General features: G+C 62.8%; 104 protein-coding genes and 1 pseudogene (1 of these 105 running past the window's edge). 47 read left to right on the forward strand and 58 right to left on the reverse strand.

Annotation, left to right across the window (positions count from 1 at the left end):
- Positions 1-231: 231 nt before the first annotated feature.
- Complete coding sequence (locus tag QM996_RS19240) at positions 232-513, forward strand: DUF6074 family protein (protein ID WP_334197669.1); 282 nt, start codon at positions 232-234, stop codon at positions 511-513.
- Positions 514-525: 12 nt separating this feature from the next.
- Here QM996_RS19240 and QM996_RS19245 read toward each other — a convergent pair whose 3' ends face one another.
- Genes QM996_RS19245 through QM996_RS19255 form a run of 3 tightly spaced genes read right to left on the reverse strand, consistent with a single transcriptional unit; the run spans position 526 to position 4,534 of the window.
- Complete coding sequence (locus QM996_RS19245) at positions 526-1,746, reverse strand: adenylate/guanylate cyclase domain-containing protein (RefSeq protein ID WP_334197670.1); 1,221 nt, start codon at positions 1,744-1,746, stop codon at positions 526-528.
- A 51-nt stretch (positions 1,747-1,797) separates the two neighbouring features.
- On the reverse strand, positions 1,798-3,864 hold the full coding sequence (locus QM996_RS19250) for a 2Fe-2S iron-sulfur cluster-binding protein (protein WP_334197671.1): 2,067 nt from the start codon (positions 3,862-3,864) through the stop codon (positions 1,798-1,800).
- A gap of 58 nt (positions 3,865-3,922) precedes the next feature.
- Positions 3,923-4,534 (reverse strand): glutathione S-transferase family protein, encoded by a 612-nt coding sequence (locus QM996_RS19255; RefSeq protein ID WP_334197672.1) that lies wholly within the window; start codon positions 4,532-4,534, stop codon positions 3,923-3,925.
- 146 nt (positions 4,535-4,680) lie between these two features.
- On the opposite strand from QM996_RS19255, the gene QM996_RS19260 reads away from it, so the two are divergent.
- Complete coding sequence (locus tag QM996_RS19260; RefSeq protein ID WP_334197673.1) at positions 4,681-5,574, forward strand: LysR family transcriptional regulator; 894 nt, start codon at positions 4,681-4,683, stop codon at positions 5,572-5,574.
- 75 nt (positions 5,575-5,649) lie between these two features.
- On the opposite strand, the gene QM996_RS19265 is transcribed toward QM996_RS19260, so the two are convergent.
- On the reverse strand, positions 5,650-6,453 hold the full coding sequence (locus QM996_RS19265) for a LytR/AlgR family response regulator transcription factor (RefSeq protein WP_334197674.1): 804 nt from the start codon (positions 6,451-6,453) through the stop codon (positions 5,650-5,652).
- Positions 6,450-7,544 (reverse strand): sensor histidine kinase, encoded by a 1,095-nt coding sequence (locus tag QM996_RS19270; protein ID WP_334197675.1) that lies wholly within the window; start codon positions 7,542-7,544, stop codon positions 6,450-6,452. The genes QM996_RS19265 and QM996_RS19270 overlap by 4 nt, the downstream gene beginning before the upstream one ends.
- A 227-nt stretch (positions 7,545-7,771) precedes the next feature.
- Between QM996_RS19270 and QM996_RS19275 the strand changes: the two genes are divergently transcribed.
- A complete protein-coding gene (locus tag QM996_RS19275; RefSeq protein WP_334197676.1) occupies positions 7,772-10,900 on the forward strand; it encodes an autotransporter domain-containing protein in 3,129 nt (1,042 codons plus the stop codon).
- A complete protein-coding gene (locus QM996_RS19280; RefSeq protein WP_334197677.1) occupies positions 10,900-11,439 on the forward strand; it encodes an invasion associated locus B family protein in 540 nt (179 codons plus the stop codon). The genes QM996_RS19275 and QM996_RS19280 overlap by 1 nt, the downstream gene beginning before the upstream one ends.
- A gap of 31 nt (positions 11,440-11,470) precedes the next feature.
- Here the strand turns inward: QM996_RS19280 and QM996_RS19285 are convergent, their stop codons facing one another.
- The 4 genes from QM996_RS19285 to QM996_RS19300 form a co-directional block, all read right to left on the reverse strand.
- Entirely contained in the window at positions 11,471-13,264 is a 1,794-nt protein-coding gene (locus QM996_RS19285) for a PAS domain S-box protein (protein WP_334197678.1), read from the reverse strand.
- 146 nt (positions 13,265-13,410) lie between these two features.
- A complete protein-coding gene (locus QM996_RS19290; protein WP_334197679.1) occupies positions 13,411-15,021 on the reverse strand; it encodes an MDR family MFS transporter in 1,611 nt (536 codons plus the stop codon).
- A gap of 151 nt (positions 15,022-15,172) precedes the next feature.
- Positions 15,173-16,378: an HlyD family secretion protein gene (locus QM996_RS19295; protein ID WP_334197680.1), complete on the reverse strand. Its 1,206-nt coding sequence runs from the start codon at positions 16,376-16,378 to the stop codon at positions 15,173-15,175.
- A gap of 322 nt (positions 16,379-16,700) precedes the next feature.
- Positions 16,701-17,390 (reverse strand): hydrolase, encoded by a 690-nt coding sequence (locus QM996_RS19300; protein WP_334197681.1) that lies wholly within the window; start codon positions 17,388-17,390, stop codon positions 16,701-16,703.
- Positions 17,391-17,659: 269 nt separating this feature from the next.
- On the opposite strand from QM996_RS19300, the gene QM996_RS19305 reads away from it, so the two are divergent.
- Entirely contained in the window at positions 17,660-18,160 is a 501-nt protein-coding gene (locus tag QM996_RS19305; RefSeq protein WP_334197682.1) for a BA14K family protein, read from the forward strand.
- A 57-nt stretch (positions 18,161-18,217) separates the two neighbouring features.
- Here QM996_RS19305 and QM996_RS19310 read toward each other — a convergent pair whose 3' ends face one another.
- Genes QM996_RS19310 through QM996_RS19335 form a run of 6 tightly spaced genes read right to left on the reverse strand, consistent with a single transcriptional unit; the run spans position 18,218 to position 25,413 of the window.
- Positions 18,218-19,903 carry a Na/Pi cotransporter family protein gene (locus tag QM996_RS19310; RefSeq protein WP_334197683.1) on the reverse strand — a complete coding sequence of 562 codons (1,686 nt, stop codon included), beginning with the start codon at positions 19,901-19,903 and terminating at the stop codon, positions 18,218-18,220.
- A 21-nt stretch (positions 19,904-19,924) separates the two neighbouring features.
- Positions 19,925-20,530: a histidine phosphatase family protein gene (locus tag QM996_RS19315; protein WP_334197684.1), complete on the reverse strand. Its 606-nt coding sequence runs from the start codon at positions 20,528-20,530 to the stop codon at positions 19,925-19,927.
- Entirely contained in the window at positions 20,527-21,627 is a 1,101-nt protein-coding gene (locus QM996_RS19320) for an ABC transporter ATP-binding protein (protein WP_334197685.1), read from the reverse strand. Before QM996_RS19320 ends, QM996_RS19315 begins: the two co-directional genes overlap by 4 nt.
- A complete protein-coding gene (locus tag QM996_RS19325) occupies positions 21,624-23,369 on the reverse strand; it encodes an ABC transporter permease (protein WP_334197686.1) in 1,746 nt (581 codons plus the stop codon). The genes QM996_RS19320 and QM996_RS19325 overlap by 4 nt, the downstream gene beginning before the upstream one ends.
- 59 nt (positions 23,370-23,428) lie before the next feature.
- Complete coding sequence (locus QM996_RS19330) at positions 23,429-24,547, reverse strand: ABC transporter substrate-binding protein (protein WP_500270522.1); 1,119 nt, start codon at positions 24,545-24,547, stop codon at positions 23,429-23,431.
- 29 nt (positions 24,548-24,576) lie between these two features.
- Complete coding sequence (locus QM996_RS19335) at positions 24,577-25,413, reverse strand: MurR/RpiR family transcriptional regulator (RefSeq protein WP_334197688.1); 837 nt, start codon at positions 25,411-25,413, stop codon at positions 24,577-24,579.
- 345 nt (positions 25,414-25,758) lie between these two features.
- Here QM996_RS19335 and QM996_RS19340 point away from each other — a divergent pair, with 345 nt between their 5' ends.
- Together QM996_RS19340 and QM996_RS19345 are read left to right on the forward strand one after the other, a co-directional pair.
- Positions 25,759-27,072 carry an MFS transporter gene (locus QM996_RS19340; RefSeq protein ID WP_334197689.1) on the forward strand — a complete coding sequence of 438 codons (1,314 nt, stop codon included), beginning with the start codon at positions 25,759-25,761 and terminating at the stop codon, positions 27,070-27,072.
- A gap of 708 nt (positions 27,073-27,780) precedes the next feature.
- Entirely contained in the window at positions 27,781-29,364 is a 1,584-nt protein-coding gene (locus tag QM996_RS19345; RefSeq protein ID WP_334197690.1) for a Na+/H+ antiporter, read from the forward strand.
- Positions 29,365-29,376: 12 nt separating this feature from the next.
- On the opposite strand, the gene QM996_RS19350 is transcribed toward QM996_RS19345, so the two are convergent.
- The 5 genes from QM996_RS19350 to QM996_RS19370 form a co-directional block, all read right to left on the reverse strand.
- Positions 29,377-29,643, reverse strand: coding sequence for a DUF2277 domain-containing protein (locus QM996_RS19350; RefSeq protein WP_334197691.1), 267 nt, complete (start codon positions 29,641-29,643; stop codon positions 29,377-29,379).
- A 118-nt stretch (positions 29,644-29,761) separates the two neighbouring features.
- On the reverse strand, positions 29,762-30,928 hold the full coding sequence (locus QM996_RS19355; protein WP_500270457.1) for a DUF2778 domain-containing protein: 1,167 nt from the start codon (positions 30,926-30,928) through the stop codon (positions 29,762-29,764).
- A gap of 560 nt (positions 30,929-31,488) precedes the next feature.
- A complete protein-coding gene (locus QM996_RS19360; protein WP_334197693.1) occupies positions 31,489-33,321 on the reverse strand; it encodes an adenylate/guanylate cyclase domain-containing protein in 1,833 nt (610 codons plus the stop codon).
- A gap of 200 nt (positions 33,322-33,521) precedes the next feature.
- A complete protein-coding gene (locus QM996_RS19365; protein WP_334197694.1) occupies positions 33,522-34,706 on the reverse strand; it encodes a glycoside hydrolase family 5 protein in 1,185 nt (394 codons plus the stop codon).
- A gap of 141 nt (positions 34,707-34,847) precedes the next feature.
- On the reverse strand, positions 34,848-35,738 hold the full coding sequence (locus QM996_RS19370) for a LysR family transcriptional regulator (protein WP_334197695.1): 891 nt from the start codon (positions 35,736-35,738) through the stop codon (positions 34,848-34,850).
- Between the two features lie 104 nt (positions 35,739-35,842).
- Here QM996_RS19370 and QM996_RS19375 point away from each other — a divergent pair, with 104 nt between their 5' ends.
- From QM996_RS19375 to QM996_RS19385, 3 genes are all read left to right on the forward strand, one after another.
- Complete coding sequence (locus QM996_RS19375; RefSeq protein ID WP_334197696.1) at positions 35,843-36,457, forward strand: nitroreductase family protein; 615 nt, start codon at positions 35,843-35,845, stop codon at positions 36,455-36,457.
- The gene (locus tag QM996_RS19380) at positions 36,454-37,308 is read left to right on the forward strand and encodes an EamA family transporter (RefSeq protein ID WP_334197697.1); all 855 of its coding nucleotides are present in this window, start codon (positions 36,454-36,456) and stop codon (positions 37,306-37,308) included. Before QM996_RS19375 ends, QM996_RS19380 begins: the two co-directional genes overlap by 4 nt.
- Before the next feature lie 64 nt (positions 37,309-37,372).
- Positions 37,373-38,392, forward strand: a complete 1,020-nt coding sequence (locus QM996_RS19385; RefSeq protein ID WP_334197698.1) for a 2-dehydropantoate 2-reductase — start codon at positions 37,373-37,375, stop codon at positions 38,390-38,392.
- 131 nt (positions 38,393-38,523) lie between these two features.
- Here the strand turns inward: QM996_RS19385 and QM996_RS19390 are convergent, their stop codons facing one another.
- From QM996_RS19390 to QM996_RS19405, 4 genes are all read right to left on the reverse strand, one after another.
- The gene (locus QM996_RS19390) at positions 38,524-39,408 is read right to left on the reverse strand and encodes an aldose 1-epimerase (RefSeq protein ID WP_334197699.1); all 885 of its coding nucleotides are present in this window, start codon (positions 39,406-39,408) and stop codon (positions 38,524-38,526) included.
- A gap of 3 nt (positions 39,409-39,411) precedes the next feature.
- A complete protein-coding gene (gene araH, locus QM996_RS19395; RefSeq protein ID WP_334197700.1) occupies positions 39,412-40,362 on the reverse strand; it encodes an L-arabinose ABC transporter permease AraH in 951 nt (316 codons plus the stop codon).
- Positions 40,359-41,873 (reverse strand): L-arabinose ABC transporter ATP-binding protein AraG, encoded by a 1,515-nt coding sequence (gene araG, locus QM996_RS19400; RefSeq protein WP_334197701.1) that lies wholly within the window; start codon positions 41,871-41,873, stop codon positions 40,359-40,361. The genes araH and araG overlap by 4 nt, the downstream gene beginning before the upstream one ends.
- Before the next feature lie 177 nt (positions 41,874-42,050).
- Positions 42,051-43,034 carry an arabinose ABC transporter substrate-binding protein gene (locus QM996_RS19405; protein WP_334197702.1) on the reverse strand — a complete coding sequence of 328 codons (984 nt, stop codon included), beginning with the start codon at positions 43,032-43,034 and terminating at the stop codon, positions 42,051-42,053.
- Positions 43,035-43,227: 193 nt separating this feature from the next.
- Here QM996_RS19405 and QM996_RS19410 point away from each other — a divergent pair, with 193 nt between their 5' ends.
- The 3 genes from QM996_RS19410 to QM996_RS19420 are packed head-to-tail and all read left to right on the forward strand — an operon-like array spanning position 43,228 to position 45,979.
- Positions 43,228-43,989, forward strand: a complete 762-nt coding sequence (locus QM996_RS19410) for a FadR/GntR family transcriptional regulator (RefSeq protein WP_247958784.1) — start codon at positions 43,228-43,230, stop codon at positions 43,987-43,989.
- A gap of 53 nt (positions 43,990-44,042) precedes the next feature.
- A complete protein-coding gene (dgoD, locus tag QM996_RS19415; protein ID WP_334197703.1) occupies positions 44,043-45,191 on the forward strand; it encodes a galactonate dehydratase in 1,149 nt (382 codons plus the stop codon).
- Between the two features lie 11 nt (positions 45,192-45,202).
- A complete protein-coding gene (locus QM996_RS19420) occupies positions 45,203-45,979 on the forward strand; it encodes an SDR family oxidoreductase (RefSeq protein ID WP_334197704.1) in 777 nt (258 codons plus the stop codon).
- A 60-nt stretch (positions 45,980-46,039) separates the two neighbouring features.
- On the opposite strand, the gene QM996_RS19425 is transcribed toward QM996_RS19420, so the two are convergent.
- From QM996_RS19425 to QM996_RS19480, 12 genes are all read right to left on the reverse strand, one after another.
- The gene (locus QM996_RS19425) at positions 46,040-48,109 is read right to left on the reverse strand and encodes an ATP-dependent helicase (RefSeq protein WP_334197705.1); all 2,070 of its coding nucleotides are present in this window, start codon (positions 48,107-48,109) and stop codon (positions 46,040-46,042) included.
- Positions 48,110-48,420: 311 nt separating this feature from the next.
- Positions 48,421-48,546 carry a hypothetical protein gene (locus QM996_RS19430; RefSeq protein ID WP_334197706.1) on the reverse strand — a complete coding sequence of 42 codons (126 nt, stop codon included), beginning with the start codon at positions 48,544-48,546 and terminating at the stop codon, positions 48,421-48,423.
- A 181-nt stretch (positions 48,547-48,727) separates the two neighbouring features.
- Positions 48,728-50,167, reverse strand: coding sequence for an NAD-dependent succinate-semialdehyde dehydrogenase (locus tag QM996_RS19435; protein WP_334197707.1), 1,440 nt, complete (start codon positions 50,165-50,167; stop codon positions 48,728-48,730).
- Between the two features lie 245 nt (positions 50,168-50,412).
- On the reverse strand, positions 50,413-51,615 hold the full coding sequence (gene pcaF / locus QM996_RS19440) for a 3-oxoadipyl-CoA thiolase (RefSeq protein WP_334197708.1): 1,203 nt from the start codon (positions 51,613-51,615) through the stop codon (positions 50,413-50,415).
- Positions 51,608-53,590 (reverse strand): 3-hydroxyacyl-CoA dehydrogenase NAD-binding domain-containing protein, encoded by a 1,983-nt coding sequence (locus QM996_RS19445; RefSeq protein WP_334197709.1) that lies wholly within the window; start codon positions 53,588-53,590, stop codon positions 51,608-51,610. The genes pcaF and QM996_RS19445 overlap by 8 nt, the downstream gene beginning before the upstream one ends.
- Before the next feature lie 11 nt (positions 53,591-53,601).
- Positions 53,602-53,997, reverse strand: a complete 396-nt coding sequence (locus tag QM996_RS19450; protein WP_334197710.1) for a RidA family protein — start codon at positions 53,995-53,997, stop codon at positions 53,602-53,604.
- Positions 53,975-54,403 carry an acyl-CoA thioesterase gene (locus QM996_RS19455; RefSeq protein ID WP_334197711.1) on the reverse strand — a complete coding sequence of 143 codons (429 nt, stop codon included), beginning with the start codon at positions 54,401-54,403 and terminating at the stop codon, positions 53,975-53,977. Before QM996_RS19455 ends, QM996_RS19450 begins: the two co-directional genes overlap by 23 nt.
- 10 nt (positions 54,404-54,413) lie before the next feature.
- The gene (locus QM996_RS19460) at positions 54,414-55,601 is read right to left on the reverse strand and encodes an acyl-CoA dehydrogenase (RefSeq protein WP_334197712.1); all 1,188 of its coding nucleotides are present in this window, start codon (positions 55,599-55,601) and stop codon (positions 54,414-54,416) included.
- A gap of 17 nt (positions 55,602-55,618) precedes the next feature.
- A complete protein-coding gene (locus QM996_RS19465; protein WP_334197713.1) occupies positions 55,619-56,815 on the reverse strand; it encodes an acyl-CoA dehydrogenase family protein in 1,197 nt (398 codons plus the stop codon).
- Positions 56,816-56,817: 2 nt separating this feature from the next.
- The gene (locus QM996_RS19470) at positions 56,818-57,660 is read right to left on the reverse strand and encodes an enoyl-CoA hydratase family protein (RefSeq protein WP_334197714.1); all 843 of its coding nucleotides are present in this window, start codon (positions 57,658-57,660) and stop codon (positions 56,818-56,820) included.
- 1 nt (position 57,661) lies between these two features.
- Positions 57,662-58,438 (reverse strand): SDR family NAD(P)-dependent oxidoreductase, encoded by a 777-nt coding sequence (locus QM996_RS19475; RefSeq protein WP_334197715.1) that lies wholly within the window; start codon positions 58,436-58,438, stop codon positions 57,662-57,664.
- Entirely contained in the window at positions 58,435-60,756 is a 2,322-nt protein-coding gene (locus QM996_RS19480) for a bifunctional salicylyl-CoA 5-hydroxylase/oxidoreductase (protein ID WP_334197716.1), read from the reverse strand. Before QM996_RS19480 ends, QM996_RS19475 begins: the two co-directional genes overlap by 4 nt.
- A gap of 340 nt (positions 60,757-61,096) precedes the next feature.
- Between QM996_RS19480 and QM996_RS19485 the strand changes: the two genes are divergently transcribed.
- Complete coding sequence (locus tag QM996_RS19485) at positions 61,097-62,344, forward strand: pilus assembly protein TadG-related protein (RefSeq protein ID WP_334197717.1); 1,248 nt, start codon at positions 61,097-61,099, stop codon at positions 62,342-62,344.
- 69 nt (positions 62,345-62,413) lie between these two features.
- On the opposite strand, the gene QM996_RS19490 is transcribed toward QM996_RS19485, so the two are convergent.
- Together QM996_RS19490 and QM996_RS19495 are read right to left on the reverse strand one after the other, a co-directional pair.
- Positions 62,414-62,938: a MarR family winged helix-turn-helix transcriptional regulator gene (locus QM996_RS19490; RefSeq protein ID WP_334197718.1), complete on the reverse strand. Its 525-nt coding sequence runs from the start codon at positions 62,936-62,938 to the stop codon at positions 62,414-62,416.
- A gap of 97 nt (positions 62,939-63,035) precedes the next feature.
- Positions 63,036-63,809, reverse strand: coding sequence for a GntR family transcriptional regulator (locus tag QM996_RS19495; RefSeq protein WP_334197719.1), 774 nt, complete (start codon positions 63,807-63,809; stop codon positions 63,036-63,038).
- 160 nt (positions 63,810-63,969) lie between these two features.
- Between QM996_RS19495 and QM996_RS19500 the strand changes: the two genes are divergently transcribed.
- The 5 genes from QM996_RS19500 (at position 63,970) to QM996_RS19520 (ending at position 69,098) form a co-directional block, all read left to right on the forward strand.
- Positions 63,970-64,953: an ABC transporter substrate-binding protein gene (locus QM996_RS19500; protein WP_334197720.1), complete on the forward strand. Its 984-nt coding sequence runs from the start codon at positions 63,970-63,972 to the stop codon at positions 64,951-64,953.
- 64 nt (positions 64,954-65,017) lie between these two features.
- Entirely contained in the window at positions 65,018-65,797 is a 780-nt protein-coding gene (locus QM996_RS19505; protein WP_334197721.1) for an ABC transporter ATP-binding protein, read from the forward strand.
- A 5-nt stretch (positions 65,798-65,802) separates the two neighbouring features.
- Positions 65,803-66,726, forward strand: a complete 924-nt coding sequence (locus QM996_RS19510; RefSeq protein ID WP_334197722.1) for an ABC transporter permease — start codon at positions 65,803-65,805, stop codon at positions 66,724-66,726.
- Between the two features lie 15 nt (positions 66,727-66,741).
- A complete protein-coding gene (gene kynU, locus QM996_RS19515) occupies positions 66,742-67,989 on the forward strand; it encodes a kynureninase (protein WP_334197723.1) in 1,248 nt (415 codons plus the stop codon).
- 140 nt (positions 67,990-68,129) lie between these two features.
- A complete protein-coding gene (locus tag QM996_RS19520) occupies positions 68,130-69,098 on the forward strand; it encodes a threonine ammonia-lyase (protein ID WP_334197724.1) in 969 nt (322 codons plus the stop codon).
- 8 nt (positions 69,099-69,106) lie between these two features.
- Here the strand turns inward: QM996_RS19520 and QM996_RS19525 are convergent, their stop codons facing one another.
- The 7 genes from QM996_RS19525 to QM996_RS19555 all read right to left on the reverse strand — a co-directional run bounded on the left by QM996_RS19525 (position 69,107) and on the right by QM996_RS19555 (position 76,166).
- A complete protein-coding gene (locus tag QM996_RS19525; RefSeq protein WP_334197725.1) occupies positions 69,107-69,793 on the reverse strand; it encodes an ABC transporter ATP-binding protein in 687 nt (228 codons plus the stop codon).
- Positions 69,790-70,539 (reverse strand): ABC transporter ATP-binding protein, encoded by a 750-nt coding sequence (locus QM996_RS19530; RefSeq protein WP_334197726.1) that lies wholly within the window; start codon positions 70,537-70,539, stop codon positions 69,790-69,792. Before QM996_RS19530 ends, QM996_RS19525 begins: the two co-directional genes overlap by 4 nt.
- A complete protein-coding gene (locus tag QM996_RS19535; protein ID WP_334197727.1) occupies positions 70,532-71,503 on the reverse strand; it encodes a branched-chain amino acid ABC transporter permease in 972 nt (323 codons plus the stop codon). The genes QM996_RS19530 and QM996_RS19535 overlap by 8 nt, the downstream gene beginning before the upstream one ends.
- 7 nt (positions 71,504-71,510) lie before the next feature.
- Positions 71,511-72,431 carry a branched-chain amino acid ABC transporter permease gene (locus tag QM996_RS19540; RefSeq protein WP_334197728.1) on the reverse strand — a complete coding sequence of 307 codons (921 nt, stop codon included), beginning with the start codon at positions 72,429-72,431 and terminating at the stop codon, positions 71,511-71,513.
- Positions 72,432-72,525: 94 nt separating this feature from the next.
- On the reverse strand, positions 72,526-73,665 hold the full coding sequence (locus QM996_RS19545; RefSeq protein ID WP_334197729.1) for an ABC transporter substrate-binding protein: 1,140 nt from the start codon (positions 73,663-73,665) through the stop codon (positions 72,526-72,528).
- Positions 73,666-73,708: 43 nt separating this feature from the next.
- Positions 73,709-74,545: a tryptophan 2,3-dioxygenase gene (gene kynA, locus QM996_RS19550; protein ID WP_334197730.1), complete on the reverse strand. Its 837-nt coding sequence runs from the start codon at positions 74,543-74,545 to the stop codon at positions 73,709-73,711.
- Positions 74,546-74,549: 4 nt separating this feature from the next.
- Positions 74,550-76,166 (reverse strand): benzoate-CoA ligase family protein, encoded by a 1,617-nt coding sequence (locus QM996_RS19555; RefSeq protein ID WP_334197731.1) that lies wholly within the window; start codon positions 76,164-76,166, stop codon positions 74,550-74,552.
- 328 nt (positions 76,167-76,494) lie between these two features.
- On the opposite strand from QM996_RS19555, the gene QM996_RS19560 reads away from it, so the two are divergent.
- The gene (locus tag QM996_RS19560) at positions 76,495-77,325 is read left to right on the forward strand and encodes a hormone-sensitive lipase (protein ID WP_334197732.1); all 831 of its coding nucleotides are present in this window, start codon (positions 76,495-76,497) and stop codon (positions 77,323-77,325) included.
- A gap of 63 nt (positions 77,326-77,388) precedes the next feature.
- Here QM996_RS19560 and QM996_RS19565 read toward each other — a convergent pair whose 3' ends face one another.
- Positions 77,389-78,282, reverse strand: a complete 894-nt coding sequence (locus QM996_RS19565; RefSeq protein ID WP_334197733.1) for a DMT family transporter — start codon at positions 78,280-78,282, stop codon at positions 77,389-77,391.
- A gap of 360 nt (positions 78,283-78,642) precedes the next feature.
- Here QM996_RS19565 and QM996_RS19570 point away from each other — a divergent pair.
- From QM996_RS19570 to QM996_RS19595, 6 genes and pseudogenes are all read left to right on the forward strand, one after another.
- A pseudogene (locus QM996_RS19570) lies at positions 78,643-78,786 on the forward strand (sorbosone dehydrogenase family protein); the annotation flags it as partial.
- 108 nt (positions 78,787-78,894) lie between these two features.
- Positions 78,895-79,413 carry an SRPBCC family protein gene (locus QM996_RS19575; protein ID WP_334197734.1) on the forward strand — a complete coding sequence of 173 codons (519 nt, stop codon included), beginning with the start codon at positions 78,895-78,897 and terminating at the stop codon, positions 79,411-79,413.
- Entirely contained in the window at positions 79,397-79,726 is a 330-nt protein-coding gene (locus QM996_RS19580; RefSeq protein ID WP_334197735.1) for an ArsR/SmtB family transcription factor, read from the forward strand. The genes QM996_RS19575 and QM996_RS19580 overlap by 17 nt, the downstream gene beginning before the upstream one ends.
- A gap of 401 nt (positions 79,727-80,127) precedes the next feature.
- Complete coding sequence (locus QM996_RS19585; RefSeq protein WP_334197736.1) at positions 80,128-81,654, forward strand: sensor histidine kinase; 1,527 nt, start codon at positions 80,128-80,130, stop codon at positions 81,652-81,654.
- A 2-nt stretch (positions 81,655-81,656) separates the two neighbouring features.
- Positions 81,657-82,034, forward strand: a complete 378-nt coding sequence (locus tag QM996_RS19590) for a response regulator (protein WP_334197737.1) — start codon at positions 81,657-81,659, stop codon at positions 82,032-82,034.
- Between the two features lie 136 nt (positions 82,035-82,170).
- Positions 82,171-82,755 (forward strand): cysteine hydrolase family protein, encoded by a 585-nt coding sequence (locus tag QM996_RS19595; protein WP_334197738.1) that lies wholly within the window; start codon positions 82,171-82,173, stop codon positions 82,753-82,755.
- Positions 82,756-82,801: 46 nt separating this feature from the next.
- Here QM996_RS19595 and QM996_RS19600 read toward each other — a convergent pair whose 3' ends face one another.
- Positions 82,802-84,004, reverse strand: a complete 1,203-nt coding sequence (locus QM996_RS19600; protein ID WP_334197739.1) for an MFS transporter — start codon at positions 84,002-84,004, stop codon at positions 82,802-82,804.
- 140 nt (positions 84,005-84,144) lie between these two features.
- On the opposite strand from QM996_RS19600, the gene QM996_RS19605 reads away from it, so the two are divergent.
- Both QM996_RS19605 and QM996_RS19610 read left to right on the forward strand, forming a co-directional pair.
- Positions 84,145-84,708: a TetR/AcrR family transcriptional regulator gene (locus QM996_RS19605; protein WP_334197740.1), complete on the forward strand. Its 564-nt coding sequence runs from the start codon at positions 84,145-84,147 to the stop codon at positions 84,706-84,708.
- Positions 84,709-84,820: 112 nt separating this feature from the next.
- Positions 84,821-85,252 (forward strand): CHRD domain-containing protein, encoded by a 432-nt coding sequence (locus tag QM996_RS19610; protein ID WP_334197741.1) that lies wholly within the window; start codon positions 84,821-84,823, stop codon positions 85,250-85,252.
- 18 nt (positions 85,253-85,270) lie between these two features.
- Here the strand turns inward: QM996_RS19610 and QM996_RS19615 are convergent, their stop codons facing one another.
- The 7 genes from QM996_RS19615 to QM996_RS19645 all read right to left on the reverse strand — a co-directional run bounded on the left by QM996_RS19615 (position 85,271) and on the right by QM996_RS19645 (position 90,923).
- Positions 85,271-86,086: a carbohydrate ABC transporter permease gene (locus QM996_RS19615; RefSeq protein WP_334197742.1), complete on the reverse strand. Its 816-nt coding sequence runs from the start codon at positions 86,084-86,086 to the stop codon at positions 85,271-85,273.
- Positions 86,083-87,024 (reverse strand): carbohydrate ABC transporter permease, encoded by a 942-nt coding sequence (locus tag QM996_RS19620; RefSeq protein ID WP_334197743.1) that lies wholly within the window; start codon positions 87,022-87,024, stop codon positions 86,083-86,085. The genes QM996_RS19615 and QM996_RS19620 overlap by 4 nt, the downstream gene beginning before the upstream one ends.
- The gene (locus QM996_RS19625; protein WP_334197744.1) at positions 87,021-87,167 is read right to left on the reverse strand and encodes a hypothetical protein; all 147 of its coding nucleotides are present in this window, start codon (positions 87,165-87,167) and stop codon (positions 87,021-87,023) included. The genes QM996_RS19620 and QM996_RS19625 overlap by 4 nt, the downstream gene beginning before the upstream one ends.
- A 65-nt stretch (positions 87,168-87,232) precedes the next feature.
- The gene (locus QM996_RS19630) at positions 87,233-88,573 is read right to left on the reverse strand and encodes an ABC transporter substrate-binding protein (RefSeq protein WP_334197745.1); all 1,341 of its coding nucleotides are present in this window, start codon (positions 88,571-88,573) and stop codon (positions 87,233-87,235) included.
- Between the two features lie 328 nt (positions 88,574-88,901).
- Positions 88,902-89,279 carry a hypothetical protein gene (locus QM996_RS19635; protein WP_334197746.1) on the reverse strand — a complete coding sequence of 126 codons (378 nt, stop codon included), beginning with the start codon at positions 89,277-89,279 and terminating at the stop codon, positions 88,902-88,904.
- Between the two features lie 10 nt (positions 89,280-89,289).
- Positions 89,290-90,204: a glutathione-dependent disulfide-bond oxidoreductase gene (yghU, locus tag QM996_RS19640; protein WP_334197747.1), complete on the reverse strand. Its 915-nt coding sequence runs from the start codon at positions 90,202-90,204 to the stop codon at positions 89,290-89,292.
- 245 nt (positions 90,205-90,449) lie between these two features.
- Positions 90,450-90,923 (reverse strand): VOC family protein, encoded by a 474-nt coding sequence (locus QM996_RS19645; protein WP_173519006.1) that lies wholly within the window; start codon positions 90,921-90,923, stop codon positions 90,450-90,452.
- A gap of 323 nt (positions 90,924-91,246) precedes the next feature.
- Here QM996_RS19645 and QM996_RS19650 point away from each other — a divergent pair, with 323 nt between their 5' ends.
- A complete protein-coding gene (locus QM996_RS19650) occupies positions 91,247-91,978 on the forward strand; it encodes a glutathione S-transferase family protein (RefSeq protein WP_334197748.1) in 732 nt (243 codons plus the stop codon).
- Between the two features lie 48 nt (positions 91,979-92,026).
- Here QM996_RS19650 and QM996_RS19655 read toward each other — a convergent pair whose 3' ends face one another.
- Positions 92,027-92,998, reverse strand: a complete 972-nt coding sequence (locus tag QM996_RS19655; RefSeq protein WP_334197749.1) for an alpha/beta fold hydrolase — start codon at positions 92,996-92,998, stop codon at positions 92,027-92,029.
- A 197-nt stretch (positions 92,999-93,195) separates the two neighbouring features.
- On the opposite strand from QM996_RS19655, the gene QM996_RS19660 reads away from it, so the two are divergent.
- The 9 genes from QM996_RS19660 (at position 93,196) to QM996_RS19700 (ending at position 100,837) form a co-directional block, all read left to right on the forward strand.
- Positions 93,196-93,666: an Rrf2 family transcriptional regulator gene (locus QM996_RS19660; protein ID WP_334197750.1), complete on the forward strand. Its 471-nt coding sequence runs from the start codon at positions 93,196-93,198 to the stop codon at positions 93,664-93,666.
- Positions 93,667-93,767: 101 nt separating this feature from the next.
- A complete protein-coding gene (locus tag QM996_RS19665; protein ID WP_334197751.1) occupies positions 93,768-94,094 on the forward strand; it encodes a GNAT family N-acetyltransferase in 327 nt (108 codons plus the stop codon).
- A 69-nt stretch (positions 94,095-94,163) separates the two neighbouring features.
- Positions 94,164-95,048 carry a helix-turn-helix domain-containing protein gene (locus QM996_RS19670; protein ID WP_334197752.1) on the forward strand — a complete coding sequence of 295 codons (885 nt, stop codon included), beginning with the start codon at positions 94,164-94,166 and terminating at the stop codon, positions 95,046-95,048.
- Between the two features lie 183 nt (positions 95,049-95,231).
- Positions 95,232-97,436: a TonB-dependent siderophore receptor gene (locus tag QM996_RS19675; RefSeq protein WP_334197753.1), complete on the forward strand. Its 2,205-nt coding sequence runs from the start codon at positions 95,232-95,234 to the stop codon at positions 97,434-97,436.
- A gap of 141 nt (positions 97,437-97,577) precedes the next feature.
- Positions 97,578-97,901: an ArsR/SmtB family transcription factor gene (locus tag QM996_RS19680; RefSeq protein WP_334197754.1), complete on the forward strand. Its 324-nt coding sequence runs from the start codon at positions 97,578-97,580 to the stop codon at positions 97,899-97,901.
- Entirely contained in the window at positions 97,898-98,308 is a 411-nt protein-coding gene (locus QM996_RS19685; RefSeq protein WP_334197755.1) for an SRPBCC family protein, read from the forward strand. Before QM996_RS19680 ends, QM996_RS19685 begins: the two co-directional genes overlap by 4 nt.
- Before the next feature lie 46 nt (positions 98,309-98,354).
- Positions 98,355-98,570: a hypothetical protein gene (locus QM996_RS19690; protein WP_334197756.1), complete on the forward strand. Its 216-nt coding sequence runs from the start codon at positions 98,355-98,357 to the stop codon at positions 98,568-98,570.
- Between the two features lie 312 nt (positions 98,571-98,882).
- Positions 98,883-99,689, forward strand: a complete 807-nt coding sequence (locus QM996_RS19695) for a phosphate/phosphite/phosphonate ABC transporter substrate-binding protein (protein ID WP_334197757.1) — start codon at positions 98,883-98,885, stop codon at positions 99,687-99,689.
- Positions 99,690-99,910: 221 nt separating this feature from the next.
- A complete protein-coding gene (locus QM996_RS19700; protein ID WP_334197758.1) occupies positions 99,911-100,837 on the forward strand; it encodes a fatty acid desaturase in 927 nt (308 codons plus the stop codon).
- Between the two features lie 57 nt (positions 100,838-100,894).
- On the opposite strand, the gene QM996_RS19705 is transcribed toward QM996_RS19700, so the two are convergent.
- A complete protein-coding gene (locus tag QM996_RS19705; protein WP_334197759.1) occupies positions 100,895-101,338 on the reverse strand; it encodes a hypothetical protein in 444 nt (147 codons plus the stop codon).
- Between the two features lie 355 nt (positions 101,339-101,693).
- Between QM996_RS19705 and QM996_RS19710 the strand changes: the two genes are divergently transcribed.
- Complete coding sequence (locus QM996_RS19710; RefSeq protein WP_334197760.1) at positions 101,694-102,635, forward strand: MYG1 family protein; 942 nt, start codon at positions 101,694-101,696, stop codon at positions 102,633-102,635.
- A gap of 79 nt (positions 102,636-102,714) precedes the next feature.
- Here QM996_RS19710 and QM996_RS19715 read toward each other — a convergent pair whose 3' ends face one another.
- Positions 102,715-103,614 carry a LysR family transcriptional regulator gene (locus QM996_RS19715; RefSeq protein WP_334197761.1) on the reverse strand — a complete coding sequence of 300 codons (900 nt, stop codon included), beginning with the start codon at positions 103,612-103,614 and terminating at the stop codon, positions 102,715-102,717.
- A 116-nt stretch (positions 103,615-103,730) separates the two neighbouring features.
- On the opposite strand from QM996_RS19715, the gene QM996_RS19720 reads away from it, so the two are divergent.
- Positions 103,731-104,567 (forward strand): oxidoreductase, encoded by an 837-nt coding sequence (locus QM996_RS19720; protein WP_334197762.1) that lies wholly within the window; start codon positions 103,731-103,733, stop codon positions 104,565-104,567.
- Between the two features lie 114 nt (positions 104,568-104,681).
- Here the strand turns inward: QM996_RS19720 and QM996_RS19725 are convergent, their stop codons facing one another.
- Positions 104,682-105,953: an MFS transporter gene (locus tag QM996_RS19725; RefSeq protein ID WP_334197763.1), complete on the reverse strand. Its 1,272-nt coding sequence runs from the start codon at positions 105,951-105,953 to the stop codon at positions 104,682-104,684.
- 106 nt (positions 105,954-106,059) lie between these two features.
- On the opposite strand from QM996_RS19725, the gene QM996_RS19730 reads away from it, so the two are divergent.
- The 7 genes from QM996_RS19730 to QM996_RS19760 all read left to right on the forward strand — a co-directional run.
- Positions 106,060-106,509, forward strand: coding sequence for a winged helix-turn-helix transcriptional regulator (locus tag QM996_RS19730; protein WP_334197764.1), 450 nt, complete (start codon positions 106,060-106,062; stop codon positions 106,507-106,509).
- A 521-nt stretch (positions 106,510-107,030) separates the two neighbouring features.
- Entirely contained in the window at positions 107,031-107,534 is a 504-nt protein-coding gene (locus QM996_RS19735) for an RNA polymerase sigma factor (protein ID WP_334198730.1), read from the forward strand.
- Positions 107,535-107,720: 186 nt separating this feature from the next.
- Positions 107,721-108,722, forward strand: a complete 1,002-nt coding sequence (locus tag QM996_RS19740) for a FecR family protein (protein ID WP_334197765.1) — start codon at positions 107,721-107,723, stop codon at positions 108,720-108,722.
- Between the two features lie 120 nt (positions 108,723-108,842).
- A complete protein-coding gene (locus QM996_RS19745; RefSeq protein ID WP_334197766.1) occupies positions 108,843-111,152 on the forward strand; it encodes a TonB-dependent receptor domain-containing protein in 2,310 nt (769 codons plus the stop codon).
- A gap of 113 nt (positions 111,153-111,265) precedes the next feature.
- On the forward strand, positions 111,266-111,556 hold the full coding sequence (locus QM996_RS19750) for a DUF2218 domain-containing protein (RefSeq protein WP_334197767.1): 291 nt from the start codon (positions 111,266-111,268) through the stop codon (positions 111,554-111,556).
- Between the two features lie 102 nt (positions 111,557-111,658).
- Positions 111,659-113,443 carry an IucA/IucC family protein gene (locus tag QM996_RS19755; RefSeq protein WP_334197768.1) on the forward strand — a complete coding sequence of 595 codons (1,785 nt, stop codon included), beginning with the start codon at positions 111,659-111,661 and terminating at the stop codon, positions 113,441-113,443.
- On the forward strand, positions 113,427-113,533 hold the start of the coding sequence (locus QM996_RS19760; protein WP_334197769.1) for an IucA/IucC family protein. The gene runs 1,630 nt beyond the window's last position; the window shows 107 of its 1,737 coding nt (coding positions 1-107); it begins with the start codon at positions 113,427-113,429; its stop codon lies beyond the right edge, outside the window. The genes QM996_RS19755 and QM996_RS19760 overlap by 17 nt, the downstream gene beginning before the upstream one ends.

The raw sequence follows: 113,533 nt of genomic DNA on the forward strand, positions 1-113,533 counted from the left end.
CCGACATCTTCGGTCCCGCAAACGGTCAATCCGCATCTGGCGGCGGCGGCGGGAAGGAAACGTTAACCATAAGCTTCGTAGAACAGGAATCACCAGAGCGCTTCGCCTGCGGTTGGGGATATCGCAGGCGCGTGAGGTGCTCGATATCGACAAGCGTAGGGCGTCTTTATGCGTTCGCGTCAACGCACGAAGCTCCAGGGGGCAAATGAGAAGATGGCAGGCAAGCAATCAGTGAAAGCCACGGAATCCGATGCGAGCACGATCGTTCCGTTTCCGGTGGCAAGGAGATTGACCGCCATCCGCACCGCTGCCGTCGAACTTGAAGATCTGCATGGCGCCGAAGCCTTGCAATTCTGGCGCCGCCGGTGCCGCGCCCTTGCCGACGAACTTCTTGCCTGCGGCTGCTCGGAAGACGAAGCGCGCCGGCAGGTGATGGACTTCCAGGGTGAGGTTCAAGCCGAGCTGCAGTTCCGCCACCTCTCGCGCGTCTCTCAGGGCGTGATGAGCCAGTAACTGCGCGCTTTTTCAGTTCGCTGGCAGTTCCGGATCCCAGGTGAACAGCTCCTTTGCCCGGGCGATGCCGCGCAGCGCGAAACGCCCCAGCGACACCGCATGGACCTGATGTTCCGGCGGGCAGGCCTCGACGAAATCAGAAGACATGATCATGTGCCGCTCGACCGAACGGCACATCGATGAAATGCGGCTGACTTCGTTGACGGCCGGACCGACGACGGTGAAATCGAGCCGGGTCTGGCTGCCGATATTGCCGTAGAACACTTCGCCGATATGGAGGCCGAGATAGACGTCGGTCGTCGGCTTGCCCTCCGCCTGCCGGCTCGTGTTGAGCTCGGCGAGCATGCGGCGGAGCTGCCGTTCGGCCGCAATGGCGTTGGCGCAGGCGGTAGCCGGGTCGTCGGCATTGAAGATCGCAAGCACACCATCACCGATGAGCTTCAGCACGCAGCCGCCATGGTCGTGAATGGCCGTGATCACCGTCCCCGAATAGTCGTTGAGCAGCGGAATGATCTGATCGGGCGAGGAGGTGTCCGAGATGCGGGTGTAACTCCTGAGGTCCGAAAACCACATGACCGTTTCGATGCGCACTGCCGAGCCGCGAGCGATGCTTCCCTCGACCACGCGTTTGCCGGCGTCGGCGCCGAGATAAACGTCGGCAAGCGTGCTGATGATGCGCATGCAGGAGCCGGCCTTCACCGCGAGCGCCAGGGTCGGCAGCAGCACCCGGAGCGCGGCAAGCTCTTCCTCTGTGAAACCGGACGGTTTGCGGGTCGTCCAATAGGAATAGAAGCAGTCCATTCCGCCGACGCGGCCCCGGTCGGTGAAATGGTGGATCATGCTGACGCAGTCGGTATGCCCCTGCTCCTTGAGGTCTTTCAACATTGTGAAGCTGACGGTTTTTTCGGCCGCGAGGCGGATACGCCGTTCGGATTCATGATCGTTGAGCATGTGGTAGAAGATGGAATTCTGCCAGTTCATGAGAGCGTCGCCGCTGCTGGTCGAGCCGTACTGGATGACCTCCGGCGTCACGTCGCTTTCATCGTTCCACTGGAAGGCGCGGCCCTCGAACTCCGGATGCAGGGTGTCGATCAGCCCGAGTGCGCGGGCAAGGTCGATGCCGGCTGCACGGCACTGTTCGCAGAAGCCGGCGAAGAGCTCCGGCTCGTCCAGCCCTTTGAGGCCCTGTTCGGAAAGCCAGAGGACGATATCGCGGATCTGTTGATCGTTCATGCTGCATCCCGCTTGGCTGCTGATGATACTCATCAATAGCCGATGCATGGCTTAGAGCGAAAGATGCAGCTTGCGTTCCTCGTCTTCCGCCGGAACGGCGCAGCAGATCAGCGCTTCGTCCTCTGCCACCGGGAAAGAGGGTGCGGACGGATAGGTCACTTTCCCTTCGAGCACCGACGTCCTGCAGGATCCGCAACTGCCGTTGCGGCAGCCGAAATCGGGCGTCAACCCGCGCGTTTCGGCGAGATCGAGCAGGTTGCCGTCGCCCGGTTGCCAGCGGGCCTCCTTGGCGGTTTTCGCAAAGACGACGTGGACGGGAGCGCTCGCCGGCGATGCCATGGTCGGCGCAGATCCGCCATCCGGCCGCCGTGTCAGCGACGAGAGCCCAAAGGCTTCCGCATGGATGCGGGCGTCGGCCACATTGAGCGCGCGCAGACCATCATAGAGGGACTGCGTGAAGGCCGCTGGGCCGCACAGATAGAAGTCGTAGTCGTCGAAGGGCAGGGTGGCTTTCAGATGAGTGAGATCGATCCGGCCACTGACGTCATAGTCCTGGCCTTCGGTCGCGCCAGCCGGTTGGCTGAGGGCGCGCACGAGGCGGATATTGCCTTGACCTTCCTCGACCAGAGCGGCGATTTCCCGGTCGAAGGCACGTTCCTCCAAGGAGCGGGCGGCCTGGAAAAGCCAGGTCGGGCGCGTGCGGCGCTTGCGGCGACCCTCGTGGACGATGTGCTGGAGCATGGCCACCATCGGCGTGATGCCAACGCCGGCGCCGATCAGCACCGCCGGTCGCCGCTGCGTGCCATCGATCGTGAAACTGCCGGCTGGCGCACGCGCTTCGATCCGGTCGCCGGGTTTCAGCCCATGCAGCTGCCGTGAAACGGTGCCGTCCTTCTTGACGCTGATGCGATAGAGCGCATCGGTCGGGGCGGAGGAGAGCGTGTAGCTTCGGACAAGAGCCTTGCCGTTCGTGTCTACCTGCACCCGGATCGGCAAGTGCTGGCCGGCCTGGTGGGCCATGAGGCCGACGCCATCGTCCGGGGCGAGGTAGAGCGAGCGGATCGTCGTGCTTTCCTCTTCGACGCGCGCCACGCGGAACGGCCGCCACTCCTCGGCCAGGGCTGCGGCCTGCAGGCGCATCTTGGCTTGCTCCCAGTCGCCTGTCGTCAGCAGGCTGGGCGACCATCCACCATCCTCGAAAGCCCAGCGAAGCGGCAGGCCATCCTGGCGATAAACGACCTGTTCGGGTCGGAACCGCCACAGGCGTTCGGCACCCTGGAAGGCGGCGACCTCGGGCGAAGACAGGATGACCTCGGCGCTGCCGGTCAGCTGCAGCATGTCACCGGTCGTGAAGTCGACGAACAGCAGACCGGCGCGCGGATTGACCATGAAGTTGCCGAGCGTGTTGAAGAACAAGTTGCCGGAGAAGTCGGGGATCGTGAGAACGCCATCGTTGCCGATCTCGACGAAACCAGCCTTTCCGCCGCGATGGGAAACATCGACCTGCCGCTCGCCGGTATCGCGGTCGACATAGGAGGCGACGAAAAAGGTATCGGCATTGGCGATGATCGCCCGGGCGCGCTCGTCGAGAGCCGCGTAGCGGACCGGCCGCTTCGATGCCGGTTCGTGCGGGGCACGGGAAAAGGAGAAATGCCGGAGCTGGATATATTGCGGGCAGTTGCCGAAACTCTGGCGCACACGAATGGTGAACCCGTCGTCGCCCTCACGCAGGATAGCGCCGTTCAGCCGGTTGCGGCGCCGGGTTTCGAGCTGGATGCCGAGCATGCCGATCGAATGGGCATCATCCATGCCGGCGTCGGCCGGATCATCGGCTTCGCGCGGTAGCCGCACGTCGAGGTTCCAGGCGTCGGGGGCCTGCATGAAGCCGGGGGCTGCGGCGCGCATCGTCGCCCAGACGTTCCCCTTTGCGTCGACCGCGCCGAAGACGGCGAACGGCAGCATGGGGAAGAACTGCTGGTGCTGCTCGGGCATGAAGCTGCGCACGAAGTTCCGGCCCGTTGCGTCCATGCGCTCGACGACGCCGAGGCTGCGCTGGATGACAAGTTCGCCTTCGTGCCAGGGGGAGTCCGGCCGCTTCTGTTGTGCATTGTCCGGCATGATCTGAAACCTCGTTGGGGTGAGGCCCGGGACAGGATGGCTGCCCCGGCCCGGTTCGTCAGGCGGCGAGGCCGACAGCCGTCTTCTGGAAGCCGACGAAGCCGGGGAGGCGCTCGATGCGGGCAAGCCAGTTCCGGACCTGGGCGTAGTCGGAGAGGTCGACATTGCCCTCGGGCGCGGCGGAAACGTAGCTGTAGAGCGAAACGTCGGCGATGGTCGGCCTGGCGCCGAGCAGGAAGTCGCGGTCGGTCAGTTCCGCATCAATCTGCGCCAGCACGCGATGCGCCCGGGCAATCGCCTCTTCCGCCCGCAGATTGGCGCCGAACACGGTGACGAGGCGGGCAGCCGCCGGACCGAAGGCGATATCGCCGGCAGCAACCGAAAGCCACTTCTGCACCTTCGCGGCCAAGGCCGGATCTTCCGGGAGCCAGTCGATACGGCCGAGCTTCTTGGCGAGATACACGAGGATGGCATTGGAGTCCGCAATGACGGTGCCGTCGTCATCGAGGACCGGAACCTGACCGAACGGGTTGAGCTTCAGGAACTCCGGCTCCTTGTGCGCCCGGGCCTTGAGATCCACGTCGATCAGTTCGTGCGATACGCCGAGCAGCGACAGAAAGAGCTGCGCCCGGTGCGAATGGCCGGACAGCGGATGGCGATAGAGTTTCATGGGGAATGTCCCTCGAGAGCGTGAGAACCGTCGCGGCCCTCCGGCGGTTCGGGATGAACCGCCTTCGAGAGCAATCTATGACTTTCCAATTTTTGGCAGTAGAATGGATATTCGGTAGTCCGATTCTCATTTTTTGGAAGGAAAGAATGGACCGTCTCGACGCCATGGGTGTTCTGCTTGCCGTCATCGAGAACGGTAGCCTGTCGGCCGCCTCGCGGCAGCTCAAGGTGCCGCTTGCCACCGTCAGCCGGAAAGTTTCGGAACTCGAGGCGCATCTCGGCGCCCAGCTCATCACCCGGACGAACCGCAAAGTCCTTCTGACGGAAACCGGCCGCTCCTACGTGGAAGCGGCCAAGGAGATCCTGGCGCGCGTCGAAGAGGCGGAAAGAGTGGCCGCCGGCGAATACAGCGCGGTCAAGGGCGACCTGACGATCTCTGCACCGATCGTCTTCGGCCGCCTGCACGTCCTTCCGGTCGTCGTGGACTTCCTGAAGGCTCATCCCCAGATCGACATGCGGCTGGCGCTGAGTGACCGGTTTGCCAATCTCGTTGACGACCACATCGACGTGGCGCTTCGGATCGGTAATCTTCCCGATAGCAACCTGGTCGCGACCAAGCTCGGCACAGTCCGCCGCGTGGTCTATGCAAGCCCCGACTATCTCGCGCGGCTCGGCGCGCCCCAGCATCCGAACGAGGTCGCCGAGCATGACTGCATCACCTTCGAAAACGTCACGGCCGCCCATGTCTGGCGCTTTCTCGACGATGGGCGCGAACTGGCTGCGCCGATCCGGTCGCGGTTGATCGTCAACACGGCGGAATCGGCCGTCGATGCCGCCATCGCCGGCCTTGGCCTGACGCGGGTGCTTTCCTATCAGGTGGCGCGTCCCGTCGGAGACGGATTGCTCGTTCCCTTGTTGGAGGCGTTCGAACACCCGCCTCTTCCGGTCCAGCTGGTTTATCTGCCGCAGGGCCTGGTGCCAATGAAGCTCAGGGCCTTCGTGGATTTTGCGGTGCCACGGCTGCGCGGAGTCTTGCGCTGAGCGTGTCGCGATCCTTCCGCTCGCGGCCCTTCAAGCGTTTGGTATTTCGTATGTCCAGCGCCCTGGTCTCGGCCGTCAGCCCGCTTGTGGGCGCTCGGCGGTGGTCGGCCGGATATGGCGCGCATAGGTTCGCCCGACGCGGATTTCGCTGCCATCGGAGAGCAGGGCGATAAGGGCAGCAAAGGGGGCCTGCTTGAGCCCGACGATGCAGTCACGGCGCACGATCGAACTGCGGTGCAGCCTCAGAAACCCGGCCGGGTCGAGCCGGCGTTCGAGCGATGCGAGGCTTTCGTGATGCAGATAGGACCGGCCTTCGATATGGATGCGGACATAGTCGCGCTCCGCCTGGAACCGCACGACCCGATCAAGCGCGATGCGAACGAATTCTCCGCGGGATTTGATCCAGAGATCGGCCGACGGGGTTTCGTGTTTGCGCAATGCCTGTCGCAGCGCCTGCACGGTTTCGTTGAGTTCCAATACACGTTCGGTGCTCGTTCGTGCCGCAATCGCCACGCGCGCCCGTTCGATTGCGGTGCGCAGGCGGTTCGCCTCGATCGGCTTGGTGACATAGTCGACAACGGCCGCCTCGAAGGCGCGAAGCGCATAGTGATCGAAGGCGCTCACGAAGACGACTGCGGGCGCATTGCTGCCCAGCTTCTCCAGGATGTCGAAGCCGGTGCCGCCAGGCATCTGGATATCGAGCAGGATCACGTCCGGCTGCAGCTCGGCGATAAGGTCGCAGGCCTGCTGGACATTGCCGGCCGTTCCCAACACCTCGACGCCAGGCATCGCGCCGAGCAGGCGCAGCAGGCGGCGTCTGGCGAGTGGCTCATCGTCGACGATGAGGATCGAAAGGGAAACTGTCTGGATTTCGTTCATGCAAGCCTCAGCGGCATTGTAATTGCGGCTCTGAAACGCCTGGGCGTCACGAACCCAGATACACACGCTCCCACACCCGGAAAACGCGCCTGGACGCGATCGGCGACATTCTTGAGGCCGATCCCGGTGCCGGAGGTCTGGCGCCGCCCATTGTCGGTCTCTGCGGCAATGTCGTTCTCGACGGTGATTTCGAGCGCCTGGCCGACCTTGGCCGCACTGATGACGATCTCGACCTGTTCTGGCGAGCGGCCGACGCCGTGTTTGACCGCATTCTCGATCAGGGGTTGTAGGATTAGGCTCGGCACCAGCGCCTGTTCCAAGCCGCTGGCAATGTCCATCCTGAGTTTCATCCGGTCGGAATAACGCTCGCCTTCGATGTGAAGATAACCGGCCTGCAGGGCCAGTTCATCTGCAAGCCGCACGTCGTGCAAGGGATCGAGCTCCAGGGTCGTGCGCAGAAAGTTTGAAAGCGACATCACCATGCGCGTCGCGGCAACGGTCTGCCCTTCCTCGATCAGGCCGGTGATGGAGTTTAGCGTGTTGAACAGGAAGTGTGGATTGACCTGGTAGCGGAGAGCCCGCATTTGCGCCGCAAGCGCCTCCTCGCGCGTGATCGCGAGGCGCCGCTCGCGTTCGCGCAGCTCGAAACTGTAGAGCAGCGCGACGAAGAAGAACGACCAGCCGACGAATGTCGCCATGCTGTAGACGAGCGTATAGCCGATGCTGGTCCAGTCGACCGTTATCGGATCGGGACGCACGATGACAAGATAGAGCATGAAGTCGACGCCGGTATTGGCAAAGGCGGCCACGAGCGAGGTGGCGAAGCCGACGACAATCTTGATTGCGATATGGTGATGCCGCACGCCGAAAATCGCCGCAGCGATGCCATAGGAAAAGGTCATGCCGCAGATCATCAGGAGCAACTTTCCCGGCGCCGACATGATCGGATCAATGCCGAGTATGCCCCACAGGATGCTGCTGATGATGAATTCAACGAACCAGTAGAGGAATCCGAGCCAGAGCGTCGCGCGCCGCACGCTTTCGATATAGGCGCCGTTGTCCACTGATTTGGTTTCATCCTCTGGTTTCATGCCATTTTTATGGTTCAAGCGGGCGCCGATGTCGATTGCCGTTCGTCGGTGAATTCAAGCCGTTTGCAGAAAGCCACAGCCCTTCAGCGCTGCAATTTGCCGTTTGCAGAAACCCGAATTCTCCCCTTTCGCCGGCTTGCTATAGCCGCCCATGACCCGCGCTTTCCCGTCGAATCCGTTCGCCTGGGAGTTGTGCGCAAACATATGCAAATGAAAAGGGGCAGACATTGACTATCTGTGCGAAGGCGGACGTTTCGAGGATCAACCTTCTGAGTTCGACCGCGCTTGGCCGCGCCGGTCTTCTTTCGATGATGCTGGCGGCCGCACCGTTCATCCCGTCGCCGGCGAAGGCGGCCGGGCTGCTCGTTCCGGGCGACATGACCTGGACCAGCGACCATACGATCAACGGCAACCTCGTGATCCGCGGCGGTACGGGCGGCGCCACCCTGACGATCAAGGACGGCGCCAAGGTTGAAAGCACCAACGGCTACATCGCCGATGGCCGCGGTTCCGTCGGGATGGTCGTTGTCTCCGGTCCCGGCTCGGCCTGGGACATTGTCGATGCCAATCCGAACGGCTATCGCGCGCTCTTCGTCGGCGGCTTCGAAAACGGCATCTACGGTGGCAAGGGCACATTGATCGTCGAGAACGGCGGCAAGGTTTCCGCCAAGGAGACCTATGTCGGTTCCCTGCAGGAGGGCGACGGAACGCTCGTGGTGCGCGGTGCCGGCTCCATGCTTTCTACCGATTACCTGGGTGTCGCCGATGGTGCGCTGACGCTCAACACCGCCGCGGTCAGAATCGAGAACGGCGGTCTCGTCAACTCCAGGACGGCCTACTTCGAGAACGGCACGGTTCTGCTGACCGGCGAGAGTTCGCGGTGGGTCAATACCGGCGAGTTCACGATCGGTGACAGCTTCACGATCGAAAGGGGTGCCGTCGTCTCGACCAACACCGCCGTCTTGCAGGAAGACGAGAGCGTCGACACCATCCAGGCCTATGTCGATGGCGCCGGCAGCGAGCTCAAGGTTGCCGACAAGCTGACGATCGGCGATAGCGGCAGGGTCAACCTTTCCGTCGCAAACGGCGGCAAGCTTTCGGCGGGCGGCGGCATCGTGCTTTCCGGCATTGGTGGCATCAACAACGAAGGCATGGGCAGCCTGACGATCGGCGGCAAGGTCGACCTGAACAATATCGCCGAGCCGATTGCTCGGCAGGCGCAAGCGGCGGGCACGGTCGATCCGGCGGCGAAGATCGATTTCGGCCCACGAAGGGGGTACGTCAATTTCAACCATACGAACGCCGGTTACGAGTTTGCCAACACGATCGGCGGCAAGGGCACGATCAGCAATTTCTCCGGCGAAACCATCGTCAGCGGCGACCTGACGAAGTTCTACGGCAAGGTGAATGTTTCCGGCGGCAAGCTGGTGCTGAAGAGCAACCTCGACACGATCGACAATGATCCGGATACCGGCATTACGGACTACAGCGAGACCCAGTTCAACGTGACCGGTGGAACACTGATCGTCGACGGCGAGACGGGACGCGTACAGGGCGATCGTTTCTATACCAATGAGGTGGACGTGTTCGGCGAGATGAACCGCATCCGCGATCCGAACTCGACCTCTTTGGGCAGGCTCGGCGGCTCCGGCACAGTCGGCAACACATACATCGACTCGAAAGCGATCATCTCGCCCGGCAATAACTCCACCGGCACGCTGACGATCATGGGGCGGCTCGATATGGCGACCGGTTCGATCTACGAGGCCGACATCGCCGCCGACGGCCGTTCCGACCGGATCGTTGTCAGGAGCATCGGCACCAACGAAAACACCGGTATCGCCAAGATCGGCAGTGGTACCAATGTTCAGGTCACTGCACTCGACGCGAACACCAGCTACAAGACCGGACACACCTATACGATCCTGACCGCGGATCGGGCAATCGAGGGGCAGTTCGCCGAAGCGATATCAAAATCCGCCTTCCTCGAAGTGTCGCTCGACCATAAGGAAAAGCAGGTCGACCTGAAGATCAAGGTGAAGAACGGGGGCACGGAGCCCAAGCCAGGCGAACCGAAGCCCGGGGAACCAAAGCCGGGCGAGCCCAAGCCCGGTGAGCCCAAACCTGGTGAGCCGAAACCGGGTGAACCCAAGCCCGGCGAACCGAAACCCGGCGAACCCGAGCCCGGCGTCTTTGAAGGCGAAGCTGCCACGGGCAACCAGCGACAGACGGCGCTGGCCCTCAACACGCTCGGCCAGAGCGGCCCTTCGCTCGGGCTCTACAATGCCCTGATCCTGCTGGACGGCTATGCAGCACGTCGTGCCTTCGACCTTTTGTCGGGCGAAGTCCATGCTTCGGCGCAGACGGCGCTGATCAACGACAGCAGCCTGCTACGCAACGCCGCGAACGACCGCATTCGCGCAGCCTTCGACGACGTGGCCGCGGCGAATGTCCCGGTTCTGGCCTATGGTCCGGAAGACAAGATCACGACCGGTGCCGTCGGGGCGATCAACGCGGCGTCCGTCGCGCCGCCGGTGATGGTTGGCTGGGGCCAGGTGTTCGGCTCCTGGACAAACACCGACGGCAACGGCAACGCTGGTGCGCTTGACCAGTCGACGGGCGGTTTCGTTACTGGCTTCGATGCCGCGGTCTCGGACAACGCGTTGATCGGAATCATGGCCGGCTACAGCCGGACGACCTTCGATGTCGACAGCCGTGCCTCCAGCGGCGACAGCGACAACTACCACCTCGGTTTCTATAGTGGCAGCCGCTGGGGCGATGTCGCGCTCAGGTCGGGCCTAGCCTACACCTGGCACTCGATCAACACCGCGCGCTCCATTGCATTCCCCGGTTTCACCGATCAGTTGAAGGCTGACTATGACGCCGGGACGTTCCAGGCATTTGGTGAAGTCGGCTACCGCATCGATCTGCCGAGCGTCGCGCTCGAGCCCTTCGCGAACCTCGCTTATGTCAGTCTGCACACCGACGGCTTCACCGAGCGCGGTGCGGCGGCAGCGCTTTCGAGTCAGAGCAACACGACCGACACGACCTTCACGACGCTTGGTTTGCGTGCCTCTGCGCCGCTCAGCCTTGGCACGACCGATGCGAAGGTGCGCGGCATGCTCGGCTGGCAGCACGCCTTTGGCGACACGACGCCATTCTCAACCATGGCGTTTGGCACGGGCAGTGCCTTCTCGGTGGCCGGTACGCCGATCGCCGAAGATGCGGCGATCATCGAGGCCGGCATCGATTTCGCACTGACGGGCAATGCCAGCCTCGGCATCACCTACACCGGCCAGTTCGGCTCCGGCACGACGCAGAATGCGGTCGATGCCAAGCTTGACGTGCGCTTCTGATGCGTCGGTTCGTGTGGCTCTCGACAATGCTGGTGGCGACATTCGCCGCCAGCACGCCGCTCCATGGCGAGGACGCAGCGGCCGGAAAGGCTTCTGCACCCTCCCAGCTTTCCGAAACTTATGAGGACTGGAGCGTGGCCTGCGCCGAGGTCGCGGGTAAAAGGCACTGCATCCTGTCACAGCGGCAGTTTCACAAGAGCGGCCAGCATGTGCTGACACTCGAGCTTCGGCCGGCTGAAAAGGCCGGTCTGGAGGGGAGCCTCGCGCTTCCTTTCGGCCTCTATCTGGAAAAGGGCATCACGCTTGGCGTCGATGAGGCGACCGGCAGCAAGCCGACGCCATTCCGAACCTGCCTGCCCATCAGCTGCATCGCATCGTTGACCTTTACCGAGGGCACGGTCGCCTTGCTGCGCAGTGGAACGACGCTGAAAATCGGTGCCCATACGAGCGATACGGAAAAGGACGTCGCGTTCTCGGTGTCGCTCAAAGGCTTTGCGGCGGCATTGGACCGCGTGCTTGCGCTTTCCGGCAGGGCGTAGGCCGCCGTCGTGCTTGCGTGTCACGGCCCAATCAGGGCGAGGTGGGTTCGTCCCACCCGCCTTGTAGGGCCGCATCGACAGAACACACCAGGCCGGACGGGTGATAGCTGATCTCCACCTGGCCATTCAGTTCGACAGCCAATAGGGTTTGAATTAGGCGCGAGCCAAATCCTTTGCGCGATGGCTGCTTTACCACCGGACCGCCAGATTCCTGCCAGCGTAGCGTCAACCGGGTCGGTGTGCCGGTCTGCAGAGACCAGGTGATCGAGATCCGGCCGCGCCCGGTCGATAACGCGCCATACTTTGCAGCATTCGTAGCGAGTTCATGCAGCGCCAAGGACAGCGATACGACCATCCTCGGCGGTACCTGGATCTGCGGGCCGGAAACGACAAACCGTTCCTGTGCGTAGGGGGAGATTGCCTGGTTGATGATTGTCTTCAACTCTGCCCGTTCCCAATTTCCATGGGTGAGTAGGTCGTGCGCTCGTGCCATTGAAACAAGACGCGCCTCAAAAGCCTCCACCTCTCCGACATCCGTTGTGTCGCTGCGCCCGAGGGTCTGCCGGGCAATTGCCAGGACGGTCGCAAACACGTTTTTGACGCGATGGTTCAGTTCACCGACCAAGACGGTCTGAAGGCGCTCCGCCTCCTTCCGCACCGTAATGTCGTGAGCCAATTTCGAAGCGCCGACGATGCTGCCATAGGCGTCATAGATCGGCGAAACGCTGAGGAGGACGTCGACACATCGGCCGTCTTTGTGGAGCCGTTTGGTTTCGTATGGCTCAACCTTGAGGCCTGCGCTGACCTGTCTGAGGATCGCAGGTTCTTCGTCAATTCGATCCTCGGGAACCAGCGTCATGACGGAGCGGCCGACCATTTCTTCCGCCGAATAGCCGTAGAGCCTTTCGGCGCCCGCATTCCAGGTCGTGATCCTCATCCTGAGATCGATGCCAAGAATGGCATCGTTCGAGGATGCGATGATGGCCGCAAGGCGACGCTCGACCTCCTGGGCGCGCTTGCGCTCGGTGATGTCGACGATGACGGCGGCGGCCTGTCGAAAATTGCCGCGCTCGTCGCGGAGCACGGAGACCGAGTTCGTAACCCAGACGAGTCCTCCATTTTTGCGCAGATAGCGTTTCTCGATTTCATAGCTCTGGCCGGTGCTCGCCATCCTTTTGAACAGGCGAGCGCTTTCGGCGATGTCTTCGGGAAAGGTGATGTCGTGCATCCGTAACGTCAGCAGTTCGGCTTCGCTGTAGCCGACGATTTCGCAGAACCGATTGTTGACCAGGAGGAAGCGGCCCGTCAGGTCCGTCTGGCTGATGCCGGCGGCCGACTGCGAGAAAATGGCGCGAAGTCGCTCTTCACTTGATTTTAAGGCGCCCTCGAACTTCACCCGTTCCGTCGTTTCGTTGACGATGCAGAAAACGCCCCGAACTTTTTGTTTCTCGTCGCGGACGGGCGAATAGGAGATATCGAAATAAACTGTTTCGGGGTAACCGTGACGCTCGATATAAAAGGGACGGTCTTTCGCAACCACCGTCTCGCCGCGCTCCAGCACGCGCCGCAGTAAAGGCTCAAGATCGCTCCAAAGCTCCCCCCAGTTTTCGTGCGCCGGACGCCCCAGTGCGCGAGGGTGCTTGTCTCCGATGGTGGGCGCATAGGCGTCGTTGTAGAGAGCAACGAATTCCTCGCCCCAGAACATCACGATCTGCGCTTGCGCCGGCAACATGATGTCGAGCGCAGCCCCCAGGCATGGCGGCCAGTCTTCCATAGGGCCTAGCGGGCTGTCGTCCCAATGGTAAGCCTGGATCAACCGGCCCATCTCTCCCGTTGCTGTGAAAGGGGCGCTGCTCTGCAGGGTGAGTTCCTCGCTTGAATGGCCAATACACTTCAACCCTTTGAGAAACCTAGGTCAACATGCAAATTGAAAGCTTCCGGGCGCGGCTGGCGCTATCCTGCTGGCAGCTCTCAATGGGCGCCACCCGCACCCGCGCCGCCGAGCCGGATCGCCCGGGTGAAAAGCAGGGTGATGGCGGCGAGTGCGAGCACAGTGCCGATCACCGCGAACGTGTCGCTGAACCCCAGGATAAGCGCCTGCCGGCGAACCGTCGCGCCGATCACGGCGATCGCCTTGTGTTGCGCAACCGCGGCGTCGGATACGCCATGCGCCATGAAATGATGGGTCAGATCGCTGATCCGGTCACGGACCTCATCGCGCGACAGCGTGACGGACTGGCCGATGATGTTGGAATGGAACTGCTCCCGTTTGGTCAACACGGTCGCGAGCGTGGCCGTTCCAACCGCACCGCCGAGATTGCGCAGCATGTTCGACAGACCGGAGGCGGCGGCAGCCTCGCCAGGCGCTATGCCGGCGGTCGTGATTACCGTGATCGGCGTCAGCACCAGGGCCTGGCCGATGGCGCGCACGATGTTGGGCACGAAGAGCTGGTCGCCGGCGCTGTCGAGCGAGAGCGTCGTGTTCATGAAACAACTGGCCGCAAAGATACTGATGCCGACGAAGCCGACATAGCGCGGGTCGAACCGCTTCATCAGCGCCGGCACGAGCGGAATGATGAGGAGCTGCGGCAAACCGGTCCAGGCGAGCACGAAGCCGATCTGTTCGGCATTGTAGCGCTGCACCTGACCCAGATACTGCGGCAGGATATAGACGGTGCCGAACAGCGCGACGCCGACCAGCACGTTGACGAGGACGCCGACACCAAAATTGCGCTGCTTGAGCAGGCGAAGCTGGACCAGCGGCTTGTCGACCTTGAGCTCGATGATGACGAAGGCAGTCAGAAACACAGCCGCGGCGAGGGCGAGCTTGACGATGAAGGGCGACTGGAACCAGTCGTCCTTGTTGCCCTCCTCGAGCACGGTCTGCAGCGCCGAGAGCCCGATCGCCATGGTGACGATGCCGGCCCAGTCGCCCTCCTTGAGCAGTGACAATTGCATCGGCTTCTTCTCGAGCGTGAAATAGAGCGCAACCACCATGACGATGCTTGGGGGCGTGTTGACGAAGAAGATCGACTGCCAGCCGTAGTTCTCGGTGAGGTAGCCGCCGATCGTCGGGCCGATCGCCGGCGCGAAGGTGACGGAAAGGGCGAAGAGTGCCAGCCCGAAAGGCTGCTGCGCCTTGGGCAACCGGGTCAGGATCATGGTGAAAGCCATGGGGATGAGCACGCCACCGGCAAAGCCCTGCAGACCGCGCAGCGCGATCATCGAGCCGAGGTCATGGGCGAAGGCGCAAGTCGCGGAAAAGATCGGGAATAGGATGGCATTTGCCAGGATATAGCGCCGGAACGAGAAGACGCGGCTCAAATAGTCGGTAAGCGGGATCACCACGATCTCGCCGATCAGGTAAGACGTCGATATCCAGGCGCCGTTATCGACGCCCGTGCCGATGCCGCCCTCGATATCGAGCAAGGAGGCATTGGTGATCTGGATATTCAGGATCGCCATGAAGGCGCCGATCAGGCCGGCGAGCACCGCGATCCATGCCCTCGTGCTCGCTTTTTCCGATGGGACCGCAGCGGCTGGCAGCGCGCCGGGCGCAACCGTTTCAGCAATGGTGGACATAACACCCTCCTGCCTTGTCTGGCTGGTGAGATGGGCGCCTAATCGCCCTTGAGCATCCGCTTTCAGGTGGAAGCACTTGAAAGCGGAAAGATGCGCTAGATTCAAAATGTTAGAGCGACCTTAGTGCGTCCGCGCTGAACGCACGGGCGCTCTAGTTGTGGATCGTTGCCGACGTTGACGCGACTTCGCGCGCCGCGGGGTTGGTGTCGATGGTCGGGTAAACCGACATGCCCGGTCGCAGCGTCACCGACAGTGGGCTCCCGTGATCCAGCACGATTTTCACCGGGATGCGCTGCACCACTTTCGTGAAGTTGCCGGTTGCATTGTCCGGCGGCAGCAATGCAAATTCCTGGCCACTTGCCGGCGAGATGCTGTCGACGTGACCCTCGAAGACCTTTCCGGGGAATGTGTCCACTTCCACCGTCACCTTCTGGCCCGGATAAACGTCGGTGAGTTGGGTTTCCTTGTAGTTGGCGACGATATAGGCCGCGTCCGTCGGCACCACCGCCATGAGCTGCGTGCCCGCCTGCACGTATTGTCCGAGCCGCAGGGTGCGGTTCCCGATCACGCCGTCGATGGGAGCGGTTAACGCGGTATAGGAAAGGTTCAGACGGGCTTGGTCCTCGGCGGCCTTGGCGCTGTCGAGAGCGGCCTTCGCCTGCTGAACCTCGGCCTTGATCACGTCAAGCTGCTTGGTCGCACTGGCAAGGGTCGCCGTGTCGCGCGTTACGGCGGCCCGGGCGGCTGTGATGCGCGAAGCGGCCTGCTGAGCATTCTGGATGGTGCCGAAGCCTTGGCGAGCAAGCTCGGAATATCGCTTGTCGTCCTGCTCTGCGAAGGTCTGGTCGGCCTTGTCCGCTTCGACGGTCGCCCTTGCCGCGTCGATGGCGGACTGCTGAGCCACCAGGGCCGACTGCTTGTTGGCGATGTTCGCTTCGGCAGCCTCGACCTGAGCCCTGGTCTGTTCGAGGCTGACCTTGAAATCACGATCATCGATGCGGGCGAGGATCTGTCCCGCCTTCACCCGCTCATTGTCGGCCACGAGCACGTCGGCGATGTGGCCGGAAACCTTCGGCGCAATCGTCGTGCTGTCGGCCTTCACATAGGCGTCGTCGGTCGACACCTGGAAGCGGCCAGTCGTCCAGTACCCCCATCCGTAATCGGCAGCCGCGGCAAGGCCCGCGACGGCCACGGAGGCAAAGAGCAGACCACGCAACAATCGCTTTCCAGGCATGTTTGCTGCCGGCGCTAGCGCAGGCGGGGTCGCAGGTAGTTCCTGCGGGAGCCGAATGGTCGGCATCGCTTCCGCAGTAGGCGAGGGGCTGTCGATAATGGCAAGTGGCGTATGCTGGTTCATGGCCGGTTCCTTTCCCCGGTGTGGCGGGGCGAAACGCGTCCTGCCAAATTAGGAAAACTATTGCTTTCTAAAATGCGCGCGGAGAATCGGACTGTCAACAGAATTTGGAAAGCAGGTGTATTCCTTAATCGTTGATGCTGAAGTTGCACTTGTGGGAGCTGATAGCGCTTGCGACAGGATATGACCCAAAGCTGGAGCAGCACCGGGTTTCCAGGGCGCGTGAACGCGGACTGAACGGAAAGGCCGCCCCCTGAGGGCCGGCCATGTTTTCTTCCTGGCGATTGCGGGTATGTGCTGGTGTTCACCCAAGCAGGCTTAACGATCACTTCGCCGGGTTAGGGCCGATCGTCTTGCCATGTGCGACGCGTTCGGCTGCCTTGTGGACCATGGTATAGGCATAGTCGATGCCCATGCCATAGGCGCCGGAATGCTCCTTCACGATTGCGGTGACCGCGTCGTAGGTTTCCCGATGTGCCCAGTCGCGCTGCCACTCCAGGAGGACCTGCTGCCAGGTGACCGGGACGACGCCGGCCTGAACCATCCGGTCGATGGCGTATTTGTGCGCATCGGCGGATGTGCCGCCGGATGCATCGGCAACCATGTAGATCTCATAGTCGGTGTCATGCATGCAGGACAGTGCGAAGGTGGTGTTGCAGACCTCCGTCCAGAGCCCGGAAACAATCACTTTCTTTCGGCCGTTCGCGGCATTTTTTGCCAGCGCGTCGCGGACGTTCTGATCGTCCCATGAATTCATCGAGGTGCGCTCGAGGATGTCGTTTTCCGGAAAGACGCTCAGCAGTTCAGGGAAGGTGTGGCCGGAGAAGGTACCGGTTTCGACAGTCGTGATCGTCGTCGGGATGTTGAAGACCTTGGCCGCCTTGGCCAGGCCGACGACGTTGTTCTTCAGGACCTGCCGATCGATCGACTGAACGCCGAAAGCCATCTGCGGTTGCTGGTCGATGAAGATCAGCTGGCTGTTGGCGGGGGTCAGGACTTCGAGCTTGCTGGACATGTCTTCTCTCCTCAGTGGTGGTCGCCGGCGGGCGGGGCGTGAATTCGTTGGGCCATCTTGGCCCGTCGGTTGCTGCCGATGAAGAGAGATTAGCGCGGCTGATTGAGCCGAAGAATAGAAATAATATCTAAAATTTAATTGCGAAAAATGAAATAATTGGAATGGTTTTGGCGTCCACTGACCACCACCAGGCACGGCAGCCAAACGCAGTGCTTCGGCGCCATTTCCGATGTATAATTGGATCAGGCAGGGAAAATGGAGGTGAGCCGATGAACAGGCTAACGATCATTGCCTTGTCCATGGCGTCGGCGCTGACGAGCGTTCCGCCGGCCATGGCATTTCCCACGGCAGCGGACGTCCCGAAGGTCGAGACGACGCAAGCGCAACTGGTACAGTACCGGCGATACGGTGGCGGCTACCGCGGTGGCTACTATCACGGGCACCACCACCACGGCGGCGGTGACGATTGGGCCTGGGCGCTCGGCGGACTGGCCGTCGGCACGATCCTCGGTGGAGCGCTGGCGCAGCCCTACTATGGCCCGCGCTACTACGACCAGGGATACTATGGCCAAGGCTACTATGACCAAGGCTACTACGGGCCGACCTACTACCGCCCGCGTTACTACGCGCCACGCTATTACCGTCAGACCTATTATGGCGGCAACGCGCACACGCGCTGGTGCTATGCCCGTTACCGGTCCTACAGGGCTTACGACGACACCTTCCAACCCTATTACGGTCCGCGGCGGATCTGCGTCTCGCCCTACTGAAGGGTCGTAGGATTTCGTGAGAATGTCACCGCTCGACGAGTGACCACCGCCTTCCGATCAGCCGGCAGCACCTGTCGGCGAGGCGTTTCTGATCCGGCTGCTGCTCAACAGTCCGGCTGCCTGAACCAATGGGTAGCCGGCGGCAGCGATGTCGGAATTGATCCTGTGCAGATCGCGAACGAGGTCGATGAAGAGCGCATTGCCTTTCGCGTCAGTTGTCGCTTCGATGCGTTCGAGGCCGAGGTGCCGGCTGACGACATCATCCTCCAACTCGCGAAAGCAATCCTTCTGGGCGGCAAGGCGGGCTGAGGCGGAGACGTCGCGCGACAACAGCGCAGCGGGAAGCAGCCTCAGCGAAGCGGCAATCACCTCCGAGAGGGCGTCGAGCGCCTCGCGCTGGCTCGCGCTAAGGGAAATGTTCTGCTTGACCTTGGCTCGGATGCGGTCTGCGAGGCTGAGCTTGATGACGTCGCCGGCATGTTCGAGATTGCTCGCGAACAGCATGATCTCGTGGGCTCTGCCGGTGTCCCCCGCCGAAAGCTCGTCCTGCGTCAGCTGTCCGAGATAGGCGTGGACCGAGGCCATGTAGTTTCCAAGCCTCGCATCGACCGACGGCAGTTCCTTCAGGCTTTCCATCCGGCCGGATTGCAGCGCCGTCAGCGATATCAGGAACATGTGTTCCAGCAATTCGCTCATGCGTATCGTTTCCGTGGTCGCATTGCTGAGCGCGATTGCCGGTGTCTCCAGCGACCTTCGATCGAGGTAGCGCGGGGATGCCAGCGGGTCGTCGGCGGCGGGGCGCGCCGGGACAAGTCGCTCCACCAGGCGGATGACGATGGGTGACAGCGGCAGGAACACGGCTGCGACCAGCAGGTTGAAGGCAGCGTGGAGGCCGACGGCCACATGGAGCGGTTCGGCGGGCAGGCGCCCGGCCACCTCCACGATCTCTCGCGTGAAAGGAAGCAGCGCGAGCGCCAGCAGGCCGCGGCAAAAGAGGTTGGCGAGCGGCAGTTTGCGGGCCGCGGGCGGCTGGTCGAGCGTGGCGCTGACGGCCGGAAGGCCGCCGCCGAAATTGACACCCAGGATCAAGGGCACGGCTCCGGCAATTTCGAGACTGCCATTCATCAGAAGCGAAGCCACAAGCAGGATGACCGCGAGCGTCGAGTGACAGAGCCAGGCGAGCAGCGCGCCGACGAGGAAGCCGAGCGCCGGCTCCCCGGCCACTGCTGCGAGCACATCGTGGAAGAGCGTCGCCTGGCGCAGGGGCGCGGTCGCCGAAACGATCACCTTCAACGCCATCAGCATCAGGCCGAGGCCCATCAGGATGCGACCGGCGTTTCGCGGTCGAAACTCGCTGGACGCGCTGAATGCGACATAACCGGCGAACAGGAACAGCGGAGCGAGCGTCGCCGCCAGGGAGGAGCCGGAGGCAAAGAGGCCGGAGACGAGCGCCGAGCCGATATCCGCCCCGAGCAGGACGGCAAGGCCGGCCGGTGCCGAGATCGCCCCGGCGCCCGCAAGCCCGGCAACGATCAGCGCCATGGCGGTGGCGCTGCCGAGCACGGCGGTTGCCACGACGCCGCCGCCAAAGGCGGTGAGCCGGTTCGACAGGCGTTCCTCGACGAAGCGCTGCAGCCGGTCACCCCAGCCACGCATGACGCCGGTGCGCACCATGCGCACACCCCACAGAAGCAGCGCCACGCCGCCAAGGAGTTCCAGGATAACCAATGTACCAGAGTTCATCTCACTGCCTCGTCGCAAGCATCAGTCGGCGACGGATTCGTCGGGGGCGACAGAGCCGATATTGTAGCCTTCGAGCTGCGCGGCCATGCTGCCGCGTCGCGGGAAGTGCAGGATGGTCGCCGTCCCGGGCGTCACCGGAACGACACGCGACGGCGGAAGGTCGAGGAATTCGTGGCAGGCGGCACGAACGACGCCGCCATGGGCGACGATCAAGAGGTCCCCCTCGGTGCGCGACATCCAGTCGTGCACGCCTTCGGCCACGCGCCCGCGAAAGGCGCCCCAGGTCTCGCCATTGGCCGGCGTGAAGGTCCCGGCGCGCCAGGCGGCATAGTCCTCCGGACGCTCGGCGATCAGATCCGGCTTGCGCCGCCCGGTCCACTCGCCCATGTCCAGTTCGCGAAAACGCACGTCGGTCGGCGCGTCCGGGTGGCCGATGAGCGCGACCGTCTGGCGGGTGCGGCCGAGATCGGAGGCGATGATGCGAACCGGCTTCAGCGCCTTGGCATAGGGGCGAAACCGCCTCACTTGCGCGACCCCGCGCTCGGACAGGAGCGAGTTGTCCTGGCCCTGCAGGCGTTGTTCGGCGTTCCACTCGGTCTCGCCGTGGCGCATGAGGATGAGCCTCATTGATGGATCCTTTCTCCGGTCGCGGCAAAGACCGCATCGGGTGTGCGAATGAAGGAAAGAGGGATCGTCTCCCCTGGTGTCGCGGTGAAATAGCCGTCGGCCATGGCGGTGACGCGCAGGTCGCCGACCATCGCCGTCACCATGGTGCGTCCGGCAATCGGCGCCGCTTCGGCAAAGCGGGCGGCAAGCGATGGCCCGCCGGCGACCGAGCCGACGCTGACATCCTCGGCGCGGTAAAGGAGCTGCACCGTGTCACGACCGGCCGAAAGCGTTGCCGGCGCAAGCGCCGTTTCGCCGAAGAGCAGCCGGTCATCCACGCGATGAACCGGGATCAGGTTTGCCGGCGGCGTGCCGAGGAAGGTCGCGACGAAGGTGGTTTGCGGGTTGCGCAGAAGATCGATCGGTTTGCCGAACTGCTCGACGCGGCCATTGTTGAGCACGGCCACGTGGGTCGCCATGGTCATGGCCTCGACCTGATCATGCGTGACATAGACCGAGGTCGCGCCGGTCGCCCGATGGATGCGCATCAGTTCGCTGCGCATCTCGATGCGCAGCTTGGCATCGAGGTTCGACAGCGGCTCGTCGAACAAGAGGATGCTCGGCTCCGGCGCGATGGTTCGGGCGATCGCCACGCGCTGCTGCTGGCCACCGGAGATTTCTGCCGGATAGCGTTCGGCAAGCGCATCGATGCCGAGGAGCGCAAGCACTTCCCTGACACGCTTTTCACGTTTCTCCCGGGGCCATTTGGCGACCTTCAGCGGCCAGGCGATGTTGCCGGCGACGGTCATGTGCGGCCAGAGCGCGTAGCTCTGGAAGACGAGGCCGGCGTTGCGCCGGCCGGCGTCGGCAATGACGCCGCCCGCGCCGCTGGAAACGGTCTGCCCGACGAAGGCGATTTCCCCTTCGCTCGGGCTTTCAAGCCCGGCCAGCATGCGCAGAAGGGTCGACTTGCCGCAGCCGGAGGGGCCGACGAGAACGAGGAAGGAGCCAGCAGGCACGGAGATATTGACGTCCTTGACGGCGGTGAAGGCACCGAACCGCTTGACGAGGTTGCGGATCTTGATGGCGTCCGCGGCGCCGGTTGCAATCGCATTCATGGCTGTTTCCATTTCTGGACACGGTTCTGCAGGGCATGAGCCAGGAACGAGGCTGCCAGGCAGACGACGAGGATGACGAGGGTGATGGCGTTGGCGAACTGCATGAAGCCTTCGGCCGCATAGCGATAGGCGACCATGCTGAGCACTGGCGAGGTCGCGGTGAACAGCAGCACGACCAGCGAGAGGTCGCGCACCATTTTCACGAAGACGAGGATCGCCCCGGCAAAGAGGCCGCGGATGGCGAGCGGGAAGATGATTGCGAACAGACGACGGATCAGCCCCGCACCCGTCAGCCGGGCGCTTTCCTCGATGTCGGCGGAGATCTGGCCGAGCACCGAGCGACCGGACTGCACGGCAAAGGGCAGGTTATGGGCCGACGCCGCGATGACCAGCAGAGCGAACGTGCCGTAGAGCGAGGGCAACGGGCCGATCGGCGCGCCGAAGAGCGCGATATAGGCCGCGGCGAAGGCGATGCTCGGCACCAGCAACGGCAGGAAGGCGAGCTGGCTGAGCACGGTGGCAAGCAGGCTGCCCTTGCGCTGGACGATGGTGTAGGCGAGCGCAAGGCCGAGTAGCATCGTCGTGAAGGCAACGACGAGGCCGAGGCGGATCGTATTCCAGATCGCATCGATCAGAACCGGATTGCGGAAGATGCCGGCCTGTCCCTGCGCCATCTCGCCGCCGCCCTCGCCGATCCAGAAATGCAGCGTCCAGTTGGAGAAGAGTGCCCCGCTTTGCGGCGCAAGGCTCGATGCGGCAAGCACGAGCACCGGCAGCGCCGTGGTCAGAAGCCCGATCACCACGGCGATGGCGAAGAGTGGCCAGCGCCAGGCGCCGAGCGGGAAGCGTTTGGTTCGTCCGCCCTTGCCCGTCACAGTGATGAAGGCCTTGCGGCCTGAGACGATGCGATCGGACAGCCAGAGAAAGAGCGCCGACACGGCGATCAGCAGCAGCGCGAGTACGAAACCACGTTCGTTCTGCCCCGTCTCGATCATGCCGAAGAGGCGGGTGGAAAGCGTCTGCATGCGCACCGGTAGGCCGAGCAAGGCGGGTGCGGCGAAATTGGCGACGGCGCCAGCGAAGGTCAGCGACGTGGCGGCGATAAGCGCCGGTGTCACGACCGGCAGAATGATGCCGAAGAAGATACGCGGACGTTTGGCGCCCGCCATCTGTCCGGCCTCGACGAGATCGGCACCCACTGAGCTCAACGCAGCAGCGATGATCGTGTAGGCCAGCGAATAGTAGTGTGCGATCAGCACGATCGCCGTCGGGATCAGGCCCCAGGCCAGCCAGTCGGGAATGGCAAGGCCACTGGTTTCGAAGAAACCGGCCGAGCCGCCGAGACGGGAATTGCGAAACAGCGTTCCCCAGGCAAGTGCGGCGGCAAAGCTCGGGATCATGTAGGGCAGCGATGCCATTAGCCCGAGGAAGCGGCGCCCCGGCACGTCGGTGAGCACGACCAGCCAGGCGAGGAAGCCGCCGATCAGCAGGCAGCCGCCGCCGACACTGAAGCCGAGGATCATGGTGTTGAGGAGCGGCCGCCACCAGAGATTGGCGGAGAGCGGGCTGGCGAGCACGGCCTTCCAGGCCGCAACGCCTTCTGGCGTCAGCGTGGTGACGAGGATGCGCAGTAGCGGCGCGACGACCAGGATGGCGACGATGGCAACCAGAAGGGCCGGCAGGAGGAAACCCGATCGGAGCAGCCGGCTGCCCGATGGTGCTGATATCAATAGGGATGTCATGTGCGAGCCTCGGCGTCTGTCGGCACCATCGTGAAAGCGTGCCGACAGACGATTTTCTGTTACTGGAGCGTGATGATCAGGTCGGCGATGCGTCCGCGCGCGGCGGCCGTCTTTGCCGGATCGATCGTCCAGGCTTTCAGTTCGCTGAGTTTGACCGAGTCCGGATGGTCGGCGATGGTCTTGCGGGTTGCGTAGTCGCCGGGAACGTTGAACGGCTCGAAGCCGGCTCCGCCCGTCGGCGTGTCGTCGCCGAACATGAAATCGATCAGCAACCGGGCGGCAGCTGGATGGGGTGCCTTGTCCGCAACCGTCAGCACCGCCGGGAAGAGGATGCCATTGGCGGGCTCGACATTGTTGGCGATCTGCAGCGCCCAGCCTTCCTTCTCGTTGTCGCGCCGGTCGGAATAGGTGCCGAAACCGACGGGCGGGTTCTTGGCATTGACGTCGCCGATCGACTTGTTGAGCACGTCACTGTTCGGAACCAGGATCAGGTCATTGGCGAAAAGGTTCTTGATGAACTGTTCGCCGGCGCCCTGAAGATCAGGCTCCACTTCGATGTCCTTGCCGAAATGCACCTTGTAGGCAGCCGCCATCTCGTCCGGATGAAGCGCGATCTCGGTCAAGAGATCGAGCAGTTCTCCGCGCTGGCTCGGGTCGACCATCAGCACCCGGCCCTGCCATTCCGGCTCCGTGAGCTGCCAAAGGTTGGTGATGGGCGAACCGTCAGGAAACGCCTTTTCGTTGTACATCAGTACCTTGGTCGAAAGACGTTGCGTCAGCAACGGTGCCTTGTAGCGGTCCTCCAGTTCATTCGAAACACGTGGCGGCACGTAGTTGACGATCCGCTTGCCCTCCAGAAGCTTGGTGAACACAACAGGCGTATCGGCGATGTAAAGCACGTCGACGGCATACACGCCGGCCTGCTGCTCCGCCTCGACGCGTGCGATCTGCTTGGTCGAGCTCATGTCGAGGCCGATCAGGTCGATACCCGGATAAGCTTCCTCGAAGGCCTTCTCGATCTTGGCGATACGGCTCGACAGCGAGAAGATGGTGACGCTTCCCTCCTTCTGTGCGAGTGGCAGTAATTGCTGCGGCGTCAATCCGTCGAGATCGGACGCCATCGCGATCGACGGCATCACGAAACACGCGGCGAGTGCGGCATTGCTCAGTCTTTTCAACATTTCCTGCTCCTCCCTTTCATTCCCCATCAGTCGAAGTCGTTGAACAACTCCGACAGCTTCTCCAGCCTGCCGATGACCTGCCCCTGGTGGCGCCCGGCGATCGTCAGGACAATGGCGTTGACGATCGCGAACGGGATCGTCGGTGTCTGGAATTCGCTTCGCGAGCGCCCCCGGGGTGCTGCGAGCATCAGATCAGCAGGGGGCTCCATCAGCGGCCCGGCCAGATCCGAAACGAGGATCGATCGCGCGCCGACGCGAGCCGCATGCCGAACCAGTGGGCCATAGCTTTGCGGCTGCTTGCGGAAGGCAAGCGCCACGACCAGGTCGCCGGCCTCCATGCTGACCAGGCGCTCGGCTATGTCCCGGCCGCGGCCCGTCAGTTGGATCGTGGTCATGCCGAAGCGGTCGAGGCGGCGTTGCAGGAAGCCGGCGACCGATTGCGCGTGGCCCTGCCCGAAGATGAAAACCCGGCGCGCGGCAAAGATCAGATCGGCAGACCTGTCGATATCCGCCTGTTCCACCGATCGGGCGAGCGTTTCGAGCGCGGTGATCTCGGCCGCAATCAGATCGGTCAGGTAGTCGCCATGCTCAACCTTCGAGACCGATCGTCGCATGCGGTTGGCAGCGTCCTGATCGTCCAGCACCTCGCGCTGCAATTGCGCGCGAAGGTCCGGGAAGCCCTTGTAGCCCAGCTTCTGAGCAAGCCGCGTGGCGGTGGCTTCATGCACCGAAGCGCGCTGGGAAAGCTGCGGGCCGGACAGGAACGCAGCTTCTGCGCGGTTCTCGAGCATGGTCGCGATCAGTTTCTGATCTGCATCGGTCAGCCGCCTGGAATGGGTCTTGATGCGATCGAGTATCGTCATGACGTCCCCGCAAGTTCATTTGCAGGATCTATCGTCTCTGCAATCTTTCGTGCCGTCAACAAGGTGGATGCAAGAATCTTTGCAAAATCCTGCAAGGCGTCCAGGCGCGCAAGTTCGGTTGTTCTCGATCGAGATGCCCGGAGCGTGATACCGATCCCTGATGACTACCTTTGCGTTTGTTTCGTCCGCGAGAACACGACTTCTGGTTTCTTTCGGAAAAATCTCTGCAAGGCGGCGCAAACCGTCTTTGTCGCGCTATAGCTGGTCTTCCGCCGCTTCGAGGGCGCTATTCAAGTTCGATTTGCCGACGTAGTGTCCGCGCATTGATTTGCAGGACAGGACGCAATGACGACGATCACGATGAATGACGCGCTCGAGCGGGCCGGTACGGGGCCCTATCAATATCGCTTGATCGGCATCTTCGGGTTGGTCTGGGCCGCCGATGCCATGCAGGTTCTTGCCGTGGGCTTCACGGCGGCCTCCATCGCCGCAACGTTCGGATTGACAGTTCCGCAGGCGCTCCAGACCGGTACCGTGTTCTTTTTCGGCATGCTGATCGGCGCCGTCGGCTTCGGCCGGTTGGCCGATCGGATCGGCCGGCGGCGGGTGCTGATCGTCACCGTTGCCTGCGATGCGGTCTTCGGCATGCTGTCGATTTTTGCGCCCAGCTTCGGCGTCCTGCTGCTGCTGCGGTTCCTCACGGGCGCTGCAGTCGGCGGTACCCTGCCGGTCGACTATGCCATGATGTCGGAGTTCCTGCCTGCCCGTAGCCGTGGACGATGGCTCGTCATGCTCGAGGGGTTCTGGGCCGTGGGAACGCTGGTCGTCGCCGTGGCGGCATGGCTCGTTACGCGCGCAGAACTCTTGGATCCATGGCGCTCCATTTTCGCGGTCACCGCCATCCCCGCGGTGTTCGGCCTCGGGCTTCGCTTCCTCGTTCCGGAGTCTCCGCTCTATCTGCTTCGTGCGGGCAAGGCCGCCGAAGCAAAAGCCATCGTCAACCGGATACTCGTTGCCAATCGCCACCCTCAACTCGAAACAGCGGTGTCGATCACGCTTCCTGCGGCCTCACCGGGTGCCGGTATCTTCTCTGGGGATCTGCGCCGCCGCAGTCTTCTGATCTTGGCCGTGTGGTTCCTGGTCTCGGTGTCCTACTATGGCGTCTTTACCTGGGTGCCGCCGCGACTCGCGGGCGAAGGCTTCGGCTTCGTTCGCGGTTATGGATTTCTCGTTCTCATCGCATTGGCGCAAATTCCAGGCTATGCGCTTGCCGCCTATGGCGTCGAGGCATGGGGACGCCGGCCGACGCTGATCGGCTTTTGTCTTCTCTCCGCCTTGAGCTGCCTGCTTTTCGTCGTGGCAAATGGCGCCGCCATCATCGCAGCGTCACTGCTCATCATGAGTTTTGCGCTGCTCGGCACCTGGGGCGCGCTCTATGCCTATACGCCGGAACTCTATCCGACAGAGGCGCGAGCAACCGGAATGGGCGCGGCGGGCGGCATGGCGCGGCTTGGCGGTCTGCTCGCCCCGTCCTTGATCGGTTTTCTGGTGGCCCAGAGTTTCTGGCTTGCGATCGGCACCTTTGCGGGCCTGTTGCTCGCGGCTGCGACAGCCGCCTGCCTGATCGATGCGGAAACCCGCCAGGTGTCGCTGGCGTGAGGTCCGCAGACGAATCCGCCCAGCGCTCCCGCTGAAGAAGGCGCAAATCACAGAGCCGAAAAAAATAGGAGCTTTGCCAAGATGTTGCGGCAATATCCGCCTGTGCATAACCGGTGGACAGAATGCGGACAACTCGGGCAGCTCTCGAACCGGGCTTTCGGATCGAGCAAACCGCCCTAGCATGTAGATGCGGCCGATCCCACGGTCGCTAGTGTAGCAGCTATATCATCGGGACCGGTGTTCGCGCCGGTCCCGATCCTCTATCCAGATCTTTCTTCAGCTGTAGGCGCCGTTCCGCCATGGTTCTGCAACAGGCCGCGTTGAGTGGCCTGCGGTGCGCTGGGCATGGCGTGGGTCTGCTCCTGTGCGGCCGGCGCATAGCTGCATTGCACAATAATTGTTTTCCATATGATCAAAAATCAGGCATAAAGCACACAGCTGATGCACATGGCGGTTCTCCTCCCAATGCCGCCGCAGCAGCTGTTCCCCTCTGGAGGTTTATTGACCTTCACACCTTATGGGCCGCGGTCTTCCGTCGGCCCTTTTTTCTTTCTGGCCGTGTCTCCTTTCTCTGCTCCGCGATCGGCCTTGCCGCCAACCCAGCCTCACAAATGATGGCCGTAGGCGCTGTTGATGGGCCGCGCCAATTGCGTTTCGGGAAAACGCGTTCTGTAATGCCGTCGTCCTGGAGGGGTGGAGGCAGAGAGCGTGGAACCGACACATCTGTTCGAGCTGGTGATCGGCATGTTTATGGCCATCATCGCCCTGCACTATGTCGCCGACAGGTTTGATCTACCGCCTTCCGTGGCGCTTCTGGCCGGCGGCGCGCTTCTGGCCTTCGTGCCGGGCCTGCCGACCATCGAGGTGGATCCCGAACTGGTGCTTGTCATCTTCCTGCCGCCGCTGCTGCTCGATGGCGCGTGGACCATCGCCGTCGGCCGCCTGCGCCGTCATTTGATCGGCATCGCCTCGCTGGCGATCGGCGCGGTATTCTTCACCTGTGCCGTCGTCGCCGTGGTCACGCATCTGCTTTTCCCCTCGCTTCCCTGGGCCGCCTGCGCGGCGCTTGGGGCGATCGTGTCGCCGCCTGACGCGGTCTCGGCTCGTGCCGTGCTGCAGCGCGTGCGGCTGCCTCGGCGGCTGCAGATTCTGCTCGAAGGGGAAAGTCTGCTCAACGATGCGAGTGGCCTCGTGCTCTTCCGCTTCGCGATTGCCGCCGGTATGACCGGGGCCTTCAGCGCGAGTGAGGCGGTCGGCAGCTTTTTCGTGCTGGCGATCGGCGGCGCCCTCGTCGGGACCGCGATCGGTGCGGCCTGGGTTCTGCTCGCGCGCCGCCTTGGCGACGAATATCTGATCATCGCCGCCACGGCCCTGCTTTCCTGGACGTCTTACCTGCTCGGCGAGTTCCTGCATGTTTCAGGCGTCATCGCCACGGTCATCACCGGTCTGATCGCAAGCTGGCACCAGCACACCGTGCTCTCGGCGGCAACACGCATGCGCGGTTCGTCGTTCTGGACCGTCATCGTCTTCCTGATGGAGGCCGCCGTCTTCATTCTGATCGGCCTCTCGCTGCGGGGCGTCGTCGAGCGCGGAGGCGGCTTCGATGTCGTTGCCGCAACCATGTGGTGGCCAATCCTTGCAATTCTCGTCGCGCTCGCCGTCGCACGGTTTGCCTGGGTGTTCGGGTCGGATATGGTCATCCGCCTCGGCAATGTCCTGGGGACGGACCGCTATCGGCCACTTGGGGCGCGCGGGGCAACGGTGGTCTCCTGGGCGGGCGTGCGCGGCGTCGTCACGCTCGCCCTGGCCCTCAGCATACCGGAGGGTTTTCCCGGTCGCGACTTTATCCTCGTTACGTCCTTTGCCGTCATCCTCGGGACGGTGCTCGTCCAGGGCACGACGCTCGGGCGGGTGATCGCGTGGGCGGGGCTCGTTGAGCCACCGTCGGAAAAGGCGCGCCTCAGCATGAGCCAGGCCGAGGCGGCCATGGCACAGGCACAGCTCGTAACCATTCAGAGCCGGGCCTATGACGACGAGGGCAAGCTCATTCATCCGCAACTGCTCGACAGGTATCAGCGCCGTGCGGTGTCAATCGTCGACTATGCCCAACGCACAGAGCACTACACGCCCATTCTTCATGCCCATTTCGACGTCGTGCTCGAAGCGGTCGCCACGGGACGGCGTGAACTCATCCGGCTTCATCGCGCCGGTGACATCGACGACGAGACGTTGCACGAATTGGAAAGGGACCTCGACCTTGAAGAATTGAGCGCGCTTGCCGCCAAGGCATGAGGCTGCGTCGTCTCAGGCGAAGCGGATCGCGTTCCTGGCGCGGGCCTTGGCGGCTTCTTCTTCGCGGTTGCGCGGTGGCTGCGACGTTTCGAGCGAATCGAGCAATTCCCGGGCGCATGCCGCGATCGAATTGACCGCGTGCTCGAACGCCGCCTCGTTGCGCTTGGACGGTTTGGTCGTTCCGCTCAGTTTGCGGACGAACTGCAACGCGGCGTCATGGACTTCCGCGTCCGTCGCCGGCGGCTCGAAATTGAACAGGGGTTTTATGTTTCGGCACATGACGGGCTCCCGGTCCTCTTCGTTTTCGCTCCTGAGGCCTGGATCCTAATGCCCGTTCCCCATCGGCGGAAGACCTTTACCGTCCTTCTTCTCCAATCCGACTGTCGGGCGCTTCCCGTCAGGAGCTCCTTCCGTTCTGTGCCAGGCGCAGGCCGGCCGCGCGTCCGCCGCTCGGCACCACGACGAGCTGCTTGACCTTGCCCTGTTTGAAGGCGGTCAGGAAACGCGGATAGTCGGCGAAGGCGACACAGCCATGCGATTCCGCCCGGCCGCCGCGCAGCAGGTAGCTGTGCGTCAGGAAGCCGTCGCGGCCATGCTTGTTCTTTCCGTCGATCGGCAGCATGCGGATCGCCTCGACACCATGGAAGCGCGTCTCGCGCATCCTGAGATTGTAGGTGTGCGGTGGGGTCGGGCCGGTCATCTTGACGTCCACGTAGCGCGGATTGTCGGCCATCTTGCCGATGCCGGAATGGGCCTCGAGCACGCTGCCGTCCGGCATGTAAACCTTGGCAGCGGTAATGTCGTAGACGGCGACGCCATTGCCGGCCTTCGCTCCACCGCCGAATATGTTGCGCAGCGCCTGGCCGAATCCGGTGCCGGAACTGTTTTCCGCCGGATCTTGCGGCCGCGCATAAGCGACCTTCGGCTTTGCTGGCGTTTCGCGTTCGCCGGCCTTTCCGGTCTCTTCGGCCTTTGGCACGGCCTCGACTTCGGCCTGCTTGGTCGCAGGTTTGTCGGGTTCGGCAGCGGGCTTCTCAGCTTGTTCGCTGCGCGGGCGGAACTGCGGCATGGGACCGACGGACGGCGTGTCTTCATGGCTCGGCAGCGCGGCCGTGTCATCCGCCGTGTCCGGATCAGGCTGTTCGGCGAGATCGTCCTCGGGAGGCGCGGTCAGCACGGCGGAGAACGCGCTGCCTTCCACGTGGCTCTGAGACGGAGTGGCATAGGCGAGCTGGATCGCCGGCTTGTCGGCGAAACCGGTGGTCATCGGAGCGAAGCGCGCCGGCGCGGCTACGCCGGCCATCGCGGTCACTTGGCGAGATTGGGCGGAAACCGAGGGAGCGGAGGTGCTGGTGAGCTGTTCGGACGCCAATACGGCGTTCTTCACGGCCGTTGCGAGACGCGCGCTCTTGCCGAGCAATTCGGCATCTCTCGGGAATTCGAGATCGCTCGCAAATCTCGTTGCGGAGACGAATGGCTGCGCCGCGGCGGCCGCGACGAGCCGCGTCGCCTGGTTGACCCTGGCGTGCTTGTCCCAGGCGCGCTCTTTCGTTTTTTCAGCCAAATGCAGCTGCGGTTTGGGCAGCAGGCGGCCCGAACCATGCGCGAAGGAACCGCCCACGGCGACCATACCGACGAATGACCACGCAGCCGCGCCGACAAGAGCGGTGCCGCAGCAAGTGATCAGCAATGGACGCAACAGACGATTCAAAGACTGTGGGCGAATGATCTTACTCAACAACGCAAATCAAGCCAGAAATTCACGCAAAAGGCCCTCAGGCCGGCGAGCGACCATCGCTACGCGACTTTCCGGATTGTCCCCTTCTTGACGACTGATGGACAAAAGATGGAGAAGTATGGTTAAATTTTGCTTTCCAGCCGGCGAAAAGCAGCATTTTTATCAGCGGCCATCCGAAATTCTGAAAGGGTCTGCTCGCGGCGCGCGCCGCCAATCGACGAATGCGCTTCAGGATTGTCTATCGCCTGCGATAGGACCGAAAAGGCTAAGCGCGGGCGGCGTCCATTGTCCGTCGCTGCGGACGCATACCGACAGCCGGCGCAGGCCCATTTCTCCTGAAGGCGAATGACAGCGATCTGAGCGGCTCGGCGGCATCGGCGGGCCGCTTATCCCGCTTTGTTCGGCAGCCGGTAAATTTCCGTCTGCTCCGTCCGACCGGAAAGGCAGTGTCTGCCAAGTGGTGTGAGGTCGGAGCGGTCTTCGGTCAGCAAACCGACTGTTTCACCGCTCAGGAGCACGACGATCTCTTCATTCGGCGCAACCGACTTGCCGAGCTGCTCCAGGCGATTGCACACGTTCACCGCGTCGCCGACGATCGTATAGGCGGACCGCCCGCTCATGCCGATATTGCCCGAAACGACCGGGCCGGAATGGACGCCGACGCGCACGCGGAGGGGAGACAGCCCCTGCCGACGCCGGTCCGCATTGTCCTCCGCGACCGCGAGGGTAATGGCGCGGGCCGCGCGCATGGCGCGATCGGCGTGATCCGGCTGGTCATCGGGGGCGCCCCAAAATGCCATCACGCAATCGCCGATGAACTTGTCTATCGTGCCGCCTTCATCCTCGATGCAACGGCCGAGCAAGTCGAAATGTCTGTTCAGGAGCGTGGCGACTTCGGCAGCGGTGGTCTTTTCGGCCGTGGCGGTGAAATCGACCACGTCGGTAAACATGATCGTCACCGTTCGCTGCGTCGAGACGAGATCGCCGCTTCCAAGGAGATGGCGCACCAGTTTCTTCGGCACGTAGGTCTCGAGCCAACGCAGCCCGGTCAACATCGTATTGTAGGCCCGCGCCTGCTCGTTCAACTCGGTGAACAGGCTGCCGGGCAGGGGGTGAAGAGCTGCAAAGTCGAGCATGCCGACGGCACGGACCTCATGCGCCATGCTGGCGACCGGGCGAACGATCAGGCGGCTGACGACCCAAGCAATGACGATTGCTGCGAGCAGGACCACAAGACCGGCTATGCCGGCGCGCAGCAGGTCCCATATCGGTTTTTCCAGGGATTCGATCGGTATCTCGACGCCGACGATGAGAGGGGCCGGTGCATAGCCGCTGATCTTGCGGGTAAGAATGACACGGTCGTCTTGGCCCGCCTCCACAAAGCGCGCCTCCAGTGCGGAATCGTGGAAGGTCTGAGGCTCCCCCTCCCACAGCGCGGCAAGGAACGGATCGCCAAGTTCGTTAAGCTTCGGCAGCCGGTGCGCCGCGGATAACAAAGGATGGCCCGACGCCATCAGGGGATGGGCGAGTACCTGATCGCGGCCATAAAGGACAAAAGGTGTCGTCCCGGGATTCGAGACGGCGATCTGGCGCAGGAAATCAGAAATGGCATCGACCGTGATCGTGGCCCTGAAGACGCCGGCAAACTGGTCTTCGGTGCTTGCCGGTTGCTGTCGGTTTGTGACCGATGTGCGTATCGCCGGATCAGGCACGAAATAGACCGGCCCCCATTCAGCTTTACCGCTGCGGCGCGCCTGGTCGATCTCCGTGCGCTCGTCGTCGGTCTTGATGGTGTCGGCGAAGGAAAAGATGCCCTTGGGGCCCTGGGTCACACCGAAGATTTCGCCATTTGGCCTGACGAAGGAGAGCACGCGAACCTGCGGGGTCGCCGCCAGTGCACCTGTCATTACGCGCTCAAGGGCCAACGTGTCTTTCGGATCGAGGCGTCCGGCCCCGACTTCCTTTGCGAGGAACGCCAGCTGGTCCTCAACCGGAGCGAACCGGCTGCCGATTTTCGTCTGGACGGCATCGAGGCCGAGATGGGCCGATTGGGCGAGCAATTCGCGGGTTGCACCGGCTGACATATACCAGACGACGGAGAGGATGACGGCAGCGGTCAGCGCCACTAACGCCGCCATCACGATCGCCAGCGTGCGCGACAGGGAAATGGTTCGCTTTCGTGTGTCGGCGTCGGCCGCCCCGGTCGTCTTCACAGACATGCCTCAAGTTTCAAACGGCACCACGGACGTCGCGGCGCTCGCAAGGTTAAAAGTTGTTCTAACGATTCTTGCCCTTTTTCCAAGCGGATCGGGTCCGGTTGGTTGGGCGAAGGTCGCGACGTGATGTGCATCGCAATGGAGCGCTTTGTGACGGTTCGACCACCGGTACAGCCAGATTCCAAGCGCTCCGGCAATACTGATCACGGATCATTGGCAAGGCGCCTGCTGATGGGCGCAAACTCCGGCGTCGACTTGCGCGGCGTCGTGTCGCGCCCGCTGGCTTCCATCTGCTGCCAATATTTCCAGCCCACCGCCTTCGAGCCGAGCTCGTAGTCCATGCCGTCCCAGGCATCTTCGCGGAAGCTGTAGAAGGCCCAGTGCAGATCGTCCTTGTCGAGCGCGGTCAACACGTCCTCGAGATAGGTCTTGCAGCCCGACCAGCGCCGCATGCAGCCAAATTCACCGGCAACGAGACGACTGAGCGGGATGCTCCTGTCCTTGGCCCATTGCACCGGCTTTGCCAGATAGCCGGCCATTCGCGCCTTGTCCCAGGTCTCTTCGCCTTCGCCAAAGGGCACCTTACCCGGATAGGCATAGGGCATGTCGCGCTTGATGTTGGGCGCGCTCGTCGCCGCATAGGGTTCGTACATGTGAAAGCTGTAAAGCACCTTCTGGTCCATGAGCCCCGATGGCCAGTAAGAAAACGCGTCGGCTGCCCCATACCAGCCGGCATCTGCCATGATGGGTGTTGTCGGATCGACCGCGCGGATGGCCGTGATGATGGTCTCGTAGAAGGCTCTCAGATCCGCAGCGCTGCCTTTTTTGCTGGCGTACCAGGCCCGCATCGCCTGCGGATCGGCGTGCTCGGCAAGGCCGTTGTTCTTCTCCGGCGCCGGTTCGTTGACGATGTTGTAGGCGGCGACGGCCGGATGGTCCTTCAGTTCGCGCGCCAGATCCCGCCAGAAATTTGCCGCCTGGTCCCACCAGGCCTTGTCTCGCCAAAGCCGGCCGTCGAATGTGTTGCCGTTGTTCTGGGCCCAGCGCATGCCTGGCAGTGACAGCGGTGCGATCACGACCTTGAGCCCGGCCTTGTCGGCGCGGTTGAGCGTCGCCTTCAGCGTTTCGAGATCCGCGGCCGGAATACCCGCATATTCGTCGGCGTCGCCGATCAGGTAGTCGCGTTTTGCCGGCTTCCACTTGTCGTAGGAAAGGCGCACCCACGTGGCGCCATAGCCCGCCAACGCCTTGAAATAGGGCTCGTCCGGCGGCAGCCGGTTGAAACTGTTGCCGCCATGCTGCGGCTTGTCCCAGAACGTCATCAGATCAGCCGCATCGGCCGGGCCGACAAGGATGAAAGCGAAGAGAGTGGCGGCAAGCAGGCGCATGAGGTCATCCTTCGGGCACTGGTTCGAGTGCCGGTAACCTGGCACATCGCATCGCCGATGTTCCCCAGGGAACAAGGGCAGACTTTGTCTCGATCGTCTGCCGGTCGCGTGGCGGTCTGATCGCTGCGAGCGGGCGCGTGATTACGGGCGGCTGAATGTCTCGGCGAGAAAATCGAGAAACGCCCGGATCTTCGGCGCGACGTGCTGTCGCGAGGGGTAGATGGCGTAGAGCGTCGTTTCGACCGTATCCCAGTCGGAGAGTACGCGTTGCAGTCGACCGTTCCTCAGGTCGTCTTCCACATAAGGACGGGGTATCAGGCTGATCCCGAAGCCGGCGCGCAGTGCGTCGCGAACGGCAAGGCTTGACGTCACGGAATAGCGGGCTTTCACGGTCACCTTCTCCGTTCGACTGCCCTTGCGAAACTCCCATAAGTCCGCATGGCCCGAAAGACTGAAGCGGATACAGTTGTGCGATTTCAGGTCGGCCGGATCCGTAGGTTCGCCATGCACCTCGAAATAGGAGGGTGCCGAACAGACGACATGCGGCATGACTGCGAGTTTCCTGGCGATCAGGCTTGAATCCTCCAGCTTGTCGCTGCCGCGAATGGCGAGATCGAACCCCTCTCGCACGATATCGACGCGCCTGTCGTCGAGATGCAGGTCAAGCTTGAGGTCCGGGTAGCGGGACAGGAACGCGGGGATGACGGAGGAAAGCCGCATCAGCGTCACGGTCATCGGGGCGGCGACGCGCAACGTCCCGCCCGGCGTCTGCCGGACCGGCGATAGTGCCGCGTCGGCGTCCTTCAATGCATCCAGTCCGCGCACAACATGCTCGAGATAGAGTTTGCCCTCGTCCGTCAGCGCCATGCGTCGCGTGGTCCGGTTGATGAGCCGTGCGCCGACGCTGGCTTCGAGCTCGGCTACATTCTTGCTGATCGCGGCAGGAGACAGGCCGAGCTTGCGCCCAGCCTCGGCAAAACTGCCGAGTTCGGCCACGTGACGGAAGACCTGGAGGGCGGTATAGCGATCCACGATAGTTTTCCGAGGGTGAATGATGTCTTGTAAAATGGCAATATTATCAATTGCGGGTGATTTCAATACGATCGGTCCGAATGACCTTCAATCGGACCCAAAGAATGACCCATCCCATGATTGCCCTCATCGAACAACGCGCGTCCGCCAATCGGTTCGATGCGACCCATGCGTTGGCGGACACGGAAATCGAGGAACTGGTGCACCTCGCGACCCGCGCGCCAACGGCCTACAATCTTCAGAACTGGCGGTTCATCGCCGTGCGCACGCCGGAAGGCAAAGCCAGGCTGCGTGATGTGGCGCACGGGCAATCCAAGGTCTCGGAAGCCACCGTGACCTTTATCATCTGCGGCCTGCTGCCCGATCACGCGACGCTTGCTGCCAGGCTGCGCCCCTTCGTCGAGACTGGATACATGCAAACCGAGATGGTCTCCGGTTGGCAGGAAGCCGTGCGCGCGCAATATGCCGATGCAAGGGTTGCCCGTGACGAAGCGGTGCGTTCGGCGACGCTCGGTGCCGCGACCCTGATCTACGCCGCCGAAGCGTTGGGACTGTCGTCCGGCGCGATGGGGGGATTCGATGCCGAGGGCGTGGCGCAGGAATTCAATCTGGGGCCGAATGAACTGCCGGCAATGCTTGTCGCGGTTGGCCGCGCGGCACCGGGAAACTGGCCGCAAAAACCACGCCGGCCGCTTGACGAGGTTCTTCACTTCTCATGAAAGCCGACCTTTCCGATATCACCATCACGGCAATCGCCCCCGTCATCTGGGGCAGCACCTATATCGTCGCCACCGAGTTTCTGCAGGGCTTCTCCCCGCTGACGGTCGCGCTGTTGCGCGCATTGCCAGCCGGCTTGCTCCTGCTGCTGATCGTCCGGCGACTGCCGACCGGCATCTGGTGGTTTCGCGCCTTTGCGCTCGGCGCGCTCAACATCTCGATCTTTCTGAGCATGCTGTTCGTCGCGGCCTATCGGCTTCCGGGCGGCGTCGCAGCAACCGTTGCGGCAGTCCAGCCTTTGATCGTCGTCTTCATTGCGGCGCTTCTCCTGAAGGCGCCGATCCGTCCCTTGTCGGTTGTCGCAGCCATGGTCGGCATTGTCGGCGTGGCCCTTTTGGTGCTGACACCGCAGGCCGCACTCGACGAGATCGGGATCGCAGCCGGTCTTGCCGGGGCGGTTTCCATGGCCTTCGGCAACGTCCTGGCCCGAAGGTGGAAGTCGCCGGAATCGCTGCTCACGTCCACGGCCTGGCAGCTTACGGCCGGTGGCTTGCTCCTCGTTCCCGTCGCTCTTGCCTTCGAGCCGGCGGTGCCGTTGCCGACCGTTCCCAATCTGCTTGCGCTCGCCTGGTTGAGCCTGATCGGCGCTGCGCTGACCTATGTACTCTGGTTTCGCGGCATCGGCCGGCTGGAATCGGCGGCGGTGTCGGCGCTTCTCTTCCTGAGCCCGCTGACGGCCGTCCTGCTCGGATGGCTGTTCCTGGGCCAGTCCTTGAGTGCCTTTCAGATTGTCGGCGTCCTGTCGGTCGTCGGCAGCATTTGGCTCAGTCACCGCGTTTCCGCTCGATCATGAACGACGAGTTGGAAAGCGACGATGCCGGCCTATACTCCCAGGCATACGGGGAAGGGCGGGTGTCGTGAAGATCGGAGTGTTCGGTGCCGGCGCAGTCGGTGGTTTTGTCGGCGGGTGCCTTTTGGCTGGTGGCGCGGAAGTCATTTTCGTCGGCCGGTCGGCCCGCGGTGCCGCCTGGCAGAAAGACGGATTGCGCCTGACCGATCTGGACGGACGTGACGATTTCGTCGCGCCCGAACGGGTCGTCTACTCCGAGGCGGCTTCTTGCCTGGCGGCTTGCGATCTCATCCTCCTGACGGTCAAGTCCGGGCAGACCGAGGTTGCTGCGAAAGAGCTCTGCGCAGTGCTACGCTCCGGCATTCGCGTCCTCAGCCTCCAGAATGGGGTGAGCAACACAGCGATCCTGCAGCAGCTGCTGCCATCTGCCAAAATCCTGCGCGGCATGGTTCCGTTCAACGTGACGGCACCCGACCCGGCTCATCTGCATCGTGCAACGGAAGGGAGCATTGCTGTCGAGGACGACCCGGTGACGGCCGCGGCTGCACCGCTTTTCAGGGCCGCGGGACTGGCGCTCGACCTGCGCGGCGACATGGAAGCGGTGCAATGGGCGAAGCTGCTGATGAACCTCAACAACGCAATCAACGCGCTCTCCGGCTTGCCCTTGCGTGAAGAGCTCCGGATGCGGGGCTTTCGCCTTTGCCTGGCGCTTGCCCAGCGGGAGGCGCTTTCGCTGCTGGCCGCTGAGGAACGCCTCCAGCCGGCACGCCTGACACCGCTGCCACCGGCTTGGCTGCCGCTCGTCCTGAGCCTGCCGGACGCCCTGTTCCGGATCATTGCCGGCCGCATGCTGAAGATCGATGCCACAGCGCGCTCCTCGATGGCCGACGACCTTGCCGCCGGCCGCTTTCCCGAAGTGGATTGGATCAATGGTGCAGTCGTCGCGCTTGCCGCAAGGCTCGGCCGTCGGGCGCCGGTCAACGCGCGGCTGTGCACGCTGGTCAAGGAAGCAGCCGCCTCCAGGCCGAAGGCGTGGAAGGCAGAAGCGTTGCTTGCCGACCTCAGGCAGAGCGCGCGCTCAGGATAGAAAGAGGGGGGCCTGTTTTCGCAGACAGGCGCTCGGCATCGCATACAGTCCTGCATGATGCGCCGACGGTCGGAGTGACGCACCCTTGTCGCTACTCCGGCAATCCCGCCGGTCGCAAGTCGCTGGGTCGTTCACGGCCCGAATTGATCGACCCGCAACGTGACGGTGCCTTCCAGGGCTTCTCCCGGCGCCAATCTGACGAGACCACCGCTTTCCGCCTGGTGGTAGGCGTTCGGTCGGTGGCTCATCGGCTCGAAGCAGAAGAAGTCGGCATCGATGGAGGGCGAATAGAGGACGAAGAAGCGAAAGGTCTCGTCCGCATCAAGCGAAAGCACAAGGCCGGTTTCCGGCCACTCGATGCGCATCTTGCCATCCCAGTCCTCGAAGGCATTGTTCAGCCAGCCCGGTGGCAGCGGCGCGCCGGCCGTGAAGTCCAAATCTTTCGGAACTGGCTGCATTGCCCCCGGCAGGTGGTTCTCCCGTTCCGTCCAGTAGCGGGCGGCGTGGACAAAGAGGCTTGTTCCCGGCGTGCGCGGAAAATAGGGATGGAGGCCCAGTCCGTAGGGCAGCGCCTGCGCGGCGCGGTTGGTGACGGCGAGCGAAAGGGTCAGGTTTGCACTATCGATCGTCACCGTCTGCACCGCCTCATAGGCGAAGGGCGTGACGGCGCTCGCCTGCTGCCGGTAGTGCAGCGTCAGCGAATGTCGGTCCCGGCGAAGGATCGACCAGCGCCGAAGCCAGGCATCGCCGTGCAGAACCAGCGGGTCGGACGTGTTGGGCGTCAGCGCGTAGTCGTGGCCTTCGAAGTGGAAGCGATTGTCCTCGATGCGGTTGCCGAACGGCACCAGCGGAAAGCAGGCTTCGGCACCGAAGATCTGCGAGGCAAGACCTGGAGCCGGCGTCGGCGCGAGCACCGGAGTGCCGCGCCAGCGGACGGAGAGGAGGGCGCCGCCGAGCGGGCTCACCGCGACGGTGAGTCCTTCGTCATTCTCGAGAAGGACGGTGTCTTCCGCCATTCGTTAGCCGCGCCGGCCGGCAGCGGCCGAGCGCAGGTTGTCGAGCAGCACGGCCAGCAGAAGGATCAGTCCGCGCACGACATACTGGTAGAAGGCCTGGATGTTGAGCAGGTTCATGACGTTCTCGGCGATGCCCATGATCAGAACGCCGACGATCACGCCGGTCATTGCCGCGCGGCCGCCGGCAAGCGAGACGCCGCCGAGCACGCAGGCCGAAATGACTGAAAGCTCCAGGCCTGTCGCCGCATTCGGCTGGCCCGAGGTGATGCGTGAGGCAAGGAGAACGCCGGCAACGGCGCAGACGAGACCCTGCAGCGCGAATATCCAGATGCGCATGTTGGAAACGTTGACGCCGGCAAGGCGCGAGGCTTCGGGATTGCCGCCGATCGCCAGCGTGTTCTTGCCAAAGACGGTGCGGTTGAGCACGAAGCCGAAGACGACGAAGAAGACGCCCATCACCCAGATCGGCGTGGGGATGCCGAGGAACTTCGACAGCGCAAGCTGGTAGAAGCTCGGATCGTTGATGCCGACGGCGCGACCGTCGGAGGCGATCAGCGCGAAGCCGCGCACGATCTGCATGGTGGCAAGCGTCGTGATCAGCGCGTTGATGCGGAAGTGCGCAATGATCACGCCGTTGACGAGGCCGACGATGCCGCCGCAGATCAGCGCCGCGATGAGGCCGACGAGAATCGAGCCCGAAGCGTTCGAGGCCATGACGGCGGCCATGCCGGAAAAAGCAACGGTGGAGCCGACCGAAAGATCGAAGTCACGCGAGGCGAGGCAGAACATCATCGTACAGGCGACGATGCCGATGGTGACGACCGACTGCAGGAGACCGAGCATGTTGCGCTCGGTCAGGAAGTTCGGAACCGTCAGCGCCACGACGGCGAAGGCGACGGCGAAGATGACGACGAGACCCTGTTCGCCGAGAAGGAGTTTTTTCAAGGAAGTCATGACGGCTGAACCTGCTCGGTTGGAACATCGGGAAGGGCGGCGGCGAGGATGCGGCGTTCGTCGAAATCGGCGCGCGCGATTTCGGCCGCGATCCGGCCCTGGCACATGACGAGAATGCGGTCCGTGATGCCCATCACCTCCGGCAGCTCGCTGGAGATGACGACGATCGCCATGCCCTCAGAGGCGAGCTCGTAAAGGATTTCATAGATCTCCGACTTAGCGCCGACGTCGATGCCGCGCGTCGGCTCGTCGATCACGAGCACCTTCACGCCCTGTTCGGAAAGCCAGCGGCCGAGGATGACCTTCTGCTGGTTGCCACCGGACAGGTTGATGATGTCCTGCTTGCGCGAGGGCGTGCGCACCCGAAGCTTGGTGATGAAGCGGTCGGCAAGCTCCGCTTCCTTCTTGAGATCGAGGATGCCGAAGGGCGAGAAGTGCCGGCGCGACGAGATCGCCATGTTCTCCTCGATGCTGCGCCCCTGAACGATGCCGTCGAACTTGCGGTCCTCCGGGCACAGCACCATGCCGGCGCGGATCGATTGCGGCGGGCTGTCGGCCCGCACCTTCTCATCGTCGATCACGACCGTTCCCTGGTAGCGCGTGTCCGCGCCGTAGACGAGCCGTGCCATCTCGCTGCGGCCGGCACCGATCAGGCCGAAGAAGCCGAGGATTTCGCCGCGCCGGACGGAAAAGCTCAAGGGCGCTTTCAGTTTCGGCCCGGAGATGGCTTCGACGCGCAGACGCTCGGGCCCGAGATCGCGACCCCGCCAGCCCCAGATGTCGGAGATCTCGCGCCCGACCATCTCGGCGATGATCTGGTCGCGCGTCACCTTGGAAATGTCAGGGTGGTGGGCGGCAAGCTTGCCGTCGCGTAAGACCGTCAAGCTGTCGCAGAGGCGGAAAATCTCGTCGAGGCGGTGGGATACGTAGAGGATCACGGTGCCGTTCGAACGCAGGCGCCCGATGAGCGCAAACAGGATCTCGCTTTCGCGTGAAGACAACGACGATGTCGGCTCGTCGAGCGCGATGACACGTGCATCGAGCATGACGGCCTTGGCGATCTCGACCATCTGGCGTTCGCCGATCGAGAGCGAAGCAATCTTGGCGGACGGATCGACGTCGATGCCGATTTCCGCGAGTTTCTCGCCGACGACACGGATCAACTGGCGGCGATCGATGACTCCGCCTTTGCCAGGGAAGTGGCCGAGCCATAGATTTTCGGCCACCGTCAGTTCTGGAATAAGTTGCAGCTCCTGATGGATGACGATGACACCGGCCCGAAAGGCATCGCGCACGGAGCGATAGTCTTGCGCCTCACCTTTAATACGGATCTCACCCTCGTCGGCTGCCTGGTCGCCGGACAGCAGGCGGATGAGGGTCGACTTGCCCGCCCCGTTCTCGCCCATGAGGCCGTGAACGGCGCCCTTGCGCACGGCAAACGAGACGTCCGACAGTGCCCGGACGCCGGGATAGCCTTTGGAGATGGATCGGAATTCGAGAAAGTCTTGCATGCGCGGCTCCGAAGCGGAATGCCCGGCGGACGAACCGCCGGGTCGATAGAGCGGGATGAGGAAAAGTGTGCGCGGTTTTCCGCCGGCATCCCGCTCTAAATTGCTAGAATCGATCACATTTATTGTTTTGGGTCGGTCCGAGCCAAAACAATCGTGATCCAGCGTCGCAAACCGCGATCACTCGATGCCGAGGTCCTTGCGTACGGCTTCGTAGTTGTCGCGCAACGCAAGCTGACCGGCGGTCAGTGTCAGCTTCTCCGGCTCCTTGCCATTGGCGATCCACTCATACATGTTGAGCGCGGTTTCGTAGCCGTGGCGCTTCGGCGAGATGATGACCGTGCCGAAGAAGCCGGTAGCCGTGGGCTTCTTGAACTCGTTGATCGCCGAATCTGCGCCGCCGATTCCGACGCCGATCATGCTGTCGGCGGGAATGCCGACCGTCTCGGTCGCGCGCACGGCGCCGAGCACCGCTTCGTCGTTGAGGCCGATCGCGACCCACTTCTTGATGCCGGCGTTCTTGTTCAAGACGATCGTCGAGGCATTGAGCGCGGCCTCCGTATCGGTCTTGGCCTGCGGCGCGTCGAAGATGTTGGCTTCCGGGAACCCGTTGGCCTTGAGCACCGAAAGGGCACCCTCGACACGGTCGACCGCTGTCGGGAGCTGGTCGTAGGAAACGCGGATGGCGCCGACGTCCTTCATGTCCCAGCCGCGCTTATTGACCTCGTCGACGATCGCCTGGCCGACGGCCTCGCCGATCTTCGTCGCGGATATGCCCATATGCGGAACGTCTTCGATCGGGCTGCCATCGGCGTTGACCAGCCGGTCATCGACGGTCATCAGCTTGAGTTCGTTGGCGGCGGCCTTGGCGACGATGCCGGGACCGAGCTTGACATCTGGTGTGCAGACGATGAAGCCCTGCGCGCCCTGGGCGCCGAGGTTGTCGATCGCCGACTGCACCTTCTCGCCGTCTTCGGCGCCGATCTTGACGAGGGTGAAGCCTTTTTCCTTGGCGGCGACGTCGGCGAACTTCCATTCGTCCTGGAACCACGGCTCTTCCGGCTGCTTGACGATGAAGCCGATCTTGACGTCGGCAGCAAAGGCCGAGGTAGCCGTGAGCACGGCGACGGTGCCAGCCAGAATGGCTGCCTTGATAAAGCGCATGATGTCTCTCCCTGGTGAACTGCCTCCTGCAGTGAGCATTTGTTTATGATGAATCATCATATTCGTCAATTGCCTTTGTATGATGAATGAGCTAGTGGTGTATAACGATAGCAGCGTGCTTCGGCGCGTTGTCGCATTCCGGCGTCTGCGCTATTCAGCGACGAGGAGATGCGAGGGGAGAGGAAAATTGGCGGTGGAAGAACAGCAGGACCAGAGTGCCATTGAGGAGCGCGGCCAGCGGCGGCCCCGCGTTCAAAAGAATGTGACGCGTGCCATCGCCTCGGACATCTGTGCCGATATCTTCCCGGTCGGTTCGTTCCTTCCACGCGAAAACGATCTTTGCGATCGCTATGGCGTCAGCCGGACCGTGATCCGCGAGACCCTGAAGGTGCTGGAGTCGAAGGGAATGGTGCGCGGCCGTTCCCGGGTCGGCACGATCGTCTGCAACAAGGACGAATGGAACATCCTCGATTCTCAGGTGCTCGAATGGATTGGCGAACGCATCTTCGAATTCGATCTGTTGAACTGCATTCTGGAGGCGCGCCGGGCGATCGAGCCGGCAGCGGCGGAATTTGCAGCCGAGCGCGCGACCGTGCAGGAGATCGCCGATCTCGAGCGCGCCTGGCAGGGGATGCGTGACGGCGAGCGCGATCTGATCGGTTTCACCGACGCCGATGTCGCCTTTCATACCTGCCTGCTCAAAGCCAGCCACAACCAGGTTTTTCTGCAACTGGTCGGCATCATCCAGGCAGCGCTGAAGTTCTCGCTGCATGCTTCCAACGAAGTGGCCGATCGTCGTGACGAAGCCGTCGATATTCACGGCGAGCTGGTCGAGGCGCTGCGCCTGCGCGACAAGGCGCGGGCGCGCGACTGTTCGATGCGCATGCTCGACCTTGCAGCCCGCGATCTCAAGCTTGCCGTCGAACGTCACCGGCCCGCCCCTTCGGCGCGCTGACCCCTTTCCCAGGCGGCCATCGCCGCCTCGTTGCACCCAGCGGATATCGCACCATGAAAATCACCAAGCTCACGACCTACATCGTCCCGCCGCGCTGGCTGTTTCTGAAGATCGAGACCGACGAGGGCATCGTCGGTTGGGGCGAGCCGGTCGTCGAAGGGCGTGCCCTGACCGTGGAAGCGGCGGTCAACGAACTCTCGGACTACCTAATCGGCAAGGATCCGCTGCTGATCGAAGACCATTGGCAGGTCATGTATCGCGGCGGCTTCTATCGCGGCGGCGCGGTCCATATGTCCGCACTTGCCGGCATCGACCAGGCGCTCTGGGACATCAAGGGCAAGGCCTATGGCCAGCCGATCCATGCGCTGCTCGGCGGCCAGGTGCGCGACCGCATCAAGGTCTATTCCTGGATCGGCGGCGACCGTCCGTCCGACGTCGCCAACAATGCCCGCGACGTCGTCGCCCGCGGCTTCAAGGCGATCAAGCTCAATGGCTGCGAGGAGATGCAGATCGTCGACACTTGGGAGAAGGTCGAAAAGGCGGTCGAAACCATCGCGACGATCCGCGAGGCGATCGGCCCGCATATCGGCATCGGCGTCGATTTCCACGGTCGCGTGCACCGACCGATGGCCAAGGTTCTGGCGAAGGAACTGCAGCCCTTCAACCTGATGTTCATCGAGGAGCCGGTGCTTTCGGAAAATCGCGAGGCCTTGAAGGAAATCGCCAACCATTGCTCGACCCCGATCGCGCTCGGCGAGAGGCTTTATTCGCGCTGGGACTTCAAGTCGGTGCTGTCAGACGGCTATGTCGACATCCTGCAGCCCGACCTTTCGCATGCCGGAGGGATCACCGAGTGCCGCAAGATCGCGGCGATGGCGGAAGCCTATGACGTGGCGCTGGCGCCGCATTGCCCGCTCGGACCGATCGCGCTGGCCGCCTGCCTTCAGGTCGACGCCGTCAGCTACAACGCCTTCATCCAGGAACAGAGCCTCGGCATCCACTACAACGAGGCCAACGATATCCTCGACTACATCTCGAACAAGGAAGTGTTCCACTACGCGGATGGTTTCGTGTCGATCCCGCAAGGCCCCGGTCTCGGCATCGAGGTGGACGAACAATATGTCATCGAACGGGCGAAGGAAGGCCATCGCTGGCGCAACCCGATCTGGCGTCATGCTGACGGCAGCGTCGCCGAGTGGTGAGGAGCGCGGACATGGCAGGCCGTCTTGAAGGCAAGCGCGTCGTCATCACAGGTGCCGCACAGGGCATCGGCCTCGCCATCGCCGAGACCTTCCTTGCGGAAGGGGCGGATCTGTTTCTGATCGACCGCGACGGCGGTCTGCTGGCGACCGAGGCTGAACGACTCCGTGCGACGGGCGGAAAGGTCGGCTACACCGCGGCCGATATCACCGATGCGGATGCCATCGAGCAGGCGATTGCCGCCGCGGCCCGTGCGATCGGCCAGCCGAATGCACTCGTCAACAATGCCGGCGTCAACGTGTTCTTCGAGCCGCTGAAGCTCTCCGATGCCGATTGGCAGCGTTGCTTCGACATCAACCTCAAGGGCGCGTGGAACTGCAGCAAGGCCGTGCTGCCGGGCATGATCGCGGCCGGCGGCGGCGTCATCCTCAACATCGCCTCCACCCACGCCTTCACCATCATTCCGCACACCTTTCCCTATCCGGTCGCCAAGCATGCGCTTCTCGGCATGACCAGGGCGCTGGGGCTGGAATATGCCGGCCAGGGCGTGCGGGTGAATGCACTGGCGCCGGGATATGTCAGGACTCAGAAGGTCGTGGATTACTGGAACAGCTTTCCGGACCCGGTCGCGGCGGAGGCGGAAACGATGAAGCTCCATCCCGGTGGACGCATTGCCACGCCGGAGGAGATCGCCAAGGCGGCGCTCTTCATGATTTCGGACGAGTGCCCGTTCATGAACGCCACCTGCCTCACGGTCGATGGCGGAACGAGCGTACTGCACCATCCGTGAGACGCGGGAACATACTGAAATACGCGCCGTTTCCCGCGGATCGCGGTCGCGAGCCCGTCCTCACTTCCACATGGAGCGCATCCGGGCTCCGACGTCGATGCGGATCTGCTTGGCGCTGCGTTCGCCGGCGGCGGCCGAGATCTTCGGCCAGTTCGTCGTTTCGAAGAACTGCAGCAGCGTGGCTGGAATGAAGCGGGTCCGCGACGCGTAGACATGCCGGTCGCCCTGGCTGTTCTGGCCATAGGTGAAAAACCTCTGCGGCGTCACCAGCGCGAGGTGGTCGCGCGCCCGCGTCATGCCGACATAAAGCAGCCGCCGCTCCTCTTCGAGTTCGGCTGTCGTGCCGACGCCCAAGTCGGATGGAATGCAGCCGTCGACGACATTGAGCATGAAGACCGAGCGCCATTCCTGCCCCTTGGCCGAATGAATGGTCGAAAGGATCAGATAGTCCTCGTCGAGCAGGGGCACGCCCGCCTGGTCGCTGGTGGCGTCCGGCGGGTCGAGCGTCAATTCGGTCAGGAATCGCTCGCGGTTCTGGTAACCGCCGGCAATCTGCTCGAGTTGCAGGAGATCGGCCTTGCGCGTTTCTGCGTCTTCGTGGATGCGGTCGAGGTGGGGTTCGTACCAGGTCCGTGCCGTGGCGATTTCCCCCGGCCATGCCGTGTCGGCTTTGCGGAGGGCGGAGACGAGATCGACGAAGCTCGCCCAATCCTCGCCGGTCTTCGGTGGCGCCGGGATTTCCGCGAGCGCTGCGAGCGGCTCCGGATCGGCGGCGATCGCGTCGAGGATCTTGCCCGCGGTCTGTGGGCCGATCCCGGGCAGCATCTGCAACAGCCGGAAGCCGGCGACCCGGTCCCGCGGGTTCTGCGCGAACCGCAAGGTTGCCAGCAGATCCTTGACATGGGCGCTGTCGAGGAACTTGAGGCCGCCGAACTTCACGAAGGGAATGTTGCGACGAGTGAGCTCGACTTCGAGCGTGCCGCTGTGGTTGGCGGAACGAAACAGCACTGCCTGCTGCTTCAGGGCCATGCCGACCTCACCGTTGGCGAGAACCTGCTCGACGATATAGGCGGCCTGATCCGCCTCGTCCTTGACGGTGACAAGCAGCGGGCGCTGCTCCGACTGCCGGTCCGTCCAGAGGTTCTTGGTGAACCGCTCGCGCGCAAGCCCGATGACGCCATTGGCGGCCGCAAGAATCGGCTGGGTCGAGCGATAATTGCGATCGAGCATGATGACGTCAGCCGGCTGCGGCGAAAACGCACTCGGGAAATCGAGGATGTTGCGGACCGTCGCAGCCCGGAAGGAATAGATCGACTGCGCGTCGTCGCCGACTACCGTCAGGCCGTGGCCTTCGGGCTTGAGCGACAGCAGGATCGAGGCCTGAAGGCGGTTCGTATCCTGATACTCATCGACCAGGATATGATCGAAACGGCTGCTGATGTCCTGCGCCAGTTCCGCATCGGAAACCATCTGGGCCCAGTAGAGAAGTAGATCGTCGTAGTCGAGCACGTTCTGCGCTTGCTTCGCCTCAACATAGCCGGCAAACAGTTCCTTCAGTTGCTGTTCCCAGGTTACGGCCCAGGGAAAGGCCGTCTTCAACACGTCGATGATCGAGCTTTCCGAATTCACGACGCGCGAATAGATCGCAAGGCACGTGCCCTTCGTCGGGAAACGGCTTTCCATCTTGGAGAAGCCGAGCTCGTGGCGAACGAGGTTCATGAGATCGGCGCTGTCTTCGCGATCATGGATGGTGAAATCCGGGCCGAGGCCGATCTGTTCGGCATAGATCCTGAGGATCCGCGCACCAATCCCGTGGAACGTGCCGGCCCAGGAAAGCGCATCGGTCATGACGGCGGCATTGTCGCCGAGCACCTGGCGACAAATGCGCCCGACCCGGCGCGTCATTTCCGCGGCGGCACGGCGGGAAAAGGTCATCAGCAGGATGCGGCGCGGGTCCGCGCCATTGACGATCAGATGTCCCACCCGGTGGGCGAGCGTATTCGTCTTGCCCGAACCGGCACCGGCGATGATCAGCAGAGGGCCGCCGACCTCGCCTTGCGGCAATCCCACACCATGCACCACCGCCTCGCGCTGGCGGTCGTTCAGTTTTTCGAGATAGGCGGCGCTCATTCGTGTCCAGGCGTTGTCAGAAAGATTGTAAATATTCCTCGTGCCGTTTCATCCCTTTGAAAGACTTCACGGATTCCGCTTCGTAGCCGCAAACTCGCCGCGCGAAGCAGATGGCTCGGAACAAAAATGGAACGTATCAGCTTCGTTCGCCGCTGCAAACCCGGCGAGCCGGGCTTTCACCAGGTTGCGATGCAGGAGCAGAGCCGTGGACGGTGGGAATTTCGTTCTCAACAACGAGACCCGGGATTGTTGGTCTCGGCGTTCGGAACGTTCTGCCCTTCGGTGCGCCGAACAAGCCTATCAATTGCCGCTCAGATCGCCCGGGTCACGACCTGTGCCGCGACCGATACCAAAAGGGCTGCCAAAGCGAAGGCCGTGCCAAACCGTGCGATCTTCATGCGGCGCCCGCGCGCGCCATCCCAATCATAGCCCATCATTGCTCTCCCCTCGGCATCATGCCTGTCAGGATGGTGGCTGGATTTGGTAACGAGGGCGTAAACTTATTGTCGCTACTTCTGCGGGGCGAGCACGTGGGCCCTATGCGAGGCGCTGGGTGGCTGTGGAACGTGCCTCCCGTCCGCGCAATCAGGCATGAACGGGAGGCCGCGATTGCGACCATCACACGCTCTTGCGTGTGACGAAGCGGGTTTCCAGATAGGCTTCGATCGCCTCGGAGCCGCCTTCGGTGCCGTAGCCGGAATCCTTGATGCCGCCGAAGGGCACCTCGGGCAGCGCCAGGCCGAGATGGTTGATGGAGATCATTCCGCTCTCGACTTCGTTGGCGAGGCGATGGGCGCTTCGCTCGGAGCCGGTGAAGGCATAAGCCGCAAGCCCGAACGGCAGGCGGTTGGCCTCGTTGATCGCCTCATCCAGTTCGTTGAAGCGGTTGATGATCGAGACGGGACCGAAGGGTTCATCGTTCATGATGCGGGCGCTGAGCGGCACGTCGGCAAGCACCGTCGGCTCGAAGAAATAGCCGCGATTGCCGATGCGATGGCCGCCGGTTGCCAATCGTGCGCCATGCGCCACGGCGTCGGCGACCAGGTTTTCGATCGCCGGGATGCGTCGCTCATTGGCCAGCGGCCCCATGTCGATGCCGGTTTCCAGGCCGTTGCCGACCTTGATCTTCCGCGATGCCGTGACGAAACCTTCAAGGAACTGGTCCGCCACCCGTTCCTGCACCATGAAGCGGGTCGGCGACACGCAGACCTGCCCGGCGTTACGATACTTGCTGCCGGACATGATCGCGACGGCCTGATCGATGTCGGCGTCGTCGGTGACGATGACCGGGGCGTGGCCGCCGAGTTCCATCGTCGCGCGCTTCATGTGCTGGCCGGCAAGTGCCGCCAGCATCTTGCCGACTGGGGTCGAGCCTGTGAACGACATTTTGCGGATCACCGGGTGCGAGATCAGATACTCCGAAATCACCGCCGGCACCCCATAGACGAGATTGACCACACCCGCGGGAATGCCTGCATCGACGAAGCACCGGATCAGTTCGGCGGGCGAAGCCGGCGTCTCCTCCGGTGCCTTGACGATGATCGAGCAGCCGGTCGTCAGCGCCGCCGAGAGCTTGCGCACCACCTGGTTGATCGGGAAATTCCACGGCGTGAAAGCCGCGACCGGGCCGACCGGCAACTTGACGGTCATCTGGGTGATGTTTGGAGCGCGCGGTGGAATGATCTGGCCATAGGCCCGCTTTCCTTCCTCGGCAAACCATTCGATGATCTCGGCAGCGCTGAGAATTTCGCCCTTGGACTGGGCAATCGGCTTGCCCTGTTCCCGCGTCATCAGCCAGGCGATCTCGCCGGCGCGCTCGCGAAGGAGGCCTGCCGCCGTCCGCATGACCTTTGCCCGATCGAAGGCCGAGGTTGCGCGCCAGGTCTGGAAGCCTTTTTGGGCGGCGTTCAGAGCTTCATCCAGATCCGCCACTTCCGCCCAAGCCACCTGGCCGATCGTTTCCTCAGTGGCCGGGTCGATGACGGGAATGGTTTTGCCTGCTCGAGCCGGCCGCCAGGTGCCGTCGATATGAAGGAGGATGTCCGGATACTGGGTCATGGGGGAACCTTTGGAGATAGACGTCGGTTGCTTCAAGCGCAGGACGCGTCGCTGAGAAAATTGAGAAGGAGCGATGCGGATCAGTTGGGCGCTTCCGCCGACAATATCAAGACATCAAGACGCGATTTGTCAGGGGCTCGCGCGCCGGCCGGATGTCCGATGCGGTCAGCCCTTCGGACGATCGAGGATCAGGCCGCCCGGCGGTCGGGTCGGCCGTTGGACATGGATGTTCCGGGAAGCCGGCGTCACGGCCGCGCCAGCAGCATCGAGATGCCCTGTCCGACGCCGATGCACATGGTGGCGATCGCACGCTTCGCATCTTGCGCCTCGAGCTCCAATGCCGCCGTCAGCGCCAGGCGCGCGCCTGACATGCCAAGCGGATGACCGAGCGCGATGGCGCCGCCGTTCGGATTGACGTGGGGCGCATCGTCGGCAAGCCCGAGTTGACGCATGCAAGCGAGAGCCTGCGCCGCGAAGGCCTCGTTCAGTTCGACGATATCGATGTCGCCGATGCCAAGGCCAAAGCGCTCCAGGAGCTTGCGTGTGGAAAAGACCGGGCCGATGCCCATAATGCGCGGCGCAACACCCGCCGTCGCCATGCCGTCGATCCGGGCAAGGGGCTGCAGACCGTAGCGCTCGACAGCGCGGCCCGAGGCCACAATAAGGGCCGCGGCCCCGTCGTTGACGCCGGAAGCGTTGCCGGCGGTCACCGAGCCGTTGGCGCGGAACGGCGTCGGCAGGCTGGCGAGCTTTTCGATCGTCGTCTCGCGCGGATGCTCGTCCTCATCGACGCGGGTTGTCTCGCCCTTGCGTCCCTTAATCGCATACGGGGCGATTTCGCGGGCAAAACGACCGCTCTTCTGCGCGGCCGCGGCGCGGGCCTGGCTGCGCAGCGCAAAGCCATCCTGGTCTTCGCGTGAGATGGAAAACTCGGCGGCGACGTTCTCAGCCGTCTCCGGCATGGAGTCGATGCCGTAGAGGTCCTTCATGACGGGATTGACGAAGCGCCAGCCGATGGTCGTGTCGTGGATCTCGGTGCTGCGCTGGAACGGGCCTTCGGCCTTCGGCATGACGAAGGGCGCGCGCGACATGCTCTCGACGCCGCCGGCGACAACGATCTCCGCCTCGCCAAGCCGGATCGCGCGGGCGGCATAACCGACGGCATCCAGCCCGGAGCCGCAGAGCCTGTTGATCGTCGTTCCGGCAACCGTATCCGGCAACCCGGCGAGCAAGGAGGCCATGCGCGCGACGTTGCGGTTGTCTTCGCCCGCCTGGTTGGCACAACCGAGCACGACCTCGTCGACCGCTTCGGCCGGCACGGACGCAACACGCGCCAGCGTCTCGCGGATCACGTGGGCCGCAAGATCGTCCGGGCGCGCGCTCGCGAGCGCGCCGCCATAACGGCCGATGGGCGTGCGGACGCCGCCGACGATATAGGCTTCACCCATGGGATTTGTCCTTGCTTTGCTCTGCGGCGAACATCGGCCCGCCCTTGTGCGCGGGAAAACCGTAGCCGTTGATCAGCACCAGATCGATGTCGCCGGGACGCGCGGCAATGCCTTCTGCCAGCAAGGCCGTTCCCTCGTCGGCCATCGCCTTCAAAAGCCGGCTCATGATCTCGTCCGCGGTGAAATCGCGTGGCGTGATGTTCTTCACCGCTCGCGCCGCTTCGATCACCGCCGTAACCTCGGGATCGATGGTGCGCTCGCCATTGGGATAGGCGTACCAGCCGCGCCCGCTCTTGCGGCCAAGACGTCCCGCCTCGCAGAGCCTATCAGCGATCTCGACATAACGCGCGGCGGGGTTGCGTGTCGCCGCCTGGCGCTTGCGGCGCGCCCAGGCGATCTCCAGCCCGGCCATGTCGTTGACAGCGAAGATCCCCATCGGAAAACCATAGGCCTCGAGCGCGGCATCGATCTCCTGCGGCAGCGCCCCATCTTCCAGCATGAACTCCGCCTCGCGGCGATAGGCGGAGAAGATGCGGTTGCCGATGAAACCTTCGGTCACACCGCAAACGATCGGCAGCTTGCCGAGGCGTTTGACGAAGGCAAGGGCCGTCGCCAGCACGTCGGGCGCTGTCCTGGCGCAATCGACGACTTCGACGAGCCGCATGACGTTGGCGGGCGAGAAAAAGTGCAGGCCGACAACGCGCGAGGGATCGACTGTTGCCGCGGCAATCGCATCAGGGTCGAGGTAGCTTGTGTTGGTTGCGAGAATCGCGCTAGGGGCGACGATGCCGTCAAGCCTCTGAAACAGTTCCGTCTTGACCTTGATATCGTCGAACACCGCTTCGATGACGAGGTCGGCATTCCCGAGGTCTCTCGCTTCTGTGGTTGTCTGCAGCCGCGCGAGGCAGGCGTCGCGGCCAACCGCAGTCAGCCGTCCGGAGCGCACGGTCCTGTCGAGGGTCTCGGAAATGCGTGCCCGCCCGCTGGCGGCGGCTTCTTCCGTCTGCTCGAGTGCCACTACGCGATAGCCGGAGATCAGGGCGGAGACCGCAATGCCAGATCCCATCAGCCCCGTGCCAACCACGCCGACAGTCTCGATCGGCCTGGGCGATACCGTGTCGAGTCCCTCGACCTTGCCGGCGGCGCGCTCGGCAAAGAACACGTGCCGGAGCGCCGCGGACTCTGCTGAATCACGCAAACGCAGGAAGCTTGCCCGTTCCTCATTTAGCCCTTGTTTCAGGTCGTGTTCGCCGGCTGCCTTGACGAGGCGAACCGCCTCGGCGGGAGCGGCTTGGCCCCGGGCTTTTGCCAGGACCTTTGCTTGCGCTGCGCTGATCGCGGCGGCGTCCGCCGAGGGAACGGCGATCATGCCGGTCCGACGGAGCGGCTTGCCGACATGTTCCTGCACAAAAGCGAGTGCAGCATCTACCGGATCGGCGGCAATGCTGTCGGCAAGGCCAAGCATCACAGCTTCGGCTCCCTTGACGGCCCGTCCGGTACCAATGAGATCGATCGCCGCGATCATGCCGATCAGACGCGGCAGGCGTTGCGTGCCGCCGGCGCCCGGGACAAGGCCGAGTTTGACTTCGGGCAGACCGAACGATGCCTTGCCGCCGGCAACGCGGCCATGGCAGGCGAGCGCCACCTCGCAGCCGCCGCCAAGGGCCGCACCATTGACGGCCGAGACGACCGGCTTGTGGAATGTCTCGATACGCTCGATCACCTCCGGAATCGTCGGCTCGATCGGTGGTTTGCCGAACTCCCTGATATCGGCGCCACCGATGAAGGTGTTGCCGGCGCCCGTGATCACGACGCCTGCGACCGCTGGAAGATTGGCCGCATGATCGAGCGCCGCCACCAGGCCGGAGCGGACATGGGCGGACAGCGCATTGACGGGCGGGTTATCGATCGTGACGACGAGGACACCCTCTTCAAGGCGGGCGGAAACGCTCTCTGAAAATCGGATCTCGGCCATGTCGGCAAGCCTCAATCAGGAACGACGGCGGTGGCCTGGATCTCGATCTTGGCGCGGTCTTCGACGAGCGCGACCACCTGCATCGCGGCCATGGCCGGGAAATGCCGGCCGATGATCTCGCGATAGACCTGGCCGATGCCGCGAAGGTTGCCGACATATTCCTGCTTGTCGGTGAAGTACCAGGTCATCGTGGTGATGTGATGCGGCTCGGCGCCGCCGGCGGCGAGCACCGCGACGACGTTCTTCAGCGTTTGGCGCACCTGCTCGACGAAATCGTCGGTCTCGAAGTGGGATTGCGCATTCCAGCCAATCTGGCCGCCGACGAAAACGGTGCGGCCCGTTGCAGCCACGCCGTTGGCATAGCCGATGGGCTTTGCCCAGCCTTCAGGTTGCAGGATGGTGTGCATCGGTCGTCTCCAGATGTTGTGTCAGCGCAGCGCGGATGTCGTCCGGCCATGCAAAAGAAGCGTGATTGTCGAGCGAGGTGGCAACGACCCGCTGTTTCGCCGTCCAAAGCACGGTGTCTCTCGCCGAGACCCTATGCTCCATATCGAGCGACGACCGGCCGATAGCGCGGACCGCCAGCGCAAAATCGAGCTCGTCGCCCTGGAAGCCGGGGCGAGCGAAAGTAAGATCGAGGCGCACCGTCGGCACGCCGATCCGTCGCTCGTCATTCATCGCCTTCCAGGGAAAGCCGAGCGACGCGAAGAAGTCCTCCGTCACCCCGACAAGGATGTTGAGGTAAGAGGGGAAATAGGCGATCCCTGAAGGATCGCAGTCTCCGAAACGCAGCGGTCTCTTGGTCCTGAACATGGATCCGACCTCAGTTCGCGAAAGCGGCGATGCCGGTGATGGCGCGACCGAGGATCAGTGCGTGGATGTCGTGCGTGCCCTCATAGGTGTTGACCACTTCGAGATTGACGAGATGGCGGGCTACCGGAAACTCGTCCGAAATGCCGTTGCCCCCGAGCATGTCGCGCGCGGTCCTGGCGATCTCCAGCGCTTTGCCGCAGGAGTTCCGCTTGAGGATCGAAGTCAGCTCGACCGGCGGATTTCCCTCGTCCTTCATCCGTCCGAGGCGCAAACACCCCTGGAGACCAAGAGCAATCTCCGTCGCCATGTCCGCGAGCTTCTTCTGGATGAGTTGATTGGCGGCAAGCGGCCGGCCGAACTGCTTGCGGTCTATGACGTATTGGCGTGCCGTCTCGTAACAGGACTCGGCTGCACCAAGGGCCCCCCAGGCGATGCCGAAACGGGCGGAGTTGAGGCAGGCGAAGGGGCCCTTCAAACCGGTTACGCCAGGTAGCATGTTTTCGTCCGGAACGAAGACCTCCTCCATGACGATCTGGCCGGTGATCGATGCCCGCAGACCCACCTTGCCGTGGATTGCTGGTGCGCTAAGACCCTTCCATCCCTTTTCGAGGATGAAGCCACGGATCACGCCATCGGCGGTCTTTGCCCAGACGACGAAGACGTCGGCGATCGGGGCGTTGGATATCCAGGTCTTGGAGCCGGAGAGCAGATAACCGCCGTCAACCTTGGCCGCTTTGGTGATCATCGATCCGGGATCGGAACCATGGTCGGGTTCGGTCAGGCCGAAGCAGCCCATCTTGGTGCCAGCAATCAGGCCAGGCAGGTATTTGCGCTTCTGGTCTTCGCTGCCGAAGGTGTAGATCGGCACGATCACCAGGGAGGACTGCACGCTCATCATCGAGCGGTAGCCACTGTCGATGCGCTCGATCTCGCGGGCGATCAGGCCGTAGGAGACATAGTTGAGGCCGGCCCCGCCATACTCCTCCGACACCATCGGCCCCAGCAGGCCGAGTTCGCCCATCTCGGCGAAGATCGACGGGTCGGTGTTTTCGTGGCGGAAGGCCTCCTGCACGCGCGGCGCCAGCCGATCTTCGGCATAGCCTTGAGCGGTGTGCCGCACCATGCGTTCTTCTTCCGTCAACTGCGCATCCAGGTTGAACGGATCCTGCCAGTCGAATGACGCCTTCGAACCATGCATGTTCGACATCCCCTTCATTATCGTCCCGTGCCCTTCATCAGCTCGCGGCCGATGATGAGCTTTTGAACCTCGGTCGCGCCCTCGTAGATCCTGAGCGCGCGGATCTCACGATAGAGCCGTTCGGTGATCTCACCGACGCGCACGCCGCGGCCGCCAAAGAGCTGCAGAGCCTGGTCGATGACCCACTGCGCGTTCTCGGTCGCGGTCATCTTCGCCATCGCCGCCTCGCGCGTCGTGGGCCGCTTCCGCACGTCGCGTTGCCATGCTGTGCGGCAGGTGAGAAGTGCGGCAGCATCGATCGCCGTCGCCATCTCGCCGAGAGTGCTTTGCGCCGTTGGCAGATCGGCAAGGGTCGCGCCGAACATCTTGCGGTTCTTTGCATGCGCCACCGCCTCGTCGAGCGCGCGGCGGGCAAAACCGATCGCCGCCGCCGCGACGGACGGGCGGAAGATGTCGAGCGTGCGCATGGCGATCTTGAAGCCTTCACCCGGGCTGCCGAGAAGCTGTGACGCCGGGATGCGGCAATTGTCGAAGCGGAGTCGGGCGAGCGGATGCGGCGCGATCGTCTCGATGCGTTCGGCGATAGTGAGGCCGGGCGTGTCGGCGAAAACCACGAAGGCGGATATGCCGCGGGTGCCCGGCGCTTCGCCGGTGCGGGCAAAGACGGTGTAGACGTCGGCAATGCCGCCGTTCGAGATCCAGGTTTTCTCGCCGTCGAGCACGAAGTGATCACCGTCGCGGCGCGCTGCACAGGCCATGGCCGCCACATCCGATCCCGCCTCGGGTTCGGAAAGCGCAAAGGCGGAGATCCATTCGCCGCGGGCGACCTTCTGTAGAACCGTCTGCTTCAGCGCCTCGGATCCCGAAAGGCTGATCGCGCCGGTGCCGAGCCCCTGCATTGCGAAGGCGAAGTCGGCAAGGCCGTCGGCATAGGCAAGGGTCTCGCGGATGAGGCAGAGCGCGCGGCTATCGATCTCTTCGCTCACGCCGCCGAAGGCTTTCGGCACGCAATGGCGAAGCACGCCTGCGCTGCCCAGCGCTGCGACCAGATGTTTGCAGGCGGCATCGGTATCTGCATGATCAATTTCGCCGAGGCCTCCACGGGCTACGAAGTCATCCAGCTCGGCGGCAAGCGCGCGGTGGCTGTCGTCGTAGAACGGCCAGTCGAGATGGTCGCGTGTCGGCGAGCCCAGAACCGTATCATGGGAACCCATGCTTAGTTCCCCTTGAATTCCGGCTTCGCCTTGGCGGCAAAGGCCTCGAATGCGCGGCGGAAGTCGCCGGTCGCCATGCAGATCGCCTGAGCCTGGGCTTCCGATTCAATCAGTTGATCGATGCCCATCGCCCATTCCTGGTCGAGCATCTTTTTGGTCATCGCATGGGCGAACCAGGGGCCGTCGGCGATGCTGCGCGCGAACTTCTGCGCCTCGCCAAGCACCGACGAGCGTTCGTGCAGGGCGTTGTAGAAGCCCCAGGCATGTCCCTCTGTCGCGGTCATCACCCGCCCGGTGAAAAGCAGCTCGGCCGCACGGCCCTGGCCGATGATACGGGGAAGGATGCCGCAGGCGCCCATGTCGGCGCCCGCCAACCCGACACGGGTGAAGAGAAAGGCCGTCTTCGCCTCCGGCGTCGCCACGCGGAAATCGGAAGCCATCGCCAGGATCGCTCCGGCGCCGGCGCAGATACCGTCGACCGCAGCGATGACCGGCTGGGGGCAGGCGCGGATCTGGCGCACCAATTCGCCGGTCATGCGGGTGAAATCCAGGAGATCGGGCATCGACATGCGCGTCAGCGGTTCGATGATCTCGAAGACATCACCGCCCGAAGAGAAGTTGTCGTTCGCGCCGGTCAGCACCACGGCTCGTACGTCGCTGGCGCGGGCGAGTGACCGGAAGAGATCGCAAAGCTCCTCGTAGCTCTCGAAGGTCAGCGGGTTCTTCTTTTCCGGGCGGTTGAGTGTGATCGTCGCAACCCGGCCGTCGGCATCCGTTTCGAACAGAAAGTGCCTGGCGTTGTGGTCCTTGAAGGCGCGCTTCTTGGCCTGCATCGGGTTTGTCATCTTATCCTCCAAGAACTTCGCCGCCGGCGACCGCAATCGCCTGGCCGGTGATCGCCGTCGCTCTTTCCGAAACCAGCCAGGAGACCGTGTGGGCAACTTCGTCGGGCGTCACCAGGCGCCCTTGCGGGTTGGAACGGGCAAGGCTGGCACGTGCTTCCTCGCGCGAACGACCGGTCTTTTCGCTGATCGTATCGAGCGCGCCGTCGATCAACGGCGTGTCGGTAAACCCGGGGCAAACGGCATTGACGGTCACGTCGGTGCGGGCAAGCTCGAGCGCCAAAGCGCGCGTCAGGCCGATTACGCCATGCTTCGATGCGCAATAGGCGGAAACATAGGCGTAGCCGGTAAGACCCGCGGTGCTCGCAACATTGACGATCCGGCCGTTTCCTGCCCGGCGCACGGAGGCAAGGGCTGCCTGCGTCACGAGAAAGACCCCGGTCAGGTTGATCGAGAGTACCCGCTGCCAGAGTGCGAGATCGGTCTTCTCGAACGGCGCCGAGGGTGCCTCGCCGGCGCAGTTGACGAGAACGGCGATATCTCCGGCTTCAGCGATCGCGGCTGCAATGCCGCGCTCGACCGCCTCCGGCTTGGTCACATCGAAGCCGGCGCGGACAAAGGCTTGTCCGCCCGCAGCAACGATTTCGTCCCGTGCAGCTTCGAGCGGCATAGGGCGGCGCCCGGCGAGGCTGACGACGTGGCCGTCGGCGGCGAGCGCCAGCGCGATCGCCTTGCCGATACCGCTTCCCGCACCGGTGACGAGGGCGTGCCTTTTGCTCATGGCTTGCCCGCCGAAGTCGCCGCGCGTGCCAGATTGTTCACATATTGCGCCCGAGCGGAGTGGTACTGCTTCGGCCAGGGCTGGCCGTCATAGCCGATCTTTGCCGCCTCATGCATGACGAAGGAGGGGTCAGCCAGATGCGGACGCGCAATCGCGCAGAGATCGGCGCGCCCGGCCGCGATGATCGAATTGGCGTGATCGGCCTCGGAAATCGCTCCGACGGCGATCGTCGGGACCTGGATCTCGTTGCGGATCTTGTCGGAAAACGGCGTCTGGAACAGCCGGCCATAAACCGGCTTTTCTTCCTTCACGACTTGACCGGACGAGCAGTCGATCATGTCGGCGCCGGCCTCCTTGAACAGGCGGGCGAAGATCGCCGCGTCCTCCGGTGTGTTGCCGCCCTCGTGCCAGTCGTGCGTCGAGAGGCGCACCGACATCGGCCTGTCATCTGGCCACGCGTTGCGAACCGCGCGGAAGACTTCGAGCGGGAAGCGGGCGCGCGCCGCATGATCGCCGCCATATTCGTCGGTGCGCAGATTGGTGAGCGGTGACAGGAAACTCGACAGCAGGTAACCGTGCGCCACGTGCAGTTCGAGGATGTCGAAGCCGAGATCGCGAGCGCGCTCGGTGGCCTGCACGAAGTCGGCGACGACGCGATCCATATCGGCACGGGTCATTTCGCGCGGCGTGTCGGAATGCTTGAGATAGGGCAGGGCGGATGCGGAAATGAGCGGCCAGCCACCCTCGCTCAAGGGCTGGTCGATCCCCTCCCATGGCACCCTGGTAGCGCCCTTGCGCCCGGCGTGGCCGAGCTGGATGCCGATCTTGGCGGGTGTCTGCTGGTGCACGAAGTCGACGATGCGCTTGAAGGCTTGCGCCTGCTCGTCGTTCCAGAGCCCCAGGCATCCGGGCGTGATGCGGGCATCGGCCGAGACGCAGGTCATTTCCGGGAAGACGAGGGCAGCCCCTCCCATGGCGCGTGCGCCGAGATGCACCAGGTGAAAATCGTTCGGCACGCCGTCGCTCGCCGAATACATCGCCATTGGCGAAACCACGATGCGGTTCTTGAGCGTCAGGCCGCGGAGCCGGAATGGCGTGAACATCGGCGGCGGGACCGCCCCGTTTGCGGCCGGCTCGACGCCGGCGCGTTCGGCGAACCAGCGCTCGAAGCCTTCGAGCCAGTGCTTGTCGCGCAGGCGAAGGTTCTCGTGGCTGATGCGCTGCGAGCGGGTCAGCATCGAATACATGAACTGTTCGGGCTCCAGCGTATCGGCATAGCGCGTGCCGACCACTTCGAACCATTCCATCGCGTTGCGGGCCGCATTCTGGATGCGGGCTACATCGACCCGGCGCACCTCCTCGTAAGCTGCGAGCACCGCGGGGATATTGGCCTTGTCGTGGCCGAGGATGTCGAACTGGCGGGTAAGCTCGATCGCGTCGTCGATGGCAAGCTTGGTGCCCGAGCCGATGGCGAAATGGGCGGTGTGGGCGCTGTCGCCCATCAAAACGACGTGGCTGCGGCCGTTGAAATGGCTCCACTTCTCGCAGATCAGCCGGCCAAAGTTCAACCAGGCGGAACCGCGCAGGTGCCGCGCATTGGTCATCAGCTTGTGGCCGTCGAGGGTTTCGGCAAAGAGCTTCTCGCAGAACGCGATCGACTGGTCCTGGTCCATCTGGTCGAGGCCATGGGCACGGAAAACGTCATCGGTCGTTTCGACGATAAAGGTCGACGTGTTTTCGTCGAAGCGATAGATATGCGCTTGGAACCAGCCATGTTCGGTGCGCTGGAAGTCGAAGGTGAAGGCGTCGAACTTTTTGTTCGTGCCGAGCCAGACATAGCGGTTCGGTCGAACGACCATGTCGGGTCGAAAGACGTCTGCATACTTGTTGCGAATCCGCGAGTTGACACCATCGGAAGCAATGATCAGGTCCGCATCGCAAAACTGCTCGTCGCTTTCGACGTCTTGCTCGAACAGGAGCTCGACGCCGAGTTCGAGGCAGCGGTCCTGGAGGATGTTGAGCATCTTCTTGCGGCCGATGCCGACGAAGCCGTGGCCTGTCGTGCGGATCTTGCGGCCCTTGAAGACCAGCTCGATATCGTCCCAGTGGTTGAACGAGACCTCGATCGCCTCGGCCGTCTTCGGATCCCATTGGCGCATCGACTGCATGGTCGCATCGGAGAAGACGACGCCCCAGCCGAAGGTATCGAAGGCGCGGTTCCGCTCGACGACGGTGACGTGATGCTCCGGATGCTGGCGCTTCATCAGCAGCGCAAAATACAGGCCCGCCGGCCCGCCACCGATACAGACGATCCGCATATGGTTCTCCTCCCGAGCTCCGGCTGCGCGTGTCGCCGTCGAGATGCGTTTGCCGTCATCCCGGACTGACGGGAACAGGTTGGACTCGTTCGGAAGAAATTTCAAGCTTAAAATTGTTTTGGACAAATGCATGCTCTGCACATGCACTTGCACAGCGCCACATGCCGGCGGCGTTTCGTCTGTGCGTCAGCCTAACCGCTCGACGATAACTTTGTTTCCAAAGTGGATGCTGCAAGCGCGCTAAATTAACTTTCCTGCAGTAACCCGCTGATGGGGCAGTTCATTGCAGGGGAACGGCATGCTTGCAGGTCTATTCAGGGATCGGTCTGGGAACTTCGGGATGATGGCAGCCATCCTGCTGGTCCCGCTCATTGGAGCAGGGGGGATCGCAATCGATTTCGCCAATGCAGTGATGACAAAATCCGAGCTTCAGGCCGCCGCAGACGCCGCCGCCTTGGCTGCCGTCGCTGATAGTTCGGCGGGTCTGGCGGAGGCCCAGGCAATGTTGGGAGACGGCACGGTGCCTTTGAGCGAGGCGGATGCGTTAAAATTCTTCGACATCAATTCCGGCGGCGCTTCATACTCAATACTGGAAGCAAAGGCTGCGGTTGTGAAAGAGGGGAGCACGATAAAATCTGCCGTAACGTTCAAGGCATCAGTAGAGACAACCTTGAGCAAAGTTCTCGGCAAGGATCACATGATAGTTTCCGGTTCAGCCACGGCAGAATACCAGACGCAGGCCTATCGCGACTTCTATCTGCTCTTGGACAACACCCCATCCATGGGCGTCGGCGCGACGCCATCCGACGTGAAAAAGATGGTGGCGAACACACCGGACAATTGCGCGTTCGCCTGCCACATCGTCAAGAATGGCGTGGAGGATAAGAACAGCTACTACAATCTGGCGAAGAGACTCGGTGTGACCGTACGCATCAACGTCGTTGCCAAGGCAACGGCCAGCCTGATGGATACCGCCATTGAATCGCGAAGGAATCCCAGCCAATTCCGGATGGCGATATACACATTCGGTCAGAAGGCAGAGGATACAAAACTCCTCGAGGTCTCGCCGTTGACAGCCGACCTGGCAAAAGCCAGAGAAAAGGCGGCATCGATCGATCTTATGTCCATTCCGTACCAGGGATATGACAACGATCAGCAGACCGATTTGGACCGAGCGCTGACGCAGATGGGTGCTGCCATGGGCCCGCCCGGCACCGGAACCACCGCGGCTTCCCCCGAAAAAATTGTCTTCTTCGTCTCCGATGGCGTTGGGGATAGCTATAAGCCGAAGACCTGTACCAAGAAAACGACCAACGGCCGTTGCCAGGAGCCGATCGACACGAAGTATTGCAAGCTGCTGAAGGACAAAGGTTACAAGATCGCGGTCCTGTATACGACCTATTTGCCGTTGCCGACCAACAGTTGGTACAACACTTGGATCAAGCCATTTCAGGACGAGATCGGCTCCAGGATGCGCGAATGCGCCACAGATGGGCTGTTTTTCGAGGTAAGTCCGACGGAAGGCATCGGCGACGCGATGAATGCCTTGTTCAAGAGGATCATCAGGGCTCCGCGGCTAACCAGCTAAGGCACTCGTTCATCCCTACGCGGAATGGAGGGGACATCGGTTGTGGGCCTGATCTGGGTCCGAGACGCCTCAGCTATTGCGCGCCAGTGCGGCGATAATGGACTGCTTGAGCTTGGCAAGCTCGTCCATCAGCACGCTGCTATCCTGCGGTGAAACACCGGCAAACAGGTCGGAGATCCAATCGGCATGCGTCGCTGCCATCTTCTCGAATTCGGCACGGCCGAAGGGTGTCAGCGCGATGACCTGCACGCGGCGATCCGTCGGAAGCGTCGTGCGGCTGATGTGGCCGCTCTCGGTCAAGCGCTCCACCAGCACCGTGATGTTGCCGGGCGAAACCATCATGCGCTTCGAGACTTCGCCAAGCACCATGCCGTCGGGCGCGCGTTCAAGCTGGGCCATCAGGTCGAAGCGTGGCAGGGTCGAGTCGAATTCTTCCCGGAGCCTGCGACGGATCTCGCTCTCGACCAGTGTCGAGCAGGTCAGCAAACGCAGCCAGAGCCTCAGCTCGGCGCGGTGATCGCCCGGAGCCTCGAGCGCCTTGGTCTCGCCATCCACCCATTCCGGCGAAGTGTCGAACTTGTCTTCACCCATCATTCCCAATGTCCGCTTCTAACCCTGCGCAAATCGGCAGGCACTTCCTGTTTTGCTTTTTAAAGGCGTTTGCGGCTCTTGGACAGGCTGTCATGGGTCGTCATTTGGACGCAAGCCCCGGCGCCGTCTGTCGCGTGGAAGCCGAGGCGCGCCCGCCATCTTCGGATTGAACATAGACATTGACGGTAAAGCCGATGTGGTCGGCCATCAGCACCTTGGCGCGCTCGATGTCGCGATCGAGTGCCGCCTCCATGAGCTCGGTGTGATGCGTGATCGCCATGGCGTCCTGCAAGGCTGCGACGGCCTCCTCATAGCCCTGGCTCATGCCGGCGGCAGCCCTCATCGTCGGGGCGAGGCTTAAGAAACGATGGTGGCGCCGAAGCTGGTCGGAGATCGTCGCCTGGAAGCGCGCGAGCCAGTTCGACCTGGCCGCGCTGATCAGCGCCGCATGGAAACCGGCGTGCTTTTCGTCCCACTCGTCGACCTCGCTTTCAGAGAAGTGCTCGACGGAGACCTTGCAGCGTGACAGCCGATAGTGCGCCGTGACGACGGCGGATTCCCATGCGCTGTCACCGTTCTCGATCGACTCGATCAACAGCGGCATTTCCACCGCGAGTCGCGCACGGGTGAGATCATCCAGCTCCTCGCGTGACACCGGTGCGACTGCGAAGCCGCGATTGCTGATCGCGGTGACAAGGCCCTCTGCCTCCAAACGCGACAGCGCCTCGCGCAGAGGCGTCCAGCCGATCCCATAGCTCTCGCGCAGCGCGCTCAACTTCATCGGCGCACCGGGCTTCAGCCGCGTCGCCAGAATGTCGCGGCGTAGCAGCCGGTAGGCCGATTCCGTTTTGGTCGACTGTTCGTGCTCCTGCATCCCGTTCCCTTAGCGCCCGCATCGGATCGATACAAATATATATAGTTCCGCCTTGATCGTGAAAATATATATATTTGTTTGACAAGAACTCCGACCCTCGCCATCATCCCCGTACGCCGCCGAGGAGGGCGGTAACGCTCGTCAGATTCTGGGAGGGATTATGAGCAAGAGCACTTGGCTTTCGGGGTTGGTCGTCGCCGGCGCAATGGCATGGGGACTAGGAACGGCTGCGGCCGATCCGATCCGCATCGGGATCGCCAATTTCGGCGAACATCCGCAGTTGAACGCGTCGATCGCCGGCTTCAAGAAGGCGCTGGCCGAGAACGGCTTCGTCGAAGGCAAGGATGTCGTCTATACCGAGAGCCACACCAACTTCGACGCTTCGCTGGTGCCGCAGATGATTGCCAAGCTGCAGGCCGAACAGCCGAAGCTGGTCTATACGATCACCACGCCCGTCTCGCAGATCGCCAAGAAGGCGCTTGCCGGCTCCGGCATCCCGGTCGTCTTCTCCGCCGTTACCGATCCAGTTGCTGCGAAGCTCGTTCCGTCCTGGGAAGCGGGTGACGATGGCATGACCGGTGCGACGGACCTTCAGGACGTGGCGGCCGTGATGGCCTTTACCCGTAAGCTCCTGCCGGACGCCAAGCGCTTCGGCGTCCCTTACAACCCGGGTGAAGCGAACGACACCGCTCTGCTCGACAAGATCAAGGAAGCAGCCCCTGCTGCCAGCTTCGAGGTGGTGGAGGTCGGCGTCGACAACGTCAACGACATCCAGCAGCGCATCGCCTCCTTCGCCGGCAAGGCCGACGTGATCTATACGCCCGCATCGAACCTGCTGCAGCCGGCGATCGGCGCCGTTTCGGCGGCCGCACGCCAGGCGCAGATCCCGATCGTCAATTCCGACGACGGCGCCGTCCGCGATGGCGTCGTGCCGGCAAGCTTTGCGGTCAACTACGAGCAGGTCGGCGTCAATGCCGGCAAGATTGCCGCCCAGATCCTCAAGGGCGCGGACCCGAAGACGATCGCGCCGTCGCGTCCGGCCTATGAAGATCACGCACCGCTGATCTCGAAGAAGGCGGCCGCGGCGTTTGGCATCGAAGTGCCGGCTGCCCTTGCCGGCGAGTGCAACTGCGTCGTCGACTGATTTCCGGTTGGTCTCAACAGTGACGGCGCCGAGGGCGCCGTCACTCGATCATTAGGGGGAGCCAATGCTGGAAATCAGATCGGCCCGCAAAGTATTCTACAAGGGGCAGGCGGACGAAAAGGTCGCGCTCGACGGCCTGGACCTGCGTCTCAAGACAGGCGAATTCGGTGTCGTCATCGGTTCGAACGGCGCCGGCAAGAGCAGCATGCTCAATGCCATCTCGGGCGCGCTGGTGCTCGACAGCGGCCAGATCGTCATCAACGGTGACGACGTGACGGCCATGTCCGTCCACAAGCGCGCCATGCGGCTCGCCCGCGTCTTCCAGGACCCGATGCGCGGCACCGCCGCCAGCATGACGGTGGCGGAAAACATGCTGCTTGCCGAATTGCGCAGCAACAAGCGGACCCTGCGCCGCGGGCTGAACCCCACGCGGCTTGCCACTTACAAGGAACGGCTGGCGCTGCTTGGGCTTGGTCTCGAAAACCGCCTCGACACACGGGTGGAGCTGCTCTCCGGCGGCCAGCGGCAATCGCTGTCGCTGATCATGGCGGTCGGCGGTGAGCCAGAGCTGCTGTTGCTCGACGAACATACCGCAGCACTTGATCCGCGCACCGCCGATATCGTCATGCAGGCGACGATCCGCGCGGTCGAAGCCCTGAAGCTGACGACGCTGATGGTGACGCACAACATGCAGCACGCCGTGGATTTCGGCCACAAGGTCATCATGCTCGACGCCGGGCGGGTGCGCCTCGAAATCGACGGCAAGGACAAGGCCCAGACGACGGTGCCGGACCTGATCGGCCATTTCTCCGTCAAAACCGACCGTATGTTCCTGGCGAGCTGACGATCATGGATATTCTTCAAAACACCATCGCGAGCTTCGTCTCGCTCGTTCCCGTCACGCTGGCGCAGAGCCTGATCCTCGCCTTCGTCGTGCTCGGGATCATGATCCCGTTCCGCATGCTGAGCTTTCCGGACTTGACCAGCGAAGGCGCGTTTCCGCTCGGCGGCTGCGTCTGCGGCGTGCTGATGGCGGCCGGCATGTCGCCGCTTGCCGCGATCGCCATTGCACTCGTCGCCGGCTTCATCGCCGGCTGCTGCACGGCCTTCATTCATCTTAGGTTCCGGATCCACACGCTGCTTGCCGGCATCCTGATGATGACGATGCTCTATTCGATCAACCTGAGGATCATGGGCCGATCGAACCTCTCGGTGTTCGGCGCGCCGACGGTATTCGACTGGGCGCCGGGGCTGCAGCCGGGTTTCCCGGCAAGCAAGATCGTCGTCGCCGGGCTGATCGCGCTCGTCGTCTTTATCCTGCTCTATCATTTCTTCAGGACGGAGAAGGGGACTGCGGTCCGTGCTGTCGGCGCCAACCCCGACATGGCGGAAGCTCAGGGCATCAATGTCTGGTTGGCGACGATCGGCGGTGTCGGGCTCGCCGGTGCATTCTCGGCGGGCAGCGGCGCGCTGATGGTGCAGTCGCAGGGTTTTGCCGACGTCAACATGGGGCTCGGCATCCTGATCAATGGTCTTGCGGCGCTGATGATCGGCGAAGCGATCGTCGGCAAGCAAAATGTGCTGCGCCAGCTCGCCGCCCCCTTCGTCGGCGCGATCGTCTACTATCAGCTCGTCTCCTTCTGCCTGGCGGCCGGCATGCCTCCGCCGGACCTGAAACTTGCGACCGGCCTGTTCGTTCTGGCCATGCTGGCTCTTCCGAGCCTCAAGCGAAGCCGCGGGCCAGCACCCGCCCGCGAAACCGTTCGCGAATAAACAAGGACCACCGTCATGAATGCAGTTCCTGATCTTGCTGCGATCGAGGCCATGGATGCGGCCGATGTGCTGCGCCCCATGCGCGAGCGCTTCATCCTGCCTGCGGGCCTTATCTATCTCGACGGCAACTCGCTGGGCGTTGCCTCGACCGCCGCCTTCGACGAGCTTCGCAAGGCCGCGACCGAGGAATGGGGACAGGATCTCATTCGCAGCTGGAACACGGCCGGCTGGTTCGAGATGCCGCTGGCGCTCGGCGACCGGCTCGGGCGGCTGATCGGGGCGGCCGCCGGCCAGACGGTCGTCTGCGACACCACGTCGATCAACATCTACAAGGCGCTGCACGCGGCGATGGCGCTCCGGCCCGATCGCTCGGTTATCGTCAGCGAAGGCGGCAGTTTCCCGACCGACCTCTACATGGCCGAGGGTGTGGTCTCGACCCGTCCCGGCGCTTCGCTGCGTCTCGAAGGGATCGATGCGCCCGAGATCGGGGACCTGATCGACGGCAGCGTCGCCGTGGTTCTGGTCAACCACGTGAACTACAAGTCCGGCGAATTGCGTGACATGGCGGCGTTGACCCGCAAGGCGCACGAGCATGGCGCGCTGGTCATCTGGGATCTCTGCCATGCGGCCGGCGCCCTGCCGGTCGATCTCGACGTCGCCAATGTCGATTTCGCCGTCGGTTGCACCTACAAATATCTGAACGGCGGCCCCGGAGCCCCTGCCTTTATCTACGCCGCCACCCGTCATCACGGCGATATCCACCAGCCGCTCAGCGGCTGGTGGGGCCACGCCCGACCTTTCGCCTTCGAAAAGCGCTATGCCGCCGGCGAGGGGATCCGTCGCTTCCTCTGCGGCACGCAACCGATCCTGTCGCTTCGCGCGCTGAAGGGCGCGCTCGACGTCTGGGACGAGGTCGACATGGTGGCGTTGCGCGAGAAGAGCATCCGGCTCACGGACCTCTTCATCGCGCTCGTCGAGGCGAAATGCGGCGCCTATGGGCTGGAGCTCGAAAGCCCGCGCGACGGCTCGAAGCGCGGCAGCCAGGTTTCGTTCAGCCATCCGAACAGCTACGAGATCATGCAGGCGCTGATTGCCCGCGGCGTCATCGGCGATTTCCGCGCGCCCACCACGATGCGCTTCGGCTTCACGCCGCTCTATGTGAGCTATGCCGACGTCTGGCGGGCGGTTGAGATTCTGGAAGAGATCCTTAGCACTGATGCATGGCAGGATGCGCGTTTCGCGGTTCGTGCGGCCGTGACCTGATTGATGGCACTGACGACTGCGGGCGGCATTTCGCCCGCAGGGTCTGTTCAGGCGCAGACTAAGGTCGCCGCCCCAGCAGCGGATTGGTTCGAGGCCGTTGTGCCCGAAGGTGGGAGGACGGCTAACGGGGGACTTAAGCAATGACCGCGCCATACCGTCCGACCCCGGATGAAATCGCCGAAGCCCGCAAGCGTATTGCGCCGCACTTTGAGCGCACGCCGCTGGTCAGGCTCGACCTCGGATTTCCCGACCGGCAGATCTTCTTGAAACTGGAGACGCTGTCTCCGATCGGCGCCTTCAAGCTTCGCCCGGCGCTGAACGCAGTCTTGTCGCGCGATCCCGCGGCTCTGCGGCAGGGCGTGGCGGTCACCAGTTCCGGCAACATGGCTTATGGCATGGCCTGGGCTGCACGCCTCATCGGCGTGCCGATGGTTGCCTACATGTATCGCGGCGCGCCACAGACCAAGATCGATGGTGTGCGCGAGCTTGGCGGCGAGGTGCGTTTCGTCACCCAAGAAACGTGGTGGGATTACATCACCGGCGCGGACCGGCCGGATGCACCGGAACTGCTGATCAATCCGGTGACTGATCAGGCGGTGCTTGCCGGCAACGGCTCCATCGGCATGGAAATCGCCGAGGATTTGCCCGATGTCGACGTGGTGCTCACTCCCTATGGCGGTGGCAGCATGACCACTGGGGTCGCAAGTGCCGTCAAGACCGCTTCCGACCGTTGCCGGGTCTTTGCGGTCGAGGATGACAGCGCCGCCCCGGTTTGCGCCGCCCTTGAGGCAGGGCGGATCGTGACGGTGGAAACGCGTCCCTCGTTCATCAAGAGCATTGGCGCGCCGTCGCCGGTGCCTAAGCTTTGGCCGGTCGCGCGCGAACTGATCGACGGGGCGATTGCCGTCAGCCCGGCTCGGGTGACCGATGCGATGCGGCTGCTATTCAGGAAGGCGAAGATCGTCGCCGAGGGAGCAGGCGCTGCCTCGCTCGCCGCCGCGATCGCGCGGCCGGACCTCAGAGGGAACGTCGTCTGCGTGATCTCCGGCGGCAACATCGACGCCGCCACCTATTCCGTCGTGCTCGGCGGCGGTATTCCCGCAGCCTGACCGGCAAATCAGACGCCGAGATACCGGTCCTGAAGCTCAGGCGTCAGTGCGCGCGGTGGCCCCTCGAATACCGTCGCGCCTTTTTCCAAGACGAAGCAGCGGTCGGCCACCGGCAGCAGTTCCGAAAGCGTCTTGTCGACCACCAGGATCGATTGGCCAGCGGCTTTCAGCGTCCGGATCGCCGACCAGATGTCCTGGCGGATGACCGGCGCCAGCCCTTCGGTTGCCTCGTCGAGAATGAGCAGGCTGGGATTGGTCATCAGCGCCCGGCCGATGGCGAGCATCTGCTGCTCGCCGCCCGAAAGCGTGTTGGCGTATTGGTCGCGCCGCTCGCCGAGGCGGGGAAAGAGTGCGATCACCTTCTCGAAGCTCCACGCGCTGCCGCGGGCCGTGGCGACGAGGTTCTCCATGACGGTGAGATTGGGAAAGCAGCGTCGTCCTTCGGGAACGAGGCCAAGGCCGAGCCTGGCGATCCGGTGTGGGCGCAGGCCGGAGATCGCCTTGCCGGCGAAGGAGATGGCGCCGGCGCGTGGGCGCACGAGGCCGAGGATCGAATTGATCGTCGTCGTCTTGCCCATGCCATTGCGGCCCATGAGCGCGACCACCTCGCCCTCCCGCACATCGAGATTGACGCCGAAAAGCGCCTGGGAAGCCCCGTAAAAGGTTTCGAGGCCCTTGATTTCGAGCAGGCTCACGCGGCTTCTCCCAGATAGGCCCGGCGCACTTCCGGGTCGCTGCGGATCTCATCGACCGTGCCTGACGCGATGATGCGACCATAGACGAGCACGGATATCCGGTCGGCGAGCGCGAAGACCGCGTCCATGTCGTGCTCCACCAAGAGCATGGGTGCTTCATGGCGCAAGCCGTCGAGGAACGTGGTCAGCCGCTTCGAGCCCTCCGGTCCCATGCCGGCCATAGGCTCGTCGAGGAGGAACGCTTTCGGCGAAAGCGCCAGCGCGATGGCGATCTCCAGTTGCCGGCGTTCGCCGTGCGAAAGTTCCGCCGCCGGCACATGGGCGCGCGCGGCGAGGTCGACGCGTTCGAGCATCGCCATGGCCGGCTCAGTCAGGTCCTTGTCGCGGGTCACCTGGCGGAAGAAGCGGAAGCTGCTGCCCTCGCGCGCCTGCACCGCCAGCATGACGTTGCGAAGTGCCGAGAACTCCTGCGCCAGCGAGGAGATCTGGAAGCTGCGTGCAAGACCGAGTCTGGCGCGGGCGGCCATGTCGAGGTTGCCAATGTCCACTCCGAGAAAGCGGATGGTGCCGCTGTCGGCCTTGAGCGAACCGGCGATCTGGTGGATCAGTGTGCTTTTTCCGGCGCCGTTTGGGCCGATCAGCGCGTGGATCTGACCCGGGCGAAGATCGAGGCTCACCCCGTCGGTGGCCTTGAGGGCACCGAAGGATTTGCGGAGATCGCGGATTTCGAGAACGGGCTCAGACATGGCGCGGCTTTCCGGAGAGGAGACCCAGCAATCCGCCGCGGGCAAAGAGCACGATGCCGAGAAGGATCAGGCCGAGGAAGAACTGCCAGCGCTCGGTGATGCCGCCGAGCACATATTCGAAGAAGACGAAGATCATCGCGCCGGCTACCGGGCCGAACAGCCGTCCCTTGCCGCCGAGGATGATCAGCACGATCAGTTCGCCCGACATGTGCCAGGACAGCATCGAGGGGCCGACGAAGCGGTTGAGATCGGCATAGAGCGCCCCGGCAAGGCCGGTGATCATCGCCGAGACCGCAAAGGCGACGAGGCGGATATGGAAGGGCGCGATGCCGACGGCTGCAAGGCGGATTCCGTTCTGTCTTGCCGCCTGCAGCGCGCTGCCGAAGCGCGAACCTTCGACCACACGGAACAGAAGAAGTGCGGCCATCAGCGCCGCATAACAGATCAGGAAATAGGGCAGGGGTTTGGCGGTGTTGACGCCGGGAAAGGCGTTGCGCATCGACATCGAGAGACCATCCTCGCCACCATAGGCGGGCCAGGAGATCGCGAAATAGTAGATCATCTGCGCGAAGGCGAGCGTGATCATAATGAAATAGACGCCTGATGTGCGCAGGCTGATCGCACCGATCGGCAGCGCTGCGAGTCCGGCGACCGCCACGGCCGCTACCCAGATGAGCGGCATCGACGTCGTTGCCGGAATGTCGGCGAAGAGCGGTTCTGCATTGAAGGCGTGCGTCGCGAGGATGCCAGCGACGTAACCACCGAGGCCGAAGAAGGCGGCGTGCCCGAACGAGAGCAGCCCGCCGAGCCCAAGCGCGAGATTGAGGCCGACGGCAGCGAGCGCCAGCACGGTGACGCGGGTCGCGAGCGTCACATAGAAGGGCTCACCCAAGTTTGCGGCCAGGATCGGCGCGGCAAGAAGCAGAAGGGCGAGCAGCAGGTTGACGGTGGTTTCGCGGCTCATCGGGACCTCACGATTGCGCCGCAAACAGGCCGCTCGGCCTGAAAGCGAGGATCAGCGCCATGACCACATAGATCAGCATCGAAGCGAGTGCAGCGCCGATCGTCGTCGCCTGCGACGCGGGCATGGTGAGCGCCAGCAGCGAGGGAAGCAGGAAGCGGCCCATCGTGTCGACCACGCCGACGATCATCGCGCCGACGAGCGCGCCCTTGATGGAGCCGATGCCGCCGATGACGATGACGACGAAGGCGAGGATGAGGACGGGCTCACCCATGCCGACCTGCACTGATTGCAGCGCCCCGACCAGGGCGCCGGCAAGGCCCGCGAGCGCTGCGCCAAGCGCGAAGACGACCGTATAGAGCGTGCCGATGTCGACGCCGAGCGCCCCGATCATCTCGCGGTCGGATTCGCCCGCCCGGATACGCATGCCGAGACGCGTCCTGGAAATCAGCAGGTAGAGACCGATGGCCACCGCGATGCCGACACCGATGATCACCAGGCGATAAAGCTGATACTGGCCGCCGCCCGGGAGCGGCACCGCGCCCTGCAGCAAAGGCGGTATGTCGAGGTAGAGCGGGAACGAGCCGAAGAGCCAGCGGGCACCTTCGGACAGTATCAGGATCAGAGCGAAGGTCGCGAGCACCTGGTCGAGATGATCGCGATCGTAGAGCCTGCGGATGACCGCGACCTCGATGATCGCACCGACGCCGGCGGCGGCCGCAAGGCTGGCGATCAGCCCGATCCAGAAGGAGCCGGTGGCCGCCGCGACAGTCGCGCAGGCGAAGGCGCCGATCATGTAGAGCGAGCCGTGGGCAAGGTTGATCAGGCCCATTACGCCGAAGATCAGCGTCAGGCCGGCGGCCATCAGAAACAGCATCACACCGAGCTGCAGCCCGTTGAGCAGTTGTTCGATCAGAAGTGCGGTGAACAAGAGACCGGTCCAAGCTTCATTTCGGGAGGACATGGATCATCGACCGGATGCCGGCGTGAGGGCCGGGCATCCGGGCGATAACAGCGCCGAAGCACTACATGCTGCACTTGTCGGCGTAGGCGTCCTTGTGGTCTTCGAAGGCCGTGGCGATGATCTTGTTGGTCAGCACACCATCGGCTTCCTTCACCACCTCGCGAACGTAGATGTTCTGGATCGGATGGTTGTTGTTGTTGAAGACGAACTTGCCGCGCACCGACTGGAAGTCCGCCGCCTTGAGCGCCGCGCGGAAGGCGTCCTTGTCCTTGACATCAGCCTTCGAAAGGGCGGCAAGGATCAGGTTTGCCGTATCCCAGCTCTGCGCCGCATAGATCGAGGGCAGACGCTTGTATTCGGCCTTGAAGGCTTCCACGAACTTCTTGTTGGCCTCGTTGTCGAGGTCCTTCGACCAGGTCGCCGAGTTCTTGACGCCAAGCGCGGCATCGCCGATTGCCGGCAGAACGTCCTGACTGAAGGAGAAGCCGGGGCCCATGACCGGGATGTTCACACCCGACTGGGCATATTGCTTCATGAAGGCGATGCCCATGCCGCCGGGCAGGAAGAAGTAGACACTATCGGCGCCGGACGCACGGATCTGGGCGATTTCGGCGGCATAGTCCGTCTGGCCGACCTGCGTGTAGATCTCGCCGGCGAGGCTGCCCTTATAGTAGCGCTTGAAGCCGGTCAGTGCGTCCTTGCCGGCCGGGTAGTTGGGCGCCAGGATGAAGGCGTTCTTGTAGTCCTTGTTGGCGTATTGCCCCATCGCCTCGTGGAAATTGTCGTTCTGGTAGGCGACGTTGAAATAGTTCGGGTTGCAGTTCGCGCCGGCAAGCGCTGACGGACCGGCATTGGGCGAGAGATAGATCACATCCTGCGCAACCGTGTTCGGCACGACGGCCATCGCAAGGTTAGACCAGATGATCCCGGTCATGAGATCGACCTTGTCACCCTGGATCATCTTCTCGGCGATCTGCACCGCAAGTTCCGGCTTTTGAGCATCGTCCTCGATTACCAGTTCCACGTCCTTGTTGCCCGATTGCTTGATCGCAAGCGTGAAGGCATCGCGCATGTCGATGCCGAGACCCGCACCGCCGCCCGAAAGCGTGGTGATGACACCGATCTTCACCGGCTCGGCATGGGCAAGGCTCGACGTCGCAAGCGAGAGGCCAAGAAGGCTCGCTGCCAGAATGCGGTTCATGCTGTTCTCCTCGTTTTGGGGTTCCCTTATAAATTGTGTTCTATCAGAGACCCGTGCGCACGTGCCAGAGCTCAGGGAAGAGTTCCACTTCGAGCATCTTTTTCAGATAGGACGCGCCGGATGTGCCCCCGGTTCCGCGTTTCATGCCGATGATGCGTTCGACCGTTGTGACGTGGTTGAAGCGCCAGCGGCGGAAGTAATCCTCGAAATCGACCAGCTTCTCGGCGAGCTCGTAAAGCATCCAATAGCGCTCGGGATCGCGGTAGACGGTCTGCCAGGCGGCAAAGACCTTGTCGCTTTCTGTGCGGGTTTCGCGCCAATCGATCCGCTCGGCCTCCTCGCCGACGTCGAAGCCGTTGCGCGATAGCAGCCGGATCGCTTCGTCGTAGAGCGATGGCGCGGCGAGGATCGCTTCCAGCTTCTCCATGATGTCGGGCCGGTGCGCATGCGGCCCTAACATCGCGACATTGCGGTTGCCGGCGAGGAACTCGATCGCCCGGTACTGCCAGGACTGGAAGCCGGAGGATTGGCCGAGCGATTCGCGGAACGTGGTGTATTCGCTCGGCGTCATGGTACGCAGCACGTCCCAGGCGCTGTTCAATTGCTCGAAGATGCGCGCGACCCGCGTCAGCATCTTGAAGGCGGGCTCCAGCCGGTCGTCGCGGATCGAGCGGACCGCGGCGTTGATCTCGTGCAGCGCGAGCTTCATCCAGAGTTCGGATGTCTGATGCTGGATGATGAACAGCATTTCGTCATGGGCCTTGGACAGCGGCTCCTGTGCGTCGAGCACTTTCTCCAGCATCAGGTAGTCGCTGTAGGACATGCGGCCCTTGAACGACATCTGGGCGCCTTCTTTCGAAGGGTCGTATGATTTGCTCATGGTTTTAGTTCTCCCGCAATCGGAACCGCTGGATCTTGCCCGTGGCTGTTTTCGGCAGGCTGTCCAGGAACTTTACCGATCGCGGATATTTATAGGGCGCGATCGTTGCCTTCACGTGATCCTGCAGGCGCTTGATCGTCGCGGCGTCTGCCGAAACGCCTGATACCAGCACGACATAGGCCTCGACGATCTGGCCACGATCCGCATCGGGCGCGCCGACGACGGCACATTCGGCGACTTCCGGGTGGGAGATCAGGGCCGCCTCGACCTCGGGGCCGGCGATGTTATAGCCGGCGGTGATGATCATGTCGTCTGAACGGGCGGCGAAATGGAAGAAGCCGTCTTCGTCCTGGTAGAAGGCGTCGCCGGTGAGGTTCCAGCCCTCGCGAACATAATCGCGCTGGCGGCTGTCGGCCATGTAGCGGCAGCCGGTCGGGCCGCGCACGGCAAGCTTGCCGATCGTGCCGCGGGGGACTTCGCGCATCTCGTCGTCGACGATCCGGGCTTCATAGCCGCCGACGGGTTTCCCGGTCGAGGCGGCCTTGCGGTCCTCGAAACGGTTGGAAATGAAGATGTGCAGCATCTCGGTCGCACCGATCCCGTCGAGGATCGGCTTGCCGGTCTTTGCGGTCCATTCCTCGAAGACGGGTCCCGGCAGCGTCTCGCCCGCCGAGATCGCCACGCGCAGGGAAGAGAGGTCGGCGCCGTCGTCCATCGCCTTCATCATCGCCCGATAGGCGGTGGGGGCGGTAAACGAGATCGTGGCTTTGTACTTCTCGATGATCTCCACCATGTTGGCGGGCGTCGCGTGCTCAAGCAGCGTTGCCGCCGCCCCGAAACGCAAGGGGAAGATCGCAAGGCCGCCGAGGCCGAAGGTGAAGGCGAGCGGCGGCGAGCCGACGAAGATGTCGTCGGGCGTGACCTCAAGGACTTCCCTGGCGTAGCCGTCGGCGATTGCAAGCAGATCGCGGTGGAAGTGCATGGTTGCTTTCGGGATCCCTGTCGTGCCCGAGGTGAAGCCGAGCAGTGCCACGTCGTCGCGGCCGGTATGCACCGCCTCGAAGACCACCGACTTGTCGAGCGCGATACGGTCGAGTTCGGCGTCGTGGTTCGCGGTCCCGTCGAAACCGACGACCTGTTTCAGATAGCGGCTGTCCTTGGCGCAGGCGATCATCTCGTCCATCAGGCGCGTGTCGCAGAGCGCCAGGCCGATCTCTGCCTTGTCGACGATCTTCGTCAGTTCGCCGGCGCGCAGCATCGGCATGGTGTTGACGACGACCGCGCCGGCCTTTGTCGCCGCCAGCCAGCAGGCGACCATGGCCGGATTGTTGGCGGAGCGGATGAGCACGCGATGTCCTGGCTTTACGCCGTAGTTCTCGACGAGCGCATGGGCGAGCCGGTTTGTCCAGTCGGACAGTTCCTTATAGGTTCGGTGGCGGCCGTTACCGATCAGCGCGGTATGGTCGCCAAAGCCCTTGGCGACCATGGCATCCGTCAGTTCGACGGCGGCGTTGAGGTGGTCCGGATAGTCGAAGCCTTCGAGAAGGAAATCCGGCCATTCTTCCGGTGGCGGTAGATGGTCGCGTGTGAATGTATCGACGTGCGAAGTCGGTCCAAGCATGTGGCGGCTGTTCCCTTGTTCAGTTCCTGCCTGTTGCGCAGGCATTTTTCAAAGCCGGCTAAATTTCTTGCGGTGGTGCGGAGCCCTGCCGTGCGAACAGGTTGCAAGCTGCGCCGCATCGTCGCCGATGGGCTGCGCCGTCGCTGCGACGACCCCAATGATCGTGATGGGCACAGCGAGACCTCCACTTCTCGGCTGAACATGGGGCAGCATCGCACCAGTCCAAAATTATTTCAAGCCTAAAGTTTTTTCCATTGATGCCATTGCGTTTCTCACTTGGGCAGGTGATTTCTATGCGTGGGGAGACATCGAAGGGAGGATTGCATCGATGCTGGAACACCGTGTTTCCGATTGGAACGACGCCTATGCCAATGGCGTGAACATTGCGCGAGGCGATCGGTGGCCGGAGGCATGGGCGGGGCCGGCCGAGGCATTCCGCAACGCGCTTTCAGCAGCCGGGCTGGCCAAGCTTGACGTTGCCTATGGTGAGCGATCCAGAAACCGCATGGACCTGTTCTTCCCGGATGAGGCGGCGAAAGGTCTGGTCGTTTTCGTCCATGGTGGATTCTGGTTGCAGCTCGACAAGAGCTTCTGGTCGCATCTTGCCGCCGGCGCCGTCGCCCATGGCTATGCCGTTGCCATGCCGTCCTACACGCTCTGCCCGGAGATCCGCATTGCCGGGATTGTCGGGGAGGTCGCGGCGGCCATCAGCGAAGCAGCAAAACTGGTCGAAGGCCCGCTGATGCTGACCGGCCATTCGGCCGGCGGCCATCTCGTCAGCCGGATGATCACGGCGACCGCGCCGCTTGCACTGGATGTCCAGGAGCGCATCCGCAACGTCGTCTCGATCTCGGGCGTGCATGACCTGCGCCCGATGATGTCGACCGGGATGAACGAGAAGCTGGCGATCGATGAGGCGGAGGCGCTCTCGGAGAGCCCGGCGCTGCTGCGGCCAATGCCAAATGCCCGCATCACCTGCTGGGTTGGTGGCGGCGAGCGCGCGGAATTCCTGCGCCAGAATGCGCTGCTTGCCAACATCTGGACAGGGCTCGGGGCGACGACCGCGACCGTCGTGGAGCCGGACAGGCATCACTTCAACGTCATCGATGGCCTTGCCGATGCCGCGCATCCGCTGACGAGAACCTTGCTTTCGGTGTGAGCGCGGCGCCGGACCAAGGGGGCGTATGGTCGCGAAGCCCCGCATCCACCCGACTGGTGCATGTCAGCGAATGAAGATCAGCGCCATGCCGAGAACGACGAGGGCAGCCCCGGCCCAGGCTCCAGCGGCAGGCCGCTCGCCCGTCCTCAGCCAGAGCATCGGCAGGATCATGACCGGCGAGGTCGCCGACAATGTCGATACGATGCCCACCTTGCCGCCTGAAAGCGCGAAGAGCAGCAGCGTCATCCCCATGCCAAGAGCGAGCACTCCGGTCAGCGCCGTCATTGCGGCAACCTTCAGCGTCAGTGGCGCCCTCGGCTTGACCGATGGAATCGGTAGCTGAATCAGGATGCTCAGGCAGAAGGCCGCAATGCCGACGCGCAGCATGGAGGCGACAAAAGGATCGATGCCGGCGGCCATGACCGGTCGCACGATGATCGAGCCGATCGCCTGGCCGGTGGCTGCGCCGAGCCCGAGCAGGACGCCGATCCAAAGCGGCCCCTTGACCTTTTCCCATTCGTGAATCTGCGCCCGGCGCTTGCCGAAGAGAATGGCGAGGAACACGCCGGCGGCCGTCAACGCGATGCCTCCAACCGCTGTGGGGGACAGCGTTTCGCCGAGTACCAGCCAGCCGAGAAAGGCGGTGATCGGCGCGTTGAGGGCGAAAAGGATGCCGGCGCGGCGGGGACCGAGCCGGTTGAGCGCGGCGAAGAGCAGCGTGTCGCCGATGAAAATGCCGATCAAGCCGGACAAAAGCAGTGGGGTGATGCTTGCGGCATGAAGCTCGCGCCACGTCCCGGTGGCGAGCACATAGATTGCGAGGAGCCCTGTGACGAAGACCTGCCGAAGGCGGTTGAAGGCGGGTGCGCCGAGATGGCCGGCCGGCCCGGCCGAGATCAATCCCGTCAGGGCCCAGCAGGTCGCCGCCCCCAGCGCGGCGAGTTCATGAATTGGCATGATGTTCCGATCGGTAGACTGCGGCTTGCGAAAGAGCTCTCCTCGGCCTCCGTTAAAGCTCGAGCAAATGGCGTTCGTCCAGCGCTTTTTCAGCCGCATCAACAAGGTGTTTCGTCCTTAGTGGGGACGATGCGGCCTCGTTCATCGCGGTTGCCGGGCGTAAGCAGGCGATATGTCCAGGGTTTGCGCGCTGACGTTGATTGCGAATGCGTTTTTCTGCACTTTTCTTCAGGCTCTCGGAACGCCTGAAGCCGGCTGTCGTTAGGTTCGGACATCAAAGGAATCCGCCATGAAAAAGCTTCTGATCGCCCTTCCGGCTCTTGGCGTCGTTGCGACTGCTGGCGGCGTGGGCCTCGGTTACCTGTCGCGGCACTGACGGGATTTCTGACCGACGACGGTAAGGCACTGGGGCGGCCGGTCGGTATCGCGATCGCCCGTGACGGCGCCCTGTTGGTTGTCGATGACGTTGGCAACCAGGTGTGGCGGCTGGCCCCCGCATCCTGAGCGATCTCGCGGCGCAGGGTCGGCGGACATTATGTGCAACTATTTGGTTGCGCATCTGTTGGTGGCCGCTATACTTGCAACCAAATCGTTGCACGAAAGGAAAGCGTTATGAGCTCATTCGATCGTATCGAGAAGGCAATCCTGCTGCGCGCGCCCATCGAGCGCGTCTGGCGGTCGATAACCGATGTCTCGGAATTCGGGCAGTGGTTTGGCGTCGAGCTGAACGAGCCTTTTGCTCCAGGACGGGCGGTAACCGGCTCATTCAAGGGAGAGTTCAACGAAGAGCATATTGCGAAATACCAGGCCTCGATGGGTCTCGAGCCGGCACCGATCCGCCAGCCCGAACCGAATGCCGTTTTCTGCACCGTCGAGGAAATGGATGCGCCGCGGCTTTTCAGCTTCCGCTGGATACCCTACGGCCTCGACGCCGAATGCGACCCCGCGCGGGAGCCGACCACGCTCGTCGAATTTCGGCTGGAGGCGGTCGCCGGCGACACACGGCTGACGGTCACGGAATCAGGCTTCGAAAACGTGCCGGCGCATCGGCGCAAGCGCGCATTTCTCATGAATGACGGTGGCTGGAGCGCCCAGATTGAGAACATCAAGCGCCATGTCGAACACGCCTGAGCGGGAACTGGCGGGCGTCTTTGCGGCGCTCGGCGATACGACCCGCCTTGCGCTGGTCACGCGGCTCTTGGCCGCCGGTGCCCTGACGGCAACGGCACTGTCCGAGGGGCAGGCAATCACCCGGCAGGCGATCGTGAAACACCTGCGGGTGCTGGTGACGGCAAGGCTGGTGGTGCACGAGCGTCACGGTAAGGAGGTCCTCTATGCGGTCGATCCGCGCCGCCTTGAAGAGGCGCGCGCATTTCTCGAGGCGATCGCAGAGGGCTGGGACAAGGCGCTTGGCCGGCTCAAGTCGCTTGTCGAGGCGCCCTGAGGCGCGATGTGCGTTCGGCCCTGATGGCCGGATCAAAGTGCGTGTCGGCAACTTGGCCGACCTGGCCGGTGATCCGGTCCGACGCGTCGGAGAGGATAAATACTGCGGCTGCGATCCGATGATTGCCGACGGCCTTGAATAGGTCTTTCGCGACGGACCACCTGGCGACAGGCGCCGGGAACGTCTGTCTCGGCGCTCGCCCGCCCGGGTCGCGCGTCGCACTTGTCCGTGATTGGTCCGATCGGCTGTCCCGGCAGGCTTGAAATCGAAGCGCGCCGCTACAGTTGTTTTCTTTTGGTCACCGGCGTGCGTGGACGGACCAATCTCACAAATGGCATTCGTGATCGCAGCCTTCCAGCGGTGGTTCCGGCAGACCTCTCGCCGGGACTCGGGGTGCAGACATGAGGCAAGGTTCGTCCGGCGTCGATAGTTCCTGGATCAAGAAGGCCGACGAACTGGCGGCCCTCTTTCAGTTCACGGATGCCCTCTACCGCGCCAATTCGATCGCCGACATTTGCGATGCCACATTCGATGCGATCGAGCGGGCCTTGCGCTGTAGCCGCGCCTCCATCCTGCTTTTCGACCAAGAGGGGGTGATGCGTTTCGTTGCGTCGCGCGGGCTCTCGGAAGGTTACCGCCGGGCTGTTGACGGTCACTCGCCGTGGAGGCCTGGTGACCGCGACGCCGCCCCGATTTTTATCGGTGACATAGAGCTTGCCGACGAGCCTGAGGCGCTCAAGGACACCATAAGACGCGAGGGGATCCGCGCGCTGGCCTTCATTCCCTTGACCGCCAACGGCGTGGTCATTGGAAAGTTCATGACCTATCGCGAAGTCGTGCACGTCTTCACGGAGGAGGAGGCCGTTCTCTCCCTGACGATCGCACGACAATTGGGCTTCAGCATCGAGCGTAGACGGACCGAGGAGGCGCATCAGCGTGCCGAGGAGGGACTTCGCCGCAGCAATGAGCGATTGCGGATCATCCTCGACAGCGCCAGTGAGTATGCGATCATCACGCTCGACGGTGCCGGACGGATCGCAAGCTGGAACAGTGGCGCCGAACGACTGCTCGGTTATCGCGAGAGCGAGATACTTGGCCAACCCGGCGGCATTTTCTTCAGCCCTCAAGACCGAGCGTCGGATGTCCCCGACCAGGAAATGCGAACGGCGCGCGAGGAGGGCCGCGCGACCAGCGAGCGCTGGCACTATCGCAAGGATGAATCCCGTTTCTGGGGTTCTGGCGTCATGCTTCCGGTCGAGGGGAGCGGACCGGACCGCTACCTCAAGATCTTCAGGGACCGAACCGAGGAGCGCAGGGCGGAAAAGCGCCAGAAGCTGCTGATCGGTGAACTCAACCATCGTGTGAAGAACACGCTGGCAACCGTGCAGTCCCTCGCTGAACAGACGCTGAAGAGCGCGGATACGCCGGAAGCCTTTGCAGACGCTTTCAACAGCAGGCTGCTTGCCCTTGCCAAGGCGCACGACCTGCTCACGCGCGAGGCATGGCAGGCGGTATACCTCAATGACATTGCCCAAGCCGTTCTCGCAGCCTGGATCGAAGATGGGCGCGTGTCTCTTCAAGGACCTGCGATCCGCATCAGTCCCAAACAGGCCCTCGCGCTTTCGATGGCGTTCAACGAATTGCTGACCAACGCGATCAAATACGGCGCTCTATCGAACGGCAGTGGCCGCGTTGTGCTGTCGTGGCAATGCAACGACGCATGTTCGGTCCGGTGGGAAGAGCGCGGCGGACCATCGGCGTCACCTCCGCAACGCCAGGGGTTCGGGCTGCGCGTTCTCAACCGCGGGCTCGCCAGCGAACTCGGACACCCCGTCGATCTTCGGTTCGAGCCGGCGGGTGTCACCTGCACGATCGGGATGGATTTCGTCGACGGGCGACGCGCCGGCATGGACGACAGGGGGGAATGACCATGTCTGCGATTTTGGCGGGACGCCGGATACTTGTCGTCGAAGACGAGATGCTGGTGGCCATGTCGATCGAGGACACCTTGATCGATGCCGGCGGCGAGGTGGTTGGCCCCGCGCCCACCGTGGGGCGGGCATTGGGGCTGCTGCAGGACGAGGCCAAAATCGATGCCGTCGTGCTGGATATGAACCTCCAGGGACACAGCGGGCTTCCGGTCGCGGACGCATGCGATGAAAGATCGATCCCCTTTCTCATCCTTAGCGGCTATGGCGATACCGCTCTCAGCGGGACACGCCATGCGGCCCCGATCCTTTCCAAGCCCTTTGCGAGCGCGGTACTGGTGAAGGCTCTCACGACGCTTTTCGAAGGCAGCCGCTCATGATGGGCCCGGGCAGCCTGGCTGGTGGCGCCTGCATCGATTGCCTACAGCCCTGAGAAGGAACCGCATTTCATCCCGCGGGTTGGGTCGTCGGACCCAAATGCATCGGATGGCGCAATGTGTCGGGTGGATTGTGATCATGAACGCGGAACGCTGGATTCATATTTGCGTCGACATGCAGCGCATGTTCAACGAGGAGACGCCATGGCAGGTGGACTGGATGGCGACGATCTCGGACCAGGTGCTGGAGGTCGCCGGTCGTTTTCCTGATCGCACTGTCTTTACCCGGTTCATTCCGCCAAATTCGCCGGCAGAAATGCCGGGCATGTGGCGGTCCTATTATGAAAAATGGCCGATGATGACAGCGACACGGCTCGACCCGGGCCTGCTCGATCTGCTTCATCCCTTGCAGCGTCTGGTGCCGCCTGCCCGGGTCCTCGACAAGCGCACCTATTCGCCCTGGCTAAGCGGCAAGCTGGAAAGCTTGCTCGCTCATCAGGGCGTCGGAACGATCGTGGTGACGGGCGGCGAAACGGATGTCTGCGTCCTGGCGACCGCGCTCGGCGCGATTGACCTTGGCTACAAGGTGATCCTGTTGAAGGACGCCGTCTGCAGCTCCGTCGATCAGACATACAATGCAGCGCTCGACCTCCTCGGCAATCGCTTCTCGGTTCAGCTGGAGATTGCGACGACGCAGGAGTGGCTTTCGCTGGCGCGGGCATAGACGCCGCCATTTGGGAGCCTCTGCGAATACCCCCTCGCGCCACAGGTCAGGCCATGCTCGGCTCCCTTTCCGAAGACGCCCGGCTGGCAATCAGGCCGAGGATACCCACGCCGATGATCGCTGCCGCATAGATGTCGGTCGTGAGCTGGTAGCCCAGCGCCTTCGCCAGGAAGCCGGCGAGAATTGCTGGCAGGCTGAACGCCAGATAGCTCTGGATGTAGATGGTGGATAGCAGCCCGGCGCGCTCGTCGGCTTTTGCCAGCGGCATGACCGAGCCGAGCGTGGCGAGGAAGCTCGTGCCGAAACCCATGCCGGTGAGAAGCGTGCCGACGATCAGGACGGGCACATAGGCGAGGTGGGTTCCGGCGACCACGGTCAGCATGCCGAAAGTCGTGCTCAAGACTCCGAAGGTCAGGTTTGCCTGAGGATTGCGGGCGCGGCGGAGGAAGACGGCGAACGCGCCGGCCGCCATCAGCGCCGCGACGACGGCGCCCCCGGTCAGCGGGTTCTTGCTTCCCGTGGAGGCGACGACCAGCGAGGGGACGAGCGAAAGGTAAAAACCCCCAAGTGCCCAGTTCGCTATGTTGATGGGGGTGACGAGCGCCAGCGGCCGCTTGGCGCGCTGCGGAATGGCGATCCGCGGCATGAGCGAGGATAGCGCTCCGGGGCGGCGCGAACCGGTTTCGGATATCAGCCAGATCGTCGCCGCCTGCACCAGGAAGCCGGCGAACAGCAGGACATAGACGAGATGAAGCGGAAGGGGGCCGTACTGGATCAGCGCGCTGGTGCCGAGCGCCCCGACCGCCAGGCCGATCAGCGGTGCGAGCGAGTTTACGAGTTGCCCCCTGGCGTGGTCGACATCGACGAGTGCCGCACCGATCGAAGCGCCGGCGACGCCCGTCGCAAGACCCTGCACGATGCGTGCCGCGATCAGCCAGTGGGTTCCGTCGGCGAGCACGAACAGGGACATTGCCGCCATCTCGACGAGCAATGCTGCGAATATCACCGGCTTGCGCCCGAGATGGTCCGAGATCGAACCGGCGATCAGCAAGGCCACGAGAAGTGCGAAGGCATAGACCGCAAAAATAACGGTCATTTCCACCGGGCTTGCGGCGAAGTTCTCCTGATAGAAACGGTAGAGCGGGGTTGGGGCCGAGGAGGCGCCGAAGAATGTCGCGAGCGTGACGGCGTAGAAGGCGATGGGACCTGCCGGGTGAGCGCTCTCTCTGGATTCGGAGGAGGAAGACATCTATATAACCCTTAAAGCTAAATCGTTGCGTTTGGCAGATTTAGGTGTGCGCCGCGTTAAAAGCAAATAATTTGCTTTTATGCTGTTGTGAGAATTTCTGAAGCATCGGCCACGGCCGAAGAAAGACGGGGTTGGAGCGAATGGCGGCAAGGGAAGGCCCGCGGCCGGGCGGACGAAGCGCCCGGGTTCAGGCATCGGTTCACAGGGCCGTGCAGACCTTGCTGGCGACGCACGAGCGCACCGAGGTCACGGTTCCGCTGATCGCGGCGGAAGCGGGCGTTACGCCTTCGACAATCTATCGCCGTTGGGGCGACCTGCAGGAACTGCTCGCCGATGTCGCGGTCGAGCGGCTGCGCCCCGACATGGTGCCTGTCGACACCGGACGTTTTGGCAGTGACCTGATGGCTTGGGCCGAGCAATATGCCGAGGAAATGTCCTCGGGGCCGGGTCGCGAGATGATCCGTGATGTGCTTGCGGCACAGGATGGAAGCGGGGCCTACCAGTGCTGCAACTTTACCCGGCAGCAGATCGAAACGATCGCCGAACGCGCCGAGGAGCGCGGTGAAGTCTTTCCGGATGTTGACACCGTCATGGACGGCGTCGTCGCGCCGATCATGTATCGGATCCTCTTTGGCGGTGCGCCGGACGCCGCGCATGTCGAGCGTCTGGTGAGGGCGTCGCTGGTGGCGAAACCGGCGCCTTGAGGCGTACCGGTTTTAAAGAGCGGTAATACCCGCATCCCGTCACAGGCTGTGAATCGGAACTTAAACCGGTGCTCAGGGTTGGGAGGCCTGCTCAACCCTGGGAGGATGCGAGATGAGACCAATCCACAAGAGTTCCCTTCTGGCTGGCCTTGCCGCCATAGCGATCATGGCCGCCGGCGGTGTTTCGGCCGAAACCTTGAAGTTCAAGGCGGATATGACGGGATCGAGTGAGGTGCCGCCCAATGAAAGCGCGGGCAAGGGCATGGGCGAAATCACCCTCGATACAACGTCGAAGAAGCTGACCTGGACCGTGACGGCCGATGGCCTGTCGGGGGATGCTACCGGCGCCCATTTCCATGGTCCGGCGGCCGCGGGCGAAAACGCCGACCCGGTCGTCGATATCTCGACCTCCATGAAATCGGGCTCTGCCGAACTCACCGATCAGCAGCTCGCCGATCTGCAAGGCGGCAAGTGGTACCTCAACATCCACACGGCGAAATTCCCCGACGGCGAGATCCGCGGCCAGGTGGAGAAGGCGCAGTAAAGGCCGACGACCTTCCGCCTACTTCACAGCGCCATGGGCCAGCCCGCTGACCAGATAGCGCTGCATGAACAGTGCGATCAGATAGACCGGGGCGATGCCCGCCAGAGAGGCCGCAGCCATCTGGCCGAAATTCACCAGCCTGTCGCCCTGGAAGAGCGAAATGCCGACTGGCAGCGTTCGCGTGGCATCGGAGAAGGTGAAGGCCGAAGCGAAGAGGAACTCGTTGTAGGCGAGCACCGTGACGATGATAAAGGTTGCCACGATGCCCGGCGCGATGATCGGCACCACGATCTGCAGTAAAATGCGAAGGGGCCCGGCTCCGTCGATGGCGGCGGCCTGCTCGATCTCGATCGGCATCCGGCGCAAGAATGGCGTCAGCAACCAGAAGGCGACGGGTACGTTGGCGAAACCGTAGATGAGAACCAGACCGGGGCGCGTGTCGAGGAGACCGCTCGCCTTCAGCAGGAAAAACAGCGGGATGAGTGCCACGATCGGTGGTGCCATGTAGCTTGAGAGCGTTACGTCCGAAAGCCATCGCCCGCCGATCTTCAGCCGCAGCATTGCGTAGGCTGAAGGCAGCGTGAGCGCGATGGTGAGCGATCCGGCAACGAGCGATACAATCACGGAATTCACTATGAAGCCGACGACATTGGCCGCTTCGAAGGCCGCCGGCCAATTGGCAAGCGTCGGCGCCGTCGGCCAGAAATGGCCGTTGAGCACGTCGTCCTTCGTCTTCAGGGAGACGGCGAGGAGATAGAGGAAGGGCAGGGCGAAGAAGCCGACGATCGGTGCCGTTGCAAGGCCCAGCCAGAGATGGCGTGCGACGAGCTTCATAATTCGCGCCTTTCGAAATGCTGATGGAGACGCACGACCGGCAGCGTCGCCAGCCCGATGACCAGCGCATAGATCATCGTTTCGGCGGCCGCCCGACCGACATCGAACTGCTCGATCGCCCGCCTGTAGATGGAAAATCCGGCCGATGTCGTTGCAAAACCCGGCCCGCCGACGGTGAGGATGTAGACGAGGTCGAACAGCTTGAACGAGAGGATCAGTTTCAAGAGATAGATCGACGAGAGCGGCGCGGCGACGAGTGGCAGCGTGATGTGCCAGAAGCGCTGCCAGCCATTCGCGCCATCGACGAGTGCCGCCTCCCGGACCCCTTCCGGAATCGTCGAAAGCGCCGCGAAGCAGAGGATGACGATGAAGGGCGTCCATTGCCAGAGGTCGGCGACGGCGATCGCCAGCCAGGCGAGCAGCGGGTGGCCGAGGAACGAGATCGGCTGGGAGATCACGCCGTAGTGTATCAATGTGCCGTTCAGCAACCCGCCCGCCGGCGCGAAGATCAGCTTCCAGGCGATGCCGACCATGACGGGCGGTGTCATCAGAGGCAAGAGCACGAGGCTCATCAGGAAGCGGCCGCCTTTCAGCAGCGACGTGAAAAGCAGCGCGATCAGGAAACCGAATGCGAGTTGCAGCAGCGACGTCGAAAACGCATAGGCGACGCTTCTGCCGATCGCCGAAAGGAACACCGGATCCTGCAGCGCCGTTGCGAAATGCTTGATGCCGACGAAGCCGCGAAACGGTTTTCCAAGCGTGCTCTTGCTGAAGGCGAGACCCAGCAGGAAGACGGTCGGGTAGAGCGTCGTGACGGCCAGCGCGAGCACGACGGGGGCGATCCATAACGCTCGGCCGAAGCGTGCCGATAGCGTGCCTCGGCGCCAGGTTTTTCGGATCGCGTCCGGGCCAAGGGCGTCGAGGGTGAAGGCGGTCATGCGGCCTTAGCCAGAGCCGGCCGTGTCGGCCCGCTGCCGGCCCGTGTGGTGATCAGCATGTCCTCGATGTCATCGAGGTCACCAGGTGTGATCTCGAATTCACTGCGGCCGATTCTGCGCTTCCGCGAGGTTTGCGTGGTCATGATTTTTCACCTCTAAAGAGAAGAGGGGGCGCCGCCGGGAGGAAGCGAGCGCCCCCAGCGAGCAATCAGCCGTTGGTCTCGATGATCTCGGTCCAGGCCTGATGGGCATCGGCGATCGCCTGTTCTGCGGTTTTGGTGCCGGCGAGCGCCAGCGCCAGCTCGTCGGTCAGCGCGTTTTCGAGCTTCGGCGCATAAACCGCCGTCGGCCAGGCGAGGCTGTTTTCCAAGGCGCCGTCGTCGAGCAGCGGCTGTACGAGCGGCTGGAAGGCCTTGAACTTCTCCGACTTCAGGCCCGACTGGCGATCCGGGTCGATGCCAGAGCCGGTCAGCGCCAAGAGCTGCTCGTGATAATCCCTGCCGGTGGCAAGCTTGATCAGGTCCCAGGCGACATCCTTGTTCTTGGATCCGCTCGTGATTGCAAAGCCGAATCCGGCATTGAAGGCGAGCCGCGGCGTCTTGTTGCTGCCACCGGTGGGGATGCGGGCCACGCCCCACTTGTCGACGATCTTCGAGCCCTTGGGATCCTGGGCGTAACCGCCAAGGTCGGTCCAGAAATCGATCTGCGCCGCCTTGCCGTTGAGGAATGCGGGCAGCCCCTCTTCGAAGCGGGTTTCGAGCGGGGTCGGCAGCGCATGGGGTGCCGAGGCGAGCAGCGATTTCAAGGCCTCGACGGCCTCGGTGCTGTCAAGCGCGGAGGTGCCGTCCGGCTTCAGGAAGTTGCCGCCGAAGCCGGTCAGGCGGTTGGCATAGGTGGAGAGGATGATAACCGGGATCTTGGCGCCCAGAACGGCCGCGCCGTAGATGCCGTTCTTCGCTTCGGCCTCGGTGATCACCTTGGCGTTTTCATTGTATTCGTCCCAGGTGGAGGGCGCCTTCAGGCCATAGCGGTCGAAGAGCTCACGATTGTAGAACAGCAGGTGGCTGTCGCCGTCATAGGGCAGGCCGTAGCGGCGGCCATCATGCAGCGTGTACTGGTCGTAGATGGTCTGGATGAAATCGTCCGGCTGGATCTCCGCCTTGTCGCGCTCGATCAGGTCCGTCACATCCTCGATCACGCCATCTTCGGCGAGCTGGCCCTTGTAGGTATAGAAATAGTCGATGACGTCGAACTGGTTCGCGCCCGATTGCACGTCCAGTGTCGCCTTGACGCTGACCTGGTCATAAGGGACCGCCGTGACGTTGACTTTGGCGCCGGTTAACCTCTCGAAATCCTCGGCGATCTTCTTGCCGGTGACCACATGCGGCTGGATGATCAAGAGATTGATCGTGCGCCCGGCGTATTTGTTGCCGGAGGCAAGCGCCGTCGATGCGACAAGCGGCGCGATGAAAGGCAGGGTCCCCGCGGCGGCAAGCGATTTCAGCACGCTGCGGCGGCGGTAGGCCTGGCCGAAAATGGAATTGGACATCGGATCCTCCGTCGAGATCTGGGTTCTGGCGGTCGGCGCGCGCCAATCCGTCGGCCGTTGGTCAGCGCCGCGTGACCTTGCTTCAGCATCATGGAGGAGAAGATGATCTCTATATACATATAATCCATATATTTTATGGATTATATGAGAACGATTTTCCTGCAACGAACCGTCGTCCAGGGTAGGAATTTCTCAGCCGGTCCGATCGTTGCGTCCCTGCTGTGGGAGCGCTGAAAGCCGCTCCAGTCAGCTCGTTGGGTCTACGCGGAGGCGGCGGAAAAGCCGATTGGGCCTCGGCGACCAGATGCTCAAGGCCCAAACGCGGCGGTCACACCTCGAATACGGCCTCGAACGACTCCGGGAAGCTCTGACGGGCGACCCTTTCATCGATCACCAGCAGGGATTCGTAGGACAGCGGATCGAAGTCCTTGTCCGCGGCCACGACCTCGCGGCCGAAGAGAAGGCAGAGGCGGGCGGCGTCGAGATTGCCGCGCTCGAAGGGTTCCGCGCCGAAGTAATGCCAGAGAGCATGCAGGAAGGCGGCGTCGATCCGGTGTTCCGCCGTGCCTGGGCGGCCGCGACGCGGTATCGCCTTGAGCGGCGTTACCCCGCGCGGATTGGCCCGGCGAATGGTGAACTGGATGCCGGTGCCCGGCATGCCGGACGGAAAGCCCCGGTGTTTGTTCATGTCGGGCAGGTTTGCCATGCGATCCTCCTCAGGCCGTCTCGGCCTGAGCGATCTTGTCCTGCGTCTTCGTCTCGAAGTCGGAGGCGTCGTGGCGCTCGTGCAGCTGTTCCGACGGATCGCCGCTCAACCGGTTGACCATGCGACCGCGCTTGACCGCCGGGCGCGCGGCAATTTCGGCCGTCCAGCGCTGGACGTGTTCGTAGCTCTGGACCTCGAGGAAGGTGCCGGCGTCGCCATAGGCCTGGCCGAGCGCGAGGTTGCCGTACCAGGGCCAGGTGGCCATGTCGGCGATGGTGTATTCGGAGCCCGCCAGGAAACGGTGGTCGGCGAGATGACGGTCGAGCACGTCGAGCTGGCGCTTCACCTCCATCGCATAGCGGTCGATGGCGTATTTGATGTGCATCGGCGCATAGGCGTAGAAATGACCGAAGCCGCCGCCGAGGAAGGGGGCTGAGCCCATCTGCCAGAACAGCCAGTTGAAGGTCTCGGTGCGGGCACGAAGCTCGCTCGGCAGGAAGGCGCCGAATTTTTCTGCGAGGTAGGTGAGGATGGAGGCCGACTCGAAGACGCGGACCGGTTCGCCACCGCCTTTCGGCTTACGGTCCAGCAGCGCCGGGATCTTGGAGTTGGGGTTGACGTCGACAAAACCGGATCCGAACTGTTCGCCATCGCCGATACGGATCGGCCAGGCATCATATTCGGCGCCCGAATGGCCGGCGGCCAGAAGCTCTTCGAGCATGATCGTGACCTTCACGCCATTCGGAGTCGCGAGCGAATAGAGCTGCAGCGGGTGCTTGCCAACCGGCAGGTCCTTGTCGTGGGTCGGCCCGGAGATCGGGCGGTTGATGCTGGCAAACGCGCCGCCGTTGCTTTTGTCCCAGGTCCAGACCTTGGGAACTTGGTAGCCGGCAGGGAAATTGTCAGCGGGAGATTTTTCGGTCATGAACTCTGTCCTTGTCGTCTCAAGTGCACATCCAACGGGCAAGCAACGTCACAAAGCATCCGATGTCGGCCAGCTGCTTCGCGCAGTTCTATACCGTCCTTTCGCCGCCTTCCAGAAAAACGGTTTCACTTCGTGCGCACGCACTAGCATGCAAGTCTCGCAGACGCGCGGCTTTTTCGACGTGCGCGCGTCCGCTCTGGTCGGCTAAGAACGCCGTTGGCAGGATGGCCCGTCGTGGCGGAGCTTCAGCCGCGCCTTGCCGCTTCGATCGCGGCCACGTCGATTTTCCGCATGTCCATCATGGCCTCGAACGCGCGCTTCGCCTCGCCGCCGCCGGCGGCGAGCGCTTCCGTCAGGACGCGGGGCGTGATCTGCCAGGAGATCCCCCATTTGTCCTTGCACCAGCCGCAGGCGCTCTCCTCGCCGCCATTGTTGACGATGGCGTTCCAGTAGCGGTCGGTCTCTTCCTGATCGTCGGTCGCGATCTGGAACGAGAAGGCCTCGTTGTGCTTGAACATCGGTCCCCCGTTGAGGCCGAGACAAGCGACACCGGCAACAGTGAACTCGACCGTCAACACATCGCCCTCCTTGCCGGACGGATAGTCGCTGGGCGCCCGGTGCACCGCCGTCACGCGACTGTCCGGAAAGACTTCGGCGTAGAAGCGTGCGGCCGCTTCGGCATCCTTGTCGTACCAGAGGCAGATCGTGTTCTTTGCCATAAGCTCTTGTTCCTTTCGCGCTGAAGACCTGCGGCCCTCTCCATGGGGTCTCCTACGAAATAGGTAGTCTCCCGGTTTTCTCCAGCCCGAAAGTGCTCATGCGCTCTGCCGAGCCCGCATGACGAGCTCCACCGCTTTGCATTTTGCGCGCGTTCGATCGGAGCGCCATCCGTTGGAAAGCCGGGCCGCGATCCCTGGTTGGGCGGCGATCTGACTCCCGGCAGTCAGCGTCTACACACGTAGACGATAAGTCCAAGTCTGGCCGGCTACAGAGATAGCGTCCACAAAGTTACATCCATGGCACCAACCATGGAGAAACCGACATGCACTCTATCTCTGAACCGATCTTCACCGCGGGCTTTCCGCTTGGCAGTTCCGCAGGACTTGTCACTGCGTTCGAATGGCTCGGCCAACCCTACCGCCTCACCCGCGTCGACATGCTCGGGGAAATGCGCACCGAGGCCTATCGGCGGCTGAACGGTCGGGTCGAAACCCCCGTACTGGTCAGCGAGGAAGGCCGTGTCCTCACCGAAACGATGGCGATCGCCTTGTGGCTGGAGGGACGGGACCGAGAGCGCCGCATCAGCTTCGCGCCCGGAACGTACGAAGCTGACCGGATGCATCAGTTCATCGCCTTCCTCAACACCGGCTTCACCGGTGCTTTCTTCCCCCTGTGGGTGGCGCTGGAGGCGGAGGAGGTCACGGAGGATTATCGCCACACGCTCCGCGCCGCCGGGCGCGAATTTGTCGGCAAGCGCCATACGCAGCTCGAGACAATGATGGGCGACAGCGACTATCTGCTGGGCGACTGGCCGACGCTCGCCGATGCGGTGTTCGTTGGCGTCGCGCGCTGGGTGGATTTTCACGAGGCGATCGATCCGCAGGACTATGAGCGGAACTACCCCCGCATCCACGCGCTGCGCAAACGCATCGAGGCAGATCCCGCCTTCCGCTTCGCGCTGGCGATCGAGGACGGAAAGTCGGCTTCCGGTAACGGCTCGATGAAAGGGCTCGTTCCGCTTGAGGTCGTATTGCGCATGACCGGCGCGCTTTGATCCGATGAGGTTGTGCACCGACGAGCGCGGCGAGCAACTCACTGACCGTCAGATACGCCGCGCGAAATCGATGATGGCGTCGCTCACGAGGCCCGGACGTTCCTGCGGCAGCCAATGTCCGCTGCCGGGCACGACGACCTTGTCCAGGAGTTGGGGAACGAGGCCGGGCATTGCGTCGATGATGTTCTGCATTCCCGGGATGCTGAGCCCGGTGTCCCGCTCGCCGGCCATGAACAGGGCGGGTACATCGACCTTCATGCCGGCGAGCGACGCTTGCAGTTGCCAGTTGCGATCCAGGTTGCGGTAGTAGTTCAGGCCACCGCGAAAGCCGGAGTGGGCGAACGCCTGCGCATAGGCGTCGAGGTCGGCGGCCGACAGCCAGTCCGGCATTTTATGCGGATCAGGAAGAGCCGCGAGCAGTCCGTCGCGCCGGGAAACCATCCCGAATGGATTTGGCGTCTGATCCCCGGCTTGCCGCGGGCCGGCGTCTCCGGAAGCTGCAAAGAGAATTTTCCTTAGCGTCTGCCGAATGTCCCGCTCCAGCTCCACCTCGGCGATACCGGGCTCCTGGAAGTAGAGCGCGTAAAGCTGTGCCTTCTCGGTCTGCGGGAAGATCCGGCTCGGCGGCTCGGGCGGAGGAGCCATCATCGGCACATTGATCGCTACCACGCCACGGAAGCGATCCGGCCGCATTTGTGCCGCCTGCCACGCGACCGTGGAACCCCAGTCGTTGCCGACGATGAGGGCAGTCTCTTCGCCGAGCGCGTCCAAGAGCGCGACCATATCGCCGACGAGATGAAACAGGGTGTATTCATCGATCGCTGCGGGGCATTCCGTATGCCCATATCCGCGCATATCCGGTGCCACAGCACGAAATCCGGCTTTGGCCAGTGCCGCCAATTGATGACGCCAGGCGCGGGCCGTTTCCGGAAAGCCGTGGCAGAAGAGGACGAGCGGCCCTTCTCCCTGTTCGGCGACATTCATCCGGATCGTTCGCGTCTCGATGGTACGAGCAGGCATTTTCAGTCCTTCCGCTTTTGATGTAGTGCCTCGGATGGCGATCTCAGCGCTCCTTGCCGGCCACGCTGCTGCCAGCAGAGCGGCCAATATCGTCCGTCTTCGCATCCCTCGGTCCTTGATTCCGTAATTTTATAAGTTACAGAATCGGGTGAGGTCAAGAATGCGTAACAATCATAGTTACGATTTAGGGGTGGCATATGAAAAGAGATAGCCGGCTGGCGCGGATGATCCACGTGCTCATCCATATGGGGCTTCTGGGCGGGCGCGAGACTTCGGAAACCATCGCGAAAATGTTGAACACCAATCCGGTGGTCGTGCGCCGCACGATGGCGGCCTTGAAGCGCAACGGCGTGGTGGATTCCGAAGGAGGACGAGGCGGCGGATGGGTTCTGTTGCGGTCGCTGGACGACCTGACAGTCCTTGATATTCAGAAGGCGCTGGATGAAGGCGAGGTCCTGGTCGCCGGTATTTCGGAAGATCACCCCACATGTCCGGTAGAGCGGGCAGCCAATGCCGCCCTGGTGCAGGCGTTCGACAAGGCGGAAAGCGCTTTGCTGGACGAGTTCGCAAAGCTCAGGCTGTCGATCATTGCCGAACATGCGATATCGGACGAAAGACAAGTGATCCCGCCTCCCGATGGAAGAGAGGATGACGGGAAACAGCGCTGACGACACGCGCCTGATATGGCGCGGCGACTTCAACAATGCCGAGTTGAACGCCCTGCATGCCGAGTGTTTCGCAGGTTTGAGATGACGATTGGTGGAGGCAGGTGAACACCTTCAGTCTCGGCTGGGCTTGCCTGCGTCTCTCGGCAAAGCTTGCCGGTTTCGTCAATGTTGCCTGGAACGGTGGTGTGCACGCCTTTCTGTTCGACATGGTGGCCGCCCCTTGGTGGCGAAAGGGCTATGCGCGTCGGCTCGTCGAAGAGGCGGTAGCAAATGCAAGGTTGTCCGAATGGCTGCATGTCGACTTCGAGGCATATCTTCATGGCTTCTATTTTGAAGCCTGCGGGTTCGTTCCCACCGATGCCGGCCTGATACGCCCTTCGATAGGAGTCGCTGATGCGCGCCCCGTCAGGGCTTCCGTTGTGCATTAAAGGTGAGTAAAGAAGGAAGGAATTGGATCGAGGCACGGCCTCTGATTTCCCCGAGCATTTGGCCAATTGATGACGTTCCAGCCACGGATGCAGAACAAGATCTCCGGCTTCAAGGTTCTCGGCGGCTTGCGCCGCCGGGAATGGAACGGAATCATCGCCGATGTTTGGGACGTCGAATGCGAGGCGCAGGCGGGCGGCCACTATGTGTCGGATGATCCACGCATGTTCATCGTGCTCGATGCGCAGGGCGGGAGCCGCTGCAACGTCAAGCTCTCGCCCGGTGGCCCCGGGACCGTGCAGAACTATCGCGAACAGGGGCTTTCATACATCCCGGCCGGCATGGAAATCCGGGCCGATGTCGTCGATGTGCAGTACATCCGCCATCTTGATCTGCACTTCAATCTCGATGTCCTCAGCCGGCGCCTGATGGAAGATCTCGATGTCAGCCGTGGCGACACGCCACGGCTGATGTTTCACGATGAGCGTTTCCTGCAGCTCGCCCGGCTCATCGCCGCGGAGTGCCTCAATCCGCAGCCGCTGCATGATCTCTACGGTGATGGCCTGACCGTAGCGCTGTTCATCGACCTGATGAAGCTCAACCGCGCTGCACCGCGCAAACGCAGTCCACTTGCCGCCTGGCAGATGCGCCGCGTGGCTGACTACATCGAGGAGAATTTCGGCCGCAACATCCGGCTCGAGGAGTTGGCGACGCTGGCGGGATTGTCGCAATCGCATTTCAGCCATGCCTTCAAGGCCTCGACCGGCATGGCGCCGCATCAATGGCAGACGAATGCGCGTATCGAGCGGGCCAAGCAACTCTTGCTGAAAAATGACACGTCATTAACGGCCGTTGCCGTCGAGACCGGATTCTCGGACCAGGCGCATTTCACTCGGGTTTTCCGCAAGGTCGTCGGCACCACGCCGGCGCAATGGCGGCGGAGCCGCTTGGCCTGAGCAACGTCGTATGGGGCGGACAAGCGTTCGCTGTGAATAGCCCAGGATCGTTCAATTTCCGTGGATCGCTCCAAGCGTCGGCGTAATAGTTGATATAAACACTCATCTTATCTGGAGTTTGTTTTTAACGCTGCGTATCGCCTGCGGGGATTGGTGCGATGGGCGGCTCAGGGCGATGAAGAGATGATGGTGAGTGACGGGGCGGCGGGTTTGGCCGAATGGCTGGCAGGCGGGGTAGCCGGCATTGCAATTCTCGTGGCGGGTGCCGCGATCGCGCAGGATGCACCGGCAACCCGGCTGGAAAAGATCGAGGTCCAGGCCGGCGCGATCCAACACGATGCGACCGGTCCGGTCGAGGGGTATGTCACCAAGGCGACGACCACCGGCTCGAAAGCGGCAACGCCGATCAGCGAAATTCCCCAGTCCGTATCGGTCATTGGCCGCGAGGAGTTGGACGATCGCGGTGTCGTCAACAAGGTCGACGAGGCGCTTCGCTACACGCCGGGCGTGATGGCCGAACCCTTTGGCGTCGATCCGGACACGGACTGGTTCTATATCCGCGGCTTCGATGCAACGCAGACCGGCGTCTTCCTCGATGGCCTCAACCTCTTCTCCTATGGTTTCGGCGGTTTCCAGATCGATCCCTTCATGCTCGAGCGCGTCGAGGTGCTGAAGGGGCCGGCGTCGGTGCTCTATGGCGGCGCCAACCCCGGCGGCATCGTCAGCCTCATCAGCAAGCGGCCAAGTGATGACACCTCCGCCTATGTGGAGACTGGGATCAACAACAACGGCAATGCCTTCCTCGGCATCGATGTGAACCGGCCGCTGGACGATGCGATCAACTACAGCGTCACCGGCAAGGTCTCCGGCGGCGACAACTATGTGGACCATTCGGAAGACCTGCACGGCTTCATCCTGCCGCAGCTCACCTATCAACCCGACGATGCGACCAGCCTGACGGTTTACGGTCTGCTGCAGGGCCTTGATCAGGTCCACACCGGCGGCGGCTTCCTGCCCTATGTCGGCTCGGTCGTCGACGCGCCTTTCGGCAAGATCGACCGCAAGGCCTTCTTCGGTGAACCGGGGATCGATACCGGCACCTATGTCCAGCAGATGCTCGGCTACGAGTTGAGGCACGAGTTCGACAGCGGCTGGCGGTTCAGCCAGAACCTGCGCTACGGCCACCTCTACAAGCACGAGAATGGCCCGTATACCTACGGGTATTACGATCCGAGCCTGCCGTTCCCGGTTTCGCCGGTGCCGGCCACTCCCGACAATCTGCTCTATCGCCTGGGCTTCGAGGCAACCTCCAAGGTCGATGCGTTCAGCGCCGACAATCGCCTCGAGGGAGAGTTCGAGACCGGCGCCCTCGATCACACGCTGCTGGTCGGGCTGGACTACAAGCTCTTCCGCCTGGACCACGTTCAGGCATCGTCGGCGGGAACGCCGATCAGCGCCACGGATCCGGTCTACGGCGCACCACAGCCGGCCAACGCCATCTATATCAACCAGGTGATCACCCAGCAGCAGCTGGGCGTCTATGCACAGGACCAGATTCGCTTCGGCGACGGTTGGCTCGTCACGCTCAACGGCCGCTATGACTATGTCGACACCCGGACCGACAATGGGCCCACCTTCTGGGCTCCGACGCAGAATTCGACCTTCGATTATAGCGAAGGCGCCGCCAGCGGCCGCGCCGGGCTTGCTTATGAATTCGACAATGGCCTGACCCCCTATGTCAGCGTCGCTACCTTCTTCAATCCGATCGTGGCGGTGACGGCGACCGGCAATACCAAACCCGAGGAAGGCGAACAGTTCGAAGCCGGCGTCAAATACGAGCCGACCTTCTTCGACGGTGTGCTGACGGCGTCCGTCTACCAGCTGACGAAACGCAACGCGCTGGTGACCGACCCGCTGACGAGCATTTCCACCCAAACCGGCGAAGTGCGCTCCCGCGGCATCGAACTCGAGGGCAAGGTCAATCTTAACGAGAGCTGGAAGGTGATCGCCGGCCTCGATTTCATGGATATCGAGGTGACCGACGACGCAAACCGGGCACTGGTCGGCAAGTCGCCTTATCTCGTCCCCGACGCGCAGGCCTCGCTATGGATCGACTACACCGTGCAGCAGGGGGCGTTCGAGGGCGTCAGCCTTGGTGCCGGTGTTCGCTATCGCGGCGAAAGCTGGGCGGACAAGGAGAACACGGCGAAGGTGCCGCCCTCGACGGTCTTCGATGCCGGACTGCGTTATGAGAAGGACGGCTGGGGTGCCGCTCTGAACGTCACCAACCTGTTCGACAAGGAATATGTGAGCGGTTGCAGCGGCGTGCTCGTCTGCGGTTACGGCGACGCCCGGACCGTCACCTTCAGGCTCAGCAAGAAATGGTAATCTCCGACTAGCTCACCTTCCTCTCTAGCTGCCCTTGCTGCGAAGACGGACGAGACCTGCAAGCGGGTTTCGCCGCAACGCATTTGACAAACGCATAGCCAATTGGCTATACGTCATCACATAGCCAATTGGGTATGAGACATGTCGCAGTTACAGGACGCGGTATTCCGGGCGCTCGCAGATCCCACACGTCGTGGGCTCTTCGAGCATCTGTGCCGCCAGGGGGACACGACCGTCGTCGGCTTGCTGGCCGATGCCGGCGTTTCGCAGCCGGTCGTGTCCAAACACCTGAAGATCCTGAAAGCTGCAGGGCTCGTGCACGACCGGCATGAAGGCCGCTACACCTATTACAGCGCCCGACGCGAAGCGCTTGGGACCCTGGTTGACTGGACGACGGAGATGGCCGGCTTCTGGCAGGACCGCTTCGACGATCTCGATGATCTACTGAAGAGAATGGACCAATGATCGAAACAACCGAAACTACCCGCGCTGTCGTGGTCGAACGCAATTTTCCCTATCCGCCAGAGAAGATCTGGCGCGCGCTGACACAACCGCAACTGATCGCCGAATGGCTGATGCGGAACGATTTCATCCCTGAGGTCGGCCGTCGCTTTACCCTCTCCGCCGATTGGGGGCAGGTCGATTGCGAGGTTCAGACGATCGAGGCGAACCGCGAACTCGCCTATCGCTGGGATACCAAGGATCTCACCAGCGTCGTTACGTGGACCCTTGCCGCCGCCGATGGCGGCACGAACCTGCGCATGGAGCAGCGCGGCTTCAGGGCGGACCAGAAGGCTTATTTCCAGGGCGCGACCGTCGGATGGCCGCGCTTCATCACCCAGTTGGCAGAGGTCGTTGCGAAACTCGACTGATCATCGCTTGGCCTCAGAACCGCTTTTCACAATCCAGGTGCCTAGAATGACCTCTCTCATCCAGACAATCCATCGATGGGCGTCGCTGCTGTTCTCCCTGGCCGTTGCTGCGATCTTTGCCGGCATGGCTTTGGTGGTGCTCCCCGAATGGGTCTACTACCTGCCTCTGCCGCCGCTGGCCGTGCTTCTGCCGACGGGCCTCTATCTCTTCGCACTACCCTATATGAGCAAGCCGAGGGACAGGGTTCAGGCGGCCGAGTAAGGGCGTCGCGGCTGGCGGCAGCAGTCGACGCCATTCCCATCGACGCACGACAGCCACGGACCGAGATGCCCGGTTCTCAGCATGATGAATGGCCTGCGCGTGCGCGATCCGCCCCCACCGTCGGACGAGCGTGGCCGCCCTCGTCCGACGCTTCTTTTTCTCAAAGAACCGAAGACCGTCTAAGACAAGCGCGTGCGGCAATCCCCTATCCTCGAGGCGGGCCTCGGGGTCGCATAGAATTCGATTGAGAATTAAGTCTATGCAATGCATAGGATTTTCAATCGCATTCACGATGTCGCCCCGAGGTCGCTCATGCCCATCGCAAGTCTTGCCATGTATGTCAGCCCGGCGCCGCTGAAAGACGCGACGCGGTTGTTCTGGGAGGCGCTGGCGGATCGCCTTCGTGCCGTGGGGCTCGATGCGCCCGCGGCACTGCAGGAGGACATACATTATGACGAGGCCTGGCTTCGTCCCGATCTGTTGTTCGGCCAGACCTGCGGCTATCCCTATGTCCAGCGGCTGCGCGGCCAGGTGCAATTGGTGGCGACACCGGTCTACGGACTGCCGGGCTGCGATGGTCCGCTCAAATGCAGTTTTATCATTGTCAATTCCGAATCCTCTGTGCGTTCGATCGGGGATTTGCGGGGCGCCCGCGCGGCGATCAACGATCCCGGCAGCAACTCCGGCTACAACCTCTTTCGCGCCTTTGTGGCGCCCCATGCGATCGGCGGCCGGTTTTTCTCGTCGGTGCTTCAGACCGGCGGCCATGTTGCGAGCATCGACGCGGTTTCGAGCGGGATCGCCGATATCGCCGCGATCGACTGCGTGACCTTCGGCAATACCTTGCGCTTCGACCCGGATCGCGTCGCCGGCGTGCGCATCCTGGCGGAAACGAAAAAAGGTCCGGGATTGCCATTCATCACCGCCATGTCGACGCCGGCTAGGGATCTTGTGCTGCTGCGCCGCGTGCTTGCGGAAACCATCGCCGATCCGGCGCTTGCCGAGATCTGCGATACGCTTTCGCTGCGCGGCATCAGCGTGCTGGGAGACGGCGACTATGAGGCTTTGGCTGCGCTTGACCGCGATGCTGCCGGCCGGGGCTACCCGATGATCGCCTGACGGTTCATCAACTGCGATTCATCCCAACCGGTCGCGAACATGAGCGAGATGGGCGGAATAGAATGCAAATTACATAGAATAAATATTTTTTAGTTGTGGTGTTTGGCGCAGGCACTTTTCCCGCTTGCGTGGCTTCGCCGCAAAGCTATGCGGCGCGTTCCCATTGGTCGGCTTTTTATATTGGCGATTGAAATCGATCGCCTTTTCCGGCCGGAGACCCGATGTCGACTGACGCGCTGCCCCAACAATCGAGCCTATCTGCAATCGCCCGCGTCGAATGGCAGACCATTGTCCTGACCCTCGTCATCTATGGTGGCTTTCTCGCTCTGACCTGGTTCTGGCAATCGCTTCCTATTGCCGTCGTGATTGGCCTTGGCGGCTGGCTCATTGCCTGGCACGGATCGCTGCAGCACGAAGTCATTCACGGGCATCCGACGCGCAATCAGCGCGTCAACGATGCGATCGGATGGCCGCCGCTGTCCCTTTGGCTGCCCTATGCGATCTATCGCGAAGGGCACCTCGTCCACCATCGGGACGAACATCTGACGGATCCGATAGAGGATCCGGAGTCCTCCTATTTCACCCGGACTGCCTGGGAAGGCATGGGCAAGGTGGGACGGAAACTTGCCGAGTGGAACACGACCTTGCTCGGCCGGCTGACGCTCGGCCCGCTGGTCATGATCCTGAGCTTCCTCGCGCAGGAGGCGGTCCTGATCGCGCGGGGTGACTGCGCGCGGACAAGGATCTGGCGCGCGCACGCGGCAGGCGTTGCCGTCGTGCTCGTCTGGGTTGTCGCGGTGTGCGGCATGCCGCTCTGGCTCTATCTGTTCGGCTTCGTCTATGTCGGTGCGGCGCTGACGCGGCTTCGCTCCTATGCGGAACATCGCTACGCCGGCCATCATGACGAGCGGACGGCGATCGTCGAAGGCACGCCGCTCTTCGGTCTCCTGTTTCTCTACAACAACCTGCATGTGCTGCATCACCAGCGACCGGGTGTTCCCTGGTATCAGATTCCGGGCCTTTATCGCCGGCACAGAGTTGCGCTGCTGATGATCAATGGTGGCCTCGTCTATCGCGGTTATCTCGACGTGGCGCGCCGATTTCTCCTGAAGCCGCACGACGATCCGCGCCATCCGCAGCATCCGTAACTCAGGGAGCGAGTGGAACGAAGCGACGGGCGCGCAGCTTTCTGGGCGCACCGGGCGTCAGACGGGAATGAACTTCCCGTCGTAGCGCACGCGAAAATTCCGGCGCTGGGCATCTTCCTGGAAGCAGACAAACACCAGTTCGAGATCGTTTGTGCTGCTGCGCCTGCCAAGCAGGCTCAACGTGATGACGATCACGCCGCCATAGGTGCGTGTCAGGTTGATGGCAGCGCGTCGAATTTCATTGGTGCCGGCATCGTCCCGGTCCTCCCGCCGTTCGTATACCTGCCAGAAACGTGCGCTCTCCCAGGCGAACCGCAACGCTTCCGTTATCTCCGTCCTGAACTCGTCTACCGACCGTCCCTTGCTCCATGAAACGGTCCGCTCGGTGTGATCGCCAAAGATATCGAGATAGCCGTCATAGTCATCCGGATCGGAAAAACACCGCTCGATCATCCCGAATGCCACGTCGTCGGAAATTGCTGCCTTAAAGAAAATCGTCATCGAATCGCAATCCTGCCTTGAGCGCCTATGTTGTCAAAGCGTTGGCGGCGTATCCAGTCCCCCCGGGTATCTGATCGCCGCCCGGGCGAACAACTATCATCTCGCCGCAGTGACTTGAACCGGCTGACATCCTGTCCGTGAAAGGCTCTTACGTCATTCGGAGTCGATATCCGAGGGAAGCCTGGTGGATTGGAGATGGGGGTGTCGTAAAACAGTAGATGGGGTTCGTCGTCATGCGCTCGAACCCGTCCGGTTGCGAGATCCCCATGCCGCGAAGACGATAGTGGGTTGAGGTGGCAGCAAGCAATGGTTATGTGGGGCGCTCTCTCTTCAACGAACCACAAGGCCAATCGGGATGATCCCAGAGTTTCTCGTTACCCATTCCGGGGGCTTCCATGCCGACGAGCTGTTGTCCACCGTCATCCTCACACGGCTTTTCCCAGAGGCCCGTCTCGTCCGCAGTCGGGCTGCGGAATGGATCAGGCCCGGTGCGGACCGCATTGTCTACGATGTGGGCGGTCAGTATGACGCCGCCGCCGGTATCTTTGATCATCACCAGCGCGGCGCGCCGCTCAGAGAGGACGGCCGGCCCTACAGTTCTTTCGGACTGATCTGGAAGCACTATGGCCGCGACTATCTGGCCGCCTCAGGCGTTCCTCATGACCATGTCGAGGCGGTCCATGCCGCCTTCGACGCCCGTTTCGTGCTTCCGGTCGACCTGGTGGACAATGGCGCGTTTGATCCGTCCGTGGCCGGACCGCTCGCCGGGCTCACACTGCCGGCGCTGTTGGAAACCTTGAAACCCGTTTTCGACGAAGCCGGCCAGGAGGCTGATGATCGTGGCTTTCAGGCGGCCTTGGCGATTGCCCGCACGCTCGTCGAGGCTGGCGTGGTGCAGCGCGCGGCAAAACTGAGGGCTGAGACGCTCGTCCTTCAGCAAATCGCCCAGGCCGGCGACGGTCGAATTCTCGAGTTGCCGATGGGCATGCCCTTTCGTCCGGCCGTCGTGAAATCCGGTGCCGATCACCTGTTGTTCGTCGTTCATCCGCGTGAAAAAGACTGGTGCCTGACGGGAATCCGCAAGTCCGATGAGGGCTTTGAGCTTCGCGCAGACCTGCCGGCGGCCTGGGCCGGTCTGACCAACGGCGAATTGGAGGCGGTCTGTGGGGTCGCCGGCGCGAGCTTCTGCCACAATGGCCGCTTCATCGCGGCCGCCGCAACGCGCGAAGCAGCCCTTGCCCTGGCCGAGTTGGCCGTTGCGGAGGCCACTTCGTCCGCCGTGGAAAACAGGGCGTAAGCCAGCGGGGGCCCTGCATCGGGCGGTCTTGCCGGTTCCTGTTTGGCCGGAGACGGTATCCGGACCGACCGCGGTGCGGCTAAGTTTTGGAGCCCGCGGTTTTGACGAAATCGACGAAGGCGCGCAGCGCCGCCGGCATTTGCCGCCGGCTGGGGTAATACAGGTAGAAGCCGCCGTAATAGGGGCACCAATCCTCGAGCACTCGAACCAGTTTGCCTTCTTCGACGAGCGATCGCACCTGATCCTCGAAGGTGAAGGCTATACCGGCTCCCGCAAGCGCGGCATCCACCATCATGTCCTGGTCATCGACGATCAGCGGGCCGCTCACCTCGACCTGAAGTTCCAGGCCGCCGCGCTCGAACTCCCATGCGTAAAGTCGGCCGCTGCCGAAGCGCAGCCCGACACAGGGGAGTTCCCTCAGGTGATCGGGAGCGGTTGGCTTGGCAAAGCGCTCGAAGAAGGAAGGCGTTGCCACGATCGCGGTGCGCTGGCGCGGCCCGACCGGTACGGCGATCATGTCCTGCGCGATGACTTCGCCGAACCGAACGCCGGCATCGAAGCCCTCCGACACCATGTCCACGAGGTCGTTGTCGACGACGATCTCGATGCTGATCTTCGGGTAGGCTTCGAGAAAACGCGCGACCAGAGGCAGAAGCACCATCTTTGCGGAGGCGCGCGCCGCATTGAGTTTCAACCGCCCGACAGGGGTGCCCCGGAAGTTGTTGAGGTCGTCAAGCGCATCCTCGATGTCGCGGAAGGCGGGGGCGACGCGCGCGAGCAGGAGTTCGCCAGCCTCCGTCAAGGCGACGCTGCGGGTCGTTCGGTTGAAGAGACGAAGATCGAGCCGTTCCTCCAATGCCTTCAGGGCATGGCTCAGCGCCGATGGGGTGCAGCCGATGTCGTCGGCGGCGCGGCGGAAGCTTCGGTGCCGAGCCAACGCCAGGAAGGAAGACAGATCGGACGGCGATACGGTTCTCATTGATGAATCCTATTCAACAGCTCAAGAAGAATCCAGTCGATTATCTCAGCAGATGTGAGGCGGTAAAACCTTCTCAGCCGCCGACGATGGAGCGGCGACACAAACAGGAGGTTCACATGCATACTTGGTTCGTTACCGGTGCATCCCGCGGATTTGGTGCCCTCATCGTTGAAAAGGCGCTCGCCAAGGGCGATCAGGTCGTCGCGACGGCGCGCAATCCGAAGGCGATCGTCGAGCGTTTCGGCGCGCAGCCCAATCTTCTGGCCGTGGCGCTCGATGTCACCGACGAGTCCCAGGCGCATCAGGCCGTCGGGCAGGCGATCGCACGCTTTGGCCGGATCGATATTCTGGTCAACAATGCCGGCTACGGACTGCTCGGTGCGGTCGAAGAGGCAAGCGGTGCCGAGATCGAGGCCCTCTACCGCACCAATGTCTTCGGCTTGCTGGCCGTCACCCGTGCCGTGCTGCCGCATATGCGCCGCCAGCATTCGGGACGCATCCTGAACTTCTCGTCGATCGGCGGATATCGCAGCGGGCCCGGCTTTGGCGTCTATTGCTCGACGAAGTTTGCGGTCGAAGGCTTGACCGAGGCACTTGCGGCAGAGCTTGCCCCGCTCCGGATCCATGCCACGGCGATCGAGCCCGGCTACTTCCGTACCGACTTCCTCGACTCGACCTCACTCAGCGTCAGCCCGATCGAAATCGACGACTACGCGGAGACGGCCGGTGTCGTTCGCAGCAAGGCGAAGGACATCAGCCATAACCAGCCGGGCAACCCCGATAAGCTGGCAGAGGTGCTGATCTCGTTCGTCGACGCAGAAAATCCGCCGGTGCGGTTGCCGCTCGGTAGCGACACGGTGGCGGCGATCGAAGCCAAACACGAATCGGACGCCGAGCTTCTGGCCCAATGGCGTGCCGTGTCCCTCTCGACCGACTTCGACCCGGCCGCATAAACGTCGACGCGGTCGGCTGCTTCCTCAGGCCCCGCCATGGTGCGGGGCCTTCTCGTTGCCAGGCCAACTTAGGTCGCGCCGACGGGCTTGAACTGTCGCGCTGTTGCAGATCACTCAACCGTTCGACGCAGCGCCTTCCTCTGGGGGCTGCGATCTCGAAGGTCGGGTCGCCAGCCAGAAGAGCAGCGAGACAAGGCTGATCACCGTGCCCATCAGACAGACGCCGCTCCATCCCGCATGCGCGTGGGCGACGGTGGAAAGAGAGGATCCGATCGCGCTTCCGAGCGAGTAGAACAGCATGTAGGCAGCCGTCAGCCGGTTCTGCGCTTCCGGCCGGACCCGGTAGATCAAGGCCTGGTTCGTGACGTGGACCGCCTGGAGCCCGAAGTCGAGAACGAGGACACCGGCGATCAGCCACAGAATGGACTGGTCCAGCAATGAGATCGGCAGCCACGCAATGAGCATGAGCGCGAGTGCAATGCCCGTCGTCGTCTGGCCCAGTCCAAGGTCGGCCCAGTGGCCCGCGCGAGAAGCAGCCAGTGCCCCGGCGATGCCTGCCAAGCCGAAAAGACCGACCTTCGTATGCGACATGGAGAAGGGCGGCGCACTCAGCGGCAGAACAAGCGGGGTGAGCAGCGTCGTCACGTTCGCGAAAATCAGCAGGGCGATCACGCCCCGGGTGCGCAGCACCGGCTCTTGCCAGATTAGCTTGAAGGTGGAGCCGACAAGGCGGGGGTAGCTGAGCTTGTTCGCCTCCCGCTTCTGGTGCGGCAGGAGCCGCTGCAGCAAGACGGTGATCACAAGCGTCACGGCACACGATGCGAGATAGACCGACCGCCAGCCGAAGAGATCCGTCAGAAGACCTGCGACGGTGCGGGCGGACAGGATGCCGATCACGATGCCGCTGGTGACGAAACCGACCACCTGGCCACGTTCAGATGGCCGGGCCAAGCTGGCCGCATAGGCAACCAGGGCCTGCGTCAGGACGGCAAGCATGCCGACGGCCGCGATCGAGGCCATCAGCATTTCCGTGTTGGCTGAAAGGGCCACGAAGCCGAGCGCCACCGTTGATAGCAGCGATTGGATGATGATGACCTTGCGGCGATCGAAAAGGTCGCCAAGCGGGACAAGCAGGATCAGGCCGAGCGCGTAGCCGACCTGTGTCGCCCCGACGATCAAGCCGGCGCCTGTCTCAGAAAGGTCGAGGTCGGTCGCCATCACATCCAGCAGGGGATGCGCAAAATAGGCGTTGGCGACCGCAAGGCCGGCGGCAAAGGCAAAAAGGGTCATCATCGGGCGCGTCAACGGTGACACCGTAGCACCGGCATTTGGGCGCGCGGCATCGTTTGCGGCGTCGCTCGACGCCGCAGCAGCTCTACCATCCATTGGACTTCTTCCCTATTTCGGTTTAATAATGAAACAAACCCAATGGATACCGAGTTGGTTTTATAATGCAACCAAAAATCTCGTGACGCGGGAGAGGAGAGTTCGTATGGTGGCGCGCAAAAGCCTCAAGGGCGACTACTGCCCAAGCGCGCGATCTCTGGACGCGATCGGCGACTGGTGGTCGCTGCTGATCGTGCGCGATGCGTTCGACGGACTGAGGCGCTTCAGCGATTTTCACAAAAGCCTCGGCATTGCCAAGAACATCCTGACGGATCGTCTGCGTACGCTCGTCGACCGCGGCATTCTCGAGACGGTTCCCGTGGGCGGGACGAAGGCCCGGGTCGAGTATCAGTTGACGGCGATGGGGCGGGACCTGTTTCCCGTGATGGTCGCCTTGCGGCAGTTCGGCGAACGACACCTCTTTCAGCCCGGCGAGGAGCATTCCCTGCTGGTCGAAAAGGAAACCGGGTTGCCGGTAAAGCTCGATATCCGCACACAGGACGGCAGGCCGATCGGCGCCGCCGAGACGGTCCTGATCAAGGTTCCCGAAGATTGATCGCGCCTGCAACGATTTCCACAACCACGACAAACCGATCGTCGCCGCCGGACGGCTGGTGCGGGCTTTCGGTGTTCTCCGGTCGCGACGCGTGCCGGCGAGGTTCCGGGTGTTGCGCCTTCAACTCCGATACAAAGGTGAGACGAACCGGGCAGGTTGGGCGCTCGACTGCCGTTTCGTTGGCCATGGCGAGAAACCGGAAAAACCGCCATGTTCGCCATCCCTGCCGCGTCCGGTTGACACGGTCCGCGCTCGGTTGGGTAATGGTCCTCTCGGAGAAAAGTTCCGCTCCTGCAACGGGATACGGGTGCCCCGCCAAGGACGGCCAGGCTCGGCGGCAACGCATCGCGGTCGCTGCCTCGAAAAATAACATGACTATTACAGACAAGTTTATTTCCGCGTGCTAAGAGGCTTCGCGTTCGTTTGGCCATCCGGTCCACCGACCGCGTAGCGGCAAGCAGTGCCAATGACGCTGGACGCCAATCGAAGTTGCTTTGTTCGGATCAGACGCCTTGGTCGATATGGAAACGCGCCATCAGGTCTATTTCGCCAATCGTACCGCTCTGGTCGCCTATGCGACGCGCATCGTCGGCTCGCGTGAAACGGCCGAAGATATCGTGCAGGAGGCGTTCATCCGCTTTGCGCCGACCAGCACCGACAATGGTTCCCAGGGGCTCTCGCCTGCCTATCTCTACAGGATTGTCCGCAATCTGTGCCTGGATCTCCTCAAGCGCCGGAAGATCGAGGCGCGGGAGGAACAGGGCGAGCCGCCGTTCTGGTCGATGCCGATCGAGCTGCCGACGCCGGAAGATATCGTTGTGGTGACCGATGAGATCCGGCGCATTTCCGGCGTCCTCGACGCGCTTCCCATGGAGGTTCGTATTGCCCTTGAGATGCACCGCTTCGGTGGATACACCCTGGAGGAGATCGCCGCCCACCTGAACATCTCGGTCGCAACCGCCCATCGGCATGTGCGCACCGCGATGATGCGGGTGGCGGCCACTCTGGCAGGCGATGCCTCCTAGGAATTTGGGGCCGCGTGAAAAAAAATTCGAAGCAATTCGTCTTTGTGACAGACCGGATGATTCCGCTACTGCATGTCTCCTTAGATCGACCTCGATTTGAGGATGAAGACATGCAGGCAAATCAAAGTGCTACGGCGACCTTTGCGCAGTAGTATGTCGTCGAACACGTAACCAGCAGGCAGAGCTTTGACCAAGGACAACAACATACCGGAGGCGTTGCTCGAAGAGGCCATGGACTGGTTCCTCGAACTGAAGGCGCGTCCGAACTGTCGGGAGACGGAGCTCGCGTTTCAGGCCTGGCTGGGCCGATCCGCCCTGCATATCCGATCCTGGGAGACGGCGTTGAAGACCTGGCAATTGCTGGGCGACGTGCCGCCGGTTCATGAACATCTTTGGCGCGGCGCGGCGCCGTTGGTTTCGCCTGCCGCAACCGCCCGCCAGCCGAAGCGCTGGGCGGCCAGAACCTGGGCCGGTGGCGCGGCGGCCATAGCGTTCGCCGCCTGCCTGGTGCTGTTCGTCTCCCTCCCTTCGCTGCTGGTGCGGTGGCGGGCCGACCACGTGACCGAGACCGCTGAGAGCAGGACGATCACCTTGGCGGACGGCACGACCATCGCAATGGGAGGCGGCAGCGCCATCGCCACCGAGATTTCTGCCAAGGCCCGGCACGTCCGGCTCCTCAAGGGCGAAGCCTATTTCGACGTTGCGCGCGACCCGTCGCGTCCGTTCGTCGTCGACGCCGGCGGCATCGAAGTGTCGGTTCTCGGCACGTCCTTCGATGTGCAACTCGCAAGTGCGGAAACGACGGTCGAGCTCGCGCATGGCACGGTGGCCGTTTCGTACAGCGGGAAAGACCACAAGCAGAATTTCGAACTCGCGCCGGGAGAAACAGCGACGGTGGCGCATGCGACGGGCGCGGTCACCCGAAGCGCGATTGCGATCGAAGAGATCGGAGCCTGGCGCAGCGGCAAAATGTTCGTCAACAACGTCACTGTCGCCGCCGCAGCCGAGCGGCTGCAACGCTACCATTCTGCCTGGATCTCCATTCCGCAATCGGAACTCGCGGCACGGCGGGTGACGGGCGTCTACGATCTCACGGATCCCGATCACGCCCTTCAGGCATTGGTTCAGCCGTTTGGCGGCACGGTGCGCGCGGTGACTCCCTATGGCCGCGTTCTGACGCAATTTTAATTTGGACTCAAAAATTCAAGAAAAAATCGCGGACCGGTGAAAAAAAATCCGGAGCCCGTCGTCTTTGGTCCGAAGCGCCTGCCTGAGAGGCAGCGCGCGGATCATCGAGACGGGGGTAAAATGAGTTCGCCGAAATGCCGCAAGGGATATCTCTCTTCCAATGCAGGATATAGCCATGCAGGACTGTGCCTGCTGACAACGACGGCGATCGTCGGGCTTTCCTCCCTTGCCTTCACGCCCCTTTCCATCGCTTTCGCCCAAGAGACGACGTCGCGCGTCAGCGCGGTCCGCACGTTCAACATCCCCGCGCAACCGCTTGCGAGTGCCCTGAATGCCTTTGGGCGGCAGTCCGGTCTGCAGGTGACCCTGGCCGCAGCGACGTCCGAGGGCATCCGCTCGACCGCCGTCAACGGGACGCTGGAGCCGCAGCAGGCCCTTGCACGGCTGCTGTCAGGCACCGGTATCTCCTACAGGATATCGGGCGGAACGGCCCTGATCGGTTCGACGACGGCGGCCGGCGGCAGCGAGGGCGTGGATGCTTCCGGCACCACGGTCCTTGATCCGATTTCCGCCCTTGGGAGCGGGCCGCTCGGCGCCGGCGAGATCGTCATCTCGTCCGAAGACCTGAAGCAGAAGAACCCTGCCAACATCGCCGACGTCTTTTCAGGCGAGCCGGGCATAGCCGTCGGCAGTTCGCTGCCGATGTCGCAGAAGGTCTATGTTCACGGGATCGAGGAAACGAGCCTTGCCGTGACCATGGACGGCGGCCGCCAGAACAACAAGGTCTTCCACCACAATGGTACGAACCTCATCGATCCTGGCCTCCTGAAGGCCGTCAACGTCGATGCCGGCGTTGCCCCCGCCGATGCCGGCCCGGGGGCGCTCGCCGGTGCGATCGCCTATGAAACGATCGACCCGCGCGATCTGTTGGATGGCGACGGTTTCGGCGGCTTCGTCACCTCGAGCTACAATTTCAACAGCGATACGGTAACCACGGGCCTTTCGGCCTACGGCATGCAGGAAGGGCTCGAATTCCTGGGCTATTTCAATTTCGGCAAGGGCAACGATTTCACCGCCGGCAACGGCAATGAGGTCGAAGGCACCAGCACCAATCTTCTGAGCGGTCTCGGCAAGCTCGCCTACGAGTTCGATAGCGGTGACCGCTTCGAGATCAGTCACGACCGGATCAATGACGACGCGCCACGGCCGTTTCGCGCCAATGTGGGTTCGATTTCGAACCCCAAGCCGTGGGAGCCGCGCATTCGCGACTATACACTCGATCGGCAGAACACCGTTTTTACCTATACCGACAGCACGCCGGAGGGGTGGTGGGACCCGAAGCTCCTGCTCGCCTACAGCAAGACCGAGGTCGATCTGCCGATCTTCCCGAAGCCGGGGCCAGGTGTTCCTGCCAGCTACGACGCCGTCGGCACGTCGGATAGCTTCAACGGCAAGTTTGAGAACAAGTTCTCTTTCGACATCGGCAATGTGATCGCCGGCATCGACTTCTACGGCGACAAGGCGGAGCTCGAGGATCTCTACGATCCCGGTGCCGAGAAGGCGCGCAATGTCGGTATCTATGCGCAGGCGAGGCTTGAGCCCTGGGAGAGGACGCGCCTTTCCTTCGGCGCAAGAGGGGACAATCAGCACTTCACCGGAACGACCGGCGAGAAATGGACCAATTCCGGCTTCAGCGGCAACATCTCCGGCGAATATGATCTCATCGAGGATCTTCTCACGGCCAAGGCCGGCTATTCGCATGTCTGGGCGGGCATTCCGCTTGCCGAGAACTTCATCATCAATCCCAAGTGGGACTACGGCAGCGGTCCGAAGCCGGTAACCGCGGACAATTACATCTTCGGATTGGAGGCCAACTATAACGGCTTCATCGTCGAGGGCAGTGTCTTCCAGACCAATCTCGATGATGCGCGCGCGCCGCGCTTCCGCGCTGATCTCGGTATCGCCGCCCATGACGTTCGCTCGCGTGGTTTTGAAATCGGCGGCGGCTACAATTGGGGCGATGGCTACTTCAAAGTGAAATACGCCAATATCGACGTCGAAATCGATGGAAAACCTGTCGACTCCGATCTCGGCACCTATCTCGCAGCACCCGCCGGCCAGATCATAACCCTGCAGGCGGTTCACACGCTGGCCGACTGGGGCGTTACCTTCGGCGCCGATGCGGAAATCGCACTCGACTACGATGATGTCGCTGCCGGCAGCAAGCCCTTGCAGGGCTACGAAGTCTTCAACGCCTTTGTCGAATATGTGCCGCCACAACGACCCAACCTGACGCTGCGCGCCGAACTCAAGAACATCTTCGACGAAACCTATTCGGACCGGGCGACCTACGGCCAGGAGTTCGGGAACGTGACGCCGCTCTACGAGCCCGGTCGTTCCTTCATCCTGACTGCCAGAGCGACCTTCTAGGTCGACGATCCGCGATCGCGACGGCCGCATCCTCCCCGCGGCAGTCGCTTCAGGACGCGACGGCGGCCCCCCAAGGGCCGCCCGAGCAGCGAAAGCCGAAACAGGAGATCCAGATGCAAGAAGCGACCACCCATTTTGCGACGGAAGACGGACAGAAATACCTGACGCAGCTCTGCAAGCACTTCGCCCACAAGATCGACGTCGAGCAGGCGGGCGATCGCGCCGAACTGCGGTTCTCCTGCGGGACTGGCTATCTCCAGGCAACATCGGAGGGCCTGAGTATCAGGGCCCGGTCACCCGACGAGGCCAATCTCGCCGATACAAAGTTGGTCATTGAAAGCCATCTTCTGCGCTTCGCATTCCGCGAGGAGCCGGGATCGCTGCACTGGCAGGCCGCCGGCTGATCATGGCGCACTGAAACTCGTTCGACAAGAAATTCAATGTGTTGGCCGAGAACGTCAACGCCATTGCGCGGCTGTGCGTGTCGCGTGCCGAGGATCGACAGGATGCAATCGTCTAGGCAAGTCGCAGAAATCGCCACCTTTCAAAGTTTCGCCAACTGCTATCTGCGCGAAGTGAACCCGGGCACCCGGGTCATGCATCGAACCGTCGGCGGCGGCTTCGACTGTGTGGAATGGTCGCTCCCAAGGCAGCACATGATCCTGCGCGCCGAGGTGGTTTCGCCGTCGCTTTGCGGCCCGCATCATTTCGGCCGGATCTGGGGTAGGGGGATCTCGGATATGGCCTGGCGCCAGATCGAGTTGATCTCCGCGCTGCACATTCTCATTCACGAATGCTACCGCCAGGCTGATGACAATCAGGCCGACAACTTGCGCGGCTTCGAACTCGAACTGCTGATGCGGGTGCTCGAAAGCTACCAGCAGACCAGCCTCTATATCGGCAAGACGGCGCCCGAGCCGGCGGAAGGCGACCATTTCATCGAAGCCGAGCAGTCGCTCGTCTTCGGTCACTGGCAGCACCCGACGCCGAAAAGTCGGCAAGGCATGACCTATTGGCAGCAGGAATCTTACGCACCGGAACTGCGCGGGCAGTTCAGACTGCATTATTTTGCGGCCCATGCGGATTGTGTGCGGCACGCATCCGCCCGTTCGATGACGGCCCACGAGATTGTCCGGTCATTGATGGGATCGGACGCAGAGGCCATCGCACTCGGGAACGACGAGTACCTGCTGCCGATGCACCCGCTGCAGGCGGAAGCGCTGCTCCTCGATTGCGATATTCAGGTCATGCTCGGGGAGGGGCGACTGCGCCATCTCGGTCCCGCCGGCCCGGCCTTTACAGCGACATCGTCGGTGCGCACGGTCTACGGCGCCGATGCCGACTGGATGCTCAAGTTCTCGCTGCCTGTCCGTATCACCAACTCGGTTCGTCTCAATCGGCGTCAGGAGCTCGAGGCCGGCGTCGCCATGGCGAAGCTCATCGATCGCGTCGGTTTTGCCGCGCGGTCCCAAAATTTCCGGATCATCCAGGACCCCGCGTATATCACGCTCGACCTGCCCGGCCGCAGCGAAAGCGGCTTCGAAGTCATCCTGCGGGAGAACCCCTTTTCGGGCACGAAGGGCAGGGGTGTTGTGACGGTCGCCGCCCTGACGGCCGATCCGCTTCCGGGCCAGGTTTCCCGCCTGGAACGCCTCGTCCGGGCGCTGGCCGCGCGCTCCGGTGAAAGCCTGCCGGACGCGGCTCTCTTGTGGTTCCGTCGCTATCTCGACTGCGCCGTCGAACCGCTGATCCGCCTCTATGACGACTACGGCATCGCGCTCGAGGCGCATCAGCAGAACAGCCTGCTCGACGTTGCCAATGGTTATCCCTCTGCCAGCTATTATCGCGACAACCAGGGCTTCTATCTCTCCGAACGCTATCGCAACCTGATCGTCAGCCATGTTCCAGAGACGCAAACGATCGCGTCGCTCTATTTTGCCGACAGCGAAATCCGCGACCGCTTCGCCTACTACCTGATCGTCAACCAGGTCTTCTCGGTCGTCAGTCGCATGGGCCATGACGGCGTCTGCGACGAGGGCCTGCTCTTGCGCGAACTGCGCCTGCATCTCGAAGGCTATGCCGCTCGGATGACCGGAGCTGGCCGTGAATTCGCGCGCCATGTTCTCGACCTGCCGACGATCGCCTCCAAGGCCAATCTGACGACCCGCCTCCATGACGTGGACGAGCTGCAGTCCAATCACGCCCCTACGCTCTACCGCCCGGTGCCAAACCCGCTCAGGGCGCCAGCGGTCCTGACAGCGCCGAGGACCGATCATGCCATTGCCTCTTGATCTCGAGGGACGGCCGGAGGAAAGGGTGCTTCGCCAGCTCGTTGGGGCGCTGCTGTTCGAGGGCATCGTCGATGCCAGGAAGCACATTCA

This window comes from Sinorhizobium chiapasense (assembly GCF_045277575.1).
In the GTDB taxonomy this organism is placed as follows: Bacteria; Pseudomonadota; Alphaproteobacteria; order Rhizobiales; family Rhizobiaceae; genus Ensifer; species Ensifer chiapasense_A.

Excerpts from the sequence above, each read along its gene's own strand:
- QM996_RS19710 (WP_334197760.1), top strand. The coding sequence starts at position 101,694 with ATGATCCCAGAGTTTCTCGTTACCCATTCCGGGGGCTTCCATGCCGAC.
- QM996_RS19605 (WP_334197740.1), top strand. The coding sequence starts at position 84,145 with ATGGCGGCAAGGGAAGGCCCGCGGCCGGGCGGACGAAGCGCCCGGGTT.
- QM996_RS19560 (WP_334197732.1), top strand. The coding sequence starts at position 76,495 with ATGCTGGAACACCGTGTTTCCGATTGGAACGACGCCTATGCCAATGGC.
- QM996_RS19555 (WP_334197731.1), bottom strand. The coding sequence starts at position 76,166 with ATGCTTGGACCGACTTCGCACGTCGATACATTCACACGCGACCATCTA.
- QM996_RS19610 (WP_334197741.1), top strand. The coding sequence starts at position 84,821 with ATGAGACCAATCCACAAGAGTTCCCTTCTGGCTGGCCTTGCCGCCATA.
- QM996_RS19725 (WP_334197763.1), bottom strand. The coding sequence starts at position 105,953 with ATGGATGGTAGAGCTGCTGCGGCGTCGAGCGACGCCGCAAACGATGCC.
- pcaF (WP_334197708.1), bottom strand. The coding sequence starts at position 51,615 with ATGGGTGAAGCCTATATCGTCGGCGGCGTCCGCACGCCCATCGGCCGT.
- kynA (WP_334197730.1), bottom strand. The coding sequence starts at position 74,545 with ATGAGCAAATCATACGACCCTTCGAAAGAAGGCGCCCAGATGTCGTTC.
- QM996_RS19290 (WP_334197679.1), bottom strand. The coding sequence starts at position 15,021 with ATGTCCACCATTGCTGAAACGGTTGCGCCCGGCGCGCTGCCAGCCGCT.
- QM996_RS19690 (WP_334197756.1), top strand. The coding sequence starts at position 98,355 with ATGACCTCTCTCATCCAGACAATCCATCGATGGGCGTCGCTGCTGTTC.
- QM996_RS19660 (WP_334197750.1), top strand. The coding sequence starts at position 93,196 with ATGAAAAGAGATAGCCGGCTGGCGCGGATGATCCACGTGCTCATCCAT.
- QM996_RS19255 (WP_334197672.1), bottom strand. The coding sequence starts at position 4,534 with ATGAAACTCTATCGCCATCCGCTGTCCGGCCATTCGCACCGGGCGCAG.
- QM996_RS19445 (WP_334197709.1), bottom strand. The coding sequence starts at position 53,590 with ATGGCCGAGATCCGATTTTCAGAGAGCGTTTCCGCCCGCCTTGAAGAG.
- QM996_RS19270 (WP_334197675.1), bottom strand. The coding sequence starts at position 7,544 with ATGAAACCAGAGGATGAAACCAAATCAGTGGACAACGGCGCCTATATC.
- QM996_RS19490 (WP_334197718.1), bottom strand. The coding sequence starts at position 62,938 with ATGATGGGTGAAGACAAGTTCGACACTTCGCCGGAATGGGTGGATGGC.
- QM996_RS19310 (WP_334197683.1), bottom strand. The coding sequence starts at position 19,903 with ATGAACTCTGGTACATTGGTTATCCTGGAACTCCTTGGCGGCGTGGCG.
- QM996_RS19315 (WP_334197684.1), bottom strand. The coding sequence starts at position 20,530 with ATGAGGCTCATCCTCATGCGCCACGGCGAGACCGAGTGGAACGCCGAA.
- QM996_RS19695 (WP_334197757.1), top strand. The coding sequence starts at position 98,883 with ATGCCCATCGCAAGTCTTGCCATGTATGTCAGCCCGGCGCCGCTGAAA.
- QM996_RS19745 (WP_334197766.1), top strand. The coding sequence starts at position 108,843 with ATGAGTTCGCCGAAATGCCGCAAGGGATATCTCTCTTCCAATGCAGGA.
- QM996_RS19535 (WP_334197727.1), bottom strand. The coding sequence starts at position 71,503 with ATGAGCCGCGAAACCACCGTCAACCTGCTGCTCGCCCTTCTGCTTCTT.
- QM996_RS19455 (WP_334197711.1), bottom strand. The coding sequence starts at position 54,403 with ATGTTCAGGACCAAGAGACCGCTGCGTTTCGGAGACTGCGATCCTTCA.
- QM996_RS19635 (WP_334197746.1), bottom strand. The coding sequence starts at position 89,279 with ATGGCAAACCTGCCCGACATGAACAAACACCGGGGCTTTCCGTCCGGC.
- QM996_RS19735 (WP_334198730.1), top strand. The coding sequence starts at position 107,031 with ATGGAAACGCGCCATCAGGTCTATTTCGCCAATCGTACCGCTCTGGTC.
- QM996_RS19375 (WP_334197696.1), top strand. The coding sequence starts at position 35,843 with ATGACCCATCCCATGATTGCCCTCATCGAACAACGCGCGTCCGCCAAT.
- QM996_RS19680 (WP_334197754.1), top strand. The coding sequence starts at position 97,578 with ATGTCGCAGTTACAGGACGCGGTATTCCGGGCGCTCGCAGATCCCACA.
- QM996_RS19595 (WP_334197738.1), top strand. The coding sequence starts at position 82,171 with ATGAACGCGGAACGCTGGATTCATATTTGCGTCGACATGCAGCGCATG.
- QM996_RS19365 (WP_334197694.1), bottom strand. The coding sequence starts at position 34,706 with ATGCGCCTGCTTGCCGCCACTCTCTTCGCTTTCATCCTTGTCGGCCCG.
- QM996_RS19545 (WP_334197729.1), bottom strand. The coding sequence starts at position 73,665 with ATGAACCGCATTCTGGCAGCGAGCCTTCTTGGCCTCTCGCTTGCGACG.
- QM996_RS19585 (WP_334197736.1), top strand. The coding sequence starts at position 80,128 with ATGAGGCAAGGTTCGTCCGGCGTCGATAGTTCCTGGATCAAGAAGGCC.
- QM996_RS19265 (WP_334197674.1), bottom strand. The coding sequence starts at position 6,453 with ATGAACGAAATCCAGACAGTTTCCCTTTCGATCCTCATCGTCGACGAT.
- QM996_RS19350 (WP_334197691.1), bottom strand. The coding sequence starts at position 29,643 with ATGTGCCGAAACATAAAACCCCTGTTCAATTTCGAGCCGCCGGCGACG.
- QM996_RS19285 (WP_334197678.1), bottom strand. The coding sequence starts at position 13,264 with ATGGGCCGGTTGATCCAGGCTTACCATTGGGACGACAGCCCGCTAGGC.
- QM996_RS19420 (WP_334197704.1), top strand. The coding sequence starts at position 45,203 with ATGGCAGGCCGTCTTGAAGGCAAGCGCGTCGTCATCACAGGTGCCGCA.
- QM996_RS19460 (WP_334197712.1), bottom strand. The coding sequence starts at position 55,601 with ATGCATGGTTCGAAGGCGTCATTCGACTGGCAGGATCCGTTCAACCTG.
- QM996_RS19295 (WP_334197680.1), bottom strand. The coding sequence starts at position 16,378 with ATGAACCAGCATACGCCACTTGCCATTATCGACAGCCCCTCGCCTACT.
- araH (WP_334197700.1), bottom strand. The coding sequence starts at position 40,362 with ATGACTTCCTTGAAAAAACTCCTTCTCGGCGAACAGGGTCTCGTCGTC.
- QM996_RS19620 (WP_334197743.1), bottom strand. The coding sequence starts at position 87,024 with ATGACCGCCTTCACCCTCGACGCCCTTGGCCCGGACGCGATCCGAAAA.
- QM996_RS19750 (WP_334197767.1), top strand. The coding sequence starts at position 111,266 with ATGCAAGAAGCGACCACCCATTTTGCGACGGAAGACGGACAGAAATAC.
- QM996_RS19505 (WP_334197721.1), top strand. The coding sequence starts at position 65,018 with ATGCTGGAAATCAGATCGGCCCGCAAAGTATTCTACAAGGGGCAGGCG.
- QM996_RS19700 (WP_334197758.1), top strand. The coding sequence starts at position 99,911 with ATGTCGACTGACGCGCTGCCCCAACAATCGAGCCTATCTGCAATCGCC.
- QM996_RS19630 (WP_334197745.1), bottom strand. The coding sequence starts at position 88,573 with ATGTCCAATTCCATTTTCGGCCAGGCCTACCGCCGCCGCAGCGTGCTG.
- QM996_RS19340 (WP_334197689.1), top strand. The coding sequence starts at position 25,759 with ATGACGACGATCACGATGAATGACGCGCTCGAGCGGGCCGGTACGGGG.
- QM996_RS19485 (WP_334197717.1), top strand. The coding sequence starts at position 61,097 with ATGATGGCAGCCATCCTGCTGGTCCCGCTCATTGGAGCAGGGGGGATC.
- QM996_RS19600 (WP_334197739.1), bottom strand. The coding sequence starts at position 84,004 with ATGTCTTCCTCCTCCGAATCCAGAGAGAGCGCTCACCCGGCAGGTCCC.
- QM996_RS19450 (WP_334197710.1), bottom strand. The coding sequence starts at position 53,997 with ATGCACACCATCCTGCAACCTGAAGGCTGGGCAAAGCCCATCGGCTAT.
- QM996_RS19245 (WP_334197670.1), bottom strand. The coding sequence starts at position 1,746 with ATGAACGATCAACAGATCCGCGATATCGTCCTCTGGCTTTCCGAACAG.
- QM996_RS19300 (WP_334197681.1), bottom strand. The coding sequence starts at position 17,390 with ATGTCCAGCAAGCTCGAAGTCCTGACCCCCGCCAACAGCCAGCTGATC.
- QM996_RS19755 (WP_334197768.1), top strand. The coding sequence starts at position 111,659 with ATGCAATCGTCTAGGCAAGTCGCAGAAATCGCCACCTTTCAAAGTTTC.
- QM996_RS19615 (WP_334197742.1), bottom strand. The coding sequence starts at position 86,086 with ATGAAGCTCGTCGCACGCCATCTCTGGCTGGGCCTTGCAACGGCACCG.
- QM996_RS19685 (WP_334197755.1), top strand. The coding sequence starts at position 97,898 with ATGATCGAAACAACCGAAACTACCCGCGCTGTCGTGGTCGAACGCAAT.
- QM996_RS19470 (WP_334197714.1), bottom strand. The coding sequence starts at position 57,660 with ATGACAAACCCGATGCAGGCCAAGAAGCGCGCCTTCAAGGACCACAAC.
- QM996_RS19670 (WP_334197752.1), top strand. The coding sequence starts at position 94,164 with ATGACGTTCCAGCCACGGATGCAGAACAAGATCTCCGGCTTCAAGGTT.
- QM996_RS19655 (WP_334197749.1), bottom strand. The coding sequence starts at position 92,998 with ATGCCTGCTCGTACCATCGAGACGCGAACGATCCGGATGAATGTCGCC.
- QM996_RS19500 (WP_334197720.1), top strand. The coding sequence starts at position 63,970 with ATGAGCAAGAGCACTTGGCTTTCGGGGTTGGTCGTCGCCGGCGCAATG.
- QM996_RS19530 (WP_334197726.1), bottom strand. The coding sequence starts at position 70,539 with ATGTCTGAGCCCGTTCTCGAAATCCGCGATCTCCGCAAATCCTTCGGT.
- QM996_RS19565 (WP_334197733.1), bottom strand. The coding sequence starts at position 78,282 with ATGCCAATTCATGAACTCGCCGCGCTGGGGGCGGCGACCTGCTGGGCC.
- QM996_RS19715 (WP_334197761.1), bottom strand. The coding sequence starts at position 103,614 with ATGAGAACCGTATCGCCGTCCGATCTGTCTTCCTTCCTGGCGTTGGCT.
- QM996_RS19425 (WP_334197705.1), bottom strand. The coding sequence starts at position 48,109 with ATGAGCGCCGCCTATCTCGAAAAACTGAACGACCGCCAGCGCGAGGCG.
- kynU (WP_334197723.1), top strand. The coding sequence starts at position 66,742 with ATGAATGCAGTTCCTGATCTTGCTGCGATCGAGGCCATGGATGCGGCC.
- QM996_RS19430 (WP_334197706.1), bottom strand. The coding sequence starts at position 48,546 with ATGATGGGCTATGATTGGGATGGCGCGCGCGGGCGCCGCATGAAGATC.
- QM996_RS19675 (WP_334197753.1), top strand. The coding sequence starts at position 95,232 with ATGATGGTGAGTGACGGGGCGGCGGGTTTGGCCGAATGGCTGGCAGGC.
- QM996_RS19625 (WP_334197744.1), bottom strand. The coding sequence starts at position 87,167 with ATGACCACGCAAACCTCGCGGAAGCGCAGAATCGGCCGCAGTGAATTC.
- QM996_RS19465 (WP_334197713.1), bottom strand. The coding sequence starts at position 56,815 with ATGGGTTCCCATGATACGGTTCTGGGCTCGCCGACACGCGACCATCTC.
- QM996_RS19250 (WP_334197671.1), bottom strand. The coding sequence starts at position 3,864 with ATGCCGGACAATGCACAACAGAAGCGGCCGGACTCCCCCTGGCACGAA.
- QM996_RS19705 (WP_334197759.1), bottom strand. The coding sequence starts at position 101,338 with ATGACGATTTTCTTTAAGGCAGCAATTTCCGACGACGTGGCATTCGGG.
- QM996_RS19405 (WP_334197702.1), bottom strand. The coding sequence starts at position 43,034 with ATGCGCTTTATCAAGGCAGCCATTCTGGCTGGCACCGTCGCCGTGCTC.
- QM996_RS19390 (WP_334197699.1), bottom strand. The coding sequence starts at position 39,408 with ATGGCGGAAGACACCGTCCTTCTCGAGAATGACGAAGGACTCACCGTC.
- QM996_RS19650 (WP_334197748.1), top strand. The coding sequence starts at position 91,247 with ATGCACTCTATCTCTGAACCGATCTTCACCGCGGGCTTTCCGCTTGGC.
- QM996_RS19360 (WP_334197693.1), bottom strand. The coding sequence starts at position 33,321 with ATGTCTGTGAAGACGACCGGGGCGGCCGACGCCGACACACGAAAGCGA.
- QM996_RS19510 (WP_334197722.1), top strand. The coding sequence starts at position 65,803 with ATGGATATTCTTCAAAACACCATCGCGAGCTTCGTCTCGCTCGTTCCC.
- QM996_RS19720 (WP_334197762.1), top strand. The coding sequence starts at position 103,731 with ATGCATACTTGGTTCGTTACCGGTGCATCCCGCGGATTTGGTGCCCTC.
- dgoD (WP_334197703.1), top strand. The coding sequence starts at position 44,043 with ATGAAAATCACCAAGCTCACGACCTACATCGTCCCGCCGCGCTGGCTG.
- yghU (WP_334197747.1), bottom strand. The coding sequence starts at position 90,204 with ATGACCGAAAAATCTCCCGCTGACAATTTCCCTGCCGGCTACCAAGTT.
- QM996_RS19520 (WP_334197724.1), top strand. The coding sequence starts at position 68,130 with ATGACCGCGCCATACCGTCCGACCCCGGATGAAATCGCCGAAGCCCGC.
- QM996_RS19335 (WP_334197688.1), bottom strand. The coding sequence starts at position 25,413 with ATGACGATACTCGATCGCATCAAGACCCATTCCAGGCGGCTGACCGAT.
- QM996_RS19580 (WP_334197735.1), top strand. The coding sequence starts at position 79,397 with ATGTCGAACACGCCTGAGCGGGAACTGGCGGGCGTCTTTGCGGCGCTC.
- QM996_RS19495 (WP_334197719.1), bottom strand. The coding sequence starts at position 63,809 with ATGCAGGAGCACGAACAGTCGACCAAAACGGAATCGGCCTACCGGCTG.
- QM996_RS19305 (WP_334197682.1), top strand. The coding sequence starts at position 17,660 with ATGAACAGGCTAACGATCATTGCCTTGTCCATGGCGTCGGCGCTGACG.
- QM996_RS19730 (WP_334197764.1), top strand. The coding sequence starts at position 106,060 with ATGGTGGCGCGCAAAAGCCTCAAGGGCGACTACTGCCCAAGCGCGCGA.
- QM996_RS19280 (WP_334197677.1), top strand. The coding sequence starts at position 10,900 with ATGCGTCGGTTCGTGTGGCTCTCGACAATGCTGGTGGCGACATTCGCC.
- QM996_RS19320 (WP_334197685.1), bottom strand. The coding sequence starts at position 21,627 with ATGAATGCGATTGCAACCGGCGCCGCGGACGCCATCAAGATCCGCAAC.
- QM996_RS19480 (WP_334197716.1), bottom strand. The coding sequence starts at position 60,756 with ATGCGGATCGTCTGTATCGGTGGCGGGCCGGCGGGCCTGTATTTTGCG.
- QM996_RS19260 (WP_334197673.1), top strand. The coding sequence starts at position 4,681 with ATGGACCGTCTCGACGCCATGGGTGTTCTGCTTGCCGTCATCGAGAAC.
- QM996_RS19590 (WP_334197737.1), top strand. The coding sequence starts at position 81,657 with ATGTCTGCGATTTTGGCGGGACGCCGGATACTTGTCGTCGAAGACGAG.
- QM996_RS19380 (WP_334197697.1), top strand. The coding sequence starts at position 36,454 with ATGAAAGCCGACCTTTCCGATATCACCATCACGGCAATCGCCCCCGTC.
- QM996_RS19435 (WP_334197707.1), bottom strand. The coding sequence starts at position 50,167 with ATGACCCAGTATCCGGACATCCTCCTTCATATCGACGGCACCTGGCGG.
- QM996_RS19325 (WP_334197686.1), bottom strand. The coding sequence starts at position 23,369 with ATGACATCCCTATTGATATCAGCACCATCGGGCAGCCGGCTGCTCCGA.
- QM996_RS19475 (WP_334197715.1), bottom strand. The coding sequence starts at position 58,438 with ATGAGCAAAAGGCACGCCCTCGTCACCGGTGCGGGAAGCGGTATCGGC.
- QM996_RS19575 (WP_334197734.1), top strand. The coding sequence starts at position 78,895 with ATGAGCTCATTCGATCGTATCGAGAAGGCAATCCTGCTGCGCGCGCCC.
- araG (WP_334197701.1), bottom strand. The coding sequence starts at position 41,873 with ATGCAAGACTTTCTCGAATTCCGATCCATCTCCAAAGGCTATCCCGGC.
- QM996_RS19645 (WP_173519006.1), bottom strand. The coding sequence starts at position 90,923 with ATGGCAAAGAACACGATCTGCCTCTGGTACGACAAGGATGCCGAAGCG.